Annotated in this window: 117 protein-coding genes and 1 pseudogene (2 of these 118 cut by a window edge); 45 read left to right on the top strand and 73 right to left on the bottom strand. The window is 67.5% G+C overall.

The genetic code is table 11. The features are described from left to right. Positions 1–1776 carry the 3' portion of an efflux RND transporter permease subunit gene (locus tag NFE57_RS01875; protein WP_252133851.1) on the top strand. The gene continues 1446 nt to the left of window position 1, outside the view, so only the last 1776 of its 3222 coding nucleotides appear in the window; its start codon lies beyond the left edge, outside the window; its stop codon occupies positions 1774–1776. A gap of 43 nt (positions 1777–1819) precedes the next feature. Beyond that, positions 1820–3079: a DUF445 domain-containing protein gene (locus NFE57_RS01870; protein ID WP_252133850.1), complete on the top strand. Its 1260-nt coding sequence runs from the start codon at positions 1820–1822 to the stop codon at positions 3077–3079. A gap of 41 nt (positions 3080–3120) precedes the next feature. Here NFE57_RS01870 and NFE57_RS01865 read toward each other — a convergent pair whose 3' ends face one another. Beyond that, positions 3121–3795: an HAD family hydrolase gene (locus NFE57_RS01865; protein WP_252133849.1), complete on the bottom strand. Its 675-nt coding sequence runs from the start codon at positions 3793–3795 to the stop codon at positions 3121–3123. A gap of 62 nt (positions 3796–3857) precedes the next feature. On the opposite strand from NFE57_RS01865, the gene NFE57_RS01860 reads away from it, so the two are divergent. From NFE57_RS01860 to NFE57_RS01845, 4 genes are read left to right on the top strand one after another with little or no spacing between them, the layout of a single operon-like run. Beyond that, a complete protein-coding gene (locus NFE57_RS01860) occupies positions 3858–4961 on the top strand; it encodes an ABC transporter permease (RefSeq protein ID WP_252133848.1) in 1104 nt (367 codons plus the stop codon). Then, positions 4961–5773, top strand: coding sequence for an ABC transporter ATP-binding protein (locus NFE57_RS01855; RefSeq protein ID WP_252133847.1), 813 nt, complete (start codon positions 4961–4963; stop codon positions 5771–5773). The genes NFE57_RS01860 and NFE57_RS01855 overlap by 1 nt, the downstream gene beginning before the upstream one ends. Then, positions 5773–6738 carry an MlaD family protein gene (locus NFE57_RS01850; protein ID WP_252133846.1) on the top strand — a complete coding sequence of 322 codons (966 nt, stop codon included), beginning with the start codon at positions 5773–5775 and terminating at the stop codon, positions 6736–6738. The genes NFE57_RS01855 and NFE57_RS01850 overlap by 1 nt, the downstream gene beginning before the upstream one ends. A 17-nt stretch (positions 6739–6755) precedes the next feature. Then, the gene (locus tag NFE57_RS01845; protein WP_252133845.1) at positions 6756–7340 is read left to right on the top strand and encodes an ABC-type transport auxiliary lipoprotein family protein; all 585 of its coding nucleotides are present in this window, start codon (positions 6756–6758) and stop codon (positions 7338–7340) included. A 13-nt stretch (positions 7341–7353) separates the two neighbouring features. Here the strand turns inward: NFE57_RS01845 and NFE57_RS01840 are convergent, their stop codons facing one another. The 32 genes from NFE57_RS01840 to NFE57_RS01685 form a co-directional block, all read right to left on the bottom strand. Continuing rightward, positions 7354–7785 (bottom strand): VOC family protein, encoded by a 432-nt coding sequence (locus tag NFE57_RS01840; RefSeq protein WP_252133844.1) that lies wholly within the window; start codon positions 7783–7785, stop codon positions 7354–7356. Continuing rightward, a complete protein-coding gene (locus NFE57_RS01835) occupies positions 7782–9083 on the bottom strand; it encodes a UDP-glucose dehydrogenase family protein (RefSeq protein ID WP_252133843.1) in 1302 nt (433 codons plus the stop codon). The genes NFE57_RS01840 and NFE57_RS01835 overlap by 4 nt, the downstream gene beginning before the upstream one ends. 192 nt (positions 9084–9275) lie before the next feature. Further along, entirely contained in the window at positions 9276–10397 is a 1122-nt protein-coding gene (locus NFE57_RS01830) for an OmpA family protein (RefSeq protein WP_252133842.1), read from the bottom strand. A gap of 144 nt (positions 10398–10541) precedes the next feature. Continuing rightward, positions 10542–11045, bottom strand: coding sequence for a DUF2793 domain-containing protein (locus tag NFE57_RS01825; RefSeq protein WP_252133841.1), 504 nt, complete (start codon positions 11043–11045; stop codon positions 10542–10544). Positions 11046–11047: 2 nt separating this feature from the next. Further along, positions 11048–13225 (bottom strand): phage tail protein, encoded by a 2178-nt coding sequence (locus tag NFE57_RS01820; RefSeq protein ID WP_252133840.1) that lies wholly within the window; start codon positions 13223–13225, stop codon positions 11048–11050. Next, positions 13225–13629: a peptidoglycan endopeptidase gene (locus NFE57_RS01815; RefSeq protein ID WP_252133839.1), complete on the bottom strand. Its 405-nt coding sequence runs from the start codon at positions 13627–13629 to the stop codon at positions 13225–13227. Before NFE57_RS01815 ends, NFE57_RS01820 begins: the two co-directional genes overlap by 1 nt. Then, positions 13626–14435, bottom strand: a complete 810-nt coding sequence (locus NFE57_RS01810) for a phage/gene transfer agent baseplate hub protein (RefSeq protein WP_252133838.1) — start codon at positions 14433–14435, stop codon at positions 13626–13628. The genes NFE57_RS01815 and NFE57_RS01810 overlap by 4 nt, the downstream gene beginning before the upstream one ends. Positions 14436–14439: 4 nt before the next feature. After that, positions 14440–16728 carry a DUF2460 domain-containing protein gene (locus NFE57_RS01805; RefSeq protein ID WP_252133837.1) on the bottom strand — a complete coding sequence of 763 codons (2289 nt, stop codon included), beginning with the start codon at positions 16726–16728 and terminating at the stop codon, positions 14440–14442. Then, positions 16728–17273: a tail tape measure protein gene (locus NFE57_RS01800; protein WP_252133836.1), complete on the bottom strand. Its 546-nt coding sequence runs from the start codon at positions 17271–17273 to the stop codon at positions 16728–16730. Before NFE57_RS01800 ends, NFE57_RS01805 begins: the two co-directional genes overlap by 1 nt. Next, complete coding sequence (locus NFE57_RS16845) at positions 17266–17520, bottom strand: phage tail assembly chaperone (RefSeq protein WP_382279210.1); 255 nt, start codon at positions 17518–17520, stop codon at positions 17266–17268. Before NFE57_RS16845 ends, NFE57_RS01800 begins: the two co-directional genes overlap by 8 nt. Next, positions 17517–17828 carry a gene transfer agent family protein gene (locus NFE57_RS01790; RefSeq protein ID WP_252133835.1) on the bottom strand — a complete coding sequence of 104 codons (312 nt, stop codon included), beginning with the start codon at positions 17826–17828 and terminating at the stop codon, positions 17517–17519. The genes NFE57_RS16845 and NFE57_RS01790 overlap by 4 nt, the downstream gene beginning before the upstream one ends. Next, a complete protein-coding gene (locus tag NFE57_RS01785; protein ID WP_252133913.1) occupies positions 17825–18232 on the bottom strand; it encodes a phage major tail protein, TP901-1 family in 408 nt (135 codons plus the stop codon). The genes NFE57_RS01790 and NFE57_RS01785 overlap by 4 nt, the downstream gene beginning before the upstream one ends. Before the next feature lie 78 nt (positions 18233–18310). After that, positions 18311–18706, bottom strand: a complete 396-nt coding sequence (gene gp17 / locus NFE57_RS01780; protein WP_252133834.1) for a tail completion protein gp17 — start codon at positions 18704–18706, stop codon at positions 18311–18313. Next, entirely contained in the window at positions 18703–18909 is a 207-nt protein-coding gene (locus NFE57_RS01775) for a hypothetical protein (RefSeq protein ID WP_252133833.1), read from the bottom strand. Before NFE57_RS01775 ends, gp17 begins: the two co-directional genes overlap by 4 nt. Next, entirely contained in the window at positions 18909–19469 is a 561-nt protein-coding gene (locus tag NFE57_RS01770) for a head-tail connector protein (RefSeq protein ID WP_252133832.1), read from the bottom strand. Before NFE57_RS01770 ends, NFE57_RS01775 begins: the two co-directional genes overlap by 1 nt. A gap of 24 nt (positions 19470–19493) precedes the next feature. After that, a complete protein-coding gene (locus tag NFE57_RS01765) occupies positions 19494–20441 on the bottom strand; it encodes a phage head spike fiber domain-containing protein (RefSeq protein WP_252133831.1) in 948 nt (315 codons plus the stop codon). Beyond that, a complete protein-coding gene (locus NFE57_RS01760; RefSeq protein WP_252133830.1) occupies positions 20441–20704 on the bottom strand; it encodes a spike base protein, RCAP_Rcc01079 family in 264 nt (87 codons plus the stop codon). Before NFE57_RS01760 ends, NFE57_RS01765 begins: the two co-directional genes overlap by 1 nt. 139 nt (positions 20705–20843) lie before the next feature. Then, positions 20844–21896 carry a phage major capsid protein gene (locus tag NFE57_RS01755; RefSeq protein ID WP_252133829.1) on the bottom strand — a complete coding sequence of 351 codons (1053 nt, stop codon included), beginning with the start codon at positions 21894–21896 and terminating at the stop codon, positions 20844–20846. A 105-nt stretch (positions 21897–22001) separates the two neighbouring features. Continuing rightward, positions 22002–22442, bottom strand: coding sequence for an HK97 family phage prohead protease (locus tag NFE57_RS01750; RefSeq protein ID WP_353653856.1), 441 nt, complete (start codon positions 22440–22442; stop codon positions 22002–22004). Next, a complete protein-coding gene (locus tag NFE57_RS01745) occupies positions 22439–22747 on the bottom strand; it encodes a DUF6127 family protein (RefSeq protein ID WP_252133827.1) in 309 nt (102 codons plus the stop codon). Before NFE57_RS01745 ends, NFE57_RS01750 begins: the two co-directional genes overlap by 4 nt. 30 nt (positions 22748–22777) lie before the next feature. After that, entirely contained in the window at positions 22778–23890 is a 1113-nt protein-coding gene (locus NFE57_RS01740; protein WP_252133826.1) for a phage portal protein, read from the bottom strand. Positions 23891–24115: 225 nt separating this feature from the next. Next, a complete protein-coding gene (locus NFE57_RS01735; protein WP_252133825.1) occupies positions 24116–25429 on the bottom strand; it encodes a DNA-packaging protein in 1314 nt (437 codons plus the stop codon). Beyond that, positions 25419–25958, bottom strand: a complete 540-nt coding sequence (locus tag NFE57_RS01730; protein ID WP_252133824.1) for a hypothetical protein — start codon at positions 25956–25958, stop codon at positions 25419–25421. The genes NFE57_RS01735 and NFE57_RS01730 overlap by 11 nt, the downstream gene beginning before the upstream one ends. 225 nt (positions 25959–26183) lie before the next feature. After that, positions 26184–27131, bottom strand: coding sequence for a diaminopimelate epimerase (dapF, locus tag NFE57_RS01725; protein WP_252133912.1), 948 nt, complete (start codon positions 27129–27131; stop codon positions 26184–26186). A 134-nt stretch (positions 27132–27265) separates the two neighbouring features. Continuing rightward, on the bottom strand, positions 27266–28024 hold the full coding sequence (locus NFE57_RS01720; protein ID WP_252133823.1) for a molybdopterin-dependent oxidoreductase: 759 nt from the start codon (positions 28022–28024) through the stop codon (positions 27266–27268). Then, complete coding sequence (locus tag NFE57_RS01715; protein WP_252133911.1) at positions 28021–28755, bottom strand: cytochrome b/b6 domain-containing protein; 735 nt, start codon at positions 28753–28755, stop codon at positions 28021–28023. The genes NFE57_RS01720 and NFE57_RS01715 overlap by 4 nt, the downstream gene beginning before the upstream one ends. A gap of 102 nt (positions 28756–28857) precedes the next feature. After that, a complete protein-coding gene (locus NFE57_RS01710; protein ID WP_252133822.1) occupies positions 28858–29574 on the bottom strand; it encodes a sulfite exporter TauE/SafE family protein in 717 nt (238 codons plus the stop codon). A gap of 105 nt (positions 29575–29679) precedes the next feature. Then, positions 29680–30879 (bottom strand): dual-specificity RNA methyltransferase RlmN, encoded by a 1200-nt coding sequence (gene rlmN / locus NFE57_RS01705; RefSeq protein ID WP_252133821.1) that lies wholly within the window; start codon positions 30877–30879, stop codon positions 29680–29682. A gap of 57 nt (positions 30880–30936) precedes the next feature. Next, positions 30937–34341: a chromosome segregation protein SMC gene (gene smc, locus NFE57_RS01700; protein WP_252133820.1), complete on the bottom strand. Its 3405-nt coding sequence runs from the start codon at positions 34339–34341 to the stop codon at positions 30937–30939. Positions 34342–34373: 32 nt separating this feature from the next. Further along, complete coding sequence (locus NFE57_RS01695) at positions 34374–35120, bottom strand: thioredoxin domain-containing protein (protein WP_252133819.1); 747 nt, start codon at positions 35118–35120, stop codon at positions 34374–34376. Positions 35121–35160: 40 nt separating this feature from the next. Then, positions 35161–35841, bottom strand: coding sequence for a thioredoxin domain-containing protein (locus NFE57_RS01690; RefSeq protein WP_252133818.1), 681 nt, complete (start codon positions 35839–35841; stop codon positions 35161–35163). Position 35842: 1 nt separating this feature from the next. After that, positions 35843–36388, bottom strand: a complete 546-nt coding sequence (locus tag NFE57_RS01685) for a DUF721 domain-containing protein (protein WP_252133817.1) — start codon at positions 36386–36388, stop codon at positions 35843–35845. A gap of 26 nt (positions 36389–36414) precedes the next feature. Here NFE57_RS01685 and NFE57_RS01680 point away from each other — a divergent pair, with 26 nt between their 5' ends. The 3 genes and pseudogenes from NFE57_RS01680 (at position 36415) to nudC (ending at position 39678) form a co-directional block, all read left to right on the top strand. After that, entirely contained in the window at positions 36415–37455 is a 1041-nt protein-coding gene (locus NFE57_RS01680; RefSeq protein WP_252133816.1) for an A/G-specific adenine glycosylase, read from the top strand. Next, positions 37452–38816, top strand: coding sequence for a serine hydrolase domain-containing protein (locus NFE57_RS01675; protein WP_252133815.1), 1365 nt, complete (start codon positions 37452–37454; stop codon positions 38814–38816). Before NFE57_RS01680 ends, NFE57_RS01675 begins: the two co-directional genes overlap by 4 nt. After that, a pseudogene (gene nudC / locus NFE57_RS01670) lies at positions 38813–39678 on the top strand (NAD(+) diphosphatase). The gene NFE57_RS01675 and the pseudogene nudC overlap by 4 nt, the downstream one beginning before the upstream one ends. A gap of 53 nt (positions 39679–39731) precedes the next feature. Here nudC and NFE57_RS01665 read toward each other — a convergent pair. Beyond that, on the bottom strand, positions 39732–40622 hold the full coding sequence (locus tag NFE57_RS01665; protein ID WP_252133814.1) for a prephenate dehydratase: 891 nt from the start codon (positions 40620–40622) through the stop codon (positions 39732–39734). A 140-nt stretch (positions 40623–40762) separates the two neighbouring features. Here NFE57_RS01665 and NFE57_RS01660 point away from each other — a divergent pair, with 140 nt between their 5' ends. After that, the gene (locus tag NFE57_RS01660) at positions 40763–41413 is read left to right on the top strand and encodes a c-type cytochrome (protein ID WP_252133813.1); all 651 of its coding nucleotides are present in this window, start codon (positions 40763–40765) and stop codon (positions 41411–41413) included. A gap of 59 nt (positions 41414–41472) precedes the next feature. Here NFE57_RS01660 and NFE57_RS01655 read toward each other — a convergent pair whose 3' ends face one another. Both NFE57_RS01655 and NFE57_RS01650 read right to left on the bottom strand, forming a co-directional pair. After that, entirely contained in the window at positions 41473–42363 is an 891-nt protein-coding gene (locus NFE57_RS01655) for an LOG family protein (RefSeq protein WP_252133812.1), read from the bottom strand. A 61-nt stretch (positions 42364–42424) separates the two neighbouring features. Then, positions 42425–43069 (bottom strand): extensin family protein, encoded by a 645-nt coding sequence (locus NFE57_RS01650; protein WP_252133811.1) that lies wholly within the window; start codon positions 43067–43069, stop codon positions 42425–42427. 114 nt (positions 43070–43183) lie between these two features. On the opposite strand from NFE57_RS01650, the gene NFE57_RS01645 reads away from it, so the two are divergent. Further along, entirely contained in the window at positions 43184–45982 is a 2799-nt protein-coding gene (locus tag NFE57_RS01645) for a [protein-PII] uridylyltransferase (protein ID WP_252133810.1), read from the top strand. Here NFE57_RS01645 and NFE57_RS01640 read toward each other — a convergent pair. Next, positions 45922–47736 (bottom strand): cation:proton antiporter, encoded by a 1815-nt coding sequence (locus NFE57_RS01640; protein WP_252133809.1) that lies wholly within the window; start codon positions 47734–47736, stop codon positions 45922–45924. The two genes, NFE57_RS01645 and NFE57_RS01640, sit on opposite strands and share 61 nt — an antisense overlap. A gap of 256 nt (positions 47737–47992) precedes the next feature. Here NFE57_RS01640 and NFE57_RS01635 point away from each other — a divergent pair, with 256 nt between their 5' ends. Then, positions 47993–48382, top strand: a complete 390-nt coding sequence (locus NFE57_RS01635) for a VOC family protein (RefSeq protein ID WP_252133910.1) — start codon at positions 47993–47995, stop codon at positions 48380–48382. Positions 48383–48416: 34 nt separating this feature from the next. Here NFE57_RS01635 and NFE57_RS01630 read toward each other — a convergent pair whose 3' ends face one another. From NFE57_RS01630 to thrS, 4 genes are all read right to left on the bottom strand, one after another. Beyond that, positions 48417–48878, bottom strand: coding sequence for a hypothetical protein (locus NFE57_RS01630; RefSeq protein ID WP_252133808.1), 462 nt, complete (start codon positions 48876–48878; stop codon positions 48417–48419). Positions 48879–48959: 81 nt separating this feature from the next. Further along, on the bottom strand, positions 48960–49820 hold the full coding sequence (locus NFE57_RS01625; RefSeq protein ID WP_252133807.1) for a glycoside hydrolase family 16 protein: 861 nt from the start codon (positions 49818–49820) through the stop codon (positions 48960–48962). Beyond that, positions 49817–50347 (bottom strand): translation initiation factor IF-3, encoded by a 531-nt coding sequence (gene infC, locus NFE57_RS01620; RefSeq protein WP_252133806.1) that lies wholly within the window; start codon positions 50345–50347, stop codon positions 49817–49819. Before infC ends, NFE57_RS01625 begins: the two co-directional genes overlap by 4 nt. Positions 50348–50476: 129 nt before the next feature. Beyond that, on the bottom strand, positions 50477–52456 hold the full coding sequence (gene thrS, locus NFE57_RS01615) for a threonine--tRNA ligase (RefSeq protein ID WP_252133909.1): 1980 nt from the start codon (positions 52454–52456) through the stop codon (positions 50477–50479). Between the two features lie 213 nt (positions 52457–52669). Here thrS and NFE57_RS01610 point away from each other — a divergent pair, with 213 nt between their 5' ends. The 4 genes from NFE57_RS01610 (at position 52670) to NFE57_RS01595 (ending at position 55436) form a co-directional block, all read left to right on the top strand. Next, entirely contained in the window at positions 52670–53101 is a 432-nt protein-coding gene (locus NFE57_RS01610) for a CHRD domain-containing protein (protein WP_252133805.1), read from the top strand. Between the two features lie 832 nt (positions 53102–53933). Continuing rightward, positions 53934–54335 (top strand): glycine zipper 2TM domain-containing protein, encoded by a 402-nt coding sequence (locus tag NFE57_RS01605; RefSeq protein ID WP_252133804.1) that lies wholly within the window; start codon positions 53934–53936, stop codon positions 54333–54335. Then, entirely contained in the window at positions 54326–54760 is a 435-nt protein-coding gene (locus NFE57_RS01600) for an OsmC family protein (RefSeq protein WP_252133803.1), read from the top strand. Before NFE57_RS01605 ends, NFE57_RS01600 begins: the two co-directional genes overlap by 10 nt. Positions 54761–54869: 109 nt before the next feature. Beyond that, positions 54870–55436 carry a glycine zipper 2TM domain-containing protein gene (locus NFE57_RS01595; protein WP_252133802.1) on the top strand — a complete coding sequence of 189 codons (567 nt, stop codon included), beginning with the start codon at positions 54870–54872 and terminating at the stop codon, positions 55434–55436. A 48-nt stretch (positions 55437–55484) separates the two neighbouring features. Here NFE57_RS01595 and NFE57_RS01590 read toward each other — a convergent pair whose 3' ends face one another. Beyond that, positions 55485–55706 carry a hypothetical protein gene (locus tag NFE57_RS01590; RefSeq protein ID WP_252133801.1) on the bottom strand — a complete coding sequence of 74 codons (222 nt, stop codon included), beginning with the start codon at positions 55704–55706 and terminating at the stop codon, positions 55485–55487. Positions 55707–55825: 119 nt separating this feature from the next. On the opposite strand from NFE57_RS01590, the gene NFE57_RS01585 reads away from it, so the two are divergent. The 7 genes from NFE57_RS01585 to NFE57_RS01555 are packed head-to-tail and all read left to right on the top strand — an operon-like array spanning position 55826 to position 60209. Then, entirely contained in the window at positions 55826–56548 is a 723-nt protein-coding gene (locus tag NFE57_RS01585) for a hypothetical protein (protein ID WP_252133800.1), read from the top strand. Positions 56549–56590: 42 nt separating this feature from the next. Then, complete coding sequence (gene crcB / locus NFE57_RS01580; RefSeq protein WP_252133799.1) at positions 56591–56968, top strand: fluoride efflux transporter CrcB; 378 nt, start codon at positions 56591–56593, stop codon at positions 56966–56968. Continuing rightward, positions 56965–58056, top strand: a complete 1092-nt coding sequence (locus tag NFE57_RS01575; protein WP_252133798.1) for an RluA family pseudouridine synthase — start codon at positions 56965–56967, stop codon at positions 58054–58056. Before crcB ends, NFE57_RS01575 begins: the two co-directional genes overlap by 4 nt. Next, complete coding sequence (locus NFE57_RS01570) at positions 58056–58652, top strand: FMN-binding negative transcriptional regulator (protein WP_252133797.1); 597 nt, start codon at positions 58056–58058, stop codon at positions 58650–58652. Before NFE57_RS01575 ends, NFE57_RS01570 begins: the two co-directional genes overlap by 1 nt. Further along, positions 58649–59308 carry an HAD-IA family hydrolase gene (locus NFE57_RS01565; RefSeq protein WP_252133796.1) on the top strand — a complete coding sequence of 220 codons (660 nt, stop codon included), beginning with the start codon at positions 58649–58651 and terminating at the stop codon, positions 59306–59308. Before NFE57_RS01570 ends, NFE57_RS01565 begins: the two co-directional genes overlap by 4 nt. Next, a complete protein-coding gene (locus NFE57_RS01560; RefSeq protein WP_252133795.1) occupies positions 59305–59532 on the top strand; it encodes a hypothetical protein in 228 nt (75 codons plus the stop codon). Before NFE57_RS01565 ends, NFE57_RS01560 begins: the two co-directional genes overlap by 4 nt. Next, positions 59529–60209, top strand: a complete 681-nt coding sequence (locus NFE57_RS01555) for an ATP12 family chaperone protein (protein ID WP_252133794.1) — start codon at positions 59529–59531, stop codon at positions 60207–60209. The genes NFE57_RS01560 and NFE57_RS01555 overlap by 4 nt, the downstream gene beginning before the upstream one ends. Positions 60210–60361: 152 nt before the next feature. On the opposite strand, the gene gmk is transcribed toward NFE57_RS01555, so the two are convergent. Then, positions 60362–61030, bottom strand: coding sequence for a guanylate kinase (gene gmk / locus NFE57_RS01550; RefSeq protein ID WP_252133908.1), 669 nt, complete (start codon positions 61028–61030; stop codon positions 60362–60364). A 135-nt stretch (positions 61031–61165) separates the two neighbouring features. Between gmk and NFE57_RS01545 the strand changes: the two genes are divergently transcribed. Together NFE57_RS01545 and NFE57_RS01540 are read left to right on the top strand one after the other, a co-directional pair. Then, positions 61166–61561 carry a hypothetical protein gene (locus NFE57_RS01545; protein WP_252133793.1) on the top strand — a complete coding sequence of 132 codons (396 nt, stop codon included), beginning with the start codon at positions 61166–61168 and terminating at the stop codon, positions 61559–61561. A 63-nt stretch (positions 61562–61624) separates the two neighbouring features. Then, positions 61625–63505, top strand: coding sequence for a S9 family peptidase (locus tag NFE57_RS01540; protein WP_252133792.1), 1881 nt, complete (start codon positions 61625–61627; stop codon positions 63503–63505). A 21-nt stretch (positions 63506–63526) separates the two neighbouring features. Here the strand turns inward: NFE57_RS01540 and NFE57_RS01535 are convergent, their stop codons facing one another. Beyond that, the gene (locus NFE57_RS01535) at positions 63527–64537 is read right to left on the bottom strand and encodes a cell wall hydrolase (protein ID WP_382279179.1); all 1011 of its coding nucleotides are present in this window, start codon (positions 64535–64537) and stop codon (positions 63527–63529) included. An 87-nt stretch (positions 64538–64624) separates the two neighbouring features. Further along, the gene (locus tag NFE57_RS01530; protein ID WP_252133791.1) at positions 64625–64819 is read right to left on the bottom strand and encodes a hypothetical protein; all 195 of its coding nucleotides are present in this window, start codon (positions 64817–64819) and stop codon (positions 64625–64627) included. Between the two features lie 166 nt (positions 64820–64985). Between NFE57_RS01530 and NFE57_RS01525 the strand changes: the two genes are divergently transcribed. After that, positions 64986–65417, top strand: coding sequence for a hypothetical protein (locus NFE57_RS01525; RefSeq protein ID WP_252133790.1), 432 nt, complete (start codon positions 64986–64988; stop codon positions 65415–65417). Positions 65418–65818: 401 nt separating this feature from the next. Here the strand turns inward: NFE57_RS01525 and NFE57_RS01520 are convergent, their stop codons facing one another. From NFE57_RS01520 to tgt, 3 genes are all read right to left on the bottom strand, one after another. Further along, entirely contained in the window at positions 65819–68662 is a 2844-nt protein-coding gene (locus NFE57_RS01520) for a M16 family metallopeptidase (protein ID WP_252133789.1), read from the bottom strand. Between the two features lie 80 nt (positions 68663–68742). Next, entirely contained in the window at positions 68743–68949 is a 207-nt protein-coding gene (locus NFE57_RS01515; RefSeq protein ID WP_252133788.1) for a hypothetical protein, read from the bottom strand. Positions 68950–69071: 122 nt separating this feature from the next. Beyond that, positions 69072–70199 carry a tRNA guanosine(34) transglycosylase Tgt gene (gene tgt / locus NFE57_RS01510; RefSeq protein WP_252133787.1) on the bottom strand — a complete coding sequence of 376 codons (1128 nt, stop codon included), beginning with the start codon at positions 70197–70199 and terminating at the stop codon, positions 69072–69074. 30 nt (positions 70200–70229) lie between these two features. Between tgt and NFE57_RS01505 the strand changes: the two genes are divergently transcribed. Further along, the gene (locus NFE57_RS01505; RefSeq protein ID WP_252133786.1) at positions 70230–70574 is read left to right on the top strand and encodes a cupin domain-containing protein; all 345 of its coding nucleotides are present in this window, start codon (positions 70230–70232) and stop codon (positions 70572–70574) included. A gap of 7 nt (positions 70575–70581) precedes the next feature. Here NFE57_RS01505 and NFE57_RS01500 read toward each other — a convergent pair whose 3' ends face one another. From NFE57_RS01500 to NFE57_RS01475, 6 genes are all read right to left on the bottom strand, one after another. Beyond that, positions 70582–71070, bottom strand: a complete 489-nt coding sequence (locus tag NFE57_RS01500) for an EF-hand domain-containing protein (protein WP_252133785.1) — start codon at positions 71068–71070, stop codon at positions 70582–70584. A gap of 1 nt (position 71071) precedes the next feature. Further along, on the bottom strand, positions 71072–72106 hold the full coding sequence (queA, locus tag NFE57_RS01495) for a tRNA preQ1(34) S-adenosylmethionine ribosyltransferase-isomerase QueA (protein ID WP_252133784.1): 1035 nt from the start codon (positions 72104–72106) through the stop codon (positions 71072–71074). 15 nt (positions 72107–72121) lie between these two features. Next, a complete protein-coding gene (locus tag NFE57_RS01490; RefSeq protein WP_252133783.1) occupies positions 72122–72832 on the bottom strand; it encodes a peptidylprolyl isomerase in 711 nt (236 codons plus the stop codon). An 85-nt stretch (positions 72833–72917) separates the two neighbouring features. After that, on the bottom strand, positions 72918–73424 hold the full coding sequence (gene coaD, locus NFE57_RS01485; protein WP_252133782.1) for a pantetheine-phosphate adenylyltransferase: 507 nt from the start codon (positions 73422–73424) through the stop codon (positions 72918–72920). Positions 73425–73449: 25 nt separating this feature from the next. Further along, a complete protein-coding gene (locus NFE57_RS01480; RefSeq protein ID WP_252133781.1) occupies positions 73450–74367 on the bottom strand; it encodes a polyprenyl synthetase family protein in 918 nt (305 codons plus the stop codon). Next, positions 74357–74602, bottom strand: coding sequence for an exodeoxyribonuclease VII small subunit (locus tag NFE57_RS01475; RefSeq protein WP_252133780.1), 246 nt, complete (start codon positions 74600–74602; stop codon positions 74357–74359). Before NFE57_RS01475 ends, NFE57_RS01480 begins: the two co-directional genes overlap by 11 nt. 90 nt (positions 74603–74692) lie before the next feature. Between NFE57_RS01475 and NFE57_RS01470 the strand changes: the two genes are divergently transcribed. Next, positions 74693–76051 (top strand): NAD-dependent succinate-semialdehyde dehydrogenase, encoded by a 1359-nt coding sequence (locus NFE57_RS01470; RefSeq protein WP_252133779.1) that lies wholly within the window; start codon positions 74693–74695, stop codon positions 76049–76051. 16 nt (positions 76052–76067) lie between these two features. On the opposite strand, the gene NFE57_RS01465 is transcribed toward NFE57_RS01470, so the two are convergent. The 6 genes from NFE57_RS01465 to NFE57_RS01440 all read right to left on the bottom strand — a co-directional run bounded on the left by NFE57_RS01465 (position 76068) and on the right by NFE57_RS01440 (position 83826). After that, positions 76068–77756, bottom strand: coding sequence for an AMP-binding protein (locus NFE57_RS01465; RefSeq protein ID WP_252133778.1), 1689 nt, complete (start codon positions 77754–77756; stop codon positions 76068–76070). 37 nt (positions 77757–77793) lie between these two features. Next, a complete protein-coding gene (locus NFE57_RS01460) occupies positions 77794–77997 on the bottom strand; it encodes a hypothetical protein (protein WP_252133777.1) in 204 nt (67 codons plus the stop codon). Positions 77998–78065: 68 nt separating this feature from the next. Further along, entirely contained in the window at positions 78066–79721 is a 1656-nt protein-coding gene (locus NFE57_RS01455) for a GGDEF domain-containing protein (protein WP_252133776.1), read from the bottom strand. 93 nt (positions 79722–79814) lie between these two features. After that, positions 79815–81122, bottom strand: a complete 1308-nt coding sequence (locus tag NFE57_RS01450) for a hypothetical protein (protein ID WP_252133775.1) — start codon at positions 81120–81122, stop codon at positions 79815–79817. 59 nt (positions 81123–81181) lie between these two features. Next, positions 81182–83503, bottom strand: a complete 2322-nt coding sequence (gene clpA / locus NFE57_RS01445; protein ID WP_252133774.1) for an ATP-dependent Clp protease ATP-binding subunit ClpA — start codon at positions 83501–83503, stop codon at positions 81182–81184. Positions 83504–83628: 125 nt separating this feature from the next. Beyond that, positions 83629–83826, bottom strand: a complete 198-nt coding sequence (locus NFE57_RS01440) for a DUF1192 domain-containing protein (RefSeq protein WP_252133773.1) — start codon at positions 83824–83826, stop codon at positions 83629–83631. Positions 83827–83889: 63 nt separating this feature from the next. Here NFE57_RS01440 and NFE57_RS01435 point away from each other — a divergent pair, with 63 nt between their 5' ends. The 6 genes from NFE57_RS01435 to NFE57_RS01410 all read left to right on the top strand — a co-directional run bounded on the left by NFE57_RS01435 (position 83890) and on the right by NFE57_RS01410 (position 89018). Next, positions 83890–84903, top strand: a complete 1014-nt coding sequence (locus NFE57_RS01435) for an NAD(P)H-quinone oxidoreductase (RefSeq protein WP_252133772.1) — start codon at positions 83890–83892, stop codon at positions 84901–84903. A 28-nt stretch (positions 84904–84931) separates the two neighbouring features. Further along, positions 84932–85552: a glutathione S-transferase family protein gene (locus tag NFE57_RS01430; RefSeq protein WP_252133771.1), complete on the top strand. Its 621-nt coding sequence runs from the start codon at positions 84932–84934 to the stop codon at positions 85550–85552. A gap of 176 nt (positions 85553–85728) precedes the next feature. Then, positions 85729–86412: a DUF1013 domain-containing protein gene (locus tag NFE57_RS01425; protein ID WP_252133770.1), complete on the top strand. Its 684-nt coding sequence runs from the start codon at positions 85729–85731 to the stop codon at positions 86410–86412. 82 nt (positions 86413–86494) lie between these two features. Further along, positions 86495–87376 (top strand): dienelactone hydrolase family protein, encoded by an 882-nt coding sequence (locus NFE57_RS01420; RefSeq protein WP_252133769.1) that lies wholly within the window; start codon positions 86495–86497, stop codon positions 87374–87376. A 26-nt stretch (positions 87377–87402) separates the two neighbouring features. Then, positions 87403–88023 (top strand): glutathione S-transferase family protein, encoded by a 621-nt coding sequence (locus NFE57_RS01415; RefSeq protein WP_252133768.1) that lies wholly within the window; start codon positions 87403–87405, stop codon positions 88021–88023. An 80-nt stretch (positions 88024–88103) separates the two neighbouring features. After that, the gene (locus NFE57_RS01410; RefSeq protein ID WP_252133767.1) at positions 88104–89018 is read left to right on the top strand and encodes a CPBP family intramembrane glutamic endopeptidase; all 915 of its coding nucleotides are present in this window, start codon (positions 88104–88106) and stop codon (positions 89016–89018) included. A gap of 99 nt (positions 89019–89117) precedes the next feature. Here NFE57_RS01410 and NFE57_RS01405 read toward each other — a convergent pair whose 3' ends face one another. The 3 genes from NFE57_RS01405 to NFE57_RS01395 are packed head-to-tail and all read right to left on the bottom strand — an operon-like array spanning position 89118 to position 93607. Beyond that, on the bottom strand, positions 89118–90656 hold the full coding sequence (locus tag NFE57_RS01405) for a trypsin-like peptidase domain-containing protein (protein ID WP_252133766.1): 1539 nt from the start codon (positions 90654–90656) through the stop codon (positions 89118–89120). Between the two features lie 59 nt (positions 90657–90715). Continuing rightward, positions 90716–92890, bottom strand: a complete 2175-nt coding sequence (locus NFE57_RS01400; RefSeq protein ID WP_286207580.1) for a primosomal protein N' — start codon at positions 92888–92890, stop codon at positions 90716–90718. A 42-nt stretch (positions 92891–92932) separates the two neighbouring features. After that, positions 92933–93607 carry a DUF2490 domain-containing protein gene (locus NFE57_RS01395; protein ID WP_252133764.1) on the bottom strand — a complete coding sequence of 225 codons (675 nt, stop codon included), beginning with the start codon at positions 93605–93607 and terminating at the stop codon, positions 92933–92935. A gap of 181 nt (positions 93608–93788) precedes the next feature. Between NFE57_RS01395 and NFE57_RS01390 the strand changes: the two genes are divergently transcribed. The 3 genes from NFE57_RS01390 (at position 93789) to NFE57_RS01380 (ending at position 95872) form a co-directional block, all read left to right on the top strand. Next, entirely contained in the window at positions 93789–94232 is a 444-nt protein-coding gene (locus NFE57_RS01390; protein ID WP_252133763.1) for a hypothetical protein, read from the top strand. A 98-nt stretch (positions 94233–94330) separates the two neighbouring features. After that, a complete protein-coding gene (gene fsa / locus NFE57_RS01385) occupies positions 94331–94984 on the top strand; it encodes a fructose-6-phosphate aldolase (protein WP_252133762.1) in 654 nt (217 codons plus the stop codon). A 3-nt stretch (positions 94985–94987) separates the two neighbouring features. Continuing rightward, positions 94988–95872 carry a tyrosine recombinase XerC gene (locus NFE57_RS01380; protein WP_252133761.1) on the top strand — a complete coding sequence of 295 codons (885 nt, stop codon included), beginning with the start codon at positions 94988–94990 and terminating at the stop codon, positions 95870–95872. Between the two features lie 24 nt (positions 95873–95896). Here NFE57_RS01380 and NFE57_RS01375 read toward each other — a convergent pair whose 3' ends face one another. The 4 genes from NFE57_RS01375 to rsmI form a co-directional block, all read right to left on the bottom strand. After that, a complete protein-coding gene (locus NFE57_RS01375; protein WP_252133760.1) occupies positions 95897–96496 on the bottom strand; it encodes a DedA family protein in 600 nt (199 codons plus the stop codon). 3 nt (positions 96497–96499) lie between these two features. After that, the gene (gene gshB / locus NFE57_RS01370; protein ID WP_252133759.1) at positions 96500–97456 is read right to left on the bottom strand and encodes a glutathione synthase; all 957 of its coding nucleotides are present in this window, start codon (positions 97454–97456) and stop codon (positions 96500–96502) included. Between the two features lie 121 nt (positions 97457–97577). Further along, positions 97578–97958, bottom strand: a complete 381-nt coding sequence (locus NFE57_RS01365; protein ID WP_252133758.1) for a YraN family protein — start codon at positions 97956–97958, stop codon at positions 97578–97580. Continuing rightward, positions 97955–98788, bottom strand: a complete 834-nt coding sequence (gene rsmI / locus NFE57_RS01360) for a 16S rRNA (cytidine(1402)-2'-O)-methyltransferase (protein ID WP_252133757.1) — start codon at positions 98786–98788, stop codon at positions 97955–97957. The genes NFE57_RS01365 and rsmI overlap by 4 nt, the downstream gene beginning before the upstream one ends. 13 nt (positions 98789–98801) lie before the next feature. On the opposite strand from rsmI, the gene NFE57_RS01355 reads away from it, so the two are divergent. After that, entirely contained in the window at positions 98802–99989 is a 1188-nt protein-coding gene (locus NFE57_RS01355) for a penicillin-binding protein activator (RefSeq protein WP_252133756.1), read from the top strand. 115 nt (positions 99990–100104) lie between these two features. Here NFE57_RS01355 and NFE57_RS01350 read toward each other — a convergent pair whose 3' ends face one another. Further along, complete coding sequence (locus NFE57_RS01350; protein WP_252133755.1) at positions 100105–100875, bottom strand: SDR family oxidoreductase; 771 nt, start codon at positions 100873–100875, stop codon at positions 100105–100107. 80 nt (positions 100876–100955) lie between these two features. Next, the gene (gene hemW / locus NFE57_RS01345; RefSeq protein ID WP_252133754.1) at positions 100956–102110 is read right to left on the bottom strand and encodes a radical SAM family heme chaperone HemW; all 1155 of its coding nucleotides are present in this window, start codon (positions 102108–102110) and stop codon (positions 100956–100958) included. Between the two features lie 24 nt (positions 102111–102134). Here hemW and NFE57_RS01340 point away from each other — a divergent pair, with 24 nt between their 5' ends. From NFE57_RS01340 to NFE57_RS01320, 5 genes are all read left to right on the top strand, one after another. Then, a complete protein-coding gene (locus NFE57_RS01340; RefSeq protein WP_252133753.1) occupies positions 102135–102698 on the top strand; it encodes a CAP domain-containing protein in 564 nt (187 codons plus the stop codon). 43 nt (positions 102699–102741) lie between these two features. After that, a complete protein-coding gene (locus NFE57_RS01335) occupies positions 102742–102939 on the top strand; it encodes a hypothetical protein (protein WP_252133752.1) in 198 nt (65 codons plus the stop codon). A 31-nt stretch (positions 102940–102970) separates the two neighbouring features. Continuing rightward, positions 102971–103288: a phosphoribosyl-ATP diphosphatase gene (locus NFE57_RS01330; protein ID WP_252133751.1), complete on the top strand. Its 318-nt coding sequence runs from the start codon at positions 102971–102973 to the stop codon at positions 103286–103288. Between the two features lie 14 nt (positions 103289–103302). After that, positions 103303–103680 carry a histidine triad nucleotide-binding protein gene (locus NFE57_RS01325; RefSeq protein WP_252133750.1) on the top strand — a complete coding sequence of 126 codons (378 nt, stop codon included), beginning with the start codon at positions 103303–103305 and terminating at the stop codon, positions 103678–103680. A 126-nt stretch (positions 103681–103806) separates the two neighbouring features. Continuing rightward, positions 103807–105366, top strand: a complete 1560-nt coding sequence (locus tag NFE57_RS01320; protein WP_252133749.1) for an amino acid permease — start codon at positions 103807–103809, stop codon at positions 105364–105366. Positions 105367–105439: 73 nt separating this feature from the next. Here the strand turns inward: NFE57_RS01320 and NFE57_RS01315 are convergent, their stop codons facing one another. Continuing rightward, positions 105440–106438: an adenosine kinase gene (locus tag NFE57_RS01315; protein WP_252133748.1), complete on the bottom strand. Its 999-nt coding sequence runs from the start codon at positions 106436–106438 to the stop codon at positions 105440–105442. 172 nt (positions 106439–106610) lie between these two features. On the opposite strand from NFE57_RS01315, the gene NFE57_RS01310 reads away from it, so the two are divergent. Further along, positions 106611–106988, top strand: coding sequence for a hypothetical protein (locus NFE57_RS01310; protein ID WP_252133747.1), 378 nt, complete (start codon positions 106611–106613; stop codon positions 106986–106988). Positions 106989–106990: 2 nt separating this feature from the next. Here the strand turns inward: NFE57_RS01310 and NFE57_RS01305 are convergent, their stop codons facing one another. Together NFE57_RS01305 and NFE57_RS01300 are read right to left on the bottom strand one after the other, a co-directional pair. Further along, complete coding sequence (locus NFE57_RS01305; protein ID WP_252133746.1) at positions 106991–107266, bottom strand: hypothetical protein; 276 nt, start codon at positions 107264–107266, stop codon at positions 106991–106993. 73 nt (positions 107267–107339) lie between these two features. Further along, positions 107340–108731, bottom strand: coding sequence for a UDP-N-acetylmuramate--L-alanine ligase (locus tag NFE57_RS01300; protein ID WP_252133745.1), 1392 nt, complete (start codon positions 108729–108731; stop codon positions 107340–107342). Positions 108732–108788: 57 nt separating this feature from the next. On the opposite strand from NFE57_RS01300, the gene NFE57_RS01295 reads away from it, so the two are divergent. Beyond that, positions 108789–109604 carry an LD-carboxypeptidase gene (locus NFE57_RS01295; protein ID WP_252133744.1) on the top strand — a complete coding sequence of 272 codons (816 nt, stop codon included), beginning with the start codon at positions 108789–108791 and terminating at the stop codon, positions 109602–109604. A gap of 274 nt (positions 109605–109878) precedes the next feature. On the opposite strand, the gene NFE57_RS01290 is transcribed toward NFE57_RS01295, so the two are convergent. Beyond that, a protein-coding gene (locus NFE57_RS01290) for a VOC family protein (protein WP_252133743.1) crosses the window boundary here: on the bottom strand, positions 109879–109884 show its end. 390 nt of this gene lie beyond the right edge of the window; the window shows 6 of its 396 coding nt (coding positions 391–396); its start codon lies off the right edge, out of view — the gene reads right to left on this strand; it ends in the stop codon at positions 109879–109881.

Raw genomic sequence — 109884 nt, 5'->3', positions numbered from 1 at the left:
ACGCCGATGATCGCTGCCTATTTCCTCAAATCCTTCGGCCACGCCAAGCACGGCGAAGGTCGGATGATGGATGGCTATATGGCGATTCTGCGCTGGTCGCTCGATTCGCGCGTGGCGAAGGCGCGGGCGGCGGGACGCGGCTTTTTCGGCCGGCTGCGTGCGCGGTTCCGCGATCACCGCGTCTGGGTGTTCGGGATGGGGATCGCGTCGTTCCTGCTGACGATCGCGTGCTTCACGATGCTGCCGATGCAGTTCCAGCCCCAACAGGACGACGATTCGAGCACGGTGCGCATCGAGATGGTGCCCGGTACGACGCTCGATCAGACCAAAATCGTGGTCGATCGCGTTGCGGCGTTGCTGCGTGAACAGAAGATCGTCACCTCGGTGTATCAGCGTGCGTTCGTGGGGTCGGGCCGCGTTACCGCGCAGCTTGCCGACGATCGTACGGTAACCTCGACCGAGTTCGAGCGCGCGCTCGCGCCCAGGCTCAACCAGATCGCCGACGCACGCGTCACTTTCCAGTCGCAGGGCGGCTGGGGGTCGAGCGGGCGTGATCTGACGATCGTACTCGGGGGTGAAGATCCGAAGCTGCTCAACGACACCGCGGTCAAGCTCGTCAACGAGATGTCGAAGCTCAAGACCGTGGTCGCGCCGCGCATCACCGGTGACCTCCAGCGCCCCGAAATCGTCATTCGTCCGCGGATGGATCTCGCGGCCGATCTCGGGGTGACGACCGCGGCGATGTCGAGCGCGATCCGCATCGCGACGCTGGGCGATATCGATCAGAACAGCGCGCGCTTCTCGCTGTCGGATCGTCAGATTCCGATCCGTGTCGCGCTCGCCGAAAGCGCGCGCGAGCGGTTATCGACGATCGAGAACCTACCCGTAAGCACCCAATCGGGCGGCTCGGTGCCGCTTCGCGTGGTGGCCGATATCGGCTTCGGCGCGGGGCCGACCAAGATCGAGCGGCTCAATCAGCAGCGCCAACTCACGATCGGCGCCGATCTCGCGCCCAACGTCATCAACAGCATGGCGATGAAGGAAATCCACGCACTCCCGACGATGAAGAAGCTGCCGCTCGGCGTTCATGAGCTTCAGGTCGGCCAGGCCAAATGGCAGGCGGAGATGCTCAAGAATTTCGCGATCGCGGTGGTGTCGGGCACCTTCCTTGTGTTCGCGGTGCTGGTGCTGCTCTATCGCCGTTTCCTGCCACCGTTCGTCAACATGGGGTCGCTGCTTTTGGCGCCGCTGGGCGGGCTGCTCGCGCTGATGGTGACGGGCAATGCGCTGTCGATGCCGGTGTTCATCGGGTTGTTGATGCTGTTGGGTATCGTCGCAAAGAATTCGATCCTGCTGATCGATTTCGCGCTTGAGGAAATGAGCAAGGGTGTCGACGTCCTCACCGCGATCATCGATGCCGGGCACAAGCGCGCGCAGCCGATCGTGATGACCACGGTGGCGATGATCGCGGGCATGATTCCGACGGCGATCTCGCTGACCGGCGACAATAGCTGGCGCGCACCGATGGGCATCACCGTGATCGGCGGGCTTGCGCTGTCGACGCTGCTGACGCTGCTGATCGTGCCCGCCACCTTCAGCCTTGCGGTCGGGGTCGAGCGCTGGATCGGGCCCAAGCTCGGGCGTCGCCTGCTCACCTATCGGCCGGGCGACGGCGATGTGCCGGCGCTCGACCATCACGGCGGCCCCGCGCTGCCGGGGCGGCGCGGCGCGATCGGCTATCGCGGCGATGATGAGGAACCGCAGCCGGCCGAATGACGAATCACTTGAACAATCCTCGCCTTCGGGGATTGTTTCGGTGATGAACATTGTCACCCGCCCCTTGTCGTTGGATGCTGCATCGCCGGGGCTGGTGCGGATGCGGATCATCGCGACCGGGCTGCTCGTGCTGATGGCCGCGCTGTTCTTCATGGCGCGCGCGCTCGAACCCGCCCATCCGGGCTTCGGCTATCTACGGAGTTTCGCCGAAGCCGCGATGGTGGGCGGGCTCGCCGATTGGTTCGCGGTCACCGCCTTGTTCCGTCATCCGTTGGGGCTGCCGATCCCGCACACCGCGATCGTGCCGCGCAACAAGGATCGGATCGGGACCACGCTGGCGTCTTTCCTGCGCGCCAATTTTCTGACGCCCGCGGTGGTGGCGCGGCGGATGCGGCGCGTCGACATCGCCTCGGCGATCGGCAAGTTCCTCGCCGCCCCGCCCGAGCGCGGCCGGTTGTGGCGTGGTGCCTCACGGCTGATCGCGCACGTGCTCGAAGCGCTCGATCAGGAGCGGCTGGGCGGCATGGTCAAGGGCGCGCTGGCGCAGCGGCTGCGCGCGATCAACGCCGCGCCGGCGCTCGGCCGCGCGCTTCAGGCGGCGATGAAGGAGGATCGGCACGTTCCGCTCGTCGATGGCGGTATCCGTTGGGCGAACGCGCTGCTGACGCGCAACGAGGCGCTGATCCGATCGATGGTGCACGAGCGCTCGGGATCGATCCTGCGCTGGACCGGGCTCGACGAGACGATCGCCAACAAGATCATCGACGCGCTCGATCGGCTGCTTGGCGAGATGGCCGACGATCCCGATCATCCGCTGCGGCTCAAGATCGAAGACAGCCTCGGCGAACTCGCGTTCGATCTCCAGCACGATCCCGAAATGCGCGATCGCGTGTTCCGTTTCAAGGCGGAGATGCTCGATAACCCAGCGATCGAGCGCTGGTGGATGAGCGTATGGGAACAGATACGGCGCGGCCTGATCGGGTTGGTGCGCAACCCCAATGATGCGCTCGCCGGGCAATTCGGCGAGGCGCTGCGCCAGCTTGGCGAAACACTCCAGCACGATGACAAGCTGCGTGCGACGATCAACCGCTTCGTGCGCCGCGCGGCGGTGGGGGTCGCCGCCGATTATGGTGACGGCATCGTCCGGCTGGTGTCCGAAACGGTGCACGGATGGGATGCGCGGACGATCACCGATCGGCTCGAAAATGCGGTCGGGCGCGATCTCCAATATATCCGCGTCAACGGCACGCTGGTGGGCGGGCTGGTCGGCCTCATCATCCACACGGTCGATGTCGTGTTGTGAGCGGTGCTTGCGTCCTGTGGAAACAGCGCCGGCCGCGCGCGTCAGCGCTCCCAGTCGACGATCGGCCAACCGCGCTTGCGGGCGAGCGCGCGCAGCGGCCCGTGGGCGTTGACCGCGAACGGCTCGTCGGCCCAGCGCAGCACCGGCGCATCGGAAACATGGTCCGAATAGAAACGGATGTGGCAATCCTTGCGGTCGATGCCTTCGCGCGCCAGCCAGGCCTCGATCGCAGCGAGCTTGGCGGGGCCGTAGACGTTGTCGCCGACCATCTTCGCATAGAGCCGCCCGGTCTCGTCGATCTCCGCCTCGGTCGCGATCACGTCGTCGAACCCCAGCCGCTGCGCGATGGCGTTGACGTAGAAACGATACGATGCGGTTGCCATCACCAGCCGGTAGCCGGCGGCGCGATCCGCCGCGATCCGCTCCCGCGCGCCGGCGAATACGCCGGTCGCGGTCACACGCTCGGCGAATGCCTCGGCCGCAGCCTCGACCGCTTCGGGCGCGAGCGATCCGCCGAGCAGCAGGCGCTGCATCGTCTGCTTGAGCCGCGCGCGATCGATCACCTTGGCGACATAGCCGAGCGCGGCGACGACCGCCGCGGGCACCAGGGTCATCCGCCACGGCGCGTGGCGCCGCATCGTCCCCCACAGGAACGGCGTCCAGGTGGGGGCATGGGTGATCGTACGGTCCATATCGTAGATGGCGAGGCGCTGCATGATGGTCCCATAGGCCGCTATCGGCTTGCCGATCCAGCCTGTTTGCACCACATGGGGCAGCGATGACCGCGCCCGCAGCTTTCACCCGAGCCGATCGAGATGGCACGCTCCGTTTCACCGGTACGCTCGCGCTCGCATCGATCGGTGATCTGCCCGATCGGTTGCACGCCTTTGAGGGCAGCGTCGATCGGCTCGACATGAGCGGGATCGATCATATCGATACCGTCGGCGCGTGGCTGGTCCACCGCTTCGCGACCGAACATGGGGCCGAGATCACGGGCCTCGATGCCGATGGCCGCTACCTGCTCGACCAGGTGAGCGCGGCGGACACGCCGGTGGCGGCACGGCCTGCGACCCCCGATTCCTTCACCCGCGTACTGGGCGAGATCGGCGATGCGGTCGTCGTCAGTGTCACGACGCTCTACGGCCTGCTCGGTTTTCTCGGGGCAACGACGATCGCCTTCTGGAACGTGGTGCGCGATCCGCGCCGCTTCCGCTTCAACGCGACGGTCCACCGGTTCGAGGTGGTGGGCGTGTCGGCGCTCGGCATCATCGGGCTGATGAGCTTCCTGATCGGGATCGTGATCGCGCAGCAAGGTGCGGTGCAGTTGCGCCAGTTCGGCGCGGAGGCATTGACGATCAACCTGATTGGCCGGATCACGCTGCGCGAACTGGGTGTGCTGATGACCGCGATCATGGTCGCGGGGCGCTCGGGCTCGGCGTTCGCGGCGCAATTGGGCACGATGAAGCTGACCGAGGAAATCGATGCGATGCGCACGATCGGCGTCTCGCCGATGGAGGCGCTGGTGTTGCCGCGGACGATCTCGGCGATCGTCCTGATGCCGCTGCTGGGCTTTTACGCGTCGCTGGTGGCGATCATCGGCGGCGGGCTGTTATGCTGGGTATCGCTCGGGATTCCACCGGTCACCTTCGTCCAGCGCCTGCGCGAAGTGGTGCCGATCACCGACCTCTATGTCGGGCTGGTCAAGGCGCCGGTGTTCGGCGCGATCATCGCGATCGCGGGCTGCTTTCAAGGAATGCTCGTCGAATCGGATGCCGAGCAGGTCGGTGCGCGCACCACCAGCGCGGTGGTGCAGGCGATCTTCCTGGTGATCGTGCTCGACGCCTTTTTCGCGGTGTTCTTCACCTGGATCGGGTGGATCTGATGGCGGAGCGCGGGGAAGCGGTTGTGCGGGTGCGCGGGTTGCGAAACAGCTTCGGGACGCAGATCGTCCACGACGGGCTTGATCTTGATGTCCGCCGCGGCGAGATTTTGGGTGTGGTCGGCGGCTCGGGCACCGGCAAATCGGTGTTGATGCGCTCGATCATCGGCCTCCAGCCCCCCGATGAAGGCGAGATCACGGTGTTCGGCGAGAATGCGCTGTGCGTCGATGAGGCCGAGGCGACCGCCATGCGCAAGCGGTGGGGGGTGTTGTTCCAGGGCGGGGCGCTGTTTTCGACGCTGACCGTGGCGGAAAACATTCAGGTGCCGCTGCGCGAATTCTATCCCCATCTCGATCAGGGCCTGCTCGACGAGATCGCCGCCTACAAGGTGATCATGACCGGGCTTGCGGCCGAAGCCGGCCCCAAATATCCGTCCGAACTGTCGGGCGGGATGCGCAAACGTGCCGGGCTTGCGCGTGCGCTCGCGCTCGATCCGCAACTTCTGTTCCTCGATGAGCCGACCGCCGGGCTCGATCCGATCGGCGCGGCGGGGTTCGATGCGCTCATCAAGTCGCTGCACAAGACGCTCGGGCTGACGGTGTTTCTGATTACCCATGATCTCGATACATTGTACGCGATCTGTGATCGGGTGGCGGTGCTCGCCGATCGGCAAGTCATCGCAGCCGGCACGATCCCCGAGTTGCTCGCGTTGGATCACCCGTGGATCCAGGAATATTTCAACGGGCCGCGCGGGCGTGCCGCGACCGCCGCGGTGAAGCGCAACAAAGCGCAGCAAGAGGCAAAGGCTGATTGATGGAAACGCGTTCGAACCATGTCCTGGTCGGGGCCGTCGTGCTTATCCTGCTGCTTGTCCTCGCGTTTTTCATCGTGTGGCTGGCGCGTTTGAGCGGTGCCGAACAGAAAGAATATGACATCTTCTTCCGCCAGTCGGTCGATGGTCTCGTCAAGGGATCGGCGGTGGCCTATTCGGGCGTGCCGGCGGGGCAGGTGAAGGAGATTGCGCTCTGGAAGCCCGATCCGCAGCTCGTCCGTGTCCGCGTGGCGCTCGATCCCGACATCCCGATCCTGCGCGGAACCACCGCGACGGTGCAGAGCAGCTTCACCGGCACCAGCACGGTGGCGCTCGATGGCGGCGAGAAGGGGCAACCCGAGATCGCCTGCCCCAAGGAGAATGCGGTTACGCAATGCCCGTTCGACGTGCCGGTGATCCCGACCCGGATCGGCGGGCTCGGTGCGGTGCTCAATTCGGCACCGCAATTGCTCGAACGGCTGTCGGCGCTGACCGAACGGCTGACGCAGATGCTCTCGGACAAGAATCAGGCGTCGATCGCCGGTATTCTCGACAACACCAACCGGCTCACCGATGCCCTTGCCGATCGCGCGCCCGAAATTGCCGCGACGCTCGCGCAGACACGGATCGCCGTCCAGCAGGCGGGCGATGCGGCCGAAAAGATCGGCGATCTCGCCGCGACCACCAACGGCGTGTTGTCGGAAGACGTGCGGCCGGCGATGGTCAATCTCAACGCCGCGATCACCTCGGCCAAGGCCAGCACCGACACGCTCAACGCCGCGATCGGCGATGCGCGGCCGGGTCTCCAGGCGTTCTCGAAGCAGACCGTGCCCGAGATCGGTCAGCTCGTCCACGATCTGCGGGTGATGTCCGAATCGCTCTCATCGGTGGCGCAGAAGCTCGATCAGGGCGGCGCGGGGTCGTTGATCGGCCCGCAGAAGCTGCCTGATTACAAGCCCGGCAAATGATCTACAGGAGCCGCCCGATGTTGAAGCTACCCGTCATCCTGCTCGCGACTCTCCCGCTCGCCGCGTGCATCAGCTTCGGGGCCGAGCCGCCGCCATCGCTGCTGACACTGACGACCGAGGCGGCCGTCACGGCCGGCCAGCCGCAAAGCTCGGCCACCGCGCCGACGATCCTGATCAATGTACCGGCGGTGCCGCAGAAACTGTCGGTGCTGCGCGTGCCGGTTCAGACCAGCGAGACGTCGATCGCTTATGTCAAGGACGCGCAATGGGTCGAGCCGCCTGCGCAATTGTTCGCGCGGCTGATGGCGGATACGATCACCGCGCGCACCGGGCGCGTTGTGCTCAGCGGCTCGCAATCACGGATCGATCCTGGCAGCCGCCTTTCGGGCGAGTTGCGAGATTTCGGGATCGATGCGGCGAGCCAGAACGCGGTCGTCATCTATGATGGCGCATTGATCCGCAACAGCGACGGCGCGGTTGAAAAGCAGCGCTTCGAGGCGCGCGTACCGGTTGCGACCGTTGACGCCAGTGCCGTCGGCGCCGCGCTCAATCAGGCTGCCAATCAGGTCGCGGGGCAGGTGGCGGATTGGGTCGGCCGCTGATCGGGTAGAGCGTTCAGGCGACGGGGTCGTTCGGCCAGATCCCCGGCGTCGCGAGTTCGAGCATATGGCCGTCGGGATCCTCGAAATAGAGGCTGTGGCCGCCCGCGGGCCACGCCATCTCGCCACGGATGGGAACGCCCGCCGCGGTCAGATGCGTGCGCCACGCTTCATAATTGCCGGCGGCGATGCGGAACGCCATGTGCAGCGGCCCCTTGCCGTCGTGGCCGGGGATCGTCCCGCGTTCGGAAACGCTGTCCTCGGTCGATCCGCCACGCGCAAACACGAGCAACACCGCGTGCGGCCCCGCGTCATAGGCGATCAACCGCTCGGATCGGAACATCGCTTTCAGGCCGACGATGGTCTCGAAGAATGCCGCCGATCGGGCAAGGTCGTCGACGTACAGCGCCGTCTCGAGCAACCCTGCGATCGGCGGCGGCACGGTCATCGTCCGATCGAATGATAAGCGAAGGGGGTGCGCGCCATCTCGTCGGCCGGATAGATGTTGCGCAGATCGACGAGGACGGGTGCTGCCATCACATCGGCCAGCCGATCGAGATCGAGCGCGCGAAAGACGTCCCATTCGGTGACGATCACAACGGCGTCGGCATCGGTGGCCGCGTCATAGGCGTCGGTGCAGAAGGTGACGTCCGGCATCAGTGCCTTGGCGCTCTCCATCCCCTCGGGGTCGAAGGCGCGCACGCGCGCGCCGGCGTCCTCGAGGCTCTGGACGATCGCGAGGCTCGGGGCGTCGCGCATGTCGTCGGTGTTGGGCTTGAAGGTCAGCCCGAGCAGCGCGACGGTCTTGCCCCGGGCATCGCCGCCCAGCGCATGGATGACCTTGCGACCCATCGCGCGCTTGCGGCTGTCGTTGACCTTGACCACCGCCTCGACGATCCGCACCGGGCTTTCGGCATCCTCGGCGGTTTTGAGCAGCGCGAGCGTATCCTTGGGGAAGCACGATCCGCCATAGCCGGGGCCGGCATGGAGGAATTTGGACCCGATCCGCTTGTCGAGTCCGATCCCGCGCGACACGTCCTGGACATTGGCGCCGACCGCCTCGCACAGATCGGCGATCTCGTTGATGAAGGTGATCTTGGTCGCAAGAAAGGCGTTGGCGGCGTATTTGGTCAGTTCCGCGGTACGACGACCGGTGAAGAGCAGCGGGCTCTCGTTGAGATAGAGTGGCCGATAGACATCGCGCATCACTTGCCGTGCGCGCTCGTCCTCGGTGCCGACGATGATGCGATCAGGCCGTTTGAAATCGCCGATTGCGGCGCCTTCGCGCAGGAATTCCGGATTGGAGACGACCGCGATGTCCTTGTCCGGGCACACCTCGCGCAAAATGGCCTCGACGCGATCGCCGGTGCCGACCGGAACGGTCGATTTGGTCACGACGACGGCCGAATTGGTGATCGCCGCGCCGATCTCGCGGGTCGCGTCGAAGACATAGGTCAGGTCGGCATGACCATCGCCGCGGCGCGAAGGGGTGCCGACCGCGATGAAGATCGCCTCGGCCTCGGCGACCGCGCCGGCAAGGTCGGTGGTGAAGCTTAGCCGCCCCGCGGCGACATTGGCCGCGACGAGTTGATCGAGACCCGGTTCGTAGATTGGTATCTGGCCCGCCTTGAGCGCCTTGATTTTGGCCGCGTCCTTGTCGACGCAAATGACGTCGTGGCCGAAATCAGAAAAACAGGCGCCTGATACCAGGCCGACATAGCCCGATCCGATCATCGTGATACGCATGAGGCGTGGAGTTTCCTGAACTATGGATAGGGCCGCGGCCCCGACACGCCCGATGTAACGCCCGGCGCTGATTTTTCCACCCGTTTGAGCGGCATCAAAGCACCACAACGTGCCGATTTGATCGAACAGGACAATAAAAAAGGGAGGCCGGCAATGCCGACCTCCCCTCTTTTCGTTCGCTTGAAAGCGAGCTTACATGCCCGATCCCGGCCCGTAGGTGATTTCCACGCGGCGGTTCTGCACCTCGCGGACACCATCGGCGGTATCGACCCGCGGGCGGCTTTCGCCGAACGCTTCGGTCGAGATCACGCCTGCAGGGATGGCGTGCGACGTCATGTACGCCTTAACCGAGTCCGCGCGGCGCTGCGACAGACCCACGTTGTACGTGGCGGCACCCGAACGGTCGGCGTGGCCGGCCAGCATGACCTGCGCATTGCCGCAGCTCTGGTACGCGGTGATCGCGTTATCCAGGATCGACGCAGCCTCAGGCGTGATGTTCGACTTGTCCCACTCGAAGAAGACAATGAACGGACCCGGCGAGCACACAACCTCGGGCGGAGGCGGCGGCGGCGGCGGGGGAGGCGGCGGGGGCGGCGGCGGCGGCGGGGGAGGCGGCGGCGGCGGCGTCGCGCCACCGAAGTTGTAGGTCAGCCCACCCAGCAAGCTGTGCGACCGGAAACGACCGTCGAAATCGCGATTGGCCACGTCGACGAACTTGACGTTGTCGGCGTTGAAGAAGCGATATTTGAAGGTCACGTCCAGATGATCGCTCAACGGCGCACGAACGCCGGCGAGGCCCTGCCACGCGAAGACGGTGTCCGAATCGTCGAGGAACGAACCGCCGGTGTTCAGCGCATAATTCGCCTTGACGCGCGCAACGCCGACGCCGCCGCCGACGAAGCCCTGAACGCCATCATCGTCGCCGAAATCGATCAGGCCGTTGAGCATGAAGCTCAGCGCTGAGGTCGATCCGCCGGCATAGTCGTAATTGCCGGCCGGTGCGTTGATCAACGTGCCGCCGTTATAGAGCGGCGTGGGAACGGTCGACGAAATCCCGTCAACAGCCGCGCGACGATAGCCGACTTCGGTCTCGAGGCGGAACGCGCCGAAATCGTAGCCGATGACGCCATCGACGTCGTAGCCATATTTGTTGTCGACCACGGTCGCCGCTGAAACGGCTCCGACGTCGAATTCAATGTCCTCGACGATCATCGCGCCGCCTTCGACGCCGACGTACCACGATTTGTCGCGGGCCAGCGATGGCGAGGCGAGAACGGTCGAAGCGAGTGCCAGTGCGACGGCAAGCTTCCGCATCATAATCCCCTTTCTTGGTTGTCACTACGGACAGCCCCAACTCCCTACTCCGGGGTTAGTTTCCGCGCAAGCGAACAAATTTCGATGTCTGTTGCCAAAACGCAACAAATCCGAGGCCTTGGGCGATGCGGCAGCGACGATGTTTCAGGACGCGATTAGGCCGTGCGTCCGCAGCGCGGCAATCACGGTGCCGAGCACGTTACGACATTCGAGGTCGATCGTGGCGCCGCCGGTCGGATCGGCGATCGGGGCTCCCTGCGCGCCGACTACCCGGTGGCCGCCGATCACAAGGTGCGCTGCCGCAATGTCGCCCGATTGCCAGGTACCGGCGACGAACCTGGCAGGAAGGCCCGCCGCTTCGACCCAGACCGGCATTCCCTCGATCGGCATCACGAAACGCCAGCCGCCGCCGGTCCAGCCGGCGATGGCGTTGGTGTGCCCGGCCCACGCCCCGGTGGGCGCCGGTCCGACGATCCAGCATGCGCCGATCGCGGGAACGGGAGGCGGCGCATCGACTCCGATCTCGCGAACACTCGCGCCGATCGCGAGGTCGAGCAGCGCCAGCGCCTCGTTATGCGTCATTTCCTTCTGCGCCTGGCCGGGGTTGAGCAAAGGCAGCGCGAGGCGGGCGCTGGTGTCGTCGGTCATCATCATTCCTCCTCAGGCGCGGGCAAGGTCATGGTCGCGGCCGGCGACAGGCCGTGGGTGCCGACCGACGTGATCGTTGCGAGCGTCGCGACGGCGGGGCGTTCGGCGGCCGGAAGCACGATATCGGCGGCGTTGGCGTCGATGATCCGCTCGGGGGTGCCCGCGAGGGTCAGCCGATAGGCCTCGCGCTCCTCGGCCAGCGGCACGTCGACGCCATCGAGCCAGCGCCAGCCCGCCCGGCTGCGCCGTACCCAGCGCAGTTGCAAATCGCCGCCGGGCAACGCCTCGGCCCGCGCGTGGACCGGCGAGGGTGGCCGCACCGATGCGCCGGTCAGCGGTGCCTCGGTTTCGGCCGCCGCCTCGGTATCGCCCGCACCGGCGGCAAGCACGCGCACCGTGGCACCCAGCGCGGCAAGCGGCACCTCGATTGTCGCGATCGTGCCCGGCGTCAGCAGCACGAAACGGTCGCCCGGTGCCTGTGTCCCGATCGCGGCTTCGGTGCCACGCCGCCCGCGCCACAGCCGTGACAGGCGCCAGCGCGCCGCATCGATCTGCTCGGCGCGGCCGAATTGCAGCAGTTCATCGCCGACCAGCGCCAGATTGGCACCGCCGTCGAGCAGCGCGTCCGCAGCGTTGCTCAGCGATGTCGAAGGGTCGGCAAGAGTCACCTCGATCGTATGGCGATGGTCGATCAGCGTCGCCGGCGCCACGCCGGGCGCGATCACCACCACGCCCAGCGTTGCGGCGGCCCGTACGCTCCCCGCCGATTGCCACACCGTCCCGCCATCGATGCTGTAACGCAGCGCCGCGCCGCGCCATCCGGGCGCCGCGCTGCCGGCCGCGATCAGCACGCGCGGCGCGGCAAGCACGGCATCGTCGAGCGCGGGCAGTTCGACGGCATGAACGATCGTCGGCCCGTTGAGCAGATCGGGGGCGGGCAAGCCGGTCCCGGAATCGGCGCCGATCGCGATTGGCGCCGCCGCCAACCGCACCAGATCGAGCGTCAGCACGAAATCCTTGAGCCGCCACCCGGCGATACGCCAACGCCCCGGCTCGCCCGCCAGCGTCACTACGTCACCGGGCGTCAGATCGGCGGCATCCCATCCTGTCGTCAGTGTGCGCCGGTTCCGCGCGGTTGCCGCGCGCGCCAGCGCCCCCGCCGCCATCGTCTTGGCCGCCGAGGCAGACAGCACGGCCGGCATCTCGATCCGCTCCTCGCGCACTCCCGCGCCGGGGCGCCGCACACGCTGCAAGCCGGTCTGGTAATCGCGCGCGGAATCGTAATGCGCGAGCGTGATCGTGCGGGGGACGGTGTCGATCGGCGCGATCGCGCGTACGCCGTGATGGCCGCCCCGCGCGTTGGTATCGTCGCCGCGATCCTCAAGCGTACGGATCGGGGCGCCATCGGCGGTGAATCGTATCGCGGCGCCAAGGGGCGCGAACCCCCCGCCGTTCGCCACCGCCAGCGTCTCGAGCACGCCGCGCACGCTATCGCCATAAGCCGAAAAGCCGTCGAGCGTCCCTGCCGCGCCGGTGCCATCGACGACATCAACGGCGAGATCGGCGGCGATCGCGCCCGGACTCACAGGCGCATCGTCAGCGATCACCTCGAACGTCAGCGAGGGGATGCGGTTGCCATAATCGGCCAGTTCGAACTGTTCGAACACCGCATAGGCCGTGCCGCGATGCGCGGGCGTGGCGCCGAATCCGATCGCAGCCGACATGCCCGGATCGGGGCTCTGGTTCTCGTCGCCCAGATACAGCCGGAATCGGGTCGCGGTCTTGAAGTCGCCCGCGGCGCCGCGCAGCAGCTTGCCGTCGGCCCAGATCCGCCGAACGCCGGTGATCCGCCGCGCGGAGAGCAGCACCGCGAACGATACCGAATAGCTGTAGCTGGTCTGCGACGGCTTGCCCTTGCCGCCGCCGCCTTCCTGCTCGGTCTCGACGAAATCGGTCGACCAGATCACCGATCCCGCGATCCGCATCGTGCCGTATTGCCGCGGGATCGGGGTGCCGTAGCTCGATGTCTGGACGGCAAGTTCGGTCAGCCGCGGCCCCTGCCGCCGCTTGGGCTTGAACAAGATGTCGCGATCGACCGCCTGTCCCAGCAGCGCGCCCAGCGCGCCGCCGATCGGCCCGCCGATCGCCGTTCCGACCGCGGTCAGCACCAGCGTTGCCATTATTCTTCCTCCAATCGCCAGCGCCCGAACACCGGCCAGGGCGCCGGCCCCGGCCGTGCGACCACGCGGCGCAGCAGCGCGTCGGCATGGACCAGTCCGCCGCGAATCGAGATCGCAAGATGAAGCTGCCCCGGCGCACTCGCGCACAGCAGCAGCTCGCCGGGACCATCGATCCCGTCGATCAGGGGCAGCCTATCGATCACGGCACGCGCGCGTGTCGCATCGCCGTGGCGCAGCGCGTAATCGTCGGGAACGGCGCCGGCATAACCGCCGGCCCGCAGCGCCCATGCCGCCAGCCCGACGCAATCGAGCCCGAAGCGCGGATCGCGGCCATGCGGTCGGAACCGCACGCTCACCAGCGCCAATGCCGCATTCGCGACACGGGCGGATCGGGCCTCGCTCACCCGCCGGGATACCGTGTCAGCAGGTCGATTCCGGGCAGGAAGGGCTCACCGCGAAAATTGAGCAAATTGTCGAACCGATGCCGGCACGTCGCAAAACTCTTGTCGCACCCTTCGATCAGCTCGACGCGCGTTCCCGCCTCGGCCACGAACGGCGGCGGCGCGGTCAGCATCAGCGTTTTGCCCGCCGAGATCGCAATCGCACTCTCGGCCCCACAATTGGCGCCGCCGAGCCAGCGCAGCACGCCGTTGCCGTAAGCGTTGGTCACGGGCTCGGTGGTGTCGACCGTGATCGCCGTGTCGTCGGCGCTGACGATGCGCGCCATCCGCCGCCGCGCGGCCATCGCGACCCGGCAGCGCCGGTCGCCCAGCTCGGCGCGGCATTCGGGCGAGGTCACCTCGACCACCGGCCGGTCGAGCACCGCCGTCGCGCCGCGCAGTTCGGCGGTGAAGCCGCCATCGCTGGTCTCCACCACGCCGATCGTGCCCTCGCCCAGCGCGACGGCGGCGCGCGGATCGGTCCAGTCGACCGCGAATAACGCCACCCGCGCGCCGTCCCAGCGCCCCGCGATCAGGTCGTTCTCGCCGATCGCACCGCTGGTCAGTGCGCCCGCCACGTCCATCGTGTCGGGGTCAAGCCCGTCGCTGCGCTCGATCGCGGACGGGGTCATTCCCGGCGCGGCGCGGTGGACCAGTCCGTCGATCAGCAGGTCGCGGTCGTGCGTCGTCAGCCCGATCGCGACGCCGTCGCGCCGTTCGAGCCGCCAGCACAAGGCAATCGTGGTGAGGTCACCGTCCAGAAACGCCATCGCCTCACGCCTCACGCAGTTCGACGAGCGGCACCGATGGCGCTTCGCCCGCCAGAAAGGTCGCGCGCGTCACGCTCAACTGGTCCTCGGCAAAGCGAACGGGCACGTCGAAGGCGAATCCGGCGGTCAGCACCGCGCCCATCGCGGGCGCCTCGTCGAGCGCGATCCAGCCCCCCGGCTCGATCGCGAAATCGGTGCGTTCCTCGCCGTCCACCGCGATCCGGACGCTGCCGGCCACCGGCCGCGTGATCCGCCGCACCTGCGGGCCGTAATGTTTGACGAGCGCGAACCGCGTCGCCGCGCCGTCGCCGATGGCGATCTGCTGGTCGATCGCGCTGCCAGCGCCCGAATTGCCGTCGAACGGGTCGCGCAACCGAAACCCACGCGCGGGTCCCATCCGCGCGCGGAAGAAACCGAGCAGCGTCGCGATATCCTCCTCCGATCGCACGCCGGGCCCGACATCATAGCGCGTCCGCGCCTCGGCCCAGCTCGCGTTGCGGCGCTCGTGCCCGCCCGCACTGGTGACGATCGCGGTTGCAAACCCTGGCGCAACCTCGGCCTCGCGGCCCAGCGCGATCGGGAACAGCACATCGTCGAAAGCCTGCACCTCTGCCTCCTCGTCGAAATGGATGAAGCCGTCGCGCATCACCTGCGGCAGCGCCCAGACGAAGGTCTCGGCGACGCGGCCGCGCGCGCGTTCGGCGGCGGCATCGATCGCGCGCCATTGGTCGGCATCCTCGGCGTTGAGCACGAAGCCCGACAGATAATGCTGGTCGCGTTCGGGATAGCCGAGCCGCGCGGTCGCTTCGGCGCGTGCCCGCGCGCTCGCCCCCGAATTGTCGTCGGTCACCCAGTCGTAATCCTCGAGCTGGAGTACATCGAACGCGGGCGCCGCCCAGTCGGTCGGCAAATTGGCGCGCCGGATCTCGGGTGCCGCGGGATCGAGCACCGAGGGCAGATAGGCGAGCAGATAGGTCTCGACATCGGTGAACGCCGCCACCAGCGCGTCGATGAGCGCCGCGGTCGATTGCGCCAGCAACGCCCCCGCCGCATCGAGCAGCGCCGTCTGCGTCTCGTCGAGCGCCCCCCGCACGCTCGCAATCTCCACCGGCGCGCCGCCCAACGCCGCTTTCGCCGCATCGTCGTACAGGCATGGCCGCCCGTCGGGCATCACCCACCACCAGGGCTCGCCGACCTGAAACTTCGCCGGCATCCCGCTCTCGCGCGCCAGCGAGACGAACGCCACCGCGACCTGTTGGAGATACGCCATCGCTCCCGCATGGGCGGGCGAGAGCAAGGTCGAGGGCGGTTCCCATCCGGTCAACGCCGGGCTCGCGTCCCACGCGCGCTGTTTCCAGTCGTTCCAGCAATGCGCGTCGAACACTTCGTAGGAAAGCGACCAGATCACGTCATAGCCCAGCCCCCGCGCGCGCTGCGCGAAATCGCGATGCCAGGCGGTGCACGCCACGTTGAGCACCCCGTCGTCGAGGCTCACGTACAGGCCGGACCCGTTGCGCTGGAGCCGGAAATAGTGGCTCATCCCGACATAATGGTCGATCAGCCCGCGATAGCCGAGCTGGAAGGCGTTGCGCAGCAGCCGCGCGGGCGTCAGGTGATAGCTGTCGTCATAGCCGCTCGCGATCCGAAGGCTGTGTTCGGGCACGATCACGTCGCCGATCGCCAGCACCGATCCCGCGCCGGAGCACGCGATCTCGCTCATCTCGCACCAGCCCTCGGTCGCGGTGTCGAGCAACGCATCGTCGCCCTCGGCATAGGCCGGCGCGACCAGCGAGATGAACATCCGGTCGATATCGCCCGCCCACACCGGATCGCTTTCGTCGGGCAGCGTGAAGCCGCCTGCGAGTTGCGCGAAATCGAGCGTCACCCGCGCATCGCTCAAGGTGCCGATCGCATAATTCCATAGCCGCACGAACCACGATCGTGGCGTCCCGCTCTGGTCGCGTCCCTCGATCGTCAGCGTCGGCCCGTTGATCGCGCTCAGCGCCTGCACCCCGCTCGATCGCCAGCGGAACGAGAGGATGCAGTCGCGAAAATCGCGCACGGTCCGATACGCCAGCAATGGATGGTCGATCGTGTCCTCGGCTTCCCAGATCAGCCCGGCGAGATCGCTCTTGCGATAAAAAACGGCATCGACGCGCAAGGCGTCGGGCGCGGTCGTCACCACGCTCGCCATCATCGGCCGGGGGAAATTGACCGTCCAGAAGCGCGGGTCGAAACGCGAGATCACGCTCTCGGCCTGCACCGTGCGTTGCTGCGCGAGCCAATAGCCCATCACGCCGCCCCTTCGATCGCCGCGCGCACCGCGCGCGCCACCTGCCGGCTCGATTGCTGGAGCGCGCGACTGCTCTCGCCGGCGGGGGCGTTGATCGTGATCGCCACGCGCACGTCGCGCCCGCCCGGCTGGCCGGTTGCGACGACATGCCCGCTCGTCGTCGGCACGAATATTTCGGGGCCGCGTTCGCCGACCGCATAAGCGCGCCCCGGCGATACCGGCCCGCCGGTCGCACGCCCCGGCGCGCCGAGCAGCCCGCCCAGCACTGTGCCCAGCCCGCCGCCGAACACGCTGTCGATCCCGCCGCGCACCGTGCTGGTGGCGATCTGGGAGAGGATGCTCATCGCGGTTCGCCCCAGATCCTCGAACCCCAATTTGCCGGTGCGCACCGCGCGCACCAGCGCACTTTCGATGCCTCGGCCGGCGCGCGCGGCGGTGTCGGCAAGCGGGCCGTCCAGGCTGCCGCGCATCGCATCGACATCGCGCGCGAAGCCGGCGGTGTCGGCGTGCACGCGCACCACCAGGCTCTCGATCTCGTCATCCATCGGGAAATGCCTCCATCAGCCGCGCGATCGTCGCGCGATCGGGCGGCGCCGCGCCCGTTTCCTCGCCGCGCAACGCCTGCACCACTGCCGTGAGTTCGGCCGGCGTCGCCCGCCAGAACGCGTCCGGTGCCCATCCCAGCGCCGCCCCCGCCACCCCCGCGAGCTGGCCGGCCCGCGCGGCAAAATCCTCCCCGAGCTTGTCTCGGGGAGGGGGACCATGCGCAGCATGGTGGAGGGGCTCTCTCACCGCCCGGCCAAAATCTGCCGGATCAGCACCTTGAGTGCGGGCGTCGCGTTCACCAACCCACCAGCCACCACCGCCTCGCCGAACCGCTCGCGCGTCAGCCCCTCGGGCCGCGCGGCAAGGCAATGCCAGAACAATGCCACCATCTCGCTCAGGGTCAGCCGCCCGTCGGCGGCGCGTGCGACAAGATCGAACAGCGGTCCGATCTCCTGCTCGGCGGCCACCAGCGCGGCGAAGCTCGGCCGCAGCACCAGCGTCTCGCCGCCCACCCGCAGGTTGGCCTCGCCGCGCGCGGGGTTGGCGTCGCTCACGCCGCCGTCACCGCGCCCGAGCTTTCGAGGCTCAGTGTGTAGCTGCGCTCGCCATTGTGATCGCCCGCATAATCGAGCCGCGTCACCAGGAAACGCCCGGTCAGGCTGTCGCCGCCCTCGAAACTGAGCCGGTAATCGTCGAGCACGCCCGACAGCGCGTTGGTCTTGAGGCGCGTCTCGGCGGTCGATCCGGTGAACACCCCGGCCCCCGACACGCTCACCGATCGCACGCCCGCGCCCGATAACAGGTCGCGCCACCCGCCCGAATCCTTCGAGGTGATCGCCACCATCTCGCCGTTGATCGAAAGCTGCGTCGTCCGCAGCCCCGCCACGGTCGCGTAGGTCACCGGCGATCCGCCGTTGCCCACCTTGAGCAAAAACGCGCTACCCTTCTCCGCCGCCATGATATTCTCCACAATAATACCTCCCCGGCACGGGGAGGGGGACCATCGGCGCAGCCGATGGTGGAGGGGTTTTCGCCCTCACCCTTCCATCATCCGCACCCGAAACTCGATCGCCATCGCCCAGCGCCCCGGTGCCTCGCGCAGCATCCGCGATCGCACGAAGACCGAACTCGCCACCCGCCAGCCGTCGGGGTCGCGCGGCATCGTCGCCACCGCCGCCACGACGGCGTCGGCCAGCGCATGCAACCGCGCGGGCGTCTCGGCAGCGTCGCGCACGATGACGGCGGGCCGCAGCTCGCGCCCGGCGCGATCCTTCATGCCCCAGTCGATCGCCAGCATCGGCTGCACCTCGGCAAAGGGCGGGGTGGCCTGCACCGGCGGCCCATCGAACACGCCGTTGAGCGCGCTCCTGAGCGCGTCGGCGTCGCGCAAGGCCGTCACCAAGGCCGCATGCAGCACGCTTTCCGCGCTCATCGTGCCAGGCTCCCGATCCAGCGCAGCAGCGGTTCGCTGAGCAGCCGCACGCGAAGCCGACGCCCGGTCAGCACGATCCGCTCGCCGTCGATCGCCGATGCGATCCCCGGCAGGTCATCGCCGATCCGTTCCGCGATCCGCTCGCGCGCGATTGCCGCCGCTTTGGCACCGAGCCCCATGGCCCGCGCGTGCAGCCTTGCCATCACAGCCGGGTCGCCGCGTTGAGCCGCATCACGCGGAATGGCCGCCACAAAGCCGTCACCGCCGCCGGTGGCGGGGTGCTCGCGTTGCGTTCGGTGAACAAATGCCCGGCGAGCAGGATCACGCCCTGCCGGATCGGCGCGGGCAGACTTGCCCAATCGGCAGCGCTGCCCGCGCGCAGCGTCACATGGGCGAGCGCATCGTCCCCGGCATCGAGCACCCGCACCCAGCCGCGCGCATCGGCGTCGATGTCGATCCGATAGGCGTCGGTCGCCAGCGGCGTGCCGTCGGCATCCGCCACGCTGGCGATGCTCGCGACCGGCATCGCGCCCAGCGCTTGCCACGCCGGCGTTGCCGGCACTGTCTCGGTCATCGTCCGCGCGATCGCCACGCGTCCGGTAAAGCGCTCGGCAAGCGCGAGCGCGGTCTCGATGAAGCGGGCGATCAGCGCATCCTCGCCATCGGTCACGATCCGCAACAATGTCTTGACGTCGGCGACGGCCGCGGCCCGGTCGTCGGCGCCGAGCGTCACGTCGCCCGGCCCGTTCGCTGCGATGGTCATCGCATTCTCCCTAGTTGAAAAGGATCAGCGGCGTTCGACGCGGCGAAGCCAGGGTCGCGCGAGCGTGGTCGGCACTGTCGCCAGCCCGCCGGTCACGGTCGCCGTGCCGTCCTGCGATGATCCGTCATCGAACAGATAGCGTAGCGGCAGCGGCCCGTCGGGGATCGCGAACCGCCCCCAGTCGAGTGTCAGCACATCGGCGGCGCGGGTGGCCGGGGCGGCGTCGGTCGGGATGTAGCTGGTCGCGGTCGCGCCCTGTTCGGATTGGAACCCCCAGACGATCGTCGATCCGGTCGCGGTGACGGCATAGGGCCAGGCCGCACCGGCCCCGGCGGCGGTATAGAATTCGATCCGGTCGGCCGCCGCGCCGCCTACCAGCACGAGCCGCCAGAACGAGCCGCAATCGCGCACCGTGCCGCTCACGATTCCCGCGCCGGCACGAAGCAGTTCGCCGGTCGCGGTGTCGATCGACAGATCGGATAGCGGGGGGCCGCCGCGCAGCACCGCGAACCGGTCACTGCGCCCGGTGGCGTCCTTGCGGACGAACACCGATGCGGTGCGCTGGGTTGCGACGCCAAAGGTTTGCGCGGCGCTGCCATATTGCGCGGTGCTCGAATCGGTCAGCGTGTCGGCGGTCGTCGTGCCGTCGGGCGCGATATGCGTGTCGCTGGTGACGACAAGGCCCGACACTTTGGACCAAGCCGTGTGCGCCAGATCCTGGCTGCGGAGCGCCTCGTTGCGGCGTTCGGGCTCGATCAGCACCCCGAGCAGCGCCCGCGTTACGGGATCGTGATCGAAGCGGACGCCATCGACGGGCTCGGTTGTCAGCATACCCGCCGCATCGAACCTGCTCGCCGACGATGCCCGGGTCAGCGTCGCGCCCGCCGGCAACACGCCCGAGGTGAAGTCGAATGCGGCCTTCGCCGGTGCACGATGCGTGGTCAGCGACGGGCCAAAGCCGATCGCGATCATCAGTACAGCGCCACGATATCGGTCGCGGTGGTGCCGGTCGCGCGCACATAGCGCGCCCGGAACGGCAGCACGCTCCCGCTCGCCACATTCTTCCACACGCTATCGGCCGGGCCCGCACCGCGCATCGTGATCGTGCCGCCGGTGCCGACATACAATGCCTTGGGCACGTCGGTGATCGGATTGCTGTCGTGCGGCGTCACCGCCGCCGCGCGGTTGGCGGGCGCCGACACGCTATCGGCGCCGTTCGAAAAAGAATCGGTCATGAATTTCTCCACCGGAAGACCTCCCCGGCACGGGGAGGGGGACCATCGCAAAGCGATGGTGGAGGGGTGTTTTTGATCACGGCGCCGGCCAGCATCGCGGGAAAGGTGCCGGCCGGCGCTGTCGCTCAGTGCAGCGCCATCATGAGGCGGCAAACTTCATCAGCTTGATCGCCTCGCTGTTCGATACGCAGCCGCCGACGCGCTTGGTCGCGTAGAAATTGACGAACGGCTTGTTCGAATAGGGGTCGCGCAGGATCTGCGTTTCCTGCCGCTCGGCGATCAGATACCCCGCCTTGAAATTGCCGAACGCGATCGACAGGCTGTTCGCGGCGATGTCGGGCATGTCCTCGGCCTCGATCACCGGATAGCCAAGCAACGTCGCGGGCTGCCCCGCCGCCAGCCCCGGCTGCCACAGGAACGCGCCGTCGGCGGTCTTGAACTTGCGGATGCGCGCGGCGGTGGCCGAATTCATCACGAACACCGCGCCCTGCCGGTACGGGCTGCGCAGGCTCTGGACGAGATCGATCAGCCGCTCGTCTGGCTTGCTGCCGAAATCGCCCGCCGCCCCGCTCGCGAGATATTGCAGCGTCCCGAAGCCGCGCGTCGCATCGCCCGCGCTCCCGGTCGGCGCACTCAGAAACCCCTTGGGCTGGTTGGTGCCGGTGCCGCTCACGAACGCGCTGCCCTCGGCGGCGGCGAACTCGCGCGCGATCTCGTTCGCCAGCCAGTCCTCGACATCGAACAGCGCATCGTCGAGCATCGCCTGGCTCGCGCTCGGGTTGGCGTAAAGATCGCCCATCGGCGGCGCGAGTTCGACGAAGCTCGGCGTGCCGGTCTCGGTGCGGCTCCCGGTCTCGCTCGCCCAGCCCGAGGGCGTGCCCCCGGTCGTCACCAGCTTGCGATACCCGGCCGAGCCGACCTTGACGACATTGGCGATGGCGCGGATCGGCGAGACGCTCTTGAGCGTCGCGTCGATCACCGCGTCGATCTCTTTGGGCACCGCATAGCCGCCGCTGTCGCCGCTCGCGCCGGTGAAGGATTTCATCTCCACGCTCGCGCCCGATCGCAGAAATCCCTCGAACGCCGCGCCACCGGGCGCCCGCGCCCCGCTCAGCACCGGCCGCGCTACGGGCGCGGTCATCGTCACGCCCTCGAAGCTCGCCTCGAGCGCGTCCGCCTTGGTCTCGATCATATCATTCTCCTGCTGAATACCTCCCCGGCACGGGGAGGGGGACCATTCGGCCAAGCCGAATGGTGGAGGGGGAACGCCGCACGCGCTCCCGTCTCGATCGCGTTGTCAGCCCTGAACCGCATGCACCCGCGCCAGCGGCTGCATCGGCTGCGCGACCAGGCTCACCTCGACCAGCTCGATCGCGGTCAGCTCGCGCACCCGCCCGACGCGCGTGGCCTTGACGCGATAGCCGAACGACAGCCCGCCCACCGCGCCCGCCTTGACCAGCGCGGTCAGCCGCGGCTGCGTCACCCGCCCGATCACCCTGAGCCCGCGCGTATCCACGCCGATCCGCTCGATCACCCCCACCGGCGCGCCGCCATGCTGCCACAGCAGCGGCACCGCCTCGGGCAGCACCCCGAACGCGCCCGCGCGCACCACGTCGCCGCCGCGATCGACCCGATCGAACACCGCCGCATAGCCCGCAAATCTGACTCCCCTCCCTGCAAGGGAGGGGCCGGGGGTGGGTGCGAGCGCGCCAGCGCTCGCTCGGTCGCGCTCCCTCACTTGATCCAGTCCCAAAACCCCAGCTTCACCGCGAGCCCGGCAAGGATGAGCACGCTCGCCAGCCGCACCAGCCAGCCTACCAGCGCCTTCCACGCCGATCGCTTGGCATCGCGCCACGCGCCCAGCAGCTCGCGCAACTCGGCGACATCGCTAGGCGCATTGTCGTCACCCAGCCCGAGCCGGGCGAGCGCGCGCATCGCACCCAGTTCGCCCGCTTCCTCGACGATCGCGCGCAGCGTCGCCAGGTCGCCGCGCACGCCCTCGGCCTGCGCCAGCAATTGCGCCAGCACCTTGTTGTCGTTCATCGTGTCGATCCTCCTGGTGCGCCGCCGCGCTCAGCGCGGGTCGATCCCCAGCATCGCCCGCTTCTCGTCGGGGCTAAGAAAGTCAGCGGCCGACACCCGCGCCCACAACCGCTCGCGATCCTCCGACAGCGCCGGCACCTGATCGAGATCGACCGCCAGCGCCGCGCCCGCGAACCAGCCGTCCAGCGCCTCGGCGATCCCGCCCAGAATCGTCTGCGCCAGCGGCAGCACCGCGAGCCGCCACAAGGCGCGATTGGCTTCCTTGTAATTGGCATAGGTATTGTCGCCCGGCAGCCCGAGCAGCATCGGCGGCACCCCGAAGGCGAGCGCAATCTCGCGCGCGGCGGCCGCCTTGGTCGCGGCGAAATCCATATCGGCCGGGCTCAGTGACAGCGCCTGCCATTTGAGCCCGCCTTCGAGCAGCATCGGCCGCCCGGCATTGCCGGCGCCGGCAAACCCGGCCTCCATCTCCTCGCGCAACCGTTTGAACTGGTCGGCGGACAGGCTCGATCCGTCACCCGGATCGTAGACCAGCGCTCCCGACGGCCGCGCCGCATTGTCGAGCAGTGCCTTGGCCCAGCGCGTCGCGGCGTTGTGGATCGCCACCGGCCCCGCCGCCGCGCCCAGACAGCCGAGCCCATAATGGTCGTCGCTCGGGTGGAAGGTCTTGAGGTGGATCACCTCGGGCTGCGGCGCTTGCGCCATCAACCGCGTCACGCGGTCGCCGACGCGGTATCGGTACGCCGCTGGCCAGCCGCTGGCATCGGCCTCGACCGACACCCGCTCGGGGCGCAGCGCGAACAATTCGGCGATCCCGCCCGCGCCATCGCCCAGCACCTGCACATAGGCATTGCCGTGGAGCAGCAGATGCGCCGCGATCGTCTCGGTCAGCGGCTGCCCGCCGCTCCGCTCGGCGATCAGCCGCGCCAGCGCGGGCTCGGACGCGGTCACCGGCACCGCCGATACGCTCTCGCTCACCAGCCGCACCGCGCGCTGCGCGACCGCATTCTCGCAATAAGCCTCGCGCACCATCGCTTCGTAACTGCGCGGCCAGTCGCCGAGCATCGTCACACCGCTACCGCCACGCGACAGAGCAGGCCGCGCGCCATCGCGCGCAGCCGCTTTCCAGCCGAAAAGCTTCAAAGCAATTCTCCCGAAATCCGTCTCTCCCGCCGGGAGAGGAAAAGGCTTGCCGGCGCGCCGCGACCGCGAGAACGCCCCGCACCGAATCCGAACCGTTCGCCCTGAGCTTGTCGAAGGGCCGTTCTCCTTCGTGCACGCCCCGATCTTACGCCGGCCGCCCCGGCCGAACCTGCGGCCGCTGCGAAGGCCGTTGGCGCGCGTGCCCGCAATGCGGCCGCGCCCGGCTCACAACCCCAGCACCCGCGCCCGCCCGCGTCGCCCGAGCATCAATTCGCTCGCCGCCCACACCAAAGCATCCGCCCGATCGGGCGATCGGCCCGGCCCTTCATAGCCGCCGCCCGCGATCAGCCCGCACAATTCATCCTCCAGCGCGGCGAACGCCCCGGCATGGTGCATCTTGCCGCCCTCATAGAGTGTCGCCACCGGCTCGGCGCGCGCCGCCTTGCCTCGACTGGCATGAACCAGCGTCACCGGCAGCCCCGCATCGGCGGCGGTCAGCACCGCCATCACCATCGCGCCGCCCTGGTTGGCCTCGGCGATCACGCGGTCGGCCCGATGCCGTGCCGCGCACGCCGCCACCGCCTGCGCCCAGCCTTCGGGGGTCGCGCCCGCCACGCTCGCATCGTCGATCACATAGCCATGGTCGTTGCGTCCCAGCCCCAAAGCGACGATCCCGCACGCATCGCCGCCGATCCCGGCCGGCGGATCGACCCCCACCACCACGCGCACCAGCTCGGGCACCGCCGCCACCCGGCACCGCTCGATCAGGTCGCGCGACCACAAGGCGCCCGCCACATCGTCGATCAGTTCGCCATCGAGTTCCTGCCGCCCCAGCCGGGTGCCGCCGTATGTTTCCTCCATCGCCGCGACGAAACTCGCGGGCAGATGCGGATTGTCCTGCGTGCGCCCCCGCGTCTCCACCGTCGCGCGGTCGGCTATGATCCGCCTGAGCAGTGCCACCGGCCGCGGCGTCGTCGTCACCAGCACGCGCGGGGCATCGCCCAGCCGCATTCCCAGCATCAGATTGTCCCACGCCGCGTCGCCATATCGCCATTTGGCCAGTTCGTCGCACCAGGCGAGATCGTGCTCGGGCCCGCGCAATTTCTCGGGCGCGGCGGCCGAATAGACGAACGCTTTGGCGCCCGAGGCAAAGCGCAATTCGTGCGCCGCGCTACGCCATGTCACCGGCTCGTCGTCCGCCGCCACCGCGATCAGCCCGCTCGGCCCTTCGATCATCACGCTGCGCACATCCTCGGCGGTCGCCCCCACCAGCGCGATCCGGGCGTGCTTGTTGTCGCGCGCGAAGCCGGTCACCCATTCGGCGCCCGCGCGCGTCTTGCCGAAGCCGCGGCCGGCGCGGATCAACCACACGCGCCAGTTGCCTTCGGGCGCGATTTGTCCCGGATGCGCCCATGCCTGCCAGCGCGCCGCCAGTTCGCGTTGCTGTTCCAGCGTCAGATCGGCAAGCGCGCGGGCGCGCCATGGGGGCGGTAGCGCGGCCAGCCGGCGGATGGGGTTGTTGCGCGCCTCATCTGCCATGCGACGCCATCTGACGTGCGAGCGCGTCGAGCTTGCGCGTCAGCGCCGCATCGGTCTCGGCGGCGCTCGCGCGTTTGGTCCCCTTGCGCGATACCGCGCGCCCTTGCGCGCCGGCCTCGTGGCGGTTGAGCAGCATCAGCGCGAATTGCAGCTCGGCGATCGAGACCGTCCGGTTCTCCAGTGCCGTCACCACGCTGTCTTTGATCGCGGTGGGATCGGCCGCCGTCGGGTCGATCCGGTCCGTGGCAACCCGCGCGATAACATATTCGAGCAGCGCGGCTTCGAGTCGCTCATACCCGATCGACAGTGCCTCCTGCCACGCCAGCGCGAACTCGGGTATACGCTTGCGCTGCCAATAACAGGTCGCGACCGTGACGCCCGCAGCCTTGGCCGATGCCGTGACGTTGCACGTCGCGGCGAGCGTATCGAGGAAGGTCTGCCGCGCCTGTGCGGTAAAGCCATCGCGGCGCCGGTTCCGGATCTGGACTGCCCGGTTGCGGCTGCCGGCAATCTTGGTTGCATCCGCCATCCTCGTCCTCGCTTCTTTTTCCGAAACGCATCGGGCCGGCGGCAACACGCGTTGCCCCGGCCCGATTCGCAATTTCTCAGTGTTCCCGATATGTGCCAGATCAGCGTGACGATGTCAAGCTATTTTATCCTATTTGGTTATATTGCTTTCTGATACCTCCCCGGCACGGGGAGGGGGACCATCGGCAAAGCCGATGGTGGAGGGGTATCGCCCCAAGCGCTTCGCTCACCCCGCGACGGCCCGGTCCGCCACCACCGCCCAGGCCGCGATCTCGTCATTATAATGCCGCGCGACCTCGACCGCGCCCGCGATCCCCGTCGCGGCATCGACCTCGGCCGAACCCGCCCAGTCCCAGGTCGCATTGCCGGACAGGCGTACCATCCCGTCGGCCTCGGCCTGCCCGCGCACCAGCCCGCCGCGGTTGAGCACGGTCAGCTCGCGCCCGAAATCGGTGCGCCCCGCAAGGCACGCGGCGAAGACCGACGCCGCCATCGCGCTGCCGCAGCTGTCGGTCAGCCCCACGCCGCGTTCGAAGGTGCGAACGAACAGCGTGTCGGGCCCGCGCAACTCGACGAAGCTCACATTGGCGCGTTCGGGTAGCAGCGGCGGCGCGGTTTCGGCGAACCGGCCGACCATGCTCAGTTCGTCCTCGTCGATCTCGTCGACGAACGCGATCAGATGCGGGTTGGGCATCGCCACCGCGGTGAACGCTCGGCCGGTGGGCAGGCCGGGGATCGGCCGCTGGACGTTCTCATGGTTCCCGGTCACCAGCCAGCGCCCGACATCGAGGTCGGCCGGCCCGGCCACCTCGCGGATCGTGGTCACGCCCGGCGCGATCGCGGCGTCGCGCGATACTTCGGCGGTCGAGGTCTTGAGCCGCACGCTGGCGCGGTCGATTCCCAATGCCTCGAACCCCGCGCGCGCCACGCAGCGCAGCCCGTTGAGGCACGTCTCGGCCTCCGATCCGTCCGAATTGAACATCCGCATTCCGAACGCATGATGCGCGTCGCTGTCGGTCAGCAGTAGCAACCCGTCGCCGCCCACCGGCCCCGCGCGGTCGGCCAGCGCGCGCGCCACCCCCGCCCAGATCGTATCGTCGAGCGCAATCCCGCGCGCGTCGATCAGCGGAAAGTCGTTGCCCGATCCCTGACAGACGACGAAATCGAACCGCATCTCAGTACCAATCCGCATTCGGCTCAGGGCGAGTCGAAAATGGTGGTGCCGCGTGACCCGGAGCGCAGCGTACTTTCAGTACGTGAGCACCGGAAGCGCGAGGCGCCACCATTTGCAGGCCGTCCTGGGCCGAATCAGATGCCCGCATACCATTCATACCCGTAATCCTCCCAAAGCCCGCCGCGGCCTTGCCCGATCCCGGCCAGGCTCGCCACTGCTTCGATACCCGTCACATATTTGGCGTGCTTATAGCCCAGTTGGCGCTCGACGCGCAGCCGCACCGGCGCGCCATGCGGCACGCTCAGCAGCGCATCGTTCATCCCCCACGCCAGAATCGTCTGCGGGTGAAACGCATCGATCAGATCGATCGATTCGTAATAAGGATTCCCCCCAACCGTGTCCGCGCAGTGGAAGACGATATAACGCGCGTCGCGGCGCAGATCCGCGAGTTTGAGCACATTGCCCAGCATCGGCCCGCGCCATTTGCCGATCGCGCTCCAGCCCTCGACGCAATCGTGCCGGGTGATCTGGGTGCGCGTGGGCATCGACCGCAGCTGCGCGAGGCTCAGCGCCAGCGGCCGGTTGACCAGTCCCGTCACCGTCAGCCGGTAATCGACGAACTTGCCCGCCACGAGCGCGGCATAAGCGGGTGTGCCCGGATCGCGCGTGCCGTTCGATCGGAACACCGGCGACATCTCGGCCACGCTGAATTCGCGTGCCAGCGCGCGCCGGTCGGTCAGCGCGCGCTGCAACCCGCGATGCAGATCCTCGCCCGCGAACAGCATCTTGCGCACCGCCGGTACCTCGATCGCGCGGTCGCATCCGGTGAGCAGCGCGCCCGCGCCGATCACGCCGCCCACCACCAACCGCCGTCGGGTGATGAGCGGGCTCATAGCGGCTCCTCGGGTACGCGCCACGAGCCGGTGATCATCGATCGTACCGCGTTCACCGGCCCGGCAAGGATCACCAGCGCGAGATGGACGATCACGAATCCGCTCATTGCCGCCATCGCGATGAAATGGATCGAGCGCGCCGATTGGCGTCCGCCGAAAATCTGGGTGAGCCATGGCCACGCCGCGTCCATCCCCGGCGACAGCGCGAGCCCGCTCACCACCAGCAGCGGCAGCAGGATGAAGATGGCGCCGATATAGGACAGTTTCTGGAGCGTGTTATACGCCGCCGGCCGCGCCGGATCGTGGAACCGCAACGCCAGATGCGCCTTCGCATCGCCCCACAGGTGGCGCGGCGCCATTTCGTCACGCCGCACGCGCAGATGGTGATGGAAATGGCGGTTGATCAGACTCACCATCACGAAGATCAGCAAGCCGCCGCCCAGCACCAGCGCGAAAAACAGATGCCAGCGTCGCGACAGCGCCAGATTGTAATGCCCCGGAATGGTGAGCCAGCCCGGCCAGTGCGGCAGGTTCAGCCAGGCGTGATCGAAATTGGCGCCATATTCACCCCAGTAAAGCCGGGGGTGGGCGTTCGAGATGCCGAGCCCCGATCCGATCAGCACGAACACTGCAACCGCATTGATCCAATGCCACAACCGCGTCGGGATCGCGTGGCGTCGGATCGCCCTTGGCGAAGGCAGTGTCGGCGTCGCATCGGCGGGCCCGTCCATCGGCGCAGCATAGCCCCGCAGCGTGCGACAGGCCAGCCCGGGGTACATTCCACTATCGTGGATCGCGGCACCGGCCCCTGCTTCAGCACAACTGAAGCAAATTCAGCCGTAGGCGCGCCAGAAAAAGACGATCGTGGTGCCGACCGAGACGATCAGCGTCCAGACGCGCACGAGGTTGGCCGACAGCAGAAGGCCCAGCCGTGCCCCCACCCAGCCGCCGACGATCGCGCCGAGCAGCATCGGGATCGCCGATGCCCAGTCGACCAGCCCGGTCGCCACGAACACGATCAGCGCCGCGACGCCTGAAATCGCAAGGATCAGCGTGCGCTGGGCGAACATCCCGCGCGGATCGACCCCGGCGAGCAGCCCGTAGACGGCGGTGGTCATCAGTCCCAGGCCGCCGCCGAAATAGCCGCCGTAGACGCTGAGCGCGGTTTGCGCGGCGATCAGCGTGCGCGTCCCGATCGTCACGCGCTCGTGCAGCCAGGCCGCCGCGCGCCGACCGAAGGCGAGTACCAGCGTGGCGAACAGCAGCAACCAGGGGATCAGGACGTCGAACATGCGCGTCGGCGTCATCACCAGCAGCACGCAGCCGACGATCGCGCTCACCAATGTGATCGCGATCAGCAGCCGCGGCGCAATCCCCCCGACCGGCCCGATCTCGTCGCGAAACGCCCACACGCTCGCCACACCCCCCGGCAGCAACGCGACATTCGACGTCGCATTGGCAATATTAGCAGGCAACCCCAATGCGATAAGAGCAGGCAAGGTTGCGAAAGTGCCGCCGCCGGCAAGCGCATTCATCGCTCCGCCGAGCATGCCTGCGCCTGCGGCGAATGCGATCGATGGAGCGTCCAGAACCTACCTCCGTTCGCCCTGAGCTTGTCGAAGGGCCGTGCTTCTTCTTCGGGTGAATGGGGGGCGTCAGCCCAGCGCGGCCATTTTCTCTTCGGCCAACCGGTCGAGCTCGGCGCGGCTCTTCTTTTCGGCGGCGGTCTTGAGCTGGCCGCACGCGGCGTCGATGTCGCGCCCGCGCGGGGTGCGTACCGGCGCCGAAATGCCGCCTTCGAAGACGATGTTCGAAAACGCGCGGATGCGATCGGGCGCCGAACATTCATACGGCGCGCCGGGCCACGGATTGAACGGGATCAGGTTGACCTTGGCGGGCAGGCGGTATTTGCGGATCAGCCGCACCAGCTCGCGCGCATCCTCGTCGCTGTCGTTCTTGTCCTTGAGCATCACATATTCGAACGTGATCCGCCGCGCGTTGTTGGCGCCGGGATAATCGGCGCACGCCTGGAGCAGTTCCTCGATCCCGTATTTGCGGTTGATCGGCACGATCTCGTCGCGCACCTCCTTGGTCACCGCATGGAGCGAGACCGCGAGGTTGACCCCGATCTCCTCGCCCGCGCGCGCCATCATCGGCACCACGCCCGATGTCGACAGTGTGATCCGCCGCTTGGACAGCGCCAGCCCGTCGCCGTCCATCACGATTCTGAGCGCATCACGCACCGCGTCGAAATTGTAGAGCGGCTCGCCCATGCCCATCATCACGATGTTGGTGAGCATCCGGCCTTCGGGCGTCGAGGGCCATTCGCCCAGCGAATCGCGCGCGAGCATCACCTGCCCCACGATCTCGCCCGGGGTCAGGTTGCGCACCAGCCGCATCGTGCCGGTGTGGCAGAAGCGGCAATTGAGCGTGCAGCCGACCTGGCTCGATACGCACAAGGTGCCCCGATCGGCGTCGGGGATGAACACCATCTCGTAATCCTGCGCGCCCTGGCCGTCATTGGCGTCCGATCGCAGCAGCCATTTGCGGGTACCGTCCTCCGAGACCTGCGCTTCGATCACCTCGGGCCGGCTGATGACGAAACGTTTCTCGAGCCAGGGGTGCTGCGCCTTGGCGATGTCGGTCATCGCGGTAAAATCGGTAGCGCCGCGATTGTAGATCCAATGCCACAATTGCTTGCCGCGCAATTTGGCCTGTTTGGGCTCCATCCCTGCGTCGGCAAGACTCGTGCGAATGTCCTCTTTCGACAGCCCGAGCAGATCGACGCGCCCGTCGACACGCGGGGTCACGCGTCGCGGAACGGGCACGGGGTCGATATGCCCGGGGATGGGCATGGGGAGCGGCGCGGCCTGTTGCATGGCGGCGCATATAGTCGCTTTCGTAGCCCCGCGCTACTCCGCCGCGAGCAGTGTCTCGGCGGCGCGCAGATCGACCGAGACCAGCCGGCTCACGCCCTGTTCGATCATCGTCACGCCGAACAGGCGGTCCATCCTGCTCATGGTCACCGCATTATGGGTCACGATCAGATAACGCGTCTGGGTTTCCTGCGTCATCGCTTCGAGCAGATTGCAGAAGCGCTCGATATTGGCGTCGTCGAGCGGCGCATCGACTTCGTCGAGTACGCAGATCGGCGCCGGGTTGGTGAGGAACAGCCCGAAGATCAGCGCGACCGCGGTCAGCGCCTGCTCGCCGCCTGACAGCAGGGTGAGCGATTGCAGTTTCTTGCCCGGCGGCTGCGCCATGATCTCAAGCCCGGCTTCAAGCGGATCGTCCGAATCGACCAGTTCGAGGTGGGCGTGTCCGCCGTTGAACAGGGTCGTGAACAGCCGCTGGAAATGAACATTCACCGCCTCGAACGCCGCGAGCAGCCGCTGGCGGCCCTCGCGGTTGAGGTTGCCGATCGAGCCGCGCAGCCGGTTGACCGCGAGCCTCAGTTCCTCGCGTTCGGTGGCGTTGGTGGTGCGCGCATCGTCAAGCTCGGCAAGCTCGGCCTCGGCGACCAGATTGACCGGCCCGATCCGCTCGCGATCGAGCATCAGCCGGTCGTGGCGCCCCGATTCGTCCTGCGGGCTGCCGACCTCGGCGCTCGCGAAGCCGATTCTTTCGGGCAGCACCGGCGGCGGGCACGCGAAGCGCTCGCCCGAAAGCCGCCCCATCTCGATCCGGCGCTGTTCCTGATTCTCCGCCCGCGCGACCGCGCCTGCGCGCGCCTCGCGGGCCTGCGCCAGCGCCTCGCCCGCAATCCGGGCCCGGTCCTCGGTCCGCCGCACCGCCTCGCCCGCGTCGGCTTCGGCGGCGAGCAAGGCGTCGGCCCGCGCCCGTGCCGCCTCATGCTCGCCCTCCAGCGCCTCGATGTCAGCGAGCAGCTTCTCGGGCCGCCCCGCGATCGCTTCGGCCTCTTCGGCGAGCGCTTTTTCGCGCTTGTCCATATCGGCGATCCGGCGCGCGGCATCGCCTGCGCGTGCTTTCCAGTCGTTCGCCTCGCCGCGCGCGCGCGTCAGCGCCTCGCGATCGGCGGCCAGCGTGCGTTCGAAGGTCGCGCGGTCGGCCTGTGCCAGCACGACTCCGGCGCGCCGCGCCTCGGCCCCGGTCTGAAGCGCGACCACGGCGTCCCGCGTCGCTGCGCCATCGGGAAGCGCGGCGACGGCGCGTTCGGCGGCGGCAAGCGTGCCGCGTGCCTGGTCACGCTCCTCCCCGATCCGCGCGGCGCGGGCATCGAGATCGGCGGTGAGCCCTTGCAACCGTTCGATCGCTCCGGCCGCGCGATCCTCGGCGCGTGCCGCTTCGCGCTCCGCAGTCTCGGCGGCGGCGAGGGGCGCGCGCGCCTGCTGCGCCGCCTGCCGCGCGTCGGCAATCGCGGCGTCGATCGCGGCCAGCGCCGCTTCCGCCTTTTCCACCGCGGCGACGGCGGATGGGCGCGCTGCGTTGAGCTCGGCGAGCCGATTGACCCGGAGCAGCCGTTCCGCCGCTGCCGCGCCGCCCGATCGGGCGACGAACCCGTCCCAGCGCCGCATCGCGCCGCCCAGTGTCACCAGCCGCTGCCCGATCGAGAGCGCCGCGCCTTCGTCCTCCGCCGCCACCGCGATCTGCGCCAGCCGCCGTGCGAGTTCGGGGGGAGCGGTGACGTGATCGGCGAGCGCGTTGGTTCCCGCCGGCAACGGAGGGTCGCTCTCCTGCCGCGTCGCGCCGCCCCAGAAGCGATCGGCCTCGCGGTCGAGTCCGACCTCGAGTTCATCGCCCAGTGCGGCCGCCAGCGCCCGCTCGTAACCGGGCATGGCGGTGAGCTTGTCGAGCAGCCGATCGCGTGCGGTCGATTGCAATGCCTTGTCGATCGCTGCCGCCTCGCTGTTGATCGCGGCAAGATCCGCGCGCGCCCGCGCCCGCGCCGCCTGCGCGTCGCCTTGCCGCTCGATCGCGCGTTGCTCGGCGGCCTGCGCGGCATCGCGGGCGGCGCGCGCCTGTTCGGCGGCCTCGATTGCCGTCTTACGCGCCGCCGCCGCTGCCGCGCGTTCGGCCTCGATCGGTGCGACCGGCCCCAGCGCCGCGCGCTCGGCATCGAGCTTCGCCCGATCGCGTTCGACGCGCGCCAGTTGCTCGCGCGCGCTTGCCAGCGCGGCCCCCGCGACGCGCGCGTCGGCCGCCTCGCTCGCCTGACGGCTGAGTGCCTGCGCCAGCGCGACCTCGGCATCGCGGGCGGCGCGTTCGGCCTCGGCCAGCGCGCTCTCGAGCGCTGGTTGACGCGCGGCGGTCGCCGCGATCGCCGCATCGAGCCGCGTTGTCTCGTCGCCGATCTGCTGGAGCGCATTGGCCGCATCCTGCGCCAGCGCACCCTCGCGCTCGCGATCGGCGGCGAGCCGCGCCTTGATCTGGTCGAGTTCCTCGATCCGTCGGTCGACCTGCGCACGCTCCTGCCTGAGCGCGGCGAGCTTGTGCCCGGCCTCGCTCGCCGTGTCGCGCGCCGCCAACGCCGCCGCGCGCGCGTCGGCCAGCGTGTCGGTCGCCTGCGTCTGGTAAGCGGCGGCGGCGCGCTGCGCTTCACCGGTCGCGCGCACCCTCGCTTCGGCGCTGTCGGCTTCGGCTTTGGCGGCATCGGCAGCAGCCGCCGCGTCGCGCCAGCGTGCGTAGATCATCCGCCCTTCGGCGACCCGGATCTGCTCGGACAAGGCGCGATATTTCTCGGCCTGCCGCGCCTGCCGCCGTAGCGCGTTGGCACGCGATTCCTGATCGGCGATCACTTCGTCCAGCCGCGCGAGATTGGCCTCGGTTGCGCGCAATTTCTGCTCGGCATCCTTGCGCCGGACGTGGAGCCCCGCAATCCCCGCCGCTTCTTCAAGCAGCACGCGACGCTCGACGGGCTTGGCGGCGATCACCGCGCCGATCCGGCCCTGGCTGACGAGCGCGGGCGAATGCGCGCCGGTGGCGGCATCGGCGAACAGCAACGACACGTCCTTCGCGCGCACGTCGCGGCCATCGAGCCGATAGGCGGAGCCGGCGCCGCGCTCGATCCGGCGCACCACTTCGGTCTCGTCGCCATTCGCCTGATCGAGCAGGATCGAGACCTCGGCGAAATCGCGTGACGGCCGGCGCGCAGTGCCGGCGAAGATCACGTCTTCCATGCCTGCACCGCGCATCGATTTGGCGCTGTTCTCGCCCATCGCCCAGCGCAGCGCCTCAAGCAGGTTCGATTTGCCGCAGCCGTTGGGCCCGACGATCCCGGTCAGCCCGCGCTCGATGCGCAGGTCGACCGGATCGACGAAGCTCTTGAACCCGGAAAGTCGAAGCCGCTTGATCTGCACGCATTACCCCCCGGTAAAGGCGGGGCGGCGCCTCAGGCCCCGGCCGCCTTCAACCTTGCTTCAAGCTGCTCCCAGGTGACGGTGTTTTCAAGCAGCTTGCCGTTGAGGAGGAAGCTCGGCGTACCGGTGACGCCGTCCGCGCTGCCCTTCTGCGCCATGTCGACCACGGCCTGCACATTCTTCTGATCGGACAGGCAGGCCTTGGCCTGCTGCTCGGTCACGCCGCGCTGCTTCACGAAATCGACATAGCCGAGATAGGTCGCCCAGCCGGTTGCGATCTCGGTCGGGCTCTTGCCCTGCAATTGCTGGGACAGCGTCTGTGCCTCGGGCGCTTCGAGCTTCGCGAGGAATGTGTTCTGATCGATATAGGTCTGTTCGAGGATCGGGAAGAACGCGCTCTCGCTCACGCACCGGCCGAGCGTCGACAGGCCGAGATCGGGGCCGCCATGAACCGGGAAATCCCGGAATTCATAGCTGACCTTGCCGGTCTTCACATAATCGTTTTCCAGCGGCACCATGCCGTCGCGGCCGAAATTGCCGCAGCTCGGGCAACTGCGCGATCCATATTCGATCAGCTTGAGCGGGGCGTCGGGATTGCCCATCACGAACCCGCCCTCGGGCGATCTGTTCACCACCTGGCTCCATTCCTGCCCGGCCGGCGGAGTCGCCGCGGCGACCGGTGCTGCGGGCGCGTCGCTGTTGCCGCCGCCGCCGCTGCCGCACGCGGCCAGCGCGAGAAGCGGCGCGGCCGCGAGCAGGATCGAAAGTCTGATCGTCATGGATAATCGCCTTTTCGGTTCTTCGAGTTGGGGGAGGAATTCAGGCGCCGGCGGCGGTGAGCACCGGCTGCAATTCGTGCCAATGCGCGTTGGGCACGATCTTGCCGTTGACGAAGAAGGTGGGGGTGCCGCTGATCTTGCCCCATGCCTCGCTCGTCATGCCGAGCACGGGCGCGAGCGCGGCGGGGGAAAAGCAGCCATCGATCGCGGCGTCGCGCAACCCGCGCGCCTTCATCAGCGCGGTCAGGCCGGCTCCATCGGCATAAGCGCGTAGTTGCGCGCTTTCAGGGTAAAGGCCCAGCCGCCGCCCGTTGGTCTCGATGAATTGCGCGCCGCGCGGATACCAATCGTGCTGGCTGGCGAGCAGCGCGTCGGTCGCGCCGAAAAAATCCTGCTTGCCCGCGCACCGCGCGAGCGCGGCGGCGGCGAGGTCGAGCTTCTCGCGCACCGCATTGCGCAGCTCGAGGCTGACCTTGCCCGATTTTATCATCTGCCCGCGTAGCACGGGGGCCGATTCGTGGGTGAATGCGGCGCAATGCGGACAGGTGTAGCTGAGATATTCGATCACCTTCACCCGCGCGCCCGGATTGCCCATCACGAAGCTGCCCGATGCCGTCTGGGTGACGGTCCGCGTCCAATCGCGGGCTTGCGGCGCCGGAGCGGCCGCGCCTGCCAGCAAGGCAAAACCGATCAGCGCCAGCAACCGTGTCATCACCGCCATATCAATCCTTATCGAAAACAGGGGGGCCTTGCGTCGAGGCGACCCCGGCGGCGAGCGATTCGAGCACCGCTTTCAATTCGGGGTCGGCGATCGAGCGCAGGCTGTCGCCAAGGTCGAGCGCGACGGGGCGGAGCGACGGCGACTTGAGCGAGGCCGGCGCGGCCCGCGGCTTGGCGATCGCCACTTCGCCCTGCCGGATCGTGACGCGGGCAACCGCGCCGTAACCGAAGAATCGATTCACCCGCTCGACGATCTCGGGCGTGATATGTTGCATCATCGGCGCGTGCGCCCCGCGCACCACCAGCGTCAGCGTGCCCCCCGATCGTTCGCCGTGCGGGAAGCGCAGCGATTCGGGCGACGACACGCCCGCATAGCGCGTGCCCACGATCTCGGCCCAGCGGCTGACGATCGCACTCTGGATGAAGCCGAACTTGCGGAACGCCGCGCGCCCGACGTCGGGCAGCAACTCGGCAACCGCCCGCGAACGGTTGCTGCGACGGGGTTCCGGGCGGGTCTGGCGGGGTTGTCCCCCGCGTGGTTTGCTCATGGCGCTCCTCATGCCATAGGCGGCGCGTGCCCGCCAAGCGTTCATCGATCGCCGACAGGCTGCTCGCCTGGTACGACGTCCAGGCGCGGGCGCTGCCGTGGCGCGCGCCGCCGGGTGCGCCCGCGCCCGATCCGTACCGCGTCTGGCTGTCGGAGATCATGCTCCAGCAGACCACGGTCGCTACCGTTCGCCCCAAGTTTGAAGCCTTCACCACGCGCTGGCCCGATTTCGCGGCGTTCGCGGCCGCCGACGATGCCGAGGTGATGACCGCCTGGGCGGGGCTCGGCTATTATGCCCGCGCGCGCAATCTGATCGCCTGCGCGCGCGCCATCGTCGCCGATCACGGCGGGCGGCTTCCCGATACCGAGGCCGAATTGCGCGCGCTGCCGGGCATCGGTGATTACACCGCCGCCGCGATCGCCGCGATAGCCTTCGGCCGCCGCGCGGTCGCGGTCGATGCCAATGTCGAACGCGTCGTCGCGCGGCTGTTCGCGATTCGCGAATCGCTGCCCGCCGCACGCAAGGCGATCCGGCACGCCGCCGATTCAATCACGCCGGCTGCGCGTGCGGGCGATCTTTGGCAGGCGATGATGGATTTGGGGCAGGCGATCTGCACCGCGCGCGCGCCCCGATGCCTGCTGTGTCCCTTGGCGGAGACATGCGACGGTCGACGCAGCGGATCGCCCGAGACTTTCCCGGTCAAGGCGCCAAAATCTGCCCGGCCGGAGCGGTTCGGGACGATTTTCTGGCTCGAACGCGGGGGTGAGGTGCTGCTCGTCCGCCGCGCGCCCAAAGGCCTGCTCGGGGGGATGCGCGCGCTCCCCACCGGGCCGTGGGAGGATGCCCCCGCCGGCCTTGCCGGTGCCCCGGCCGTCGCCGCTTGGGAAGTTCGCAACGCGACGATCACCCATGTCTTCACGCACTTCCGGCTGACGTGTACGCTTGCGGTGGCGCAAAACGGTGCGCATGCCATCGCGGGCGAATGGTGGCCGATCGACAGGGTCGACGAGGCGGGGCTTCCGACCTTGTTTCTGAAAGCCGCCCGCGCAGTGAGGAGAGAGGGATGAGGGTGGTCAGGACGCTTGCACTCGCCGGATCGGTGGGGGCGTTGCTTGCAACCGGCGCGATTGCCCATCAGGCGCAGCCCGCGCCCCAGCCTCAATCTCAATCTCAACCTCAATCCCCATCCCAATTTCTGCCCGATCCCGCGCGATCGCCGCTGCCGACGACGCAGGCGCTGTTCGACGCTTATGTCCGCAGCGATAAGATGCCGGGGATCGTCGGCGCGTTCGGCGTGGGTGATCTGCCCACCGTGTTCGTCGCGGCGGGCCGGATCGCCGACGTATCGACCGCACCGGCGGCTGGGCCCGACAGCCTGTGGCGGGTCTATTCGATGACCAAGCCGGTCACCGGCATGGCGGCGATGATCCTCGTCGAGCAGGGCAAGCTCGGGCTCGATCAGCCGATCAGCGATTTCTTTCCCGGCTTCAAGAATATGAGGGTGCTCATCCACCCCGACACCAGCCTCGAAAGCCGCCCGGCGACGCAGCCGATCACGGTGCGCAACCTGCTCACCCACACCGCGGGGCTCGGCTACAGCATCATCACCAAGGGGCCGCTGCTCAAGGAATATGAGCGGCTCGGCATCCTGCCCGGTGCGATCAACGCGGCGGTCGAGGCGCAGGCACGCCCGACGCGCCCGAAAACGCTGGCCGAATTTGCCGAGCGCGTGGCAACGCTGCCGCTGATCGCCGATCCGGGCACCCAATGGAGCTATTCGATCGGGCTCGACGTGATGGGCGCGGTGATCGAGAAAGCGAGCGGGATGCCGTTCGACACCTTCGTTCAGACGCACATCTTCGATCCGCTCAAGATGACATCGAGCTATTGGACCGTGCCCGCAAGCGACGTGGAGCGATTCGCGACCAATTATGCCTTCATGGGCGATGCGCGCACGCCGTTCGATCCCGCCGCGACATCGGTGTATCTCGAACCGCCGAGCTTTCCTTATGGTGGTGCCGGTCTGGTCATGTCGGCGCGCGATTATGATCGCTTCCTCCACATGCTCCAGGATGGCGGCGCGCTCGACGGCGTGCGCATCATGAAGCCCGAGACGGCCGCGCTGGGGATGTCGAATCTGCTGCCAAAAGGCGTGACGTTCGAAGGTCTTGGTGGCGGCACGGGCGGCACGGCCGCCGCGGTGCCGATGGGCTTCGGTGCGGGCGGTTCGGTCTATCTCGCCGACCAGCCGGGTGGCGTGTCAAAGGGCACCTATGGCTGGGGCGGTGCGGCCGGGACGGTCGCGTGGGTCGATCCGGTCAAGCACGCGCGCGGCACGATCATGGTCAATTATTTCCCCGCGGATAAATGGCCGCTGCGCGAAGAAGTGCCCGCCGCGCTCATCAAGGATTTCGCCCGCTACCAATGATCCAGCCCGGCTTTACCGGCGGGACGCTCGATCGCGCCGATCATCTGCGACAGGATCCCGAGGCGGTTGCGCGCGCGATCGGCGATCTGCGCGCGCGCCTGCTCGTGCTCAACGGTGCCGAGCCCGAGGTCGATGCGGCCGGCATGCTCGGCTGGACCAGCCTTGCCGATGCGCCCGCCGCGGCCGAACTGATCCTGCTGGGGCTCGACGATGGCCGCCCCCGGTTTGCGGCGCATGTGCCCGGCACGCGCGTGTCGGCGCAGCGTTCGCCCGCGCTGTTCCACGCGCTCGATCAGATGCGCCCCGGAGAGGCGGCAACCTATGCCGCCGCGCGCAGCCTGATCGATTGGCATGCGCGCCACGGCTTCTGTCCCAATTGCGGCGGCGCCACCACGCCGTTCAAGGCGGGCTGGGCGCGATCGTGCGTTGCCTGCGGTGCCGAACATTTCCCGCGCGTCGATCCGGTGGTGATCATGATCGCCGAACATGAAGGGCGCGCGCTGCTCGGCCGTGCCGCGGCCTGCCCGAGCGGCGTTACTCGGCGCTTGCGGGTTTTCTCGAACCCGGCGAATCGATCGAGGAAGCGGTCGCCCGCGAGATCGCCGAGGAAGCGGGCGTGCGCGTCACCAATGTGCGCTACGTGGCGAGCCAGCCCTGGCCGTTCCCCTCGGCGCTGATGATCGCGTGCGTCGGCGAAGCGGCGGATGACGCGATCACGCTCGATACGACCGAACTCGAAGATGCGATCTGGGTATCGCGCGCCGAGGTCCGCGCGGCGCTCGCGGGCGAGGACGCGCCGTTCATCGCCGCGCCGCCTTATGCCATCGCCCATAGTCTGCTGACCGCCTGGGCCGAAGGATAGAGTGATTACGAGCCGGATGGGATCATCCGGCGACTCGGCAATCACGGCAAGCGCTAGGGGCGGGGGCGTGCCTGCGGATAGGTGCCGAGCAGCCGCGCCCATTTGGTCTGGAAGCTGAGTTCCTCCAGCGCGTTGTCGACCGCGGTGTCGCCCGGCTTGCCGACAATATCGGCGTAGAATTCGGTCGCCGCGAAGCTGCCGCCGCGCTGATAGCTTTCGAGCTTGGTCATGTTGACGCCGTTGGTCGCGAACCCGCCGAGCGCTTTGTAGAGCGCGGCGGGCACGTTCTTCACCTCGAAGATGAAGGTCGTCATGAACGGGCCATCGCTCGCCAGCGGCCGCGGCTCGCGCGCGAGCGTGACAAAGCGCGTCGTATTGTGGTCGGCGTCGGCAATGTCCTCGACCAGCGTCTTGAGGCCATAGATCTCGGCGGCACCCGGCGGCGCGAGCGCGGCGATGCCCGGATCGGCGAGCTCGGCGACCTTGGCGGCGGCGCCGGCGGTGTCGGGGTATGAGACGGGTTCGATGCCGCGTGCCTTCAGCCAGTGGCGGCATTGGCCCAGCGCCTGCGGATGGCTCATCGCCTGGCGGACGTCGTCGCTCGTCGACAGCCCCATCAGCGCATAACGAATCGGCAGAAAATGCTCGCCGACGATCACCAGACCCGATTCGGGCAGCAGAAAGTGAATATCCGCCACACGCCCGTGCAACGAATTTTCGATCGGAATCATCGCGCAATCGGCGGTGCCGTCCTGCACCGCTTCGATCGCGTCGGCGAAATCGAAACAGGGCAGCGGCAGGCCGTCGGGGAAGGCCTGGCGCACGGCAACGTGCGAGTTGGCGCCCGGTGCGCCCTGGAACGCGACGGTGCGATCGGGGGCCAGCGCGGCGTCTTCGATCATGCGGGCGACAAGCGCGCGGGCAGGGGGGGCAAAATTCTCCATCGGGGCCCGCGGGTAGTCGTGGCATCGATCACAAGCAAGCGCGGCTTGCTTGCCTCGCTTCGCGACCGTAAAGGGAGGCGACTTTTCCTTGGGCGGCCGCAAACCGGGGGCCGGCTTCTCTAGAGGGTTCGATTGATACGATGGACAATCGCGCGAATACGATTGCGGGCTGGGTGCTGGCAGGCTGCGGGGCAGCGCTCGGGTTCTCGATTATCAGTGGCATGATGTTTCATTCGGAGCGTCCCGAAAAAATGGGCTATCCGATTGAAGGCGTCGAGGCCGAGGGTGGCGATACCGCAGCGGCGGTGGTGCCGATCGCGACGCGACTCGCGTCGGCCGACGCGGCGCATGGTGCCGAGGTCTTCAAGAAGTGCGCCGCGTGCCACACCGACAATCAGGGGGGTGCCAATGGTGTCGGCCCCAATCTGTGGGAAATCGTCGGCGACAAGGTGGCGACCGGCCGTGGCGGCTTCGCTTTCTCCGACGCGCTGAAGTCGGTGGGCGGGACGTGGACGTTCGACGCGCTCGACGCGTGGTTCGAATCGCCGCGCAAATTCGCCAACGGCACCAAGATGACCTTCGCGGGGCTTTCCAACCCGCAGGATCGCGCCGATCTGATCCTCTATCTCAACCAGCAGGGCTCGAACCTGCCGTTGCCGGCAGCACCGGCGGCGGAAGCAGCCCCCGCTGCCGACGCGCCGGCTGACGCCAATGCGGCAGCAGGCGACGAGGCAGGCGCTGCCGCCAACGAGGCGGCCCCGGCTGCGGCGGCGGAGACGCCGGCCGGCTGAGCCTGCGCTTCGGCAACGAACAAAAAAGGGGCCGCAGCGATGCGGCCCCTTTTTCGTATCTAGGCCTCGCCGACCGCGGTCGGCCTGGCGCGCTCGCCGCGGTAGAAATTCTGGACCACGTTCCAGCCTTCCTCGGCGGTTTCGACGATGGTGAAGATGTCGAGATCGCGCGGCGAAATGACGCCTTCCTCGCACAAGGCCTCGAAATTGACGACGCGGCTCCAGAAATCCCTGCCGTAGAGCAGGACCGGGATCGGATCGATCTTGCCGGTCTGGATCAGCGTCAGCAGTTCGAACAATTCGTCGAACGTGCCGAACCCGCCGGGAAACGCCGCCAGCGCGCGCGCGTGGAGCAGGAAGTGCATCTTGCGCAGCGCGAAATAATGGAACTGCATGCTCAGCGCGGGCGTCACATAGGGGTTGGGCGCCTGTTCATGCGGCAGCACGATGTTGAGCCCCACCGATTCGGCGCCGACATCGGCAGCGCCGCGATTGGCGGCCTCCATGATCGAGGGTCCGCCGCCCGAGCAGACCACGAACTGGCGCATCCCGTTTTCGTCGAGCGGGAAACTGCTCGCGATCCGCGCCAATTCGCGCGCGACCTCGTAATATTTCGATTTCTCGACCAGCTTCGCGGCAATCTTCTTCGCCGCCTCGCCTTCGGCTGCCTCGAGCAGCGCCCGTGCCTTGTCGGGTTCGGGAATCCGGGCCGACCCGTAAAAGACGAAGGTCGAGCCGATATGCGCCTCGTCGAGCAGCAATTGCGGTTTCAGCAATTCGAGCTGGAAGCGCACCGGTCGCAGGTCTTCGCGCAGCAGGAAATCCATGTCCTGGAAGGCGAGCCGGTAGGCGGGATGTTCGGTTTGGGGGGTGGAAACGCCGTCCTTGGCTGATTCCGCTTCCTGCTTGGCCCCGCGAAACACACGGGACGGTACATACGTATCGCTCATTGCATCGTTCATAAGACGAAAGCACCTGCTTTGCCAATCGATTGCGGCCTTCGACGGGCGGTCAGCGGCAGAAGCGCGCGCCGTCGTCCTCGAGGTGGAAATGGTCGCGATGCGCGCTGTTGTAATCGGGGCTGAGCACGGTGCCGAAACGCTTGCATGCCGAGGCGCGGATCACCTGCAGGAAGGCGTGTACCTGCGGGTCGGGCGACGCCCAGTCGCCCAGCACGCTGATCCGCCGTCCGTCGGCGAGGACGAAACCGGAAATGTCGACCGCGTTGGCGGTGCCATGGCCCGATAGCCGGGTCGACGCGACCCCGACCACCGCGCGGCAGGCATAGGTGCCGAAGGTTTCGATCCTGACGAGGTCGCTGCCCAGCATCTGCCGCGCCGCAGGGGCGACGGCGCTGCGGGCCCAACCCGCAAAGGCGCGTGCCAGCCCGCACCGCATCGGGCCGAGATTGGCCACCGGCACCCCGATATCGAGCAACTGCACCGTGCCGATCGTCGAGCAACCGCCGCCGCGTTCGCGATCGGGCAGCGGATTGAACGCCACCCCGATGCGCTTGAGGTCCGCATGGCACATCTGCGTCTGGCGATCGCTCGGCGTGGCCGTGGCGGCGCGGCGGGGCTCGGAAGGCGGCTTGTGCCCGCCGCCGAAGATGCAGCCCGACAGCAGCAGCGCGGCAAGGGGAATGAGACGCTTCACGTGGGGCGGACCCTATGGGCTGGTTCCGCTGACGGCAACGCCGGTTGCGATGAGCGTCGGCGGGCCGTGCCGAACCGCTGTTGTTCGACGCCTGGCTCGGGTAAAGCCGAACCAATGACCAGCCGCATCGACAGCCTGCCACACCGCCGCCAGATCATCGATCGCCGCGTGCTTGCCGACGCGCTCGCCGCGCTTGACGCGACCGATCCGTCCGCGCTGCGCCGGGCCGCCACCTTGTGCCTCAAACAAGCGCTCGAATCCGGCCGCGCCGAGATCCAGCGCCGTCTGATCGAACATCCCACGCGCGGTCTGGAGGCGGCGGCCGGGCAGGCTTTCCTCACCGATCAATTGCTGCGGCTGCTCTACGATTTCGTGACGACGCGGGTTTATCCCAATACCAACCCGACCGCCGCCGAACGAATCGTGCTGGTCGCGGTGGGCGGCTATGGGCGCGGCGAGATGGCGCCCTTCTCGGATATCGACATCGCCTTCATCACGCCGTGGAAGCAGCCCGCCTGGGCCGAACAGGTCATCGAATCGATGCTCTATTCGTTATGGGACATGGGGCTGAAGATCGGCCATTCGTCGCGCTCGCTCGACGAGATGGCGCGTCAGGCCAAGGCGGACATCACGATCCGCACCGCGCTGCTCGAAGGTCGCTACATCTGGGGCGACATCGCGCTCTATGACGAGGCGGCGCGGCGCTTCAAGGCCGAGGTGCAGGCCGATACCGCGCGCCAGTTCATCACCGACAAGCTCGACGAACGCAACGCGCGCCACAAGAAGATGGGCGACAGCCGTTATGTCGTCGAACCCAATGTCAAAGAGGGCAAGGGCGGTCTGCGCGATCTGCATACCTTATTCTGGATCGGCAAATATTCGTACAACGTCCGCACCGTTGCCGAACTGGTCGAGACGGGGTTGCTGACCCGTCTCGAATATCGCCAGTTTCACCGCGCCGAGAATTTCCTGTGGGCGGTGCGCTGCCATCTCCACTCGATCGCCGGGCGCGCCGAAGACCGGCTGACCTTCGACATGCAGCGCGAGATTGCGGCGCGCATGAAGTACGCCGACCGGCCCGGCAAATCGCCGGTCGAACGCTTCATGCAATTCTATTTCCTTCAGGCGAAGGCGGTGGGCGACCTGACGGGCTTGTTCCTCGCGCATCTCGACGAAAAATTCGCCGCGCACGGCCGCCGTTTCGGGCTGCCCCGGCTGCGGCGGCGCCCGAGCAAGCTCAAGGGCTTCGTGCTCGATCGCGGCCGGCTCGCGATCCCGGCGGAGGATTTTTTCGAGCAGGACCCGGCCCGTCTTGTGGAGCTGTTCCAGCTTGCCGATCTGCACGCGCTCGAAATCCACCCGCTTGCGATGCGTGCCGCCGCGCGCGACGCCAAGCTGGTCGACGACATCCGCCGCGAACCTCGCGTCAACGCGCTGTTCCTCGCGGTGCTGACGAGCCCGCGCGATCCCGAAACGGTGCTGCGCTGGATGAACGAGGCGGGGGTGTTCGGGCGGCTGGTGCCCGATTTCGGCCGCGTCGTCGCGCAGATGCAGTTCGACATGTACCATCATTATACGGTCGACGAGCACACGATCCGGGCGATCGGCCTCCTGTCGCAGATCGAGCACGGCGCGCTCAAGGCCGAGCATCCGCTCTCGACCAGCATCCTCAAGCATATCGGCGAATCGTCGCGGCGCGTGCTCTATGTCGCGGTGCTGCTCCACGACATCGCCAAGGGTCGCGGCGGCGATCATTCGGTGCTGGGCGCGGAGGTCGCGCGGCGGCTGGGCCCGCGCTTCGGGTTGAATGCCGCCGAGACCGAGACCGTCGCGTGGCTGGTGCGCCACCATCTGCTGATGTCGGCGACGGTGTTCAAGCGCGATCTTGCCGATTTCAAGACGATCCTCGATTTCTGCGAGGTGGTGAAAAGCCCCGAGCGGCTGCGGCTGCTGCTGGTGTTGACGGTGGTCGATATCCGCGCGGTCGGGCCGGGGGTGTGGAACGGCTGGAAGAAGCAGCTCCTCACCGAACTCTACGACGCCGCCGAGGAAGTGCTGCGGCTCGGCCACAAGCACAAGCGGCGCGGCGAGCGGATCGCCGCCAAGCAGGAGGGGCTCGCCGCGACCCTGGACTGGGACGACGCCGCTTTCGCCGCGCACGTCCGCAGCCTGCCTGAAGCCTATTGGATCGCCGAGCCCGAGGATGTGCTGGAGCGCAACGCGCGGCTGATGGCGCAGGCGAATGGTGCCCCGCTCTCGATCGCGGCGCAGGTCTATCCCGAGCGCGGCGCGACGCTGGTGACGATCTACGCCACCGATCATCCCGGGCTGTTCTACCGCGCTGCGGGGGCGATCCATGTCGCGGGCGGCAATATCATCGACGCGCGCATCCACACCACGCGCGACGGCATGGCGCTCGACAATTTCCTCGTCCAGGACCCCGTCGGGCGGCCGTTCGATCATCCCGACCAGCTCGATCGGCTCAAGTCCTCGATCGAGGACGCCTTCGCCAACCGCATCCCGCTGGCCGATCGGCTCAAGGCCAAGCCGCTGCCGCGCGCGCGCGCCGAGGCGTTCGAGATCGCGCCCAATGTCATCATCGACAACGGCGCCTCGAACCGCTTCACCGTGATCGAGGTCAACGCCCGCGACGGCCCCGCCTTGCTCCATCGGCTGGCGCAGGCGTTGTTCCAATCGAAGGTGACGCTGCATTCGGCGCACGTTGCAACCTATGGCGCACGCGCGGTCGACACCTTTTACGTCACCGACCTGACCGGCGAAAAGCTCGCCAGCGCGCAGCGGCTCAAGGCGCTCGAACGCCGCCTGCTGGCCGCCGCCGCCGGGACGGTCGATCAGGCCGGCGCGTCGGCGTTGGACCTTGAGGGCGGCCTGCGCGGCGGTTCGGGCGGATAGAAAGCGATCACGCTGTCGCCGGGCTCGATCACCGGCCGTGCCTTGGTCGAAAACAGCAGCAGATTGCCTTCCTCATCGAGCAGGGCGACCGGCTCGGCGCCCTCGGGCAGTTGCTCGCGAAACCGGTCGTAGCCGAATTTCTCGGTGATCCTGGTCCGGCTGAAGGTCCAGCCGGCGGCAATCCGCTCCTCCAGCGCCTCGATCGACGCGCCGCTGGGCAACAGCACGCGCGCCCGCACATGGCTCGGCCGGTCTTCGTCATGCCCGGTCTGCGCCAGCCGCTCGACGCCGAGTTCGGGGCCGAGGTCGCTGCACACCAGCGCATTGTACGCGTCGTTCTCGGTCGCCGCGATCACCTGCTGGAACCGGCCCATATCGAGCTGGCTCTGCGTCGCCTCGTCGAGCACGTCGCCGAGGTGCACGGCAAGCTCGTGCTTGCGTGCCCCGCGCAGCGCGAATTTGCTGGTATCGGCGACCGTCACCGCGAGCCCATATTGTTTGAGCGCGCTGCCGAACGCATTGGTCCAGCCGTTCGCGCCGATCAGCAGCACGTCGAGTTCCTTGCCCTGATCGATGCCGAGCCGCCGTGCCCACCATGAGGCGGAAAAACTGTGCGCGAAGATCGTCACGATCACCACCGCGAACCCCAGCGATTGCAGTTCGCGCGCGCCGATGAAGCCCAGATCGGCAAGCCGCAGCGAAAACAGCCCGGTAACCGCGACCGCGACGATCCCGCGCGGCGCGATCCACGCGACGAACAGCCGCTCGCGCCACGGCACCGCCGAAAAGGCAAGGCTCGCCAGCACCGTCGCGGGGCGGATGGCGAACAGCAGCAGCACGAGGAACAACACGAAGCGGAGCCGGAAATGCGCGATCACCTGGTAGTCGAGCGTCGCCGACAGGATGATGAACACCCCCGAGATGAGCAGGACCGCGAGATCCTCCTTGAACCGGCGCAGCGCGATGCTCGAATACATCGGCCGGTTGGCCATCACCACGCCCATCACGGTCACCGTAATCAGCCCGGTTTCGTGCTTGATGACGTCGGCGAGCACGAAGCCGCCGATCACCGTCACCAGCAGTACCGGCGCCATCAGGAATTCGGGCACATAGCCGCGTGGGAACAAGGTGGTGACGGCATAGCCCAGCGCCACCCCGATCGCGACCGCGATCGCGGCGGCCCCCGCCATGTCGAACCCGATCGCCATCGCATCGCGCGAGACGCCGGCATAAGTGATATAGCCGTAGATCGCCGCCCCCAGCAGCGCACCGATCGGATCGTTGACGATCCCTTCCCATTTCAGGATGTCGCGGGTGCGCGCGGGCACGCGCAGCGTCCGCAGCATCGGCCCGATCACCGTCGGCCCCGTCACCACCATGATCCCGCCGAACACCGCCGAGATGCCAAGCGGCAGCCCCGCGGCGTAATGCGCCGCCAGCGTGCCGAGCAGGGCGCCCACCGGTACCCCGATCACCATCAGCCGCAGCACCGCCGGGCCGGCATGGCGCAACTCGCGGAAGTTGAGGCTCAGCCCCGCGGCGAACAGGATCACCGCGACGGCGAGCTTGATGATCGGTTCCTGCAAATCGCCGAAATCGCGCTCGGGGACGATCCAGCCGAGCACCGGCCCGGCGATGATCCCCGCGATCAGCATCAGCACGATCGCCGGCCGGCCGGTACGCCACGCAACCCACTGCGCGCCGACCCCCAACAGGCCGATCAGCGCCATTTTCACCATCAGTGATTCGGACATCGGCGTTCCCTGCGGTCTTGGAGGCTGGGATGCAACCGCCTGAACCCGTTGCTGGTTTCATTTGAGCCGGATTCAGCTGTGCTGAATCCGGGCACGGCACCGGCCCTCTCCCCCACCCCTCCACCCAGTCAGGATAATGTCTTGGGAGGAGGGGTGGGGGAGAGGGCCGGTGCCGCTTCCACGTCAGGGGATCAACCTCTGGTACCGCACCGGCGAAGCGATTAAACTGGGCTGGCGGTCGATCAGGAGCAGGACGATGCCGGTACAGGGAATAGGCGGTCTCTTCTTCCGCGCGCGCGATCCCGAGGCGCTTTCCGACTGGTATCGCCGCCACCTCGGCATCGGCGCGGGGTGCGCCGCCGAGGGGACGGGCGCGCCCGACGAATGGTCTTGGAAAACCGAAGGCGGCCCGGTGGTGTTCGCGCCGTTCAAGGCTGACAGCGATTATTTCGCCGCCGACAAGCAATGGATGCTCAACCTGCGCGTCACCGATCTCGAAGGGCTGCTCGAACAATTGAACGCCAGCGGCATCGCGATCGAAACCCGTGCCGAGTGGGACAACCCCGACATCGGCAACTTCGCCCGCATCCACGACCCCGAAGGCAACACGATCGAACTATGGGAGCCGCCCGCCAGCGACGATTGATGGCGACGGTGGCTTTCGCTCCAGAAGCGTGCATTTAGCCTTTGCGCTTCTTTGGCCACCACCAGAAATTGACGATAGTGCCGCTCCTACCGAAACCCACGCCGAAGTCAGCGTGATCGGAGGATACATCCTTCACCGCTTCCGAGAGATTAGAGATGTCCTCCGGTCGGAGAGGCATGGCAAAAACATCAACGGAAAGGCCGATTGTGCCAGTCCCATCAAGATCGTTACCAAGGCGGAGTTTCGCCGGAACATCAAGCCGAAGATCGTGATCACCAAAGATGTGGTCTGCTCCGACTTCTCGGGGATCGGTCACCGAGAGAGTGCGATAAGCGGGTTCTGTGGCACTGGAAAGAATATCGAAAAGCCCGATCAGGCTGGCGCAGCCGTCCTGATCTGCTGTGAAGTGCCAACCGTCATACCTCTTCGGGGCCCTGCGGTAGCGCCAAAGACTAATGCGCCCTTCCTGTCTCCATGATCCGAGAGCTTCTTCCATGACGGCATTATAGCAGGCGAATGACCACTTCCCACCCAAAACTGGACGTCCCAAGCGGCCGCGTGACCGTGCGCTACTCTTTCACCGCTCCCACACCCGCACATAATCGACCACCATCGTCGACGGGAACGCATCGTCGTCGATCCCCTGTTGCCCGCCCCAGCCGCCGACCGCAACGTTGAGGATCAGGAATTCGGGGCGGTCGAACGGCCAGGTCGCGGGATCGCCCTTACCGTCATTGTCGAAGCGCATATGCGCGCGGCCGTCGACGCCGATCAGCAGGCGCTCGCGAGTCCAGTCGAGCTGATAGGTGTGGAAGGCGGTGCAGGCGTCGGCCAGCCGCATTTGCGCGCCGACCTGCGTGCCCGCGACATGGTTGTACGCCTTGGTGTGGATCGTGCCGTGGACGACGCCTTCGTCCCAGCCGACATGCTCCATGATGTCGATCTCGCCCTGCGCGGGCCAGCCTGCGCGATCGTCGGCGCCGAGCATCCAGATCGCCGGCCATACCCCGCGCCCGCAGGCGAGGCGCGCACGCACCTCGACGAAGGCGTGCGTCCATTGCGCATGGCCGCGCGTCAGCAGTCGTGCCGATGTATAGGCCTGCCCGCCATAATCATCGGCGTCGCGCAACGCCTCGTGGCGCGCGGTGATGAGCAGCGTGCCGTCCTCGACGCGCGCGTTTTGCGGGCGACCGGCGGCGTAATATTGCTTTTCGTCGTTGAACCAGCCCTGCTTGTTCCAGGCGGTGTCATATGCCCATTTCGCCGGATCGGGCAGGCCCGGCGTGTCGAACTCGTCGGCCCAATCGGGCGCGCGGTCGGGTGCCGCCAGCGGCAGATCGACCGCGGCGTTCTGAGCAGCGAGGTTGCGGGGCGCATCCTGCGCCTGCGCGCTCGCGGCAAGGGCGATCACCGCCATCACCGCGAGCAGGCGGGTCATTTGGGTGAGAGCACCATCAGCATCTGCCGACCTTCCATCCGCGGATGCGCTTCGATTTTGGCAATTTCGGAAGTTTCTTCGGCGACGCGCCGCAGCACGGCCATGCCGAGCTGGCCGTGGCTCAGTTCGCGGCCGCGGAAGCGCATGGTGATCTTCACCTTGTCGCCATCCTCGATGAACTCATGAACCTTCTTCATCTTGGTCGCATAATCGTGATCATCGATGTTGGGACGCATCTTGATTTCTTTGATGTCCTGCGTCTTCTGCGTCTTACGGGCCTGATTGGCCTTTTTCTGCGCTTCGTACTTGAATTTGCCGACATCGAGGAATTTGGCGACGGGCGGATCGGCGTTGGGCGAGACCTCGACGAGGTCGAGACCGACCTCTGCTGCCTGCTCGATCGCCTCGCGCGTGTACATCACCCCCAGATTTTCGCCCTCGTGATCGATCACGCGGACCTTCTGGCTCTGGATGAATTCGTTGTAACGCGGGCCGTTCATCGGCGGGGGCGCCAGCGGGCGCCGCATTGGGGGTCGTATAACGGTGTCTCCTACAGTGGATGGCGAGAGTCGATCGGGCGCACGCATAACGCATCGCGACGCGTTCTGGAAGATAGCCGAATCACCGATCGGCGTGGCAACGGCACGCTTTCCGGCTCATTGCATGTCGGGTGCCCTGGCCTCTTGTACAAGGCGCGCCACCGCCGCGTCGAGCGAGAGCATCTGCTGCCCTTGCCCGCCGAGCACGCGCAGCGCCACCGTGGCTTCTTCCGCCTCGCGTTTGCCGACGACGAGCAGGTTGGGCACCTTGGCAAGGCTGTGCTCGCGCACCTTATAATTGATCTTCTCGTTGCGGAGATCGGTCTCGACGCGCAGCCCCGCGGCCTTGAGCGTCGCCGCCACCTCGCGCGCATAATCGTCGACGTCGGACACGATCGTCGCCACCACTGCCTGCACCGGCGCGAGCCAGGCCGGCAGCTTGCCCGCATAATGTTCGATCAGGATGCCGATGAACCGCTCATAGCTGCCGAAGATCGCACGATGGAGCATGATCGGCCGGTGGCGTTCGCCGTCCTCGCCGACATAGCTTGCGTCGAGCCGTTCGGGCAGCACGCGGTCGGACTGGATCGTGCCGACCTGCCACGTCCGCCCGATTGCGTCGGTCAGATGCCATTCGAGCTTGGGGGCGTAGAACGCGCCCTCGCCGGGCAGTTCTTCCCAGCCATATTGCTCGGTCGCGAAGCCCGCCTTGGCCACCGCGTCGCGCAATTCGGCCTCGGCCTGATCCCACACCGCGTCGCTGCCGAAGCGCTTCTCGGGGCGCAGCGCGAGCTTGATCGCATAGCGGAAGCCGAAATCGGTGTAGATGCGATCGGCAAGCTGGCAGAAGGCGCGGACCTCGTCGACGATCTGGTCCTCGCGGCAGAAGATATGCGCATCGTCCTGCGTGAACTGGCGCACGCGCATCAGCCCGTGGAGCGCGCCGTGCGGCTCGTTCCTGTGGCAGCAGCCGTTTTCGTAGATCCGCAAGGGCAGGTCGCGATACGATTTGATCCCCTGTTTGAAGATCAGCACGTGCGCCGGGCAGTTCATCGGCTTGAGCGCCATCCATTCGGCGGCGTCCGAGACCAGCGGGCCCTCATCCTCGGTATTGGGGATTTCGTCGGGGATGACGAACATATTCTCGCGATATTTGCCCCAATGGCCCGATTGCTCCCATTGGCGCGCGTCCATCACCTGCGGCGTCTTGACCTCGGCATAGTCGGCGCCGTCGATCGCGCGGCGCATATAGGCCTCGAGCTCGCGCCAGATGGTGTAGCCGTGCGGATGCCAGAAGACGCTGCCATGCGCTTCCTGCTGGAGGTGGAACAGGTCCATCTCGGCGCCCAGCTTGCGATGGTCGCGCTTGCCCGCTTCCTCGAGCCGGTGGAGGTGCGCGTCGAGCTGCTTCTTGTTGAGCCAGCCGGTGCCGTAGATGCGGCTCAGCATCGCGTTCTTCTGGTCGCCGCGCCAATAGGCGCCCGAGACGCGCGTCAGCTTGAAGGCGGCGGGATCGAGCTTGCCGGTCGAGGCAAGGTGCGGCCCGCGGCACATATCGAGCCACGCGCCTTGCTTATAGACCGTCAGTTCCTCGCCCTCGGGCAGTTCGGCGGCCCATTCGGCCTTGAACGTCTCACCCTCGGCGGTCCAGCGATCGATCAGTTGCTGGCGGCTCCACACTTCGCGCACGAACGGCGAATCGCGCGCGATGATCTCGCGCATCTTCGCCTCGATCGCGGGCAGGTCTTCCTCGGTAAAGGGGCGGTCCCTGGGCGCGAAATCGTAATAGAAGCCGTCGTCGGTCGCCGGGCCGAAGGTGATCTGCGTGCCGGGAAACAGCGTCTGCACCGCCTCGGCGAGGACATGCGCGAAATCGTGGCGCACCAGTTCGAGCGCCTCGGCCTCGTCCTTCGCGGTGATCAGCGCGAGTTGGGTGTCGCCCTCGAATGCGCGCATGATGTCGCGCACCTCGCCGTCGATCCGCGCCGCCAGCGCGGCTTTGGCCAGCCCCGGCCCGATCGCCGCGGCGACGTCCGCGGGGGTAGTCCCCGGCGCTACCTCGCGGACGGAACCGTCGGGCAGCGTGATTCGGAACATCTCGGACACGGGGGAGCGCTTTCGTTGGAAGGTGATGATCAAGGTGGCGGCTTATGCCGCCGCGCACCCCCTTTAGGCAAGCGATCGCGCGCGGGCGAGCGCGCTTTGCTCGCCGGCCATTCGAGCCCGATCGGCGCAAACGGGCCGACACTGCTTCCCCATGAGCGGATCAAACTCTAATCAAATCCCGAACCGACCCAAAGGAGCTGCCCCATGACTCGCTTTGTCCTGCTCATTCCTGCCCTTGCGCTCGCGGGCTGCGCCACGATTGCCGGCACCGTCGGCGAAAGCTGGAATGCGGCGCTGGTCGGGGGCCAGGAAGTGCCCGATCCCGGCGATCCCGATGGCACCGGCACGATCCGCCTGACGGCCGATTCGGCGACCAATACGGTGTGCTACACGCTCGACGTGCGCGATATTTCGACGCCCACCGCGGCGCATATCCACAAGGGCGCGCGTGGCGTCGCGGGGCCGGTGGTGCTGCCGCTCGCGGCGCCCGTCACCGGCCGCTCGAAGGAATGTCTGAGCGTCGACAAGGCGCTGGCGGCGGCGATCATCGCCGATCCGGCGGGCTATTATGCCAATGTCCACACCGCCGATTATCCCAAGGGGGCGATTCGCGGCCAGCTCGCCGCCACCCGCTGAGGCTGATCGCGCGCCCGCGCGGCACGGTGCGGGCGGCCCAGGCAAAAATAGAGGGGCCGACATTGCTGTCGACCCCTCCGTGTCGCCGGACTTCGCTCAGCCGGCCAGCCCCGAAGGGCAGCCGCCTGATCCAGGTCAGCGGCATGCTTCAAACGCTCCTCGAAAGGCGCGCCTGTCGCGGGTCGGTCACCGGGGCCGTCCGTCTGCGTGTCCGAAGACACGCCGCGGTTTCGGCCTCGGCGGCCTGGCGTCGCGGGTCGATCGAGATCGTGCCCGCGCCGCTGTGGTCGTGCCGGTTTCCGATAGCCGTGTCCCACCCGGTGAAAGGGGGCGCGGCGCTCGGCCCGGTCGCGGCCTGCCTCTACCTGTGCCCGAAGGCATGGTTGAGACGGGGCGGATGCGTCCTTTGCGATGCCTGTGGACGATCGCTTGCGCGACAATCCGGCAAGGCTTCACGAAGTCCTTATCCTGACTGATCCGAACCACGGTTTCCTTGCGGCACCAGTGCTTTGGCTCAGCCGTAAACTCCTGATCTTTCGGCGATTTCTCGCTTCGATCTCATCGGTCTACAGTGGTGATGCTGTCATCTTTCCCGAGTCGCGCCAAGCACATAAGGCCCCGTCCAGCCTGTGGATAACGTGGATATCGTGCATGATGGGTCACGATGTTGCACAGCCCCGACAGCATCTATCAACGCGTGCTTTCGTGCCCCCCGATGCAACCCGATCGTGGGGCGAGCGTTTCGCTATCGTATCGAGCCGTGCTGCACGGTATCGCTCGTCATCCGCCGCCGGCATCGGTGCCGCTCCGGCCAAAAAGAAGGATTGATTTGATGAAGCCGATTCTGATCGCGCTCGGCGCGGTATCGTTGTTGGCGCTGGGCGCGTGCGCCGATACGTACGGTTCCAGCAATCGTTACGACAGCCGCTATGGCCCCAGCTACAGCCAGGCGCCCGAGGGCAATTACGATGCCTATCGTCATTATCGTAACGACAAGCGCTATCGCGAACGCCGGCTGACCCGCGAGGATCGCGTCTATCGCGGCTCCGACGGCCGCTATTATTGCAAGCGCGACGACGGCACGACCGGCCTGATCGTCGGTGCGCTCGGCGGCGGCGTGCTCGGCAACATCATCGCGCCGGGCGGTTCGGGGCTGCTGGGCACGCTGCTCGGCGCCGGGGCCGGTGCGATTGCCGGTCAGGCGATCGACAAGGGGGACGCGAAATGTCGATAATTCGCAGCGCCTCGGCGCGCTATGAAGGGCTAGGCAAGGACGGCAAGGGGCATGTCTCGACCGGTTCGGGCGTGCTCGCCGACCAGCCTTATGGCTTTACCACCCGGTTCGAGGGTGCCCCCGGCACCAACCCCGAAGAACTGATCGCCGCCGCGCACGCCTCGTGCTTCACGATGGCGCTCAGCTTCGGGTTGGCGAAAGCGGGCTTTGCCGACGGCACGCTGGAGACCACGGCCAAGGTCGCGCTCGACAAGGATGGCGATGGCTTCAAGGTGACGCGTTCGGATCTGACGCTCAAGGCCAGCGTCCCCGGCATCGATCCGGCACGCTTCGCCGAGATCGCCAGAGGTGCCGAGCAGAATTGCCCGATCTCGAAGGTGCTCAATGCCGAAATTTCGCTGGATTATCGGTTGAACGACGGTTGAACGGAGGCGCGGCGGCTTTCGGCGTGGTGAACGGCCGGTGCTTCTGCGGTTCACATCGCATGGTCTAACGTCTTCGCCTGTTGTCGTGCAGAGACGAAGGAGTTGGACCATGCGCATCTTGATTCTTGCCGCGACCGCGCTCGCCGTCACCGTGACGGCGATGCCCGCCGCCGCCCAGCGAAGCCCTTACCAGGTCGAACGCGAGTATCGTCACGACGTGCGGGACGCCGATCGGGATTACCGTCGCGATTTGCGGCGCGCCGATTCGCACAAGGACGTGCGCAAGGCAGAGCGCAATTATCGCAAGGATATCCGCAAGGCTGAGCGCGAACGCCGCAAGGACATGCGAGACTGGCGGCGCTATCGCAGCTACGACTGGAACCGTTACGAGCCCGGCTACCGCCATTATTATGCCGACCGCTATTATCGCGACGGGCGCTATTACCAGCCACGTCGCCTGACGCGGGCGGATCGCATCTATCGCGGCAACAACGGGCGTTATTACTGTCGCCGGTCGGATGGTACGACGGGGCTGATTATCGGCGGCCTTACCGGTGGGGTGGTCGGCAACTTCATTACCAATGGCGAGTCACGCGTGCTCGGGACGCTGCTCGGTGCGGGCGCGGGGGCGCTGCTCGGCAACGAAATCGATCGCGGCCAGATCGTTTGCCGCTGATCGCGCGCAAGCGGGGAAGGGCCGGCTGCGGCCGGGCCTTCCCGCGCGTCAGATCAGGCCGCCGCCCAGAAACAGCCGCACGACGCACACCAGAATCACTACCAGGTTGAAGTTGCGGCCGCCGTTGCGCGATGACAGCGCCCCCAGCCCGAACCCCACCACCGCGATCAGCAGCACGCCCCAGTTCATCCAGCCGAGCAGCGGGACGAACGCAGGAACCGCCAGCGCCAGCGCGACGATCCCGACCAGAAAAGAGAGAATGTTGAGCATGGCGCATCCTGTGTTGGCGCGGGCGCGGTGGCAAGCCTGCCCGCGCATGTACGGTGCGATCAACCGACTTTAAACTTTTCGGGGTCATTTACCGTCTTTTCGACGGACAGGATGAATCCGTGCCGCGCGCGCCGATCACGATCATTGTCGCCGGGATGCTCGCGGCGTTCGCGCTGGCCGCCTGCGGTCGCGAGGCGCCAAACGCCGCCGCGCCATCGCGCGTCGCCGGGTTCGATCCCGCGCTCGCCGAGGCGCTGGCCGATCCGATCCTCGTCGATCCCGATCTCGGCCAGCAGGCCAATGGCGATGCGCTGCGCCCGCCCGATCGCCCGCCATCGGGTGGGCTGCCGCCGATCGCCATCGCCCCGCTCGCGCCGCCTGTGGTGCCGGCGGGTGAGATGCCCGCGCCGCACGCCGACTGCCCGGCCTGCAAACAGGCCCGTGGCGCGCTGACGCTGGGCGCGCTCGCAGCGGTCCAGGCCGATCCCGCGCTGCGTGGCTGTGCCGCGCAGCTTCGCTATTCGGCGCGCTGGGCAGCGCGGATGCCCGCCGCGCTGCCCTTGGCCAGCGATGCACGGGTACTGATCGCTGCCGGTGCCGATAGCGATCGATGCGCGCTACGTGCGGTGCGCTTCGTGTCCGCGGCCTCGGTCGAGGATGTGATGCGCATCTATCATGCCCACGCTGCCGCGGCCGGTTTTACCGCCGATTACGGTATGGATGGAGCGCTGGCAGTGCTTCGCGGATCGCGCGCTCGGGGGCGTCATGGCTATGTCGTTGTCGCCCAGCCTTATGCCGATGGCGGCAGCCTCGTCGATCTTGTCGTCAATGCTGCGGGTTGACCGTGCTTCTCACGGCCGCCGACCTGCGCTAACGCGCGTCTCATGCTTGCGTTTCTCCTTGTCATTCTGGGCGGTGCCCTGGGTGCCGGTGCCCGCCATCTCGTCGGCAGGTGGACCCTCCACGCCTTCGGGCCGGGCTATCCATGGGGAATCCTGACGGTCAATCTGGTCGGCGGCTTCGTCATGGGGTTGCTGGTCGGGGTGCTCGCGCGCCAGTCGATCGGCCATGAGAATCTGCGCCTGTTCATGGGCGTCGGCGTGCTCGGCGGCTTTACGACCTTCTCCTCTTTCTCGCTCGACGTGGTGACGATGATCGAGCGCGGCGATTGGAGTGTCGCGCTGGGTTATGTGCTGGTGTCGGTGATCGGTTCGGTATTGGCGCTGTTCGGGGGGCTCGCGGTGACGCGGGCGTTTGCATGAGCGCCGACGAGGTCCGCCAGTTCAAGGTCTCGGCCGACGACGACGGCATCAGGCTCGATCGCTGGTTCAAGCGCCATATGGCCGAGGCGACCTATACCGTCGTCGCCAAATGGGCCCGCACCGGCCAGCTTCGGGTGGACGGCAACCGCGCGACGCCGGGCGATCGCCTGCAGGCGGGGCAGACGCTCCGCGTGCCCCCGCTCGAACCCGCCAGGGCCGCGATCGCCAGGCCCAGGCGCGAGCGTCCGCCGCTCAGCGATGACCAGATCGCCTTCATGCGCGAGCTTGTCATCCACCGCGATGCGCAGGCGATCGTCATCAACAAGCCGGCGGGGCTGGCGACGCAGGGCGGCACCAAGACGCACGACCATGTCGACGGCCTGCTCGACGCGCTTACCTTCGACGCCGAAAGCCGGCCCAAGCTCGTCCACCGGCTCGACAAGGATACCAGCGGTGCGCTGCTGCTCGCGCGCACGTCGCGCGCCGCCGCCTTCTTCGCCAAGAGCTTTTCGGGGCGCACCGCGCGCAAGGTCTATTGGGCGCTGATCGTCGGCGTCCCCGGCATCGAAGACGGCTTCATCGATCTGCCGATCGCCAAGCAACCCGGCACCGGCGGCGAGAAGATGCACGTCGATGAAGAAAGTGGGCAGGCCGCGCGTACCCGCTACCGCGTGATCGAACGCGCCGGCAATCGCGCCGCCTGGGTCGAGTTGCAGCCGCTTACCGGGCGCACCCACCAGTTGCGCGTCCATATGGCGGCGATCGGCCATCCGATCGTCGGCGACGGCAAATATGGCGGGCAGGCGGCGTTCCTCACCGGGGGCGTCAGCCGCAAGATGCACCTTCACGCGCGCCGCATCCGTATCGACCATCCCGATGGCGGGCAGGTCGACGTCACCGCGCCACTGCCCGCGCATGTCGCCGAAAGCATGGGGTTGCTCGGCTTCGACGTTGCGCTGGGAGATGCCTTGCCGCTCGCCGACGACGCGCCGCCGCCCACCCGCGCGATCAAGAAAGCGCAGGCCAAGGCCCATGCCAAGCAGGTGCGCAAGGAACGGCGGGGCGAGCGCGGCCGCCGGCGCGGCTGATGCACCCGAACGGCAGCTTTCGCTGGGAAGATCGCGCGGCGATGCGCGCGCTCGTCGAGCAGGTGGCGTTCGGGGCGCTGTTCGCCGCTACCCCCGATGGCCCGCGCGTCGCGCACCTTCCGGTGACGTGGGATGGCGACGATCTGACCTTCCACCTCGCGCGCGGCAATGCGCTCACCCGCCATCTCGACGGTGCCACCGGCCTGTTCGTGATCAACGGTCCCGATGCCTATGTCAGCCCCGATCATTACGGGCTCGATACCGATCAGGTGCCGACGTGGAATTATGTCGCGGTCGAACTCGAGGGCAGGGTCTCGCCACTCGATCGCGATGGCCTGATCGCGCAACTCGATGCGCTCGCCTTGGCCCATGAGGCGCGGCTGGCGCCCAAGCCCGCGTGGAGCCGCGACAAGATGGAACGCGCCGCGTTCGAGGCGCTGCTGCGCGGGATCAAGGGCTTCCGCCTCCGCATCCAGGCGTGGCGCGGCACGATCAAGCTCAACCAGAACAAGCCCGAATCGGCGCGATTGGCGGCTGCCGATGCGCTCGATGCGCAGGGCCGCCGCGCGATCGCGCACTGGATGCGCCAGTTATGAACCGGCTCGCGATCTTCGATTGCGACGGCACGCTCGTCGACAGCCAGATCAATATCTGTCGCTCGGTCGAGCAGGCCTTTGCCGCGCACCGCATCGCGCCGCCGCCGCGCGTGGCGATCCGCCGCATCGTCGGGCTGAGCCTGATCGAGGCGATGGCGGTGCTGCTGCCCGAGGCGCAGGCCGACGATCACATCCGCCTTGCCGAAACCTACAAGCACATTTTCTCCACGCTGCGCGCCAATGGCGGACTCGCTGAGGAACCGTTGTTCGATGGCGTGGCCGAGGCGCTCGATGTGCTTGAGGCCGAGGGCTGGTTGTTGGGCGTCGCGACCGGCAAGTCCGATCGCGGACTCGCGCATATCCTCGCCACGCACGGCCTGTCGGCGCGCTTCGTCACGCTCCAGACCGCCGATCGCCACCCGTCCAAGCCGCATCCGTCGATGCTCGAGGCCGCGATCGCCGAGGCGGGGGCGGCGCCCGACACCAGCGTGATGATCGGCGATACCAGCTTCGACATGGCGATGGCGCGCGCCGCGGGAACGCGTGCGGTGGGCGTCGCCTGGGGCTATCATGCGCGCGACGAACTCACCGCTGCCGGCGCGCATGCGATCGCCGAGACCGCGGCGCACCTGGCGCCGTGCATGGAGGCAGCATGACCGACCCGGCCGATCCCCGAACCGCCCGCAACCGCTATTTCGCGATGACGGCGACGCGCATCGCGGGTGCGATGGGGGCGGTGTTCGGCGTGGTGCTGCTCGCGCGCGCGCACGCCTGGCCGCAAAAGGCGCTCGGTGCCGCCATCGTCCTCGCCGCGCTCTACATGATCGCAACCGTGCCGCGCGCGCTCGCGCATCGCTGGCGCAGCGGCGGCGATCGATGAAGCGCTTCTGGAAAGAGGTACAGGTCGTCGACGGCGGCGTCGCGCTCGATGGCCGCCCGATTCGCACGCCGGGCCGCGCGCCGCTGGTGCTGCCCACCCCCGCGCTGGCCGAGGCGGTCGCCGGCGAATGGCGCGGCGTGGCCGAGACGGTCGATCCGCGCGCGATGCCGCTCACCGGGCTGGCCAATGCGGCGATTGATCGCATCGCGGGCGATCCGGCGCGCTTCGCCGACGGGCTGGCGCGCTACGGCGAGAGCGATCTGCTCTGCTATCGCGCCGAATCGCCGCCCGATCTGGTCGCGCGGCAGGCGGTGTCATGGGGCCCGTTGCTCGCCTGGGCGCAGTGCCGCTACGACGTGCATTTCGAGATTGTCACCGGCGTCATCCACCGCGCCCAGCCCGAGGCGACGATCACGCGGCTCGCCGATGCGGTGGCCGCGCGGACGCCGTTCGAGCTGGCCGGGCTGTCGCCGATCGTCACCGTCTCGGGCTCGCTCGTCGCCGCGCTGGCGCTGTTCGAGGGCGCCGCCGATGCCGATAGCGTCTGGACGGCGGCGCAGATCGACGAGCAATGGCAGGCCGAGCAATGGGGCGAGGACGACCTCGCCGCGCGCGCACGCGCCGCCCACCGTGCCGAATTCGATGCCGGTGTGCGCTTCCTCGGATTGCTACGCTAGAGCCGGATTCAGCTTTGCTGAATCCGGGCGCGGCCCCGGCCCTCTCCCCCACCCCTCCTCCCAAGACATTATCCTGACTGAGAGGAGGGGTGGGGGAGAGGGCCGGGGCCGCTTCCACGTCAGTGGATCAACCTCTAGATTGCGGCGCCCGCTTACCGGACGAGCTTGCGGATAAACCCGATCAGCCCGGTCTGGCGCGACCGCTTGAGCCGCTCGGCCTCGAGGATCGTGCAGACGTTGGTGAAGCACTCCTCGACATCATCGTTGACGAGCACATATTCGTAGCCGTCCCAGTGGCTCACCTCGTTGGCGGCGCGCTGCATCCGGGCGTCGATCACCTCGATCGTGTCGGTCGCGCGCTTGAGCAGCCGCTGGTGAAGCTCCTCCATCGAGGGCGGCAGGATGAAGGTGCGCACCACGTCGCCGCCGGCGATCTGGAACAATTGCTGCGCGCCCTGCCAATCGATGTCGAACAGCACGTCCTTGCCCTCGGCGAGCATCTTTTCGACCGGCGCGCGCGGCGTGCCGTAGCGATGGCCGAAGACATGCGCCCATTCGAGAAATTCGCCATCGGCGGTCATGCGCCGGAATTCCTCGAGATCGACGAAATGGTAATCCTTGCCGTCGACTTCGCCGGGGCGCATCGGCCGCGTCGTCGCCGATACCGACACGCCGAGTTCGGCATGCGCGGCGAGCAGCTTGCGCGCGATGGTCGATTTGCCCGCGCCCGAGGGCGAGGACAGGACGAACAGGACGCCGCGACGCTTGAAGCCGTGCGGATCGGACTGGGGCTGGAGCGGGGGCGGGGGCGGCGGTGTCATGCCGCGCAACTGGCGCGGGCAATGGGGGTTCGTCAAGCACCCCGGCCCTATTGCGCTATCTTTGGCCGAGACGGGGTGTTATATATGAATAACACGCCACTCCGATGCCGGGCATCGGATCTGAAGGACGCCGAGATGGGCAAGACGAAGAAAACCAAGCTGCCGAAGCAGATCGCCGGGGTCAAAATCCCCAAGAAACTCCGCAAGAAGGGCGGCAAGCTGCTCGCTGCGCTCGACACCCCCGTGGGGCGCGATCTGGCGGCGGCCGGGCTGATGGCGGCGATCGCGGCGTTCGCGCGCCGCAAGCACGCGGCGGCCGAGCCGACGGCCACGCCCGAACCCGAATCCGATAAGGTGCAGGACGAGCGGTCCGATCGCGATCCGCACGCTGCAGGCGCGCAATTCGCGAGCGCTGCCGCCGGGGTCGCCGCTGTCGCGCTCGATCGCTGGCTCAAGCACAAACAGTGTCAGCCGTCGTCCCCGCCCGCTGCCGCCACCGATCCGGCGCCCCCCGGCACCACCGCGCATTGAATTTTTCCGGCGTCGCGCGCGGCTATGCTATCGAGCGATTCTGTCTGAATCGGAGGGCTTCTCATGCGCTTGCCGCTCGCCTTGCTTCTTGTGTCGATCGCCACCCCCGCGCTGGCCGCGACGCATCAATATGGCGATCTCGCGATCTCGCCCGATGGCACCACGCTGGCGACAATCGAGACCAACGCGAAAACCGGCACGGCGATCACCCTGCGCGACGCCCGCGACGGCCGCATCCTGCGCACGATCGATCCGTGCGCGGCGTGCAGCTATGCTGATCCTACCTTCGGCCCCGATGGTACGGTGGCGTTCCTGATGCGCGACGGCGGTGTCACCCGGCTCGAAACCGTGAAGGGCAATCGGGCGGCGACGCTCGCCACGATCAACGGCATCGCGGCCACCCCGCGTTTCTCGCCCGATGGGCAGCGAATCGCGCTGCTGGTCACGATCGGCGCGCGGAAAGAGGCGGGGGCGACGCAGGCAGGGGTGCGCCAGGTCGGCGAGATCGGCGAGCATTATGACGAGCAGCGGCTGGCGATCTTCGATGTCGGCGCCAGCATCGCCGCCGGCGCCGTCACGCCGCCCGATCGCTATATCTACGAATATGATTGGGCGCCCGACGGCCGCAGCCTCGTCGTCACCAGCGCGGTCGGCAATGGCGACGCCAATTGGTGGGTGGCGACGCTCGACGCGGTCGATGCCGTCACCGGCGCGGTGCGCACCATCGCCAGGCCGACGACCCAGCTCAACCAGCCGCGCGTCTCGCCCGATGGTGCGTCGGTCGCCTATATCGGCGGACTGATGAGCGATTTCGGCTCGATCGGCGGTGATGTCTACACCGTGCCGTTCGCGGGGGGCACGCCCACCAACCTCACCAAAGGGTCGACGACCACCAACGTGTCGATGGATTGGCTGCCGAGCGGCATCCATACCGTCGCGCTCGCCGCCGAAACGCTCGAACTCAATACGCTCGATGCCACCGGCGCGCCGACCACCGGCTGGCGCAGGATGGCAAGCTTTGCCGCGGGCGACGGCAAGGTGGCCTATAGTGCCGACGGCAAGACCATCGCCACCGTGGTGCAGGATTTCACCCACGCGCCGGCCATCTTCGCGGGCAGCGCCGCCGGCCCCCGGCAGATCACCCACGATAACGATGGAATCGCGCCGGCGATGGAGGCGCGCAGCATCCGCTGGAAGAACGAACATTACGACGTGCAAGGGTGGCTGCTCGCGCCGATCGGTGCCGATCCGGCCACCAGGGCGCCGATGATCACGATCGTCCACGGCGGCCCGGCAGCGGCGAGCATGCCGCGCTTCGCCGCCGCGGGCACGACGATCGACTTGCTGCGCAAGGGCTATTGGCTGTTTCTGCCCAATCCGCGCGGCAGCTACGGGCAGGGGGCGGCGTTCGTGCAGGCCAACCGGCGCGATTTCGGCGGCGGCGATCTGCGCGATATCCTGACCGGGATCGACGCGGTCGAGCAGCAGGCGCCGATCGACGGCGGCCGGCTCGGGTTGATGGGCGGCAGCTATGGCGGCTTCATGGCGATGTGGGCCAACACGCAGACCGATCGCTTCAAGGCGATCGTGGCGGGGGCGGGGCTGTCCAACTGGGTCAGTTACTATGGCACCAACGGCATCAACACCTGGATGCTGCCCTTTTTCGGCAAGCCGCTCTACGAGGATTATGAGGCCTATCGCCGCGTCTCGGCGGTCAATTACGTCAGGAACGCCAAGACGCCGACCTTCATCTATGTCGGCGAGCGCGACATCGAAGTGCCGCCGACGCAATCGCTCGAATGGTGGCATGCGCTCAAGGACCAGGGCGTGCCGACCACGCTGGTGATCTACGAAGGCGAAGGCCATGGCATCCGCGATCCCGATCACGCCGGCGATATGCGCGACCGCACGATCGCATGGTTCGATAAATATCTGGCGAAATAGCCTTGCGATATGACGGCGAGGTTATTGCAGCGGCTTGCCCGTGTCTTTCCAGCGATCGAGCATCGGGCTTTGCGGTAGCCTGTCCTGCTGCGCGGTGCGCGCGGCGAGCGCGCCCCGCAGCGCGCCGCTATCGGCATAAGCCGGCTGGACCATCGCAAGCGCCGCCGGCTCGGCTTTAACCGGGCTCGGTATGGCGGCACTGGCGTTCGCGGCGGGCGCGTGCGACGCCCCGGCGAGCGTCGGCGTTGACAGCGGGGGTGTGTCGGGGCGCGTGTGCGGCCCCGGCAGCGGTTCGCCGCCGATATAGGGCTGGTTGAACGCGGCGGGCGTGCCCCACCAGCCGCGCCAGCGATGGAAAAAATGAGCGCCGATCGCGTCGGTCATCACCAATTGCCGGTTCCACACCGGGGTCACCGCATAGGTATGGTAATGCGTCGCCAGCCCGACCGGCGCAAAGACATAGCCCCCCAGCGCAGCCGAGGCGATGTCGAGCGCCTTGATCCAGGCGGCGCGTGTTGGCGTGCGCGCCATCGCGCCATCGCACGCGAAGCTGAACTGACAGCCGCTGGTGCGCGCCGAACCCTGAAAGACGACGCCGCATACCGTTGCCGGGAAGGCGGGATGGCGGACACGGTTGAGTACCACTTGCGCCACCGCGCGCTGCCCGGCATCGCTCTCCGACGCGGCCTCGTAGTAGATCGCGTCGGCAAGGCAGGTGAGCGCGCGCGATCGATCGATCGGGCTTGCCGCCGCCATCGAAAAAGCGCGTGCGGGCAGCACCGAGCCGTCGCCCAGACTGGCATCGAGGGGAATCGGCAGGTCGGGGAGTGTGGTGGTGCCGGTGGTGCCGGGCGCGGGTGCCGCAGCGTCGGTAGCGACGGGGGCTGAGGGGCTGATCGAGGCGGTCGCCGCGGGGTGCGCCGCGATCGCGCGGAGGGCGCCATGCGCCGATACCCCCGCGCAGATCAGGAAACCGACACAGGCCAATGCCAGTTCGCGGGCGTGTTTGTGGTTGATAAGACGCGCGATCACGCGATGGCGCATAGCGCAAAACCCGCGGCGCGATCAGACCCCATCTCGAACTGTCCCCGCGCGGGACGAAAGGTGGTTGTCTCAATGTTAGGGATGCTTCTCCGGGGCGTCGAGCGCCCGCAACGCGATCATCGCGGTCAGATCGTGGCGCTCCATCGATAAGGCGATGAAACGGTCGACCGCGCGCCACAGCGCGGGCATGAGGATGACGCCGCGTTCGTCGGCGGGGTCGAACCCGATCAGCCCTGCAGCGTCGGCTGCGGCAAGCGTGCGGGCGCACATGCGCGCGTGAGACCGCGAAACGCCGGGCAAGCTCGGCTACGGGAATCCGGGCGATGCCGTCCTCGGCCTGCGTGGCGGCATCGCCGAGAGCCGCGAGGATCAGGAACCCCGCCGTGCGTTTGCCGAACAGGATGATTGCGGGATTGCTTAGCAATGCCCCTGCCGAATGCGGGATCGTGCCGCCGGCGGCACGGCGTTGCTCACGCTGGAAATCGGGATCGCGCGCCAGCGGTCGGTGATAGGCCGGATCGTCGGGAAACAGCAGGGCCAACGGCGTATAGTGCAGCGCCAGCCATTCGCGGTCGTGCGCGATCATCGGGGCACACGGCACCAGCAGTCGCACCCGTCGATCGTCGGGCGCGGTTTCGGTGCGCAGATAGCCGACCTGGACAAGGCGCGCGACCAGCGCTTCGATTCGGCGCGGGCTGCTCAACCCATAGGCCCGAAGCGCGCGTTTGAGATTCGCCAATGTCGGCCGCGATGCGCGCTCGCCGGGTTGGTACCGGGCGTGGAGGCTGACGATCAGATTGAACAGGACGACACGCGCGGCCTCGCCCATCATCTGGCTCAAAAAGGGCTGATCGCTGTAAAGCTCTGATAATTGAGCAATATATGCGTTGCGCGCCGGTGCGAATTGCGGGTGTGCAAGAAAATGTCGCGCCCGCCGGAACGGCACGCCGCTCACGGGGTCGCTGACGCGCCCGGTGCCCATGGTGATTGTCCCCCCAGATCAATCGGCTTCAGGCCGCGCAGAATAAGCGCGTAAATTGATTTACGCAAAAATGACCATTCGTTACGGCGACGATATGGGCGACAAGGCCCAATCGGTGCAGAGCATTGGGGGGAGCCCTCTGCCACCGCACCGTGCCGGCGCCGTCATGGCGCGCGGGAGCTGGGCTCCTGCGCGACGGGGGGGAACCCGGATCGTGTTGCGACCCGCGATCTTCGGCGCCGGCACCAGTGGCGGTCTGCTGCGCCGCCACTCGCGCCTCGCCTCGATTATTTCAGCACCGGCTGGTCCAGGTCGAGCGCGCTCGACGGGATCAGCTCGAGATCGGGATAGGTCTTGCGCAGATCGCCGATGAACTGCTTCGAATCGCCCACCACGACGATGCTCGCTCCCTTGGGGGCGAACAGCTCGGCCGCCGCGGCCTGAACCGCAGCCGGGCTGACTCCGGTGATGTCACTCGAATAGGTTTTGAGCTCGGCCAGCGGCACGCCCTCCTCGATATAATCACCAAGGATGCCGGCGATGCCATCGGTCGTCTCCACCGCGCGCCCGAAATCGCCGACCAGCACTGCCTTGCGCGTGTCGAGTTCGGCGGCAGTGGCGGGTGCGGCGCCCAGTTTCGCCATCTCGGCGACGATCAGCGAGACGACCTCGGCCGCCGACGGGTTCTTGGTCTGCGTGCCCGCCTTGAACGGCGCGACGGCGCGGCGGTCGGGAATCTGGCTGCTGGCGCCATAGGAAAGCCCGCGCTTGATGCGGATTTCCTGGTTGAGCCGCGACGAGAAACCCACGCCCAGGGTCGCGTTGGCGACCTGTGCGGCGTAAAAGCGGCTGTCACTGCGCGCGATCGCGGGGCGGCCGACGACGATCCCGGCCTGTCCGGCATCGGGAAAATCGACCACGACGACCTTCGGCGCGGGCGGGGCCGCGGTGGTCGGCGTGGCCCGGGTCGGGCGCGCGGTTGCCTTCCAGTCGCCGAATTGACGTTCGGTCAGCATCCTGGCCGCGTCGGGCGTGATATCGCCGACCAGTACCAGCGCGACCTCGTCGGGGCGCCAGCTCGTGGCATAAGCGGTGGTGATGTCGTCGCGCACGATCGCCGGGAGCGACGTCGGCGTGCCGCCAAGGACATGACCATAAGGCTGCGCGCCGAAGATCGCCCGATTCGCGACCAGCCCGGCGAGCGCCATCGGATCGGTCATCTGGAGATTGGCGGCGTCGACCGCCTGCGCGCGGGCGCGGTCGATCTCGTCGGCGGCGAAGGCGGGGTTGCGCGTCACGTCGGCAAGGATGCCGAGCGCGGGCGCCAGTTGGTCGGATTTGATCGTGACGGTCACCGACGAACCGTCCCAATCGGCGCTGCTCGCGATCGCGCCGCCGAGCGATTCGATCTGGCTGGCGATATCGGTCGCCGAGCGTGTGGCTGTGCCCTTGGTCATCAACCCGGCGGTCAGGCTGGCGAGCCCTGCCCGGCCCATCGGATCGAGCGCAGCGCCGCCGCCGCTCACCACCGTGGCCGTGACGAGCGGCAGATCGTGCTTCGCAACCGTGATCAGCCGCATCCCGTTGGCGAGCCGGGTCTCGACCGGCGTCGGCACGGTAACCGGCACCGGCCTGCCCGGTGCGGGCGGCAGCACGCGCGCGCTGTCGGAGGCAGGGGTCACGATCCTGATGTCGGCGGGGGCGGCGAGCGGCGCAGTGACGACGCTGGCGGGCACCGATACGGTATCGCCCTTGGCGCCGGCGGGCGCGCTCTCGGCGGGCAGATAGCGGATCGCAGCCGAATGCTCGTCGGCAAGATAGATCCTGGCGACGCGCTGGATATCGGCGGCCGTCACCTGAGCGATCGCGGCGAGTTGCTTGTCGGCCGCGCGCGGATCACCGTCGATGATCACCGATGCGGCGAGCACATTGGCCTTGCCCGCGGCGGTCTCGCGGCTCTGGATCGCCGCAGTCAGAAGCTCGTTCTTGGCCTCGGCGAGTTCAGCGGCGGTGACGGGCGCGTCGCGCAGCCGCGCGACTTCCTTGCGCAGCGCCGCTTCGCCGTCGGCGGCGTCCTTGCCGCCGGCCATGATCGCATAGAGCGCGAGCGCGCCGGTCTGCTGCTTGCTGTCAAGATAGGTATCCGCCGATTGTGCGATCTGATCGCGATAGACGAGATCGTGATAGAGCCGCGAACTCTCGCCCTTGGAAAGGATCGCATCGAGCACGCTGAGCGCGGGCATGTCGGGGCTGTTGTCGGGCGGCAGCGGATAGCTGATCAGTACCGCGGGCAGCGGGGTGTTGGGCTCGTACACCGTATAATGCGCCGCCCTGGTGCGCGCCGGCTCGCTGACGGTGACGCGCGGGATCGGCCGGTCGGGCCGGGCGATCGGCGCGAAATACTGGTCGATCCACTGGTCGAGCTGGGCGGGGTCGAAATTGCCCGCGACCACCAGGATCGCATTGTCGGGCCGGTAATAGGTGGCATGGAAGGCGCGGACATCGTCGATCGATGCGGCTTCGAGATCCTCGATACTGCCGATGCCCGGCCGCGCATAAGGATGTTTGCTGTACGAGATTTGCGGGAAATAAACGTAGAACAACTTGCCATAAGGCTGTGCGAGCACGCGCAGCCGCAATTCCTCTTTCACCACATCGCGTTCGGAGGCGAAGCTGGTCGGCTCGACCACCAGGCTCGCCATCCGATCGGCCTCGGCGAACAGCAGGCGTTGCAGATGGTTGGCCGGGACCACTTCGTAATAATTGGTATAATCGTCATTGGTGGAGGCGTTGTTATAACCGCCGACATCCTCGGTCAGCCGGTCGAGTTGCTCGGGGACGAGGTTGCGCGTCGCCTTGAACATCAGATGTTCGAACATGTGGGCGAAGCCCGAGCGCCCTTGCGGATCGTCCTTCGAGCCCACGTCGTACCAAACGTTGATCGAGACATTGGCGGTTGCGGGATCGTGGATCGCATAGACGCGCAGGCCGTTGGCGAGCGTGCGTTCGGTAAAGGCGATCGGCTTGACCGAGGAACTGGCGGCAGGGGCGCTCGCCGGTGCGGCGGTCTGCGCCTGGACGGCAAACGGCAGCGCGGCGGCGCCGAGCAACAGGGCGGCACGGAATAGCATCAAAGGGCTCCCCAAGGCGAACGGTTGATGCCTTGTGGTGCGCTGCGCGATCGCGCTGTGTCAACCGACTAGGACAGCCGTTATTTCTTCCTGTCGCGATTCCGGCCCGCATACAGGAAGGCGGCGGTGAGCGCGGCCGAGCCGATCCCGATCCCGATCGAGGCGATCGGCCAGCGACGGCGCTTCTGATGCGCCTCCTTGGCCGAGGCGGCGGCTTCGTCATGCGCGCGCGCATCGCGTGCCGCGGCGGTGATCTCGTTGGGACAATCCGGATTGCTGTCGGTCAAGCTATGCGTCCGATCTGGGGGATGGAAGGGCGGGTCAACGCATCGGCGGGCGCCGATATCCGTAATCTCAGGTCAAGGCGTCCTCGGCAATGGTTGTCTCTATTCGCCGCGTCATCGTCCGATCACGCATGGCCATGATAGCGCGCCCGGAAATCATCGGCAAAGGTTGAGAGCTGTCCGTCGGCGATCGCGGCGCGCAGATCGGCCATCAGCGCTTCGTAGAACCAGATATTGTGCTCGGTCATCAGCATCGCGCCGAGAATTTCGCCCGCGCGGACGAGATGGTGGAGATAGGCGCGGCTCCATCCGCCACACACCGGGCAGCCGCATGTCGGATCGAGCGGGCCCTGATCCTCGCCGAAGCGCGCGTTGCGGATGTTGATCGGCCCTGCACGGGTAAAGGCCTGCCCGGTGCGACCCGATCGGGTGGGGAGCACGCAATCGAACATGTCGATCCCGCGCTCGACGCTGCCGACGATGTCGTCGGGCTTGCCGACCCCCATCAGATAGCGCGGTTTGTCGGCGGGCAGTTGCTGCGGCGCATAATCGAGGCAGCCGAACATCGCTTCCTGCCCCTCGCCGACCGCGAGCCCGCCTACCGCATAGCCGTCGAAACCGATGTGGATCAGCGCGTCGGCCGACGCCTTGCGCAACCCTTCGTCGAGCGCGCCCTGCTGGATGCCGAAGATCGCATTGTGCTCGGCATGGCCTTCGCCGGTATCGAACGCCGCGCGGCTGCGCTTGGCCCAGCGCATCGATCGCTCCATCGCGGCGGCCTGCACCTCGCGCGTCGCGGTGGTGGGGACGAGTTCGTCGAACGCCATGACGATGTTCGAGCCGAGCAGCCGCTGGATCTCGATCGAGCGTTCGGGGCTGAGCAGGTGTCGCGACCCATCGAGGTGCGATTTGAACGCGACACCGTCTTCGGAGCGCTTGGTGAGATCGGCGAGGCTCATCACCTGATAGCCGCCGCTGTCGGTCAGGATCGGGCGCTCCCAGCCCATGAAATCGTGCAGGCCGCCCAGCCGGTGGACGCGCTCGGCACCGGGGCGCAGCATCAGATGATAGGTGTTGCCGAGGATGATGTCGGCGCCTGCGGCGTGCACGTCGGCGGGCTTCATCGCCTTGACGGTGGCGGCGGTGCCGACCGGCATGAAGGCGGGCGTGCGGATCACCCCGCGTTCCATCGTGATGGCGCCGGTGCGCGCGGCGCCGTCGGTGGCGTGGATGGCAAAATCAAAGCGAGGCATGGTGTCGCGCTCTTGCCGTGGAAGGTCGGGATGCGCAACGGTGTGACGATGAACGATGCGCCCGCCAACCTGTTTGCCCCGCTGCCCTCCGCCAGTGCGGGCGAGGTTTTCACCGATCTGCTGTCGCGCCCCGGCGTGCGGCTCGAACGAATCGTGTCCCAAGGACAAGCGACCCCCGTCGATGCACCGATGGTGCAGGAAACCGACGAATGGGTGCTGTTGCTGGGCGGCACCGCGCGGCTCAGGCTCGGCGATGCCCCGGAACTATCGCTGGGGGCTGGCGATCATGTGTTCATCGCCGCGGGCACGCCGCATTGGGTGACGCACACCAGCAGCGCCCCGCCGGCAATCTGGCTCGCGCTTCACCTCGGTTGAGCGCGGCTCAGCGGCGTTTGCGCTGGCGATCGAACCCGCCCGGCCGGATCGTCAGCAGCTCGGACCGGATCAGCACGCCGTCGCGATCGCGGTCGAGCCGGTCGAAGATCGTGTCGATCTTGGCGGTCAGTTCGGCGAGCGTGATGCGGTTGTCATGGTCGGTGTCGGTCTCGAACGGGCTCGGCAGCGCGTTGCGATCGCCGAGATACCGCTCGGCCCAGTCCGAATAAGCGATATAGCCAAGCGAGCCCGCGCCTGCCGTATCGATGCTCGCAAAGCTCCTGGCGAGGCACGCGCGCGCCTCGTCGCGCGTGACGCGGGCGTCGCCATCGGCGTCGCACGCCGCGAGCATCATCGCCACCGGTTCGACCACCATCGTCGAAATCGGCGGCTGGCCCAGTGGGGTGACATAGGGAATTTCGCCCGCCTGCGGCGTGGTCTGCGCGCCCGCGGGAAGCGCGAGGGCAAGCAGCGGAAGCGCGAGCAGCAAACGCATATCAGGTCCTTTCAGGGAGCAGCAGCGACGCATCCCCATAACTGTAGAACCGATAGCCGGTTTCGATGGCATGGGCATAGGCCGCCTGCATCCGCTCGCGCCCCATCAGCGCCGAGACCAGCATGAACAGCGTCGATCGCGGCAGATGGAAATTGGTCATCAGCCCGTCGATCCCGCGAAACCGATAGCCCGGCGTGATGAAGATCGCGGTGTCGCCCTCGAACGGCCGGATGACATTGTCCTCGCCCGTCGCGCTCTCGATCACGCGCAGGCTGGTCGTGCCGACCGCGATGACGCGGTTTCCGCCCGCGCGCACGGCGTTGAGCCGGTCGGCGGTCGCCGCATCGAGCCGACCCCATTCGGCGTGCATCCTGTGGTCGTCGGTATCGTCGGTCTTGACCGGCAGGAAGGTGCCCGCGCCGACGTGGAGCGTTAGCGTGGTGTGGCCGATCCCGGCCGCCGCCAGCGCGTCGATCAGCCGGGGGGTGAAATGGAGCGCGGCGGTGGGCGCGGCAACGGCGCCGGCCTCGCGCGCGAACATCGTCTGGTAATCTTCGGCATCGCGCGCGTCGGTGGCGCGCTTGCCGGCGATATAGGGCGGCAGCGGCATCTGCCCGGCGCGGGTCAGCAGCAGTTCGACCGGCTCGTCGCCCGCGAAGCTGAGCGCGAAGCTGCCGTCCTCGGCGCGGTCGCTGGCAATCGCCGATACATCATGGCCAAAATCGATTCGATCACCGTCGTGCAGCCGCTTGGCGTTGCGGATGAACGCGCGCCAGCGGCGCGGGCCCTCGCGCTTGTGGAGCGTCGCACCGATCGTTGCGGCACCGCGCCTGCCTTCGAGCTGGGCGGGAATGACGCGCGTATCGTTGAACACCAGCAGATCGCCCGGCCGCAGCATCTGCGGCAATGCGCCGACATGGGTGTCGCGCGTTCCGGCACCGTCGAGCACGAGCATTCGCGCCGCATCGCGCGGGACCGCCGGCCGCAGCGCGATCCGTTCGGACGGAAGTTCGAAATCGAAAAGATCGACCTTCATCGGGCCCCATGGCCCCTATTTGCCGGCGGGCCTGGCCGCCGTGTTCGCAGGCCGCGCGCCCGGCAGCACTGTTGGCGCTTCGGTCGGGGCCGGTGCCGTGGGCTGGTAAGCGGGCGGATTGTCGGCGGCGATATAGGCGTGGAGGATGCGGCCCGGCTCCGCCGGCGGTTCGCCGCGCGGCAGCGCGTCGACATAGCCCATGCCCTCGATCACGCGGCCGAACACCGTATAATCCTTGTCGAGCTGAAGCTTGGGCTGGAAGACGATGAAGAACTGGCTGTTGGCCGAATCTTCCGCCTTCTTGCGCGTTTCCGGATCGGCATTGGGGGCCGATCCCTGTCGTGCGGCCGCCACCGCGCCGCGCACGTGCGGCAGATAATTGAACTCGGCGGGCACGTCGGGCAGGTCCGATCCGCCGGTGCCGTCGCCCTTGGGATCGCCGGCCTGCGCCATGAAGCCTTCGATCACGCGGTGGAAGGTGATGCCGTCATAGAAATGCTGTCGGGTCAGCGTCTTGATCCGCTCGACCATCTTGGGCGCGACATCGGGGCGTAGCCAGATCTTGACGCGGCCGCCGGTCGACAGGTCGAGCACCCAGATGTTTTCGGGGTCGGTAGGCGACGCCGCTGGGGCGCGGCCCGGCACCTGGACGTCGATCACCTGTGCCGCCGCGGGCAGCGCGAACACGGCGCCGACGAGCGCGATCAGACTGAAGATGAAACGCATGCACACCCCGTGGGAAGCCGATGGGCGGTGCGCTTAAACCAAAACGCCGCTTGCGCCAATCTGAACATCATCGCCGGGCCTGACCCTAGCTGCCCTTGCGGCCGATCGTGTCGACGCGTGCCATCACCTCGTCTTTGACCGCGGGCGTCACGAACTTGCGGATCTCGCCCCCAAACAGCGCGATCTCCTTCACCAGGCGACTCGCAATCGGCTGCAACGCGACATCGGCCATCAGGAACACCGTCTCGATCCGGTTGTTGAGCGCCTGGTTCATCCCCGCCATCTGATATTCATATTCGAAATCCGCGACCGCGCGCAGCCCGCGCACGATGATCGACGCGCCCTCGCGCTCGGCGAAGTCCATCAGCAGCGAATCGAAACTGACGACGTGGATCTCGCCCGCGATCCCCGCCACCTCGCGCTGCACCATCTCCATCCGTTCCGCGACCGAGAACATGGGGTTCTTCGACGGATTGGTGGTGACGCCGATGACCAGCCGGTCGACGAGTTTCGCGCCGCGGCGGATGATGTCCATATGGCCGAGCGTGATCGGATCGAAAGTGCCGGGATAGACACCGGTACGGATGGTCATGCTTCGTCCTTTTCAGCGAGGAGGGTCACCGGTCACGTTCGAGTACGTAGCGGGCGATGTCACGCAGGATATCGGCTTCGGTGCCGTGGCCGCGCAGATGCGCGATCGCCTGATCGACGAGCAGCGCCGCCTGCGCGCGCGCGCGATCGACACCCAGCAGCGTCAGGAAGGTTTCCTTGCCCCGCGTACCGTCCTTGCGCAGCTTCTTGCCCGCGGTGTCCTCGTCGCCGGTGGCATCGATCAGATCGTCGGTAATCTGGAACGCCAGCCCGATGTCGCGCGCATAGCCGCGCAAGGGGGTGCGCGCCTCGGGCGGCACCCGCCCCAGGATCATGCCGGCTTCGACCGCCGCGCCGATCAGCGCGCCGGTCTTCATCGCCTGAAGCCGCGTCACCGTCGCGAGATCGAAGCGTGCGCGTTCGGCCTCGATGTCCATCGCCTGCCCGCCCGCCATGCCGGCTGGACCGGCCGCCCGCGCGAGCGCCAGTACCAGTTCGGCGCGCACGAACGGATCGGGATGCGTTTCGGGATCGGCGAGCAGCTCGAACGCCAGCGTGTGGAGGCTGTCGCCGGCCAGAATCGCGGTTGCCTCGTCGAACGCCTTGTGGAGCGTGGGCTTGCCGTGGCGAAGGGCGTCGTCGTCCATCGCGGGCAGATCGTCATGGATCAGCGAATAGACATGGACGCATTCGATGCCGAGGCCGACGCGCACCGCGACCTCGCGGTCGACCCCGTAAAGCGTAGCGACCGCGGTAACGAGCAAGGGCCGCAGCCGCTTGCCGCCGCCGATCGTCGCGTAGCGCATCGCGCGATAGAGCGCGGCGCGCGGATCGTCGGGAACGCCGAGCACCGTCTCGAACGCGGCGTCGATTTCTTCACGGACGCGCGCCATCGCCGATCGGAGCGCGAGCGACGCTTCGGCCACAATCGTGTCAGCCGGCATCGAAGGGCTGGGTGCCCGTCGGTCGCCCCTCGGCATCGAGCCGAATCGCCTCGATCCGCGCCTGTGCGGCGTCGAGCCGATCGGTGCAGCGGCGGCGCAGCTTGTTGCCGCGCTCATAGAGGTCGATCGCCTCCTGAAGCGGCGTCTCCCCACTTTCGAGCTTCGAGACGATCGTCTCGAGCTCGCGCAGGGCTTCTTCGAAGCTCAGATCTTCAATCGGTCGGTCGGCGGTCATGGATCGTGCTATGCGGCAGCCGGGCGAGAAGGGTCAAGGATACGTGCGCGCCCGCGCCGCGTTGAAGAACGAATCGAGGAGCAGCCTTCCATGTTGACGAGCATCAACCCGGCGACCGGCGACACGATCGCGACCCATGAGATCCTCACCGACGCGGCGATCGAGAACCGCCTTGCGCGGGCCCACGCTGCGTTCGCGCAGTGGCGCGTCACCGATTATGCGACCCGCACCGCGCTGCTCGGCCGAATCGCCGATGCGTTCGAGGCCGACAAGCACGCGCTCGCGGAAATCGCCACGCGCGAAATGGGCAAGACGCTCAAGAGCGCGATCGCCGAGGTCGAGAAATGCGCCGCCGCGTTCCGTCATTATGCGGCTCACGGGCCGGGGATGCTGGCGGATCGCCGCATCGACATCGCAAGTGGCACCGCGACCGCGCACTGGCTGCCGATGGGGCCGGTGCTCGCGGTGATGCCGTGGAATTTTCCCTATTGGCAGGTCGTCCGCTTCGTCGCGCCGACGATCATGGCGGGCAATGTCGGGCTGCTCAAGCACGCGTCGAACGTGCAAGGGGTCGCGGCGGCACTGGAAGCGACGCTCCTCAAGGCCGGCGCGCCCGCCGGGCTGTTCCAGAACCTCGCGATCCCGAGTGCGAAGGTGGCCGGTATCATCGCCGACGACCGCATCGTCGCGGTGACGCTGACGGGGAGCGAGGGCGCTGGCATGGCGGTCGCCGCCGCGGCGGGCAAGGCGCTCAAGAAGGTCGTGCTCGAACTCGGCGGATCGGATCCGTTCATCGTCATGCCCTCGGCCGATCTCGACAAGGCTGCGGCGACGGCGGTGACGGCACGCATCCAGAACACCGGCCAATCGTGCATCTGCGCCAAGCGGATGATCGTCCACGCCGAGGTCTACGATGCCTTCATGGCGCAATTCACCGCGGGCATGAAGGCGGTTGAAACGGGCGATCCGTTCGACGCGGCGACCGATATGGGGCCGCTGTCGAGCGAGGCGCAGCGCCAGACCGTGGTCGACCAATTGAAGCAATTGACCAGGGCGGGCGCGCGGCTGCTGTTCGGCGGCGAGGCACTGCCCGGCAAGGGTGCCTATATGTCCGCGGGCATATTGGTCGACGTGCCGTTCGACGACAGGATTGCGCACGAGGAATTGTTCGGGCCCGTCGCGATGGTGTTCAAGGTTGCCGATATCGACGCGGCGATTCGACTCGCCAATGACGTTCCCTTCGGGTTGGGATCGAGTGTGTGGACCAACGACGCGGCCGAAAAGAAGCGCTTCGTCCGCGACATCGCCGCCGGCATGACCGCGATCAACCAGATGCTCGCGAGTTCGCCTGCCGCGCCGTTCGGCGGCGTCAAACGCTCGGGCCACGGCCGCGAACTGGGGCCGTATGGGCTCCACGAATTCATGAATCTGAAGACAGTGGTCGAATAATCAGCCGTGGAAGGGATCACCCCTCGGCCATCACCTCGGCGATCAGATCCTTGCGGCTCAATTTGCCGACCATCGTCTTGGGCAGCGCGGTGCGGATCACGACCTGATCGACCCGCTCGTGCTTGCCGAGCTGGGGGTTGAGCCAGGCCGCGAGTGCTTCGGGTGTTGCGGTGGCGCCATCGTCCAGCGTCACATAGGCGCGCGGATGCTCGCCGCGATAGGTATCGGGCAGGCCGATCACGAGCGCCTCCTTCACCGCCGGGTGCCGATAGAGCACGGCCTCGATCTGGCTCGGGAATACCTTGAACCCGCCGACTGCGATCATGTCTTTGAGACGATCGACGATGCGGATGAAGCCATCGTCGTCGATCGCGCCGACATCGCCGGTACGCAGCCAGCGCGTGCCTTCGGCATCGGTGATGAACACGTCGGCATCGGCATCGGGCCGGTTCCAATAGCCGAGCATGATCTGCGGCCCCGCGGCGACGATCTCGCCGGGCTCGCCCTCGGGGGGCGGCCGATGCGGGTCGTCCTTGTCGACCAGCCGGACGCGGGTACCGGGAAGCGGCTGGCCGATCGTCCCCGATTTGCCCGCGCCTTCATACGGGTTGCACGAGATCACCCCGGAGCTTTCCGACAGCCCATAGCCCTCGACCAATTGCGCGCCGGTCGTCGCCTCGAATTTCGCTTTAAGCTCCGCCGCCAGCGGCGCGCCGCCCGAGACGCACACGCGCAGATGCGTGAAATCGGTGTCGCCCACCTTGGGATCGTCGAGCAGCGCCTGGTACATCGTCGGCACCCCCGGCAGCGCGGTCGCGGCGGTGCGGCCGAGCGCGGCGAGCACCTGCCCGGCGTGGAAGCGCGGCAACAGCACCATGCAGCCGCGATTGGCGACGGTGCGGTTGAGCACGCAGGTATTGGCGAACACATGGAACAGCGGCAGCACGCCGAGAATCCGGTCTTCGGTGCCGGGCAGCGGATCGAGCCCGATCACCTGCCGCGCATTGGCGGTCAGATTCTGATGGGTGAGCATCGCGCCCTTGGGGGTGCCGGTGGTGCCGCCGGTATATTGGATCAGCGCGATCGTCCGCTCGGGAACGATCTCGGGCTTCTCGTATGCGCCGTCATTGCGGATCAGCGCCGAAAAAGCGGTGATGCGCGCATCGTCGGGGCGTTTGGCGACCTCCTTGCCGCGAAACAGGCGATAGAAAAGCGACTTTGTCGGCGGCAGCGCCCCGGCGATCGACCCGACGACGAGGCGTTCGAGCCCCGAGCTGTCGAGCACTTGAAGCGCGGTCGGCAACAGCGCCGTCGCCGACAGGGTGAACAGCACCTTGGTGCCCGAATCGGCGACCTGATGCGCCAGCTCCTGCGCGGTGTAGAGCGGCGAGAAATTGACCACCGTCGCGCCGAGCTTGAGGATGCCGTAATAGGCCGCGACGTAATGCGGGACGTTGGGCAGGAACAGCCCGATCCGGTCGCCGGGGCCGTAGCCGAGCGCCTGCAGCCCGGCGGCGACGCGGTTGGCGCCGTCGAGCGTCTCGGCGTAGCTATAGGTTCGCCCGAGGAAATCGATCAGCGGCTGCTGCCTTGCTTCCGTGGCGGCGGCATCGAACAGCTCGACCATCGATTGGGGGGTAAAACGCGTATCCCATGGCATGGGATGACGATAAGCGGTGCGCCAGGCGCGCTCGGGATCGTTCATGGGAACAGGGTTAGGCACACCGCCCACGCCGTGCAAGTCAGCGCGCGTTTCCGAGATGGTCGATCGTCCAGGTAAACAGCAGCGCGCCTGCGGTGGTGCCGAGATCGACCACCGCCTGGACCTGAACGGCATCGCTTTCGGACGGCATGGTCGCGCTCAACCGCACCTGCGGCGCGTGCCGGATGCCGAGCACGAGCAGCAGCGCGACGATCACCGCCAATCCGATCCTGCGCTCGCGCATCAACCCTCCTTCGCGTCGGGCGCAAGAATACAGGTTTCGGGTATCGACGACAAGCGATCGCGGGCTCGTCAGGCCGCGAAAACGATCGAATAGGCGGCGCGGGCGCGATCGCGGCCGTCGGATTTGGCGTCGAGCAACGCGCGGTCGGCGGCGCGATAGAGCTGTTGCCAGTCGGGCTCGGTAAGCAATGGTCCGTCGCTGGCGCCGATGCTCGCGGTGATGGTGAGGTCGAACGGCATCCGTTCGATGCGCAGCCGCGCGAGGATATGTTCGGGCGCGGGCCCGGCATCGGCATCGCTCAGGATCGCGAATTCCTCGCCCCCCATCCGCGCGATCAGCGTGCCTTCGAGCGCTGTCAGGCGCAGAACGCGCGCGAAGCGACACAGCACCTCGTCGCCGCCGTCATGCCCGATCGTGTCGTTGACGCGCTTGAAATAGTCGAGATCGGCCAGCAGCAGCCGCTGGTTGCCGACGCGGCCGATCGCCTCGCGCAGGAAAGCCCGGCGGTTGAGCAGGCCGGTCAGCGGATCGGTATCGGCCAGCGTGCGCGTCGCGACCTCCTGCCGGATCGCGGCGTCGCGCTCGCGGCTCAGCAGGCGGATGCGATAGGCGATGGCAAGGCTCGACAGCAGCGCCTCCGCGGCCATCGCCGCCAGCGTGGAATTGTCGATCCAGAAGCTCCATTCGATCAGATCGAGACCGTTGGCGACGCGCGCGCCGGCCAGCGCGATCGGCACCGCCCAGGCCAACGCGAACAGCCACAGATAGCGGCTCCCGGTTCGCCATGCCCGCCACATCACCGCGCCGGCGAACAGCAGCAGGCCGACAAAGGCGAGGACATAAAGTTGATCGAGCAAGGTGATCCGCCATGGCGCGAGCACGAGAAAGAGCAGCGCGCTGCCCATCAGCGCGGCGATTGTTGCTTTGCACGCGCGCACCATCGCCGGCGAAAAGACCCGAGGCTCGAAAAAGCTGCGCGCGAACGCGACTGAGCATGCCGCCGACAGCGCGAGCAGCAGATAGTTGATCCGCAACCGATCGTTGTTGAGAATATCGGGGAAGGTCCAGGCCAGCGCGCCCGACGACGAATAGCTGTACGCCAGCAGCGCCGCCATCATCGCGCAATAAGCGAGCTGGAACCGATGCCGCAGCGCCCCCCATAGCGCCAGATTGTAGACGAACAGTGCGATGCACAGCCCCGCGAACCCTGCGTAGAGGGCGGCCATATGGACGTTCGATTCGGCGCTTTCGGTGGCCGTCGCGACGCGCGGATCGAGGAGGATTCCGCGCAGGTTCGCGGCTCCCTCGACATGCCAGAGCAGCCGTATCACCGGCACGCCGACGCGCATCGGCAACCGCTGGGTGATGATTGCGCCGAGCTGGAGGCCGTGGGTCGCATCGTGGCCATCGGTGACAACCCGCACGATCGCGCCATCGGTGTAGAGCGCGTAGAGCGTCACCCGGTCTTGCCAAAGGCTGGCGAGGCGGACGTCGAGCGCCTGATCGGAGACGGCGAGCGGTTGTGACAATATCCAGAACGTGCCTGCCCCCCAATCGGTCTGGCGGCGGGTGCAATCGAACTGGTCCGGGCTGGCGAACAGCGCCCGCGGCGACATGCCCGGCGCCGCGCGCGTCACGCAGGTATCGATCGGGATGCCCGCATTGCCCGTCTGCGCGTGGGCACTGCCTGCGCCGAGCAACAGCGACGCGAACAGGAGCGCCAATGCGCAGATAAGCCGAGCCGCCGACATCGCAGCAACCTAGTCCCGAGATCGCAAACAGACCGTAAACGAATGGTTATTTCGATCTCGTTACGATCAGCAGATTTTGCCCTTCAACACCCCGCCCAGGCTCGGCTTGCACTTCTTCGGCGGGGCCTCCTGCCGCGACTCGTCGGTCGAGCGCGCGTTGTTCCTGCCCCCCATCATCTCGCCCATGCCGGGCATGCCCAGCATCAGGCTGGTGTTCGATTTGTAGCGGACGCGCGCGGTCCAGTCGGGGGCCCAGGTGGCGGGCGCCTTGGCGGGGCGCGGCGGATAGGAAAAATCGGCCTCGGGGCCATAGGCATGGAGCTGCGTCATCAGCATCGCCCCCGTCGCCTTGACCTCGGCGGGCATGGTGCAGCTCGTCTGGCCAGGCGGCAGCACCACCTTTTCGCCGATCAGGCGGCGGACAGTGGCGGGCGCGACCCAATCGGCCAGTCCGGCGCCGAATTCTTTCCGGCCGGCCGAGGTCCACCAGACCATGTCGCCGCCCTCTTCGCCCATAGTCGCGGCGCCCATCGCCCAGGCGTAATAGCCCGTTGCCGCATCGACCGGCTGCCAGCTCAGCGTGACCGACCCGTCGGCGCCGGCCTTTGACGAGGCGCGCATCGCGGGCATGAAATCCTGCGTCAGCGCGAATTTGATCTCGGGGCTGTAATTGCCCGCGATCCGATGGTCACCGATCAGCGATGCACCCGCCGGGATGGTGGTGCGCTTGGCTTTGCTGTTGGGCCATTCGCCGAAAGTGCGGCTACTCGCGGCGGTCGGTCCGCGATCGACCGGTACCGTCGTCGAGAACAGATTGGGCGGCATCTGGCCCTGCGCGAGCTTGGCGAAATCGATGACCACCGGCTGGCCCGGCCCGGCATGCGCGCCGCAGCCCCAGAACAGCAGCAACCGTCCCTTGGGGCGCTGGAAATCTTCAGGCGTGCCGGAATCGGCCAGGCTGTCGGCGCTGTTGCTATTGCGCTGCTGCGGGGTGGCGAGCGGAACCGAGAGGCCGAGTTTCATCCCCGCCGGCATGAAATGGTCGGCGGCGGGCGACCCCGCTGCCGCGCTGCTCGATCCCAGCCGCAGCGTGAGTTGGTGCGCCGTGGCATCGCCGCCCCCGCCGCGCAGCATCGCCAGCGGATTGACGCCGCCCGCCATGAAGCCGCTCGTCGTGGTGACGTCCATCGCGTACCGCGCCTTGGGCCCTGATGCGGCGGGCGCCGCGATCAACGCCGCCGTACCAGTTGCGGCCACCGCCGCCACGCCCGCCAAAATCCAGCGCCCCTGCATCGCCATGCCCCAGATATCCTCGTCCGAAAAAACGCTCAGGCTACCAGCGCTCAGGTTCCCGTCATTGGATAAACGCGACATGCGTCGCGACAAAAAAGGCCGGCCCGAAGGCCGGCCTTGCTTGATCGCTTGAGACGAATTTACTTGGCGTCGATCTTTTCAGTCTTCTTGCCGCCGCCCTTTTTGCGCGGTTTCTTGGGCGCGGCGGGGGTGAGCTGGAACGCCAGCGCATTGTCCTTGACGGTAACGTCGACCTCGCCGCCATGGACCAGCTTGCCGAACAGCAATTCCTCGGCCAGCGGCTGCTTGATCTTTTCCTGGATCAGGCGGCTCATCGGGCGCGCGCCGTAGAGCTTGTCGTAGCCGCGCTCGGTGAGCCACGCCTTCGACGCGTCGTCGAGCTGGATATGCACCTGCCGGTCGGCGAGCTGGAGTTCGAGCTGGAGGATGAACTTGTCCACCACCCGCGCAACCACCTCGGGCGGCAGATAGCCGAACGGCACGATCGCATCGAGGCGGTTGCGGAATTCGGGGGTGAACATCTTCTTCACCGCTTCCTCATCCTCGCCCTCGCGGCTCGACACGCCGAAGCCCAGCGCCTCGCGCGCCATGTCGGAGGCGCCCGCGTTGGTCGTCATGATCAGGATGACGTTGCGGAAATCGACCGTCTTGCCGTGGTGATCGGTGAGCTTGCCGTTGTCCATCACCTGCAACAGGATGTTGAACAGGTCCGGGTGCGCCTTCTCGATCTCGTCGAGCAGCAGCACCGAATGCGGGTTCTGGTCGACCGCGTCGGTGAGCAGCCCGCCCTGATCGTAGCCGACATAGCCCGGCGGCGCGCCGATCAGCCGGCTGACCGAATGGCGCTCCATATATTCGCTCATGTCGAAGCGCTGGAGCGGGATGCCCATGATGCTCGCGAGTTGCTTGGCGACCTCGGTCTTGCCCACGCCGGTCGGGCCGGTGAACAGGTAATTGCCGATCGGCTTGTCGGGATCGCGCAACCCCGCACGGCTCAGCTTGATCGCGCTCGCGAGCTTCTCGATCGCGGCGTTCTGGCCGAACACCACCCGTTTCAGGTCGGTCTCGAGGCTTTCGAGCGCCTTCTTGTCGTCGGTCGAGACCGATTTGGGCGGGATGCGCGCCATCGTCGCGATCACCGCCTCGATCTCCTTGGGGGTGATCGTCTTGCGGCGCTTCGAGGGCGCGACGAGCATCTGCATCGCGCCGACCTCGTCGATCACGTCGATCGCCTTGTCGGGCAATTTGCGGTCGTTGATGTAGCGTGCCGACAGTTCGACCGCGCTCTTGAGCGCCTCGGGCGTGTATTTGACCGAATGGTGCTGCTCGAACGCGCTGCGCAGCCCGGCGAGGATCTTGATCGTGTCCTCGATCGTCGGTTCGTTGACGTCGATCTTCTGGAACCGGCGCAACAGCGCGCGATCCTTCTCGAAATGGTTGCGGAATTCCTTGTAGGTGGTCGAGCCGATGCAGCGGATCGTGCCCCCCGACAGCGCGGGCTTGAGCAGGTTTGAGGCATCCATTGCCCCGCCCGAGGTGGCCCCGGCGCCGATCACGGTATGGATCTCGTCGATGAACAGCACCGCGTGCGGCAGCTTCTCCAGCTCGGAAACCACCGCCTTCAGCCGCTCCTCGAAATCGCCGCGATAGCGCGTGCCCGCGAGCAGCGCGCCCATGTCGAGCGAATAGATCACCGCTTCCTTGAGCACGTCGGGTACATCGCCCTCGATGATCTTGCGCGCGAGCCCTTCGGCGATCGCGGTCTTGCCGACGCCGGGGTCGCCCACATAGAGCGGGTTGTTCTTGCTGCGACGGCACAGGATCTGGATCGTGCGATCGACCTCGGGCCCGCGGCCGATCAGCGGATCGACCTTGCCGTTCTCGGCCTTCTCGTTGAGGTTGACCGTGAATTGCTTGAGCGCGCTTTCGCTCTTGCCCTTGTCGGCCTTGGCGGATTTATCCTCGTCGGCGCCCTTGGGGATGGTCGTTTCGCTCGGCGCGCCGCCCTTACCGACCCCGTGGCTGATGAAGCTGACGGCATCGAGCCGGCTCATATCCTGCTGTTGCAGGAAATAGACCGCATAGCTCTCGCGTTCGGAGAACAAGGCGACGAGCACGTTGGCACCGGTCACTTCGTCGCGGCCCGACGACTGGACGTGCAGGATCGCGCGCTGGACGACGCGCTGGAAACCGCTGGTCGGCGAGGGGTCGGTCGCCGAATCGACCTTGAGCGCTTCAAGCTCGGTATCGAGATAATGGGTGACGGTGGCGCGCAGGTCGCCGAGATCGACGCTGCACGCATCCATGACCTTGGAGGCGTGTTCGTCGTCGACCAGCGCCAGCAGCAGATGCTCGAGCGTCGCATATTCGTGGCGCCGCGAACTCGCGGCTTCGAGCGCCTTGTGCAGCGTGGTTTCGAGCGCGGGGGCGAAAGACGGCATTAGAGGTTCACTCCTTGCGGGCCACAGCACGCGCGGCCCTTTGCTCCCATGTCGGAAGCGAGAGGCCTCGCATCAAGCACCAGCCGTCCGCACCGCACCATTGGCGTGCAAGGTGCGGTGCGCGCTCATCGCTTGAATAGGGCGTCAGCGCTTGCGCGATGGTTAACGGCGTGGTCGCGGTGGCGGCGGACCCGCGCGATCTCGGCATCGAGCGCGGCGATCCGCGCATCGAGCTCCGCCACTGACAGCGGATCAAGGTCCTGGCGCGCCAGCATCGTCAGCGGATCGTCGCGCCGGCGTGGAAGAATCTCCTCGGAATCCATGACATGGAGCGTTGACCGGCACGGCCGCGATGTCAATAAGGCGCCGGCGGGAGGGCCGTTTTGATGACTGCATTGCCCCTGACAACACCTGAAACGATGATCGCGATCGACCCCGAGCAACGTGGCGGTCCCGAAGTCCTGATTCCCGTCGAGCGGCCGGTGCCGCAACCGGAGGCGGGCGAGGTGCTGATCCGTGTCGCCGCCGCCGGGGTTAATCGCCCCGACGTGCTCCAGCGCAAGGGCGGTTATCCCCCGCCGCCGGGGGCGCCGTCGATCCTCGGGCTCGAGCTTGCGGGCGAGATCGTCGCGCTGGGCACGGGGGTTGAAACCCCCTGGCTTGGCCAGCGCGTCGCCGCGCTCGTCGCGGGTGGCGGCTATGCGCATTATGCCGTCGCTCCCGTGGGCCAGTGCCTGCAGGTGCCCGATGCGCTGTCGATGGCCGAGGCCGCGGCGATGCCCGAAACGCTCTATACCGTGTGGACCAATCTGTTCGAGCGCGCCTATGTCGCCGAGGGCGATACCGTGCTCGTTCACGGCGGCACCAGCGGGATCGGTACGATGGCGATCAAGCTTGCCGGGTTGTTCGGGGTGACGATCATCGTCACCGCGGGCTCGGACGAAAAATGCGCCGCCGCCCGCGCGCTCGGCGCCGATCATGCGATCAACTACAAGACCCATGATTTCGTCGCCGAGGTGCAGGCGATCACCGGCGGCAAGGGCGTTGCCGCGGTGCTCGACATGGTCGGCGGCGATTATGTGCCGCGCAACCTCCAATGCCTCGCCGACGACGGCCGCCATGTTTCGATCGCGGTGCAGGGCGGCGCGATGGCGACGATTCCTATCTTCGAGGTGATGCGCCGCCGCCTGACGCTCACCGGATCGACGCTGCGACCGCGCGATGCCGCGTTCAAGGCGCTCGTCACCGACGAACTTGCGCGCACCGTCTGGCCATTGGTCACAGCGGGGCAACTCAAGCCCGCGATCGACACGACCTTCCCGCTCGCCGAGGCCGCCGAGGCGCACCGCCGCATGGAATCGGGCGACCATATCGGCAAGATCGTGCTGACGATGGGGTGACACGTGACGCGCCAGGCGGGGATGACCGATGCCGGAAAAACTGATCCTTCACGAAGACCCGATGTCGGGCAATTGCTACAAGATCCGGCTTGCCGCGGGGCTGCTCGGCATCCGGATGGAGCGCGTCGCCTATGACATCATGAAGGGCGAGACGCGGACGCCCGAATTCCTCGCGCACATCAATCCGGTCGGGCGGATTCCGGTACTCCAGGTCGGCCGGCGCTTCCTGCCCGAAAGCAACGCGGCGTGCGTCTATCTGGCCGACGGCTCGGCGCTGGTGCCCGCCGATCGCTTCGATCGTGCCGATATGCTGCGCTGGATGTTCTTCGAACAATATCACCACGAGCCCAATATCGCGACGGTGCGCTTCTGGCTGACGATGGTGGGCAACGATGCGTTGAGCGAACTCCAACGCAATATGATCCCCGGCAAGCGGATCGCCGGCGAGGCGGCGCTTCAGCAGATGGAAGATCATCTGTCGCTGCACGATTGGTTCGTGGGGGATGCCGTCACGCTCGCCGACATCGCGCTGTTCGCCTACACCCACGTTGCCGACGAGGGCGGGTTTGATCTCGCGCTCTATCCGCATATCGGCGCGTGGATCGATCGCGTCGCTGCGTTGCCCCGGTTCGTGTCGCTGCGCGACTGAGTTGGGTTGACGGCACCGGCCCGCTTCTCCACTGGGTGGCCGGGTAGGAAGCGGGCCGATGCCGCGGCGGAATATACGCGAAATCCTTGCCACGCCGCTCCACCCGCATTACGTTGGCGATCTGCACGGCCGCTCCGCGAGGGGCGGCCCTTATTGTTTTAGAGAAGGACTCAACCGTGGCCCAGCCGCTCATGCCGCACGCGACCGCTTCGTGGCTGGTCGATAATACTGCGCTCAGTTTTGAGCAGATCGCGGAATTTTGTGGCCTCCATATCCTTGAGGTCCAGGCGATTGCCGACGATACCGCGGCGACCAAGCTGGCCGGGCGCGATCCCGTCCGCGCGCACGAACTGGCGATCGAGGAAATCGAGAAGGGCCAGGCCGATCCCGATTACCGGCTGAAGATGTCGAAGGGCCCCGAGCAGGTCCGCCGTACCAAGGGGCCGCGCTACACGCCGGTTTCCAAGCGCCAGGACAAGCCCGATGGCATTGCCTGGATCATCCGCAACCATCCCGAGATGACCGACGGGCAGATCGGGGCGCTGATCGGCACCACGCGCACGACGATTCAGGCGATCCGCGAGCGCAGCCATTGGAACATCGCCAATATCACCCCCAAGGACCCGGTGACGCTGGGCCTGTGCTCGCAGCGCGAGCTCGACGCGGCGGTGGCGAAGGCAGGCAAGGCCGCCGGGCTCGAAGCGCCGGTCGACAACCGCCTTGCGGGCGATCGCGAGGCGCTGATCAGCGAATTGCGCGCCGAACGCGAACAGGCCGCGCGCGACGCCGAAAATGCTGAGAACGCGGAAAACGGCGGCATCGCGCTGCCGCCCGGCTTCGTCGATCCGTTCAAGCGCTGAACCTGAGCGCTTCGGCGTTCAGTTCACGCGATAGACGTTGTAGGCTCCGCGTAACGCCGAGAGGCGATTCGGAGAACTGCCGATGACCGAGCTGCGCCAGCGGGCGATCGCGATCTACGATGCCTTCACGCATGAGCATCGCGATCGGCGCACCTTGCTGCGGCAGATGGTCGCGCTCGCCGGATCGGTGGCCGCCGCCGAAGCGCTGATCGCCGGTATCGCTGCCACGCCGGCCGCGGCGGCGATCGCGCCGGCCGACGATGCCCGGCTCAGGACCGGCCGCAAGACATACGGCTTCGCGGGGTCGCGGCGGGTTGTCGGCTACACCGCCGAACCGGTGGGGGGCGTGGCCCGGCGCCGCGGCGCGGTGATCGTGATTCACGAAAACCGCGGCCTGACCGCGCATATCGAAGATGTCGCGCGGCGCGTCGCGCTCGCGGGCTTTCTCGCGGTCGCGCCCGATCTGCTCACCGATCAGGGCGGCACACCTGCCGACGAGGATAAAGCGCGCGACATGATCGGCACCGCCGATCTCGGCGCGGTAACCGGCGATACGGTTGCGCTCGTCAAGGCACTCAGCCGGATGGGCAACGGCAAGGTCGGAATCATCGGCTTCTGCTGGGGCGGGGCGATGGTGAACCGCGTTGCGATCGCTGCCGGCCCCGCGCTGGCCGCCGGGGTCAGCTATTACGGCCCCGCGCCCGATCCGGCCGAGGCGGTCAAGGTCGCCGCGCCGTTGCTGCTCCACTATGCCGGGCTCGACACGCGCGTCGCCGCAACCGGCGAACCGTGGATCGCGGCGCTGAAGGCGGCGGGCAAGGACGTGACCGCCTACACCTATCCGGGGGTCAACCACGCGTTCAACAACGACACCTCGGCCGATCGCTACGATGCCAGGGCGGCGGCGCTCGCCTGGGGGCGGACGATCGCTTTCCTGCACGATCATCTCGATTCACCCGGCTGAGCTGCCCTGCAAAAAGGACCGGAATCATGGCGGACGATCTCATCTTCTACACCAACCCGCAGTCGCGCGGGCGGATCGCGCGCTGGATGCTCGAAGAAGTCGGCGCGCCTTATGCGACGCAGGTGATGGACTATGATTCGACGATGAAGGGCGACGCCTATCGCGCGATTAACCCGATGGGCAAGGTGCCCGCGATCCGCCACCGCGGCCATGTCGTCACCGAATGCGCGGCGATCTGCGCCTATCTGGCGGATGCCTTTCCCGACGCCGGGCTCGCGCCGCCCACCACCGATCGCGCCGCTTATTATCGCTGGCTGTTCTTCGCCGCCGGGCCGGTCGAGCAGGCGGTGACCAACAAGGCGCTCCATGTCGAAGCGACCCCCGAACAGGGCCGGATGATCGGCTATGGCAGCTATGATCTCGTGGTCGACGTGCTCGAACAGGCGGTATCGCGGCACGATTATATCGCGGGCGATGCCTTCACCGCCGCCGATGTCTATGTCGGGTCGCAGGTCGCCTGGGGCGTCCAGTTCGGGACATTGCCCAAACGTGACGCTTTCACCGCTTATGTCGGCAGACTGATGGCGCGCGAGGCCTATGCCCGCGCGAACGAAAAGGATGATGCGCTCGCCAACGTATCGGCCTGAGGGCACGATTTCGGCCAGCATCTTTCGCGATCGCCCGCACGGCGTTAGGCTCCGCGCCTGATCCTGGGGGAGGGCGCGCGATGCTACCGACAGAACCGAACACACCGCCATCGAGCATGGTCTGGAAGGTGGTGCATTTCCCGCTGGTGCTGCTCGCCATCGGGCTCGCCTTCATGGTCGCCGCGGGGGCGCTGTCGGGGCTGGTGTCGGGGGTGCTCCAGCGGATCGAACCCGACGGCAACGGGCCGATGGGGGCCGTGCTCGGCGCGGCCGTCGCGGCGGTCTTTACCGGTGCGTATCTGGCGTTCGTCTGGCTGGTCGAGCGGCGGCGGCCGACCGCGTTCGGGCTCAAGGGCTGGGCGCGAGAGCTTGGCGCGGGGTTGCTGATCGGGTTCCTGATCTTTTCCGCGATCGTCGGCGTGATCGCGCTGTTCGGCGGCTATCGCGTGGTCGGCACGCGCGGGCCCGAGGTGCTGTGGCCGGTGCTCGGGATCGCGCTCATTTCGGGCTTTACCGAAGAGATCATTATGCGCGGGCTGATCTTCCGCCTGATCGAGCGCTGGCTCGGGAGCTGGATCGCGCTCGCGATGTCAGCGGCACTGTTCGGGGTGGGGCACCTCGCCAATCCCAATGCGAGCTGGCTCGCGGCGATATGTATCGCGCTTGAGGCGGGGATCATGCTCGGCGCGATCTATATGGTCACACGCCGGCTATGGGCGGCGATCGGGATCCATGCGGCGTGGAATTTCACCCAAGGCGGCATTTACGGGATCGCGATCTCGGGGCTCGATACCAAGGGGCTGCTGGTCCCGCGGATCACGGGGCCGGATCTGCTGACCGGCGGCGCCTTCGGGGCCGAGGCATCGCTGCCCGCGCTGGTGCTGGCAACCGCCCTCGGTGTAGCGCTGCTCGTGATCGCGCATCGCCGCGGGAATATCGTCGCGCCCTTCTGGGCCCGACAATCCACGCCTGCGGAATCGATCGCTACGGCCTAGACTCGGTCCGGTTCCAATAGAACCGAACCGAGTCTGGATTATCTTTTGTTTGCCGTGATTTCCGAGTCGCCAGATGTTTCCATCTGGCTCGAAATCACTCTAATCGGGCACACGCTGCACACCGCCACCGGCCGCGGGCGTGCAGCGATAGACCAGCTTTTCGTTGGGCAGGCCGGGCAAGGTGGCGCGGATCGCCGCCTGATGCGCGGCAAGCGCCTCGCGCGCGCTGCCCTCCGCGACGCAGGCCTGCGGCTCGTCGCCCCGCGCGGCCCGCGCCGCCGCCATCGCGCTGCCGCCGAGCAGGTAGCGCGTCGCGCTGTAGGTCATCGTGGCGGGATCGAAATCGAGCACCGAGACGGTATCCTCGGTGTCGGGCGCCAGCACGCGCTGCCACGTCTCTCCCGGCTGCGCGAGATATTGCGTGCGGCCGTTGACGCACCCGGTCGGCCGCCAGTCGAGCAGAACGTCCTCGGTCGCCGAAACGGTGATGCGGCTGCGGTCGGGGACGAGGCGGCACATCAACCGTCCCGCCGTGGGCATCGCTGCCGCGGTCGATGGCGTGGCGTGCGGCACCGGCATCGACGTTATCGATACCGTGCCGTCGGGCCGGCCGAAGAATACCGCGACCGAGGCGACGAAGAACGCCGCGCCCGCAATCCCCGCCCAGGTCGCATGGCGCGTCTCGCCGCGCGTCGTCAGCAGCGCGGCGCCGCCCACCGCGAGCGCCCCGGCAACCAGCAGCACTGCGGCGAGCGCCATGAAATTCTCCGCCATCCGCTCCGCGCGCGCACGCGCATCGGCGAGCGCCTGTTCCTGCTTCAGCGCATCGGCTTCGGCGCGTGCACGCGTCGCGCTATCGGCGATGGCGCGCTCCTGTCGCGCGGCCTCGGCATCGGCGGCAAGCCGGGCTTCGATGCTGGTGCACGGCGTGCCGACCGCGTGATAGGGTTGGCCCGCCTCGTGCAGAAACTGGGCGAGTTCGCTGTTGGCGATCGCGAAGGCGAAGCTCGAATCGCCGTCGCCGCTGTTGGTGATCGCCGAATTGACCCCGATCACGCGCCCGCACGGATCGAGCAGCGGCCCGCCCGAATTGCCGCGCGCGATCCCGGCGGTGTGGAGCAGCACGCGCACCCCCGACAGGCTGCGCGCGCCCGAAAACACGCCCTGCGAGCGCACCGGCGAGAGCGGGGTGATGTAATCGAGCGCCGATTGTGCGGTCGCGAGATCGACATTGCCCGGATAGCCCAGCGCCACCACCTGCGCGCCGTCGCTCATCGGCCCGTTGTAGAGCGCGACCGGCGGCAGGCGCGCGCCGTCGAACGCGATCACGGCAAGATCGCGCGCGGGATCGTAGGCGATCACGCGGCCGCGAAAGGTCTTGTCGCCTTCGGACGGGACGATGCCGATCACGACATGCCCCGGATCGCGCGCCGCGAGTTCGACGACATGCGCGTTGGTGACGATCCGGTCGGGCGCGATCGCAAACCCGCTGCCATGGCCGAAATCACCGACCGAATCGCCGTCGAATGCGATCGTCACCACGCGGACCACACCGCGCGCGGTCGCGGAAATATCGTCGGCCTGCGCCGGCTGCACGAATGCCGCCAGCATCGCCAGGATCAGCAATAGACGCGCCATCTTACTCCCCGACATCACCGACGCTCGTCTTTGACGGCCGGCGGGCATCGGTTCAAGCGTCAGACGAAGCTGTACGGATCGACATCGACCGCGACACGCACCTTGGGTTTCCAGTCGAGCGCGCCCAGCCAGTCGCGGAGCACGTCCTGCACGTCGAGCGCGCGGCGCGCGTGGACCAGCAGGCGGAAGCGGTGGCGCCCGCGCAGCATCGCCAGCGGCGCGGGGGCGGGGCCATAGACCTGCATCCCCTCGATCCGCGGCGCGGTGCGGGCGATGCTGAGCGCGGTCGCGTGCGCGGCGTCCTTGTCCTCCGAGCTGACGACGATCGCGGCGTAGCGCCCGAACGGCGGCGCCCCGGCGTCGCGCCGTGCCTCGGTTTCGGCGGCATAGAACGATTCGGCGTCGCCGGTGATCAGCGCCTGCATCACCGCGGCCCCCGGCGCGTGCGTCTGGAGGAAGACCCTGCCCGGCTTCTCGCCGCGCCCCGCGCGCCCCGATACCTGCATGATCTGGTGAAAGGTGTGTTCGGCCGCGCGCAGATCGCCGCCGTCGAGCCCCAGATCGGCATCGATCACCCCGACGAGTGTCAGATTGGGGAAATGATAGCCCTTGGTGACGAGCTGGGTGCCGATCACGATGTCGATATCGCCCGCCTCCATCCGGTGGACGAATTCGGCCGCCTTGGCGGGCGACCAGATCGTGTCCGAGGTGACGACCGCCGCCTTGGCGTCGGGCCAGAGCGCGGCAACCTCGTCGGCGATGCGCTCGACGCCGGGGCCGCACGCGACCAGACTGTCCTCATTGCTGCATTCGGGGCAGGCGCGCGGCACCGGCTCGACATGCCCGCAATGGTGGCAGGCAAGCCGGTGGATCAGCCGATGCTCGACCATCCACGCGGTGCAATTGGGGCATTGGAAGCGATGCCCGCACGTCCGGCACAGCGTCAGCGGCGCATAGCCGCGCCGGTTGAGGAACAGCAGCACCTGCTCTTGCCGTGCGAGCGTCTCGTCGATCGCGGTGACCAGCGGCGGCGCGATCCAGCGGCCGCGCTCGGGGGGATGCTCGATCAGGTCGATCGCGGCGATCTCGGGCATTTCCGCCGCGCCGTAGCGGCCGGGGAGCTTCAATTCCTTGTAACGCCCGATGGCGACCTGATGGCGGGTCTCGATCGCGGGGGTGGCCGAGGCGAGCACTACCGGACATTTCTCGAACAGCCCGCGCATCACCGCGACATCGCGCGCGTGGTAATGGACGCCTTCTTCCTGCTTGAAGCTCGTCTCGTGCGCTTCGTCGACGACAATCAGCCCGAGATTGGCATAAGGCAGGAACAGCGCCGAGCGCGCGCCGACCGTCACCAGCGCCTGGCCCTCGGCGATCTGGCGCCACGCGCGGCGGCGCTGCGACTGGCGCAGCCCCGAATGCCACGCCACCGGCTCGCACCCGAAGCGCGCGGTGAAGCGCTTAAGGAAGGGCTCGGTCAGCGCGATTTCGGGCAGCAGGACAAGGCTCTGGCGGCCGGCGGCGATCGCGGCGGCGACGGCCTCGAAATAGACTTCGGTCTTGCCCGATCCGGTGACGCCGTCGAGCAGCCAGGGCTCGAAATCGCGCGCTTCGACCGCCGCGACCAACGCCTGCGCGGCGTCGTGCTGATCGGCCGAGAGCGTGGGGACCGCATGGCCGGGATCGGGCAGCGCGAAGGGGCTGTCGATAGCGACCTCGATCGCCTCGATCGCGCGGGTTTTGACGAGCCCGCGGATCACCCCGTCGGATACTTCGGCGGCGATCGCGAGTTCGCGGATCAGCCCCTGCCGGTCACCGATCCGCGCCAGCGCCTGTTCGCGCTGCGGCGTCATGCGCGCGGGCGGGATGCCGGTCGCGCGATATTCGGTGATCGTGCGCCCGCCCTCGAGCGCCGAGGTCGAGGCCAGCGTCATCCGTGCGACCGCTGCGGTGGGGGCGAGATAATAATTTGCGGTCCACTCGATCAGCCGCCGGAGTGGCGCGCCAAGCGGCGGTGCGGGCAGCACGCCCACCAGATTGCGCAGCCGGTTGTCGCCGACCTCGGCGTCGGACGGCAACCGTTCGGGCTCCCACACGATTCCGGTCAACTGGCGGGGCCCGAGCGGCGCGACCACGATCGACCCCGGCGCGACCGTCATCCCGTGCGGGACGCGATAGTCGAGCGGGCCGAGCGCGGCGTTCATGACAAGGACTCGGGCGCGGGAGGAGGCCATGCCTCCCCCATAGCGCGTCGGAGCGTCGAGTGAACCGCGTCGTCAGAATCCCAGCGACAGCGAGACGGTGGCAACGTGTGCCATCTTGTCGCGCGCGCCGTGCATGCCGAAATCATATTGGTTGAGATAGCCGGCCTCGACCGCGATCTGCTTGTTGATCGGGGTCTTGATGCCGATCGCGTTGCGCATCCGGGCATAGCCGCTGGTCTGGCCCCAATCGGTGTCGTTGACCTGGATGAAGCTCTCGTGGCTCAGCACCAGCGCGGTCTTGCTGCCGGCGCTGAGCGGCAGCGCATATTTGATCTGCGGGCGCAGCCGCAGCCCGATATCGTCGCCGTCGCGCCGCAGCCGCTCCTCGAGCCGGACGCGGCCCGACAGCGTGCCGCCGCCGATTCGCCCGAGCGGGAAGCTGATCTGCTGGCGCGGGCGATCCTCCATCTTGGAAAGTGCACCGTGCGCATAGCCCGGCACGCGCACATAGCCGGTCGATATCGTCACCCCGCCGCCGACGTCGAAGCCCAGCCAGCCGCCGAATTCGGCCTCGTACAAGCCGCCGGCATCGTCGCCGAACCGCCCCACCGCCTCGAGCGTCAGTTTCAGGCCGTCGTCGAGCCTGGTCGAGGCTTCCACCGTCGTCCACACCTGCGAATCGGTGGTCTGGGCGTGTGCGGGCAATGCGAGCGCCAGCAGCGGGGCGACCATCAACAGCGTGCGCATCGTATCATCCTCGGAAAACGGCAATGCGGTGCCTTTAGTGTCAGATTGATGACGTCTGCGTGACAATCCGGCGTCGTTTTTGTTGCAGTCGCGTCGGGTTGCAGGGGTGTCGTGGATCGGCTCTTTCGGTGGCAAAGACGATGCGATAAATACCGTCCGATAACTGATGTGTCGGGAAACGATGCTCTCATTGTTGCTGCCCTTGTTGATCGCGCAAGCCGCGCCCGCCGCAGCGTGCGATACGCCCGTCGCATTGCCTGCCGCGCTTGCGGGATGGCGGTCGCCGACGCGCGTGCCCGGTATCGGCAAGGCGTTCACCGTCACCGCGCGTGATCCGAAGGCGATTCGCGGGCTTGCGGCCACCGGGGTCGATCGGCCGGGCCGCGCTGCCTTGGTGCCGATCGAAATCGCCACGACGGGCACCTATCGCGTCGCACTGAGCGAGCCGGTGTGGGTCGATGTGGTGCGCGATGGCGCCGTGCAGCCCGCGGTGGCGCACGGTCGCGGGCCGACTTGTTCGGGCATCCGCAAGATCGTCGACTTCCGGCTCGTGCCGGGCCGTTATGCGCTTCAGCTCTCGGCCGTGCAGACGGCGCGGGTGCGGGTTTTGATCGCGCACGGCTGAGGCTGTCGCACAAGGCTTGATTCTGTCATGCTGGGCGCCGAAAGCACCCCGGCACGCCGTGCCGGGTGCGCCACCTTTTCCAGATCAGGGGCCTGACCATGAAGTTCTTCGTCGATACCGCCGACACTGCCGAGATTCGCGACCTTGCCGAATCGGGGCTGGTCGACGGCGTCACCACCAATCCGTCGCTGATCCATAAATCGGGCCGCAAGTTTCTCGAGGTCGTCGCGGAAATCTGCTCGATCACCTCGGGCCCGGTCTCGGCCGAGGTCGTCGCGCTCGACCATGAAACGATGATGAAAGAGGCCGAGATCCTGCGCAAGATCGCCGACAATGTCGCGATCAAGGTGCCGCTGACGATCGATGGCTTGAAGACCTGCAAGGCGCTCACCGACGACGGCACGATGGTCAACGTCACGCTCTGTTTCTCGGCCAATCAGGCGCTGCTCGCCGCCAAGGCGGGCGCGAGCTTCATCTCGCCCTTCGTCGGCCGGCACGACGACAACGGCTTCGACGGCATGCAGCTCATCTCGGACATCCGCCTGATCTATGACAATTACGCCTTCGACACCGAAATCCTCGTCGCGAGCGTGCGCCACCCGGTCCATGTTCTCGAATCGGCCCGGATCGGCGCCGATGTGATGACCGCGCCGCCCGCCGTCATCCGCCAGCTCGTCAAGCACCCGCTGACCGACAAGGGGATCGAAGGCTTCCTCGCCGATTGGGCGAAGACCGGGCAGACGATCGGCTAAGCCATGATGGCGCTCGCGGGGGAATTCGGCCAACACCTCGCGCGCGATCGGCGGCGGTCGGCGCATACGGTGCGCGCCTATCAGGCGACCGCCGAGCGCCTGCTCGCCTTCCTGACCCAGCATTGGGGCGGTCCCGTCGACCGCCCCGATCTCGCCAGGGTGTCGGCGGCGGATCTGCGCGCCTTTCTCGCGCATCGCCGCGGGCAGGGGCTGGGCAATGCCTCGGCGGCACGCGAATTGTCGGCGGTGCGCGGCTTTCTGACCTTCGCAACCGGGGAGGGCACCACCCCGCGGCTCAAGGGGCCGCGCGTCAAGAAAGGCGTGCCGCGCCCGATTTCCCCCGATGAAGCGGTCGCGCTGGCCGAGGAGGTGGCGGAAAACGCCGCCGAGCCGTGGATCGGCGCACGCGACTGGGCGGTGTTGCTGCTGCTCTATGGCGCTGGCCTGCGAATCGGCGAGGCGGTCGGGTTGACCGCGGCGATCCTGCCGCTGGGCGAGACGATGCCCGTCACCGGCAAGCGCGACAAGACGCGGATCGTGCCGCTGCTGCCGCCGGTACGCGCGGCGATCGAGGCCTATGCGGCGCTATGCCCGTGGCCGCTGCCGCGCGACGCGGCGCTGTTTCGCGGCGCCAAGGGCGGGCCGCTCGCGCCCACGATCGTGCGCCGGGCGGTCCAGAACGCGCGCCACACGCTGGGCCTGTCCGATCGCACCACGCCGCACGCGCTGCGCCACAGCTTCGCGACCCACCTGCTGGGGCGCGGCGCCGATCTGCGCGCGCTCCAGGAATTGCTCGGCCATGCCAGCCTCAGCTCGACGCAGATCTACACCGCGGTCGATGCCGCGCATCTGATGGATGTCTACCGCAACGCGCATCCACGGGCGTAGGAGGAGTACTGTTTGGTTCGGGCCTTACCCCCGCTTTTTCCACGTCGCGACGCGATAGATATACCAGCCGACCGCGAGCACCACGATGCCGATCGTCACCGGCCCGGTATAATGTTCAAGCTGGCTGAAATTGTGCCCCAGCCAATAGCCGGCCGAGATCAGCACGCAGTTCCACACCGCCGAGCCGACCGCGGTCATCGCGAGGAATTTGCCGGTCGGCATATGCATCAGCCCCGCCGGCAGCGAGATCATCGTGCGGAAGGTGGGGACGATTCGGAACAGCAGCACCGTCTTGCCGCCATGCGCGGCGAAGAAGCGTTCGATCCGCTCCATGTCCTGCCAATCGACCGTCAGCCAGCGGCCCCAGCGATCGATCAGCGGCTTCAGGCGCCGATAGCCGAGCTTCTGCCCGGCGAGGAACCAGCAGTAATTGCCGAGCACCGATCCGATCGTGCCCGCCGCCAGCAACGGCCAGAACCCCATCTGGCCGTGCGCCACCGCGATCCCGCCAAAGCCCATGATGACTTCGGACGGAATCGGCGGAAATATGTTTTCGAGGGCCATCAGGGCCGCGATGCCCCAATAGCCGCCCGCGGTGATGATCCGCAGGATAAGGTCGGTCATGGATTAACCCTGTGTTGCGACCCGACGCTCGATGGCGTCCCAGATCATGGCCGACGTATCGGTGCCGTTGAAGGTGTCGATCGCGACGATCCCGGTGGGCGAGGTGACGTTGATCTCGGTCAGCCACTCACCGCCGATCACGTCGATCCCGACGAACAGCAGCCCGCGCCGCTGGAGTTCGGGGGCGAGAGCAGCGCAGATTTCCTGTTCGCGCAGGCTCAATTCGGTTCGGGTCGCCGATCCGCCCGCCGCCAGGTTGGATCGAATCTCGCCCGCCCCCGGCAACCGGTTGATCGCGCCGGCGACCGCGCCGTCGATCAGCACGATCCGCTTGTCGCCGGCCGCGATCTCGGGAAGGAATTTCTGGATCATGTGCGGTTCGCGGTAGACGCCGTTGAGCATCTCGATCAGCGACGCCAGATTGGCGCCGTCGGCACCGATGTGGAATACTGATCGGCCGCCATGGCCGTGCAGCGGCTTGACGATGATCTCGCCATGCTCGGCAAGGAAGGCGCGCGTTTCTTCAACGCTGCGCGTCACCAGCGTGGGCGGCATGAAGCGCGGAAAATCGAGTACGAACATCTTTTCCGGCGCGTTGCGCACGCTCGCGGGATCGTTGACCACCAGCGTCCTGTCGCTGATCCGCTCGAGCAGATGGGTCGCGGTGATATAGCCGAGGTCGAACGGCGGGTCCTGCCGCATCAGCACGACATCGATATCGTCGCCGAGATCGAGCCGCACGGGGGCGCCGAAACTGAAATGATCGCCCGCGACGCGCTGCACCGTCACCGGATGGGCCTGCGTCCAGACATGGCAGTCGGCATAATTCAGGTCCTCGGGGGCGTAATGATAGAGCGCATGGCCGCGCGCCTGTGCGGTGAGCATCAGCGCAAAGCTCGAATCGCCTGCGATATTGATCCTCTCCAGCGGGTCCATCTGGACGGCGACGCGAAGCGGCATATGTCTCAACCTCCGTTCGCCCTGAGCGTGCCGAAGGGGGTCCTTCTGGCTCAGGGCAGAGAAAAGCGGTGCGTCGACAAGCGCGGCGCGACCGGTCACTTAGGGATCGAATGGCGCGAAGTCACCCGATCCACGCATTCTCGATATGGCGCGGGCGCATGCCCGGCGCGAGCAGGATCACGTCGACGCGAATATCCTCGCCGTTGCGCGCGTAGCGCGGCATCAGCATTTCGGCCGCGGCGGCGACGCGCGCCAGGCGGTGTTCGTCGATCGCGAGATCGCGTTCGGCAGCTGATCGGCGCATCTTGACCTCGACGAACGCGATCAGCGGACCGCGTTTCGCGACCAGATCGACCTCGCCGGCGGGGGTGCGCACACGGCGGTCGAGGATGCGCCAGCCCTTGAGCCGCAGCCACCAGGCCGCCAGCCGTTCCCCGCGCCGACCCGCGGCCTCGGCGGCGCGGCGATCGCGATTCCCCTCCCGCTTGCGGGAGGGGGTCACGCCTTCATTTCCAGCGCCCGCGCGTAGAGCGCCTTGCGATCGAGCCCGAGGCGTTTGGCGACCTCGCCCGCCGCTTTCGAGGTGGGCAGGCGGGTCAGGGCCTCGGCGAGCGCGGCTTCGGCGTCCTCGGGCGTGGGCGGCGGCGCCTCGCCCGGCGGCGCGACCATCACGACGATCTCGCCCTTGGGCGGCGCCTCGGCATAGCGTGCCGCAAGGGTTTCGAGCGGCCCCGTCACCGCTTCCTCGAAACGCTTGGTGATCTCGCGCGCCACCGCCGCCTCGCGATTGCCCAGCCCGGCGGCGAGCGCGGCCAGCATCGCGCCGAGTCGCGGCCCCGATTCGTAGAACACCAGCGTCGCGCGAATGCCCGCCACCTCGGCGATCGCGTCGGCGCGGGCTTTTTCCTTGGGCGGCAAAAAGCCGGCGAACAGAAAGCGATCGGTGGGCAGCGCGGACAGCGTCAGCGCCGCGATCGCCGCGCAGGGGCCGGGGATCGTCACCACATGATGCCCGGCGGCGCGCGCGTCGCGCACCAGTTTGTAGCCCGGATCGGAAATCAGCGGCGTGCCCGCGTCGGATACCAGCGCCACCGTCTCTTGCCCCATCCGCGCCACCAGCCCCGGCCGCATCCCGTCCGCGTTGTGATCGTGATAGGGGATCATCGGTCGCTTGACGCCGATATGGTGGAGCAGCTTGGCGGTCACGCGGCTATCCTCGACCGCGATCACATCGGCGTGCGCCAGAACCTCGGCCGCACGCGGCGAGAGATCGCCGAGATTGCCGATCGGTGTGGCAACGATATAGAGACCGGGGGACAGTATTGCGTTCATACGAGGAGCACTCATGACAGAGGCGATGGTCAAACCGCAACGGGGCCGTTCGCTCCTGAAGACATTGGCGATTGCCGCCACCGCATTTCTCGCGGGCTGTCAAACGCTCGTTCCCAAAGGCCCGCCGCCGGTCGAGACCACCGCGCCGCCGCCGGTCACGCGGCCGTCGGTCGAACAGGGCATTCCCACCGATACCGAACGCAATCGCGTCGCGTTGCTCGTACCGCTCACGGGCACCAACGCGGGGGTCGGGCAATCGATCGCCAATGCGACGATGATGGCGCTGCTCGATTCGAAGAGCGAGCGCGTGCGGATCACCAATTACGACACCAGCAAGGGCGCGGCCGTCGCGGTCCGTCAGGCGCTGGCCGATGGCAACAAGCTGATCATCGGGCCGCTTTTGTCGGATGACGTCAAGGCGGTGTCGCCGATCGCCCGGAACGCGGGCGTGCCGGTCATCACCTTTTCCAACGATATCTCGGTCGCGGGCAATGGCACCTATGTGCTCGGCTATTCGCCCGCGCAATCGATCGATCGTGTCGTCGATTATGCCAAGCAGCGCGGCGTTACCCAATATGCCGGGCTGATCCCGCTCGGCCTCTACGGCCAGCGCGCCTCGACCGCGTTCCTGCGCGCGGTCGAGGATGCCGGGGGCGAAGTGGTGAGCCTCGAAACCTATGGCCGTTCCAGGGGCGCGCTGTCGGGCGCGATCGCGCGCCTCGCCGACAAGGGGCCTTATGGCGCGGTGCTGATCGCCGATACCGGGGAAACCGCCGCCACCGCAGCCCCGCTGATGCGCAAGGCGGGCGGCAGCGAGCGTATTCTCGGCACCGAATTGTGGAACACCGATACGACGATTGCAGCCCAGTCGGCGCTCGACGGGGCGTGGTTCGCGACCGTACCCAACGGCCTCTATCGCCAATATGCGACCAAATACCGTGCGCGGTTCGGCAAGGCGCCGTATCGCCTGTCGACGCTCGGCTATGACGTCGTGCTGCTCACCGTGCGGCTAGCGCGAGATTGGAAGCCGGGCAGTGCCTTCCCCGAGCCGCGGCTGCGCGATACGGGCGGGTTCACCGGAATCGACGGCGCGTTCCGTTTCGGCCGCGACGGCGTCGCCCAGCGCGCGCTCGAGGTGCAGGAGATTCGCAGCGGGCAGGCGGTCACCGTGTCAGCCGCGCCCGCAGGCTTCGAGAAATAGGGCTTATTCCGTTATCGTGAAAGCGGCACCGGCCCGCTCCCCCACCCCACCTCCCATGCAGTATAATGACTTGGGAGGTGGGGTGGGGGAGCGGGCCGGTGCCGCCATACCAACCTCAGCCTTGCCCCGCGCGGGCGGTCTGCGCGAACGCGTTGAGCTGGACAAGCGTCTCGTCGAACCGGTGCTCGCGCTCGGCGTCGCGCAGGAATCGTACCTGTTCGACCAGGATTTCCGGTGGCGTCGGGGTCTGCGCGAACAACGCCATCACCTCGTCGATAAAGGCGTCGAGCGGTTGATAGCCGGGCCGCGTCGCCTGGCCGGGGGTCAGGCTGGTCTGCACCGCCGGCGGCACCAGTTCGATCACCTCGACCTTGCCCTTCAGCAGCGCGCGCATCGCCACGGTGTATGAATGGATCGCGGCCTTGGTGGCGTTGTAGGTCGGCGCGGTCAGCAGCGGCACGAAGGCGAGCCCCGAGGTGACGTTGACGATCGTCGCATCGGGCCGGGCCGTCAGATGATCGATCAGCGCGTTGGTCAGCCGGATCGGGCCGAGCAGATTGGTCGCGATCGTTGTTTCGGCATCGGCGAGGTCGCTGCGGTGCGCCAATTCCTCGAAGCGCATGATCCCCGCATTGTTGATCAGCACGTTGAGCGCGGGATGGTCGGCGATCACGCGGCGCGCAAACGCCTCGATCGCGGCCGCATCGGCGATATCAAGCGTCATCGCCGCCATATCGGCGCGGCCCGCGATCACGCGGTCGAGCGCTTTCTGGCGCCGCCCGGCGACGATCACCGTGTTGCCCTGATCGTGGAAGCGCTGCGCCAGCGCCCCACCGATGCCCGATCCGCCGCCGGTGATGAGGATGGTGTTGCCGGTCAATTTCATGGGATGCCTCCTGCCGACAGATTTAGGGGCCGCGCAGCGGCATGAAAGACGATCCTTCCAAAAATTCGCGCGAGGGCTGGTCAGTCGGTCACGACGATCGCAGGCAGGATCGCGTCGAGCAGCAGCATCCCCGCGCCGGTCACGCGCAGCCGGTCGCCGCTGCGCGCGATCAGCCCCTGATCGGTGAGACGCGCCGCCGCACGACGCTCGATCAACGCGTCGGGGGTGGTGTGCCCCAGCGCGGCGATCCGCGCCAGATCGACGCCTTCTTCGAGCCGCAACCCCATCAACAGCGCTTCGACGGTGCGCGTGCGCGGGCTCAGCGCTTCCTCGCTCTCGATGCCATGGCCGTTGCGCTCCAGCGCGGTCAGCCAGTTTTCGGGCTTGCGCCGCCGGAAGGTCGCGCGCCCGCCGCGGCGGCCGTGTGCGCCAGGGCCGATGCCCAGATAATCGCCATAGCGCCAATAGGTCAGGTTGTGCCGGCTCTCGGCGCCCGGCCGCGCGTGGTTCGAGATTTCATAGGCCGGCAGCCCGGCGGCGGCGGTCATCGCGCGCGTCGCCTCGAACAGATCGGCGGCGGCATCGGCATCGGGAATCGTCAGCCGCCCGGCCGCGACCTCGGTCGCGAAGCGCGTGCCCGGCTCGATCGTGAGCTGGTAGAGCGACAGATGCTCGGTGCCGAAGCCGAGCGCGCGGGTCAGTTCGGCCTCCCAGGCGGCAAGGCTCTGCCCCGGCCGGGCATAGATCAGGTCGAACGAGACGCGGCCGAACGCGGCCTGCGCGGTGGCGAGCGCGCCCAGCCCTTCGGCCACGTCATGCGCGCGGCCCAGAAAGTGCAGCGCGTCGTTATCGAGCGCCTGCAACCCCAGCGACACGCGGTTGACCCCGGCTGCGGCGAGATCGGCGAACCGCGCCGCCTCGACCGACGACGGGTTGGCCTCGAGCGAGATCTCGATATCGGGCGCGAATCCCCACGCACGTTCGGCGGCGTCGAGCACCGCCGCCACCGTCGCGGGTGGCATCAGCGATGGCGTGCCGCCCCCGAAAAAGATTGATCCCAGCCGCCCCGTCGCCTGCGTCGCCTCGTACGCTAGGTCGGCGAGCAGTCCACGCCGCCACACGTCCTGATCGACGCTTGCGCGGACATGGCTGTTGAAATCGCAATAGGGACATTTGGAGACACAGAACGGCCAGTGGACGTAGAGGGCGAGGACTGGCGTTGGGCTGGCGTTCATGGCGTGGGCGATATGGCGGTGGTGATGACGAAAGGAAAGGCGATGAAAGCGATGCTCGCGTTGCTGCTGATGGCGGCCTGTGCGCCTGATGGCCCCAAACGCGTAGTCGAACCGCGTCCGAGCACGGCCCCGGCGCCGCGCGGCGATGCCTTGCTGCGCACCGTCATGCTCAACGAGCACAATGCCGCGCGCACCCGCGCGGGCGTGCCGCCGCTGGTGTGGAGCGCGACGCTGGCCGATCACGCCCGCGCTTATGCCCGTGAACTGGCGCGCACCGGCCGATTCGAGCACGCCGATCAGCCGCAAGGGCCGGGTCGCGAGGGCGAGACGCTGTGGACGGGCACGCGCGACGCTTATGGCTATGACGAGATGATCGGCCATTGGGTCGCCGAAAAGCGCTTCTTCACCAACGGCATCACCCCCGATTACAGCACCACCGGCGATTATCGCGATGCGGTGCATTATGCCGAGATCGTCTGGCGCGGCACGCGCGCGGTGGGCTGCGCCTTCGCGAGCAATGCCCGCGACGATTATCTGGTCTGCCGCTACGACCCGCCCGGCAATGTCGTCGGCGAACGCGCTTATTGAGCGGGTTTGGCGGGCGTTAACCCGGCGGTGGCTATACGCGCCGATGATGCGTGCGCTCCTGCCCCTGTTGCTCCTGGCTGCCCCGGCGCTCGCCGCCGCGCCCGTGCCGCATTCGGGCACGGCAGCACCGCGCACCGCGCCCGAACTTTCCGATATCGCGCTGTTCGCGATGGCCGCCGCGGGCGTGTTTCTCGCCCGTCGCGCGATGCGCCGCCGGTTCGACAAGCACCGCAAGGATTGACCTTGGCCGCATCCTGCGCCAGCCAGCGCGCATGGCTTCCGACCAGCTCGACGCGCTCGAAGCGCTGATCCGATCGCGCCGGGGCACCGACCCCGACGCTTCCTACGTTGCGCGCCTTTTCACCAGGGGCCGCGCCAAGATCGCCCAGAAAGTGGGCGAGGAAGCGGTCGAAACCGTGATCGCCGCGGTGGGTGACGATCCGGCCGCGATCGTCCCTGAGGCGGCCGATCTCGTCTTTCACCTGCTCGTGCTGCTCGCCGATGCGGGGCTGTCGCTCGATGACGTGCGCGCGGAACTGGCGCGGCGCGAGGGGTTGTCGGGGCTCGAGGAAAAAGCCCGCCGGGCCTGACGGAGAATAATGGCATGCCGATCGATGCGACCAAGCCTTATGACGATCAGAACATCTTCGCGAAGATCCTGCGCGGCGAGATTCCGTCGAGCAAGGTGTATGAGGATGCGTACGCTTATGCGTTCCACGACATCAACCCGCAGGCGCCGACCCACATTCTGGTGATCCCCAAGGGCGCCTATGTGTCGTGGGATGATTTCTCCAGCCGGGCGTCCGATGCGGAGATCGCCGGGTTCGTGCGCGCGGTGGGCCTGGTGGCGCGCGAGGCGGGGCTGGTCGCGCCCGGCTATCGCCTGCTCGCCAATACCGGCCTCGATGCCCATCAGGAAGTGCCGCATCTCCACGTCCACATTTTCGCCGGGCGTCGGCTCGGCCCGATGCTCACGCGCTAAGACCCGACTCTAATTCGGAGAGGCTGAGGCTGGGGGTTTGCGCGGGCGTGATTTGCTTCTAGGTTCGCAGGCAATTCACAATCCGCAGCGGCGCGACACGCTGCGTATCCCGGGGGGATGATCTGTATGGATTGGCGCGTAAAGCCTCTCGACGCGATCCTTGCGACCGCTCAGAAAAAATCGCTGCACCGCACGCTTGGCTGGTTCCAGTTGATGTTGTTCGGCATTGGTTGTGTGATCGGCACCGGCATCTTCGTGCTGACCGCGGCCGGCGCGCAAAAGGCCGGCCCCGGCCTGATGCTCGCCTTCGCGATCGCCGGTGCGATCTGTATCGTCGCTGCGCTCTGCTATGCCGAGATCGCGGCGATGGTCCCGGTCGCGGGCTCGGCTTACACCTATACCTATACGACGATGGGCGAGTTGCTCGCCTGGACGGTCGGCTGGGCGCTGATCCTCGAATATGCCGTTGCCGCGAGCGCGGTGTCGGTGGGTTGGTCGGGCTATTTCTCGGGCACGATCCTCAACCAGTTTCTGGGCGTCCAGTTACCCCCCTGGCTCGCCGCCGCGCCGCTCGCGCTGGGCGGCGCACCGGGCGGGCTGATCAATCTGCCGGCGGTGATGATCGCGCTGCTGATCACCTGGCTGCTGATGGTCGGCACCACCGAATCGGCGCGCGTCAACGCGGTGCTGGTGCTGATCAAGGTCACGGCGCTGACGGCGTTCATCGCGCTCACGCTGCCGTCGAGCGAATTCGATACGGCGCGCTTCAATCCGTTCCTGCCTGCCGGCGTGTTCGGCGGGTTCGGCACCGGGGTCGGCGCGGTCGGCGCGGCGGCGACGATCTTCTTCGCCTATGTCGGCTTCGACGCGGTCTCGACCGCAGCGGAAGAGACCAAGAACCCGCAGCGCAACGTGCCGATCGGGCTGATCGGCTCGCTGTTGTTCTGCACCGTCTTCTATATTCTGGTTGCGGCCGGCGCGATCGGCACGATCGGCGGCCAGCCGATCATGGGGCCCAACGGGATTCCCTTCCCGGCGGGGTCGGAAGAACTCGCGCGCCAATGCGCGCTGCCGCAATATGCCGAGGCGCTGGTCTGCTCGAACGAAGCGCTGGCGCACGTGCTGCGGATGATCGGCTGGTCGGGCATCGGCAACATGATCGGCATCGCGGCCAATTTCGCGCTGCCCTCGGTGATCCTGATCCTGCTGTTCGGTCAGACGCGCATCTTCTTCGTGATGAGCCGTGACGGCCTGCTGCCCGAGGGGCTGTCCAAAATCCATCCCAAGTGGAAGACGCCCTATGTCGTGACCGCGATCACCGGCGTTGCGGTGGCGATCGCGGCGGCATTCCTGCCGGTGGGCCAGCTTGCCGACATCGCCAATGCGGGAACGCTCTATGCGTTCATGATGGTCGCGATCGCGGTGCTGATCCTGCGCAAGACCCAGGCCGATCGGCCGCGCTCGTTCCGCACCCCGTTCATCTGGGTGATCGCGCCGCTGACGGTGGCGGGCTGTATCTTCCTGTTCTTCAACCTGCCGACGGCGGCGATGATGGTGCTGCCGATCTGGGGCGTGATCGGGCTGTTCGTCTATTTCGCTTATGGCTATCGCAAGAGCCAGCTTGCGCGCGGCATCGTCGAAGTCGTGTCGATGGACGACGAGGAACCGCTGACGCCGGGCGTCTGACCGGCGCAGGCGTAAAAAAGGGGCCGCGGGCGACGATCCCGCGGCCCTTTTTGTGTCCGGTGCCGGCGGCCGTTCAGCCGAGCTTGTCGGCGATCAGTTTCTTCATGTCGCATTGCGGCCGCGCGCCGTAATGCGAGATCACCTCGGCGGCGCAGATCGCGCCGAAGCGAAGCGATTTTTCGAGATCATAGCCCTGCGCCTGGCCGTGGAGGAAACCCGCCGCGAACAGATCGCCCGCGCCGGTGGTGTCGACCACCGCGTCGATCGGCTCTGCCGCCACCTCGGCGCGCACGCCATCGGCGATCGCGATCGCGCCCTTTTCGCTCCGTGTCGCGACCAGCACGGGCACCTGCGGCGCGATCCGCAACACCGCCGCCTCGAAATCGTCGACTTCGGCCAGCGCGGTCAGCTCGTTCTCATTGGCGAACAGGATGTCGACCAGCCCGTCGGCGATCAGCGCGCGGAAATCGTCGCCGTGGCGCGAGATGCAGAAGATGTCGCTGAGCGTGAAGGCGACCTTGCGCCCGGCCTCGCGCGCGATGCCGATCGCGGTGCGCATCGCCCGGCGCGGCTCTTCGGGGTCCCACAGATAGCCCTCGAGATAGAGGATCGCCCCCGCCGCGATCAGATCGCGATCGAGCGCGCGTTCGGGCAGGAATTGCGACGCGCCGAGAAAGGTGTTCATCGTCCGCTGTCCATCGGGGGTGACGAAGATCAGGCAGCGTGCCGTGGTCGGCTCGCCGGCGCGCATCGGGGTGTCGAAGGTGATGCCGGCATTGTTGATGTCGTGCTTGAAGATGCGCCCCAGCTCATCGTCGGCGACCTGGCCGATAAAGCCGCATCGGCCGCCCAGTGCCGCGATTCCGGCGACGGTGTTCGCCGCCGAACCGCCGCTCACTTCCTGCCCCGGCCCCATCTTGGCGTAGAGCGCATCGGCATCGGCGGGGGAAAAGACGAGTTGCATCGAGCCTTTGGTCATGCCCTCGCCGGCAAGGAACGCATCGTCGGCGGTGGCGAGAATATCGACGATTGCGTTGCCGATCGCGACGACGTCATAGGCGGGGTTGGTCACGCAATTCTCCATGAAGATCGATATTTGTCAGCCCCGGTGGGGCGGTTGGGCGGTGCCGTAAAGCGCCGCCCGAGCCAACGCAACCGGTACGCAGGGTGAGCCGTGACGGCGGCGCGCCGGCCCCGCTTGCGCTCGCGCTGTGCGCAAGGCAGGGAAAAGCCGTGGTGATGGCATGAAGACCTTGGTTGCCGGGCTGGCGGGATTGTTGCTGCTCGCGGGGTGCGCGACGGCGGTCGCCCCGCCGGCGGGAACGTCGCGCGCGCCCGGGCGTGTCGCGATGCCGGTCGGCATTGCCGGGCTCGAACGCGTCATGGGGCAGAATGCGGCGGGGCTGGCCGCGTTGTTCGGCACGCCCGACGCCGATTTCCGCGAGGGCGCGGGCCGCAAGCTTCAGTTCCAGAGCCCGATCTGCGTGCTCGACGCCTATCTCTATCCCGAAAAGGGCGCCGAGCCGCGCGTCACCTATCTCGACGCCCGCCAGCGCGACGGCACCCCGATCGACCGCGCGAGCTGCGTCGCCGCGCTCACCCGGCGCAGCGGCGGGAAATAGCCTCAACGATCGAGGGGTTCGCTGACCGGTATCGTCGCGGGTGCCAGCGCGTCGCGCTCGGTGGCCGGGACGGGCGCGGTGGGGTCGGGGCGGAAGGCGTCGGGCGCGCGGTCGTCGGGGCCGGGGCGGGGTGCGTCTTCGGCGAGATCGGGCGCGCGATCGCCTTTGCGTTGGGCTGCCTTGCGCGTGGCGACGTCGTACAGCAGCGCGCCGCCCACCACTGCCAGCGCCGCACCCGCGATGCCACCCAGTCCGATGCCGATTCGTTTGAAGTTCATGATGCCCGTCCTTGTCCGTCCGATATCGAAGCGAACGGCCGACAGGCGTGCGCGTTCCGTCGTCGGGGCGGGTTCAGAGCCGGTCGAGCATCTGGTGAGCGAGGATATTCAACGTGTCGTCGCGCGCGCCCATCACGATGATGCGGTCGCCGGGCCGGGCCTCGCCGATGAGAAAAGCGGCGGCATCGTCGCGTAGCGGCATGTAGTGCGCGCGCACACCGGCGGCGGCGAGATCGGCGACGATGTCGGCGCTGGTCACCTCGCGGGTTACGGTGCCGCCCTGATAGACCGGATCGGGCAGCACCAGCATATCCTCGGGCGTGAGCCGTTCGGCGAGGCTCGCGACCAGTTCGTGCCGCATCACCTTCAACGGGCCATAGCCGTGCGGCTGGAACAGGATCAGCAGCCGGCCGGGAAAGGCGTGGAGCGTATCGAGCGTGGCGGCGATCTTGTCCGGATTGTGCCCGAAATCGTCGATCACGGTGATGCCGTTCGCCGCGCCGATCCGCTCCATCCGCCGCTTGAGCCCGGTGAAGCCGCCAATCGCTGCGGCGGCATCGGCAAGCGGCACCCCTGCCGCGCGCGCCGCGCCGATCGCGGCAAGCGCGTTCGAGACATTGTGGCGCCCCGGCACCTGAAGCGACACGCGGATCGGCGCCGCACCGCGCTCGGTCAGGTCGAAATCGATCCCGAACGGCCGTGGATCGAGGTTCGCCGCGGCCAGATCGGCCTCGCGCTCGATCGCCACCGTCAGCCGGCGCGCGTCGGGCAGCGCAAGTGCCAGCGCGGCGCCCTCGTCATTGTCCATGTTGATGATCGCGCGCGCGGCATGGCCGATGAAGCCGCCGAACAGCACGCGCAATTCCTCGAGGCTCTTGTGATCGAGGCTGACGTTGTTGAGCACCGCGATCTGCGGGCGATAGAGCGCGATCGAGCCGTCGCTCTCGTCGACCTCGCTGACGAAGGCGTCGCCGCTTCCCACCAAGGCGCTCGCGAACGGCGCGTCGGGCGCGACGAAATTGGTCATCACCGCGCCGTTCATCACCGTCGGGTCGCGGCCGGTCTGGTGCAGGATCCAGCCGATCATGCCGGTGACGGTCGATTTGCCGCTGGTGCCCGCTACCCCGATCGGCAGCACGGCAGCGTTGAACAGCGACGCGAGCAGATCGGCTCGCCGCAGCCGCTCGGCGCCCACCCGCGCGGCGGCGACCATGTCGGGCACCGTCTCTTCGATCGCGGCCGAGGCGACGACGATCTGGTCGGGGGAGGTGATCCCGCTGCCGTCCTGCGGAAACAGCGCGATCCCGCGCGCGGCGAGCGCCACGAACTTGGCGGGCACGCGGCCTGCATCGAGCGCGCGATCCGAGCCCGAGACGCGCGCCCCGCGCCCTGAAAGGATCATCGCCAGCGGCATCATGCCGCTGCCGCCGATGCCGACGAAGAAGTAGGATTTGCCGTCGCTCATGACCGCGGGCTATCGACGGTTTCGGGATTGGGCACAAGATCGGGACAAGGAGGCGCCATGCGGATCGGGATCGTCGCACCCGCACGCGAGCTGGACGATCGCGTCGCAGCACGGATCGCCGCCTTCGCCGCGCTCGTCTTTCCCGAGGTCGATCTGGTGATCGATCCGCAATGTTTCCTTTCGGCCGGGCATTTCGCCGGCAGCGACGATCAGCGCGCAGCGGCGTTCGTCGGCATGGCGAACGACCCCACGATCGACGCGATCTGGTTCGGGCGCGGCGGCTATGGCTCGAACCGGATCCTGACGCGGGTGATGGATGCGCTCGGCCCGGCGGCGCACGCCAAGGCGTATCTCGGCTATTCGGATACCGGCTTCCTGCTGGGCGCGCTCTATGCGCGGCGGATCGGGCGCCCCGCGCACGGGCCGATGCCGATCGACGTGGATCGCGCGAGCGGCGACATCGCGGTGACGCGCAGCCTCGCCTGGCTGACGGCGCGCGACCCCAAGGGGCTCGAGCCCAATCTCGGCGGCCGCCCCGCCGCGGCGTTCAACCTCGCGATCCTCGCGGCGATGATCGGCACCCCCTGGCTCCCCGATCTCACCGATCACGTGCTGATGATCGAGGAAGTGTCGGAACCGCTCTACCGGATCGATCGAATGCTGTTCCAGATCGCGCACGCGACCCAGCTCAAGGGGCTGGCCGGCATCCGCCTCGGCGCGATCCGCGACGTGCAGGAAAACGATCCCCCGTTCGCCGAAACCCCCGAACAGATGATCACCCGCTGGTGCGGCGAGATGGGCGTCCCCTATCTCGGCCGCGCGGAGATCGGCCATGATGCGGACAACCATGTGGTGCCGTTCGGGGTGATCTAGCGCGGGGAGCCGGTCGGGAGTGGCCGAGATTGGTGGAGAGCGGACATTGACGTAGTTAATGCCGTCGCTGAAGATCGGCAGGTGAAGCGCTTTTATCCACTACTGCTCATTGTTGCCTGTGCGGGGCTCTTCGTTGCAGGCCTGCTCTGGAAAATCACCAGTGCAAATGAGTGTATTGGCCGAGGCAGCATCGTCGTGGGGGCTATGACTCGCGGCCAGGATTGTGCTGCCATTCGTTGAGCCAATGTCCGCTATGGGGCCGCATGCGACCTGACTACCC

The sequence above is a fragment of the Hephaestia sp. MAHUQ-44 genome, assembly GCF_023806085.1.
Lineage (GTDB): Bacteria > Pseudomonadota > Alphaproteobacteria > Sphingomonadales > Sphingomonadaceae > Sphingomonas.
The sequence above is the reverse complement of the archived record's forward strand: the minus strand, read 5'-3'. Positions and strand labels throughout refer to the sequence as shown.

Bases quoted from the DNA above. Each gene is read 5' to 3' on its own strand.
- gp17 (WP_252133834.1), bottom strand. From the start codon at position 18,706: ATGAGCGCGGAAAGCGTGCTGCATGCGGCCTTGGTGACGGCCTTGCGC.
- NFE57_RS01770 (WP_252133832.1), bottom strand. From the start codon at position 19,469: ATGACCATCGCAGCGAACGGGCCGGGCGACGTGACGCTCGGCGCCGAC.
- NFE57_RS01765 (WP_252133831.1), bottom strand. From the start codon at position 20,441: ATGATCGCGATCGGCTTTGGCCCGTCGCTGACCACGCATCGTGCACCG.
- NFE57_RS01540 (WP_252133792.1), top strand. From the start codon at position 61,625: ATGCGCTTGCCGCTCGCCTTGCTTCTTGTGTCGATCGCCACCCCCGCG.
- NFE57_RS01505 (WP_252133786.1), top strand. From the start codon at position 70,230: ATGCGCAACGGTGTGACGATGAACGATGCGCCCGCCAACCTGTTTGCC.
- NFE57_RS01590 (WP_252133801.1), bottom strand. From the start codon at position 55,706: ATGCTCAACATTCTCTCTTTTCTGGTCGGGATCGTCGCGCTGGCGCTG.
- NFE57_RS01645 (WP_252133810.1), top strand. From the start codon at position 43,184: ATGACCAGCCGCATCGACAGCCTGCCACACCGCCGCCAGATCATCGAT.
- NFE57_RS01755 (WP_252133829.1), bottom strand. From the start codon at position 21,896: ATGATCGAGACCAAGGCGGACGCGCTCGAGGCGAGCTTCGAGGGCGTG.
- NFE57_RS01520 (WP_252133789.1), bottom strand. From the start codon at position 68,662: ATGCTATTCCGTGCCGCCCTGTTGCTCGGCGCCGCCGCGCTGCCGTTT.
- NFE57_RS01390 (WP_252133763.1), top strand. From the start codon at position 93,789: ATGCTCTCATTGTTGCTGCCCTTGTTGATCGCGCAAGCCGCGCCCGCC.
- NFE57_RS01860 (WP_252133848.1), top strand. From the start codon at position 3,858: ATGACCGCGCCCGCAGCTTTCACCCGAGCCGATCGAGATGGCACGCTC.
- NFE57_RS01435 (WP_252133772.1), top strand. From the start codon at position 83,890: ATGACTGCATTGCCCCTGACAACACCTGAAACGATGATCGCGATCGAC.
- NFE57_RS01825 (WP_252133841.1), bottom strand. From the start codon at position 11,045: ATGACCGACGACACCAGCGCCCGCCTCGCGCTGCCTTTGCTCAACCCC.
- NFE57_RS01415 (WP_252133768.1), top strand. From the start codon at position 87,403: ATGGCGGACGATCTCATCTTCTACACCAACCCGCAGTCGCGCGGGCGG.
- rlmN (WP_252133821.1), bottom strand. From the start codon at position 30,879: ATGCCCATCCCCGGGCATATCGACCCCGTGCCCGTTCCGCGACGCGTG.
- thrS (WP_252133909.1), bottom strand. From the start codon at position 52,456: ATGTTCCGAATCACGCTGCCCGACGGTTCCGTCCGCGAGGTAGCGCCG.
- NFE57_RS01855 (WP_252133847.1), top strand. From the start codon at position 4,961: ATGGCGGAGCGCGGGGAAGCGGTTGTGCGGGTGCGCGGGTTGCGAAAC.
- NFE57_RS01375 (WP_252133760.1), bottom strand. From the start codon at position 96,496: ATGACCGACCTTATCCTGCGGATCATCACCGCGGGCGGCTATTGGGGC.
- NFE57_RS01820 (WP_252133840.1), bottom strand. From the start codon at position 13,225: ATGGCAACGCTGGTGCTGACCGCGGTCGGAACGGCGATCGGCGGGCCG.
- NFE57_RS01475 (WP_252133780.1), bottom strand. From the start codon at position 74,602: ATGACCGCCGACCGACCGATTGAAGATCTGAGCTTCGAAGAAGCCCTG.
- NFE57_RS01635 (WP_252133910.1), top strand. From the start codon at position 47,993: ATGCCGGTACAGGGAATAGGCGGTCTCTTCTTCCGCGCGCGCGATCCC.
- NFE57_RS01405 (WP_252133766.1), bottom strand. From the start codon at position 90,656: ATGGCGCGTCTATTGCTGATCCTGGCGATGCTGGCGGCATTCGTGCAG.
- NFE57_RS01625 (WP_252133807.1), bottom strand. From the start codon at position 49,820: ATGACCCGCCTGCTCGCGGTGATGGCGGTGATCGCCCTTGCCGCGAGC.
- NFE57_RS01420 (WP_252133769.1), top strand. From the start codon at position 86,495: ATGACCGAGCTGCGCCAGCGGGCGATCGCGATCTACGATGCCTTCACG.
- NFE57_RS01300 (WP_252133745.1), bottom strand. From the start codon at position 108,731: ATGAGCGACGGCAAATCCTACTTCTTCGTCGGCATCGGCGGCAGCGGC.
- NFE57_RS01575 (WP_252133798.1), top strand. From the start codon at position 56,965: ATGAGCGCCGACGAGGTCCGCCAGTTCAAGGTCTCGGCCGACGACGAC.
- NFE57_RS01660 (WP_252133813.1), top strand. From the start codon at position 40,763: ATGGACAATCGCGCGAATACGATTGCGGGCTGGGTGCTGGCAGGCTGC.
- NFE57_RS01335 (WP_252133752.1), top strand. From the start codon at position 102,742: ATGATGCGTGCGCTCCTGCCCCTGTTGCTCCTGGCTGCCCCGGCGCTC.
- queA (WP_252133784.1), bottom strand. From the start codon at position 72,106: ATGAAGGTCGATCTTTTCGATTTCGAACTTCCGTCCGAACGGATCGCG.
- NFE57_RS01845 (WP_252133845.1), top strand. From the start codon at position 6,756: ATGTTGAAGCTACCCGTCATCCTGCTCGCGACTCTCCCGCTCGCCGCG.
- NFE57_RS01530 (WP_252133791.1), bottom strand. From the start codon at position 64,819: ATGTGCGCCCGCACGCTTGCCGCAGCCGACGCTGCAGGGCTGATCGGG.
- NFE57_RS01310 (WP_252133747.1), top strand. From the start codon at position 106,611: ATGAAGACCTTGGTTGCCGGGCTGGCGGGATTGTTGCTGCTCGCGGGG.
- NFE57_RS01400 (WP_286207580.1), bottom strand. From the start codon at position 92,890: ATGGCCTCCTCCCGCGCCCGAGTCCTTGTCATGAACGCCGCGCTCGGC.
- fsa (WP_252133762.1), top strand. From the start codon at position 94,331: ATGAAGTTCTTCGTCGATACCGCCGACACTGCCGAGATTCGCGACCTT.
- NFE57_RS01865 (WP_252133849.1), bottom strand. From the start codon at position 3,795: ATGCAGCGCCTCGCCATCTACGATATGGACCGTACGATCACCCATGCC.
- NFE57_RS01720 (WP_252133823.1), bottom strand. From the start codon at position 28,024: ATGAGCCCGCTCATCACCCGACGGCGGTTGGTGGTGGGCGGCGTGATC.
- NFE57_RS01340 (WP_252133753.1), top strand. From the start codon at position 102,135: ATGACGAAAGGAAAGGCGATGAAAGCGATGCTCGCGTTGCTGCTGATG.
- tgt (WP_252133787.1), bottom strand. From the start codon at position 70,199: ATGCCTCGCTTTGATTTTGCCATCCACGCCACCGACGGCGCCGCGCGC.
- NFE57_RS01555 (WP_252133794.1), top strand. From the start codon at position 59,529: ATGAAGCGCTTCTGGAAAGAGGTACAGGTCGTCGACGGCGGCGTCGCG.
- hemW (WP_252133754.1), bottom strand. From the start codon at position 102,110: ATGAACGCCAGCCCAACGCCAGTCCTCGCCCTCTACGTCCACTGGCCG.
- NFE57_RS01675 (WP_252133815.1), top strand. From the start codon at position 37,452: ATGAGGGTGGTCAGGACGCTTGCACTCGCCGGATCGGTGGGGGCGTTG.
- NFE57_RS01600 (WP_252133803.1), top strand. From the start codon at position 54,326: ATGTCGATAATTCGCAGCGCCTCGGCGCGCTATGAAGGGCTAGGCAAG.
- crcB (WP_252133799.1), top strand. From the start codon at position 56,591: ATGCTTGCGTTTCTCCTTGTCATTCTGGGCGGTGCCCTGGGTGCCGGT.
- NFE57_RS01325 (WP_252133750.1), top strand. From the start codon at position 103,303: ATGCCGATCGATGCGACCAAGCCTTATGACGATCAGAACATCTTCGCG.
- NFE57_RS01470 (WP_252133779.1), top strand. From the start codon at position 74,693: ATGTTGACGAGCATCAACCCGGCGACCGGCGACACGATCGCGACCCAT.
- clpA (WP_252133774.1), bottom strand. From the start codon at position 83,503: ATGCCGTCTTTCGCCCCCGCGCTCGAAACCACGCTGCACAAGGCGCTC.
- NFE57_RS01735 (WP_252133825.1), bottom strand. From the start codon at position 25,429: ATGGCAGATGAGGCGCGCAACAACCCCATCCGCCGGCTGGCCGCGCTA.
- rsmI (WP_252133757.1), bottom strand. From the start codon at position 98,788: ATGAACGCAATACTGTCCCCCGGTCTCTATATCGTTGCCACACCGATC.
- NFE57_RS01330 (WP_252133751.1), top strand. From the start codon at position 102,971: ATGGCTTCCGACCAGCTCGACGCGCTCGAAGCGCTGATCCGATCGCGC.
- NFE57_RS01870 (WP_252133850.1), top strand. From the start codon at position 1,820: ATGAACATTGTCACCCGCCCCTTGTCGTTGGATGCTGCATCGCCGGGG.
- NFE57_RS01560 (WP_252133795.1), top strand. From the start codon at position 59,305: ATGACCGACCCGGCCGATCCCCGAACCGCCCGCAACCGCTATTTCGCG.
- NFE57_RS01380 (WP_252133761.1), top strand. From the start codon at position 94,988: ATGATGGCGCTCGCGGGGGAATTCGGCCAACACCTCGCGCGCGATCGG.
- NFE57_RS01450 (WP_252133775.1), bottom strand. From the start codon at position 81,122: ATGTCGCGTTTATCCAATGACGGGAACCTGAGCGCTGGTAGCCTGAGC.
- NFE57_RS01800 (WP_252133836.1), bottom strand. From the start codon at position 17,273: ATGGATGACGAGATCGAGAGCCTGGTGGTGCGCGTGCACGCCGACACC.
- NFE57_RS01480 (WP_252133781.1), bottom strand. From the start codon at position 74,367: ATGCCGGCTGACACGATTGTGGCCGAAGCGTCGCTCGCGCTCCGATCG.
- infC (WP_252133806.1), bottom strand. From the start codon at position 50,347: ATGCGGCGCCCGCTGGCGCCCCCGCCGATGAACGGCCCGCGTTACAAC.
- NFE57_RS01410 (WP_252133767.1), top strand. From the start codon at position 88,104: ATGCTACCGACAGAACCGAACACACCGCCATCGAGCATGGTCTGGAAG.
- NFE57_RS01610 (WP_252133805.1), top strand. From the start codon at position 52,670: ATGACTCGCTTTGTCCTGCTCATTCCTGCCCTTGCGCTCGCGGGCTGC.
- coaD (WP_252133782.1), bottom strand. From the start codon at position 73,424: ATGACCATCCGTACCGGTGTCTATCCCGGCACTTTCGATCCGATCACG.
- NFE57_RS01500 (WP_252133785.1), bottom strand. From the start codon at position 71,070: ATGCGTTTGCTGCTCGCGCTTCCGCTGCTTGCCCTCGCGCTTCCCGCG.
- NFE57_RS01805 (WP_252133837.1), bottom strand. From the start codon at position 16,728: ATGGGCTATTGGCTCGCGCAGCAACGCACGGTGCAGGCCGAGAGCGTG.
- NFE57_RS01440 (WP_252133773.1), bottom strand. From the start codon at position 83,826: ATGGATTCCGAGGAGATTCTTCCACGCCGGCGCGACGATCCGCTGACG.
- gmk (WP_252133908.1), bottom strand. From the start codon at position 61,030: ATGACACCGCCGCCCCCGCCCCCGCTCCAGCCCCAGTCCGATCCGCAC.
- NFE57_RS01605 (WP_252133804.1), top strand. From the start codon at position 53,934: ATGAAGCCGATTCTGATCGCGCTCGGCGCGGTATCGTTGTTGGCGCTG.
- NFE57_RS01710 (WP_252133822.1), bottom strand. From the start codon at position 29,574: ATGCTCGGCGGAGCGATGAATGCGCTTGCCGGCGGCGGCACTTTCGCA.
- NFE57_RS01355 (WP_252133756.1), top strand. From the start codon at position 98,802: ATGACAGAGGCGATGGTCAAACCGCAACGGGGCCGTTCGCTCCTGAAG.
- NFE57_RS01320 (WP_252133749.1), top strand. From the start codon at position 103,807: ATGGATTGGCGCGTAAAGCCTCTCGACGCGATCCTTGCGACCGCTCAG.
- NFE57_RS01655 (WP_252133812.1), bottom strand. From the start codon at position 42,363: ATGAGCGATACGTATGTACCGTCCCGTGTGTTTCGCGGGGCCAAGCAG.
- NFE57_RS01525 (WP_252133790.1), top strand. From the start codon at position 64,986: ATGCGGGATCGTGCCGCCGGCGGCACGGCGTTGCTCACGCTGGAAATC.
- NFE57_RS01850 (WP_252133846.1), top strand. From the start codon at position 5,773: ATGGAAACGCGTTCGAACCATGTCCTGGTCGGGGCCGTCGTGCTTATC.
- NFE57_RS01640 (WP_252133809.1), bottom strand. From the start codon at position 47,736: ATGTCCGAATCACTGATGGTGAAAATGGCGCTGATCGGCCTGTTGGGG.
- NFE57_RS01690 (WP_252133818.1), bottom strand. From the start codon at position 35,841: ATGGCGGTGATGACACGGTTGCTGGCGCTGATCGGTTTTGCCTTGCTG.
- NFE57_RS01810 (WP_252133838.1), bottom strand. From the start codon at position 14,435: ATGGCGTTTCTGGACGGTGACCTCACCACGATTGCCTTGTGCTGGCGG.
- NFE57_RS01595 (WP_252133802.1), top strand. From the start codon at position 54,870: ATGCGCATCTTGATTCTTGCCGCGACCGCGCTCGCCGTCACCGTGACG.
- NFE57_RS01830 (WP_252133842.1), bottom strand. From the start codon at position 10,397: ATGCGGAAGCTTGCCGTCGCACTGGCACTCGCTTCGACCGTTCTCGCC.
- NFE57_RS01840 (WP_252133844.1), bottom strand. From the start codon at position 7,785: ATGACCGTGCCGCCGCCGATCGCAGGGTTGCTCGAGACGGCGCTGTAC.
- NFE57_RS01665 (WP_252133814.1), bottom strand. From the start codon at position 40,622: ATGGAGAATTTTGCCCCCCCTGCCCGCGCGCTTGTCGCCCGCATGATC.
- NFE57_RS01570 (WP_252133797.1), top strand. From the start codon at position 58,056: ATGCACCCGAACGGCAGCTTTCGCTGGGAAGATCGCGCGGCGATGCGC.
- NFE57_RS01545 (WP_252133793.1), top strand. From the start codon at position 61,166: ATGGGCAAGACGAAGAAAACCAAGCTGCCGAAGCAGATCGCCGGGGTC.
- NFE57_RS01350 (WP_252133755.1), bottom strand. From the start codon at position 100,875: ATGAAATTGACCGGCAACACCATCCTCATCACCGGCGGCGGATCGGGC.
- gshB (WP_252133759.1), bottom strand. From the start codon at position 97,456: ATGCCGCTTCGCGTCGCCGTCCAGATGGACCCGCTGGAGAGGATCAAT.
- NFE57_RS01490 (WP_252133783.1), bottom strand. From the start codon at position 72,832: ATGCGTTTCATCTTCAGTCTGATCGCGCTCGTCGGCGCCGTGTTCGCG.
- NFE57_RS01730 (WP_252133824.1), bottom strand. From the start codon at position 25,958: ATGGCGGATGCAACCAAGATTGCCGGCAGCCGCAACCGGGCAGTCCAG.
- NFE57_RS01295 (WP_252133744.1), top strand. From the start codon at position 108,789: ATGCGGATCGGGATCGTCGCACCCGCACGCGAGCTGGACGATCGCGTC.
- NFE57_RS01630 (WP_252133808.1), bottom strand. From the start codon at position 48,878: ATGGAAGAAGCTCTCGGATCATGGAGACAGGAAGGGCGCATTAGTCTT.
- dapF (WP_252133912.1), bottom strand. From the start codon at position 27,131: ATGCGGTTCGATTTCGTCGTCTGTCAGGGATCGGGCAACGACTTTCCG.
- NFE57_RS01395 (WP_252133764.1), bottom strand. From the start codon at position 93,607: ATGCGCACGCTGTTGATGGTCGCCCCGCTGCTGGCGCTCGCATTGCCC.
- NFE57_RS01465 (WP_252133778.1), bottom strand. From the start codon at position 77,756: ATGAACGATCCCGAGCGCGCCTGGCGCACCGCTTATCGTCATCCCATG.
- NFE57_RS01775 (WP_252133833.1), bottom strand. From the start codon at position 18,909: ATGGCAAGGCTGCACGCGCGGGCCATGGGGCTCGGTGCCAAAGCGGCG.
- NFE57_RS01685 (WP_252133817.1), bottom strand. From the start codon at position 36,388: ATGAGCAAACCACGCGGGGGACAACCCCGCCAGACCCGCCCGGAACCC.
- NFE57_RS01695 (WP_252133819.1), bottom strand. From the start codon at position 35,120: ATGACGATCAGACTTTCGATCCTGCTCGCGGCCGCGCCGCTTCTCGCG.
- NFE57_RS01785 (WP_252133913.1), bottom strand. From the start codon at position 18,232: ATGGCGGCGGAGAAGGGTAGCGCGTTTTTGCTCAAGGTGGGCAACGGC.
- NFE57_RS01565 (WP_252133796.1), top strand. From the start codon at position 58,649: ATGAACCGGCTCGCGATCTTCGATTGCGACGGCACGCTCGTCGACAGC.
- NFE57_RS01760 (WP_252133830.1), bottom strand. From the start codon at position 20,704: ATGACCGATTCTTTTTCGAACGGCGCCGATAGCGTGTCGGCGCCCGCC.
- NFE57_RS01835 (WP_252133843.1), bottom strand. From the start codon at position 9,083: ATGCGTATCACGATGATCGGATCGGGCTATGTCGGCCTGGTATCAGGC.
- NFE57_RS01430 (WP_252133771.1), top strand. From the start codon at position 84,932: ATGCCGGAAAAACTGATCCTTCACGAAGACCCGATGTCGGGCAATTGC.
- NFE57_RS01745 (WP_252133827.1), bottom strand. From the start codon at position 22,747: ATGAACGACAACAAGGTGCTGGCGCAATTGCTGGCGCAGGCCGAGGGC.
- NFE57_RS01305 (WP_252133746.1), bottom strand. From the start codon at position 107,266: ATGAACTTCAAACGAATCGGCATCGGACTGGGTGGCATCGCGGGTGCG.
- NFE57_RS01460 (WP_252133777.1), bottom strand. From the start codon at position 77,997: ATGCGCGAGCGCAGGATCGGATTGGCGGTGATCGTCGCGCTGCTGCTC.
- NFE57_RS01715 (WP_252133911.1), bottom strand. From the start codon at position 28,755: ATGGACGGGCCCGCCGATGCGACGCCGACACTGCCTTCGCCAAGGGCG.